The 114,154-nt window shown below is 64.6% G+C and carries 108 protein-coding genes and 2 tRNA genes (2 of these 110 running past the window's edge); 73 read left to right on the top strand and 37 right to left on the bottom strand.

Going from position 1 to position 114,154, the window contains the following annotated elements:
* The 8 genes from EH240_RS01455 to EH240_RS01420 form a co-directional block, all read right to left on the bottom strand.
* Positions 1-1,364, bottom strand: partial view of a Tex family protein gene (locus EH240_RS01455; RefSeq protein WP_124995630.1) — the 5' portion only. 967 nt of this gene lie to the left of the window's left edge; 1,364 of the gene's 2,331 nt are visible here — the first part of the coding sequence; the start codon lies at positions 1,362-1,364; its stop codon lies off the left edge, out of view.
* Between the two features lie 117 nt (positions 1,365-1,481).
* Positions 1,482-2,660, bottom strand: coding sequence for a serine hydrolase domain-containing protein (locus tag EH240_RS01450; protein WP_124995629.1), 1,179 nt, complete (start codon positions 2,658-2,660; stop codon positions 1,482-1,484).
* A gap of 24 nt (positions 2,661-2,684) precedes the next feature.
* Positions 2,685-3,881, bottom strand: a complete 1,197-nt coding sequence (locus tag EH240_RS01445; RefSeq protein WP_124995628.1) for a serine hydrolase domain-containing protein — start codon at positions 3,879-3,881, stop codon at positions 2,685-2,687.
* Positions 3,882-3,946: 65 nt separating this feature from the next.
* A complete protein-coding gene (locus EH240_RS01440; RefSeq protein WP_167483888.1) occupies positions 3,947-4,975 on the bottom strand; it encodes an extracellular solute-binding protein in 1,029 nt (342 codons plus the stop codon).
* Positions 4,976-5,022: 47 nt separating this feature from the next.
* Entirely contained in the window at positions 5,023-5,835 is an 813-nt protein-coding gene (locus EH240_RS01435; RefSeq protein ID WP_124995627.1) for an ABC transporter permease, read from the bottom strand.
* The gene (locus EH240_RS01430; protein ID WP_124995626.1) at positions 5,828-6,778 is read right to left on the bottom strand and encodes an ABC transporter permease; all 951 of its coding nucleotides are present in this window, start codon (positions 6,776-6,778) and stop codon (positions 5,828-5,830) included. Before EH240_RS01430 ends, EH240_RS01435 begins: the two co-directional genes overlap by 8 nt.
* On the bottom strand, positions 6,778-7,881 hold the full coding sequence (locus EH240_RS01425; RefSeq protein ID WP_124995625.1) for an ABC transporter ATP-binding protein: 1,104 nt from the start codon (positions 7,879-7,881) through the stop codon (positions 6,778-6,780). The genes EH240_RS01430 and EH240_RS01425 overlap by 1 nt, the downstream gene beginning before the upstream one ends.
* Before the next feature lie 143 nt (positions 7,882-8,024).
* Positions 8,025-9,683 carry an amidohydrolase gene (locus EH240_RS01420; RefSeq protein WP_124995686.1) on the bottom strand — a complete coding sequence of 553 codons (1,659 nt, stop codon included), beginning with the start codon at positions 9,681-9,683 and terminating at the stop codon, positions 8,025-8,027.
* 171 nt (positions 9,684-9,854) lie between these two features.
* Between EH240_RS01420 and EH240_RS01415 the strand changes: the two genes are divergently transcribed.
* From EH240_RS01415 to EH240_RS01405, 3 genes are all read left to right on the top strand, one after another.
* The gene (locus EH240_RS01415) at positions 9,855-10,886 is read left to right on the top strand and encodes a histone deacetylase family protein (protein WP_124995624.1); all 1,032 of its coding nucleotides are present in this window, start codon (positions 9,855-9,857) and stop codon (positions 10,884-10,886) included.
* Positions 10,887-11,318: 432 nt separating this feature from the next.
* Positions 11,319-12,029: a helix-turn-helix transcriptional regulator gene (locus EH240_RS01410; RefSeq protein ID WP_124995623.1), complete on the top strand. Its 711-nt coding sequence runs from the start codon at positions 11,319-11,321 to the stop codon at positions 12,027-12,029.
* The gene (locus EH240_RS01405) at positions 12,026-12,796 is read left to right on the top strand and encodes a response regulator transcription factor (RefSeq protein WP_124995622.1); all 771 of its coding nucleotides are present in this window, start codon (positions 12,026-12,028) and stop codon (positions 12,794-12,796) included. Before EH240_RS01410 ends, EH240_RS01405 begins: the two co-directional genes overlap by 4 nt.
* Positions 12,797-12,833: 37 nt before the next feature.
* On the opposite strand, the gene EH240_RS01400 is transcribed toward EH240_RS01405, so the two are convergent.
* The 6 genes from EH240_RS01400 to motA are packed head-to-tail and all read right to left on the bottom strand — an operon-like array spanning position 12,834 to position 17,714.
* Positions 12,834-13,271, bottom strand: a complete 438-nt coding sequence (locus EH240_RS01400) for a hypothetical protein (protein WP_124995621.1) — start codon at positions 13,269-13,271, stop codon at positions 12,834-12,836.
* A 19-nt stretch (positions 13,272-13,290) separates the two neighbouring features.
* Entirely contained in the window at positions 13,291-14,373 is a 1,083-nt protein-coding gene (flhB, locus tag EH240_RS01395; RefSeq protein ID WP_124995620.1) for a flagellar biosynthesis protein FlhB, read from the bottom strand.
* Between the two features lie 24 nt (positions 14,374-14,397).
* Positions 14,398-15,414, bottom strand: coding sequence for a flagellar motor switch protein FliG (locus tag EH240_RS01390; RefSeq protein ID WP_124995619.1), 1,017 nt, complete (start codon positions 15,412-15,414; stop codon positions 14,398-14,400).
* 43 nt (positions 15,415-15,457) lie between these two features.
* On the bottom strand, positions 15,458-15,838 hold the full coding sequence (fliN, locus tag EH240_RS01385) for a flagellar motor switch protein FliN (RefSeq protein ID WP_124995618.1): 381 nt from the start codon (positions 15,836-15,838) through the stop codon (positions 15,458-15,460).
* Between the two features lie 30 nt (positions 15,839-15,868).
* A complete protein-coding gene (locus tag EH240_RS01380; RefSeq protein ID WP_124995617.1) occupies positions 15,869-16,804 on the bottom strand; it encodes a FliM/FliN family flagellar motor switch protein in 936 nt (311 codons plus the stop codon).
* A 34-nt stretch (positions 16,805-16,838) separates the two neighbouring features.
* A complete protein-coding gene (motA, locus tag EH240_RS01375; RefSeq protein ID WP_124995616.1) occupies positions 16,839-17,714 on the bottom strand; it encodes a flagellar motor stator protein MotA in 876 nt (291 codons plus the stop codon).
* Positions 17,715-17,860: 146 nt separating this feature from the next.
* Between motA and EH240_RS01370 the strand changes: the two genes are divergently transcribed.
* The 31 genes from EH240_RS01370 to EH240_RS01220 all read left to right on the top strand — a co-directional run bounded on the left by EH240_RS01370 (position 17,861) and on the right by EH240_RS01220 (position 45,705).
* On the top strand, positions 17,861-18,637 hold the full coding sequence (locus tag EH240_RS01370) for a DUF1217 domain-containing protein (protein WP_124995615.1): 777 nt from the start codon (positions 17,861-17,863) through the stop codon (positions 18,635-18,637).
* Positions 18,638-18,644: 7 nt separating this feature from the next.
* Positions 18,645-19,367, top strand: a complete 723-nt coding sequence (gene flgF / locus EH240_RS01365) for a flagellar basal-body rod protein FlgF (protein WP_124995614.1) — start codon at positions 18,645-18,647, stop codon at positions 19,365-19,367.
* Positions 19,368-19,425: 58 nt separating this feature from the next.
* A complete protein-coding gene (gene fliI, locus EH240_RS01360) occupies positions 19,426-20,790 on the top strand; it encodes a flagellar protein export ATPase FliI (protein WP_425374760.1) in 1,365 nt (454 codons plus the stop codon).
* The gene (locus EH240_RS01355; RefSeq protein WP_124995612.1) at positions 20,771-21,430 is read left to right on the top strand and encodes a hypothetical protein; all 660 of its coding nucleotides are present in this window, start codon (positions 20,771-20,773) and stop codon (positions 21,428-21,430) included. Before fliI ends, EH240_RS01355 begins: the two co-directional genes overlap by 20 nt.
* 90 nt (positions 21,431-21,520) lie before the next feature.
* The gene (gene flgB, locus EH240_RS01350) at positions 21,521-21,901 is read left to right on the top strand and encodes a flagellar basal body rod protein FlgB (RefSeq protein WP_124995611.1); all 381 of its coding nucleotides are present in this window, start codon (positions 21,521-21,523) and stop codon (positions 21,899-21,901) included.
* 2 nt (positions 21,902-21,903) lie between these two features.
* Positions 21,904-22,323: a flagellar basal body rod protein FlgC gene (gene flgC / locus EH240_RS01345; protein ID WP_124995610.1), complete on the top strand. Its 420-nt coding sequence runs from the start codon at positions 21,904-21,906 to the stop codon at positions 22,321-22,323.
* Positions 22,320-22,649 carry a flagellar hook-basal body complex protein FliE gene (fliE, locus tag EH240_RS01340; protein ID WP_124995609.1) on the top strand — a complete coding sequence of 110 codons (330 nt, stop codon included), beginning with the start codon at positions 22,320-22,322 and terminating at the stop codon, positions 22,647-22,649. Before flgC ends, fliE begins: the two co-directional genes overlap by 4 nt.
* 9 nt (positions 22,650-22,658) lie before the next feature.
* Positions 22,659-23,447 (top strand): flagellar basal-body rod protein FlgG, encoded by a 789-nt coding sequence (flgG, locus tag EH240_RS01335; RefSeq protein ID WP_124995608.1) that lies wholly within the window; start codon positions 22,659-22,661, stop codon positions 23,445-23,447.
* 6 nt (positions 23,448-23,453) lie between these two features.
* The gene (gene flgA, locus EH240_RS01330) at positions 23,454-23,984 is read left to right on the top strand and encodes a flagellar basal body P-ring formation chaperone FlgA (protein ID WP_124995607.1); all 531 of its coding nucleotides are present in this window, start codon (positions 23,454-23,456) and stop codon (positions 23,982-23,984) included.
* A complete protein-coding gene (locus tag EH240_RS01325; protein ID WP_124995606.1) occupies positions 23,981-25,222 on the top strand; it encodes a flagellar basal body P-ring protein FlgI in 1,242 nt (413 codons plus the stop codon). Before flgA ends, EH240_RS01325 begins: the two co-directional genes overlap by 4 nt.
* An 80-nt stretch (positions 25,223-25,302) precedes the next feature.
* Positions 25,303-25,836, top strand: a complete 534-nt coding sequence (locus EH240_RS01320) for a MotE family protein (protein ID WP_124995605.1) — start codon at positions 25,303-25,305, stop codon at positions 25,834-25,836.
* Positions 25,833-26,537: a flagellar basal body L-ring protein FlgH gene (gene flgH / locus EH240_RS01315; RefSeq protein WP_124995604.1), complete on the top strand. Its 705-nt coding sequence runs from the start codon at positions 25,833-25,835 to the stop codon at positions 26,535-26,537. Before EH240_RS01320 ends, flgH begins: the two co-directional genes overlap by 4 nt.
* An 18-nt stretch (positions 26,538-26,555) precedes the next feature.
* Positions 26,556-27,050 carry a flagellar basal body-associated FliL family protein gene (locus EH240_RS01310; protein WP_124995603.1) on the top strand — a complete coding sequence of 165 codons (495 nt, stop codon included), beginning with the start codon at positions 26,556-26,558 and terminating at the stop codon, positions 27,048-27,050.
* Positions 27,047-27,778 carry a flagellar type III secretion system pore protein FliP gene (gene fliP / locus EH240_RS01305; RefSeq protein WP_124995602.1) on the top strand — a complete coding sequence of 244 codons (732 nt, stop codon included), beginning with the start codon at positions 27,047-27,049 and terminating at the stop codon, positions 27,776-27,778. The genes EH240_RS01310 and fliP overlap by 4 nt, the downstream gene beginning before the upstream one ends.
* Positions 27,779-27,995: 217 nt before the next feature.
* A complete protein-coding gene (locus EH240_RS01300; protein WP_124995601.1) occupies positions 27,996-28,880 on the top strand; it encodes a flagellin N-terminal helical domain-containing protein in 885 nt (294 codons plus the stop codon).
* 273 nt (positions 28,881-29,153) lie between these two features.
* Positions 29,154-30,038, top strand: a complete 885-nt coding sequence (locus tag EH240_RS01295; protein WP_124995600.1) for a flagellin N-terminal helical domain-containing protein — start codon at positions 29,154-29,156, stop codon at positions 30,036-30,038.
* A 191-nt stretch (positions 30,039-30,229) separates the two neighbouring features.
* Positions 30,230-31,888: a flagellar basal-body MS-ring/collar protein FliF gene (gene fliF / locus EH240_RS01290; protein WP_124995599.1), complete on the top strand. Its 1,659-nt coding sequence runs from the start codon at positions 30,230-30,232 to the stop codon at positions 31,886-31,888.
* Positions 31,889-31,891: 3 nt separating this feature from the next.
* Positions 31,892-32,518 carry a hypothetical protein gene (locus EH240_RS01285; protein WP_124995598.1) on the top strand — a complete coding sequence of 209 codons (627 nt, stop codon included), beginning with the start codon at positions 31,892-31,894 and terminating at the stop codon, positions 32,516-32,518.
* A complete protein-coding gene (locus tag EH240_RS01280) occupies positions 32,515-33,933 on the top strand; it encodes a MotB family protein (RefSeq protein WP_124995597.1) in 1,419 nt (472 codons plus the stop codon). Before EH240_RS01285 ends, EH240_RS01280 begins: the two co-directional genes overlap by 4 nt.
* Positions 33,930-35,375 (top strand): chemotaxis protein MotC, encoded by a 1,446-nt coding sequence (locus tag EH240_RS01275; RefSeq protein ID WP_124995596.1) that lies wholly within the window; start codon positions 33,930-33,932, stop codon positions 35,373-35,375. The genes EH240_RS01280 and EH240_RS01275 overlap by 4 nt, the downstream gene beginning before the upstream one ends.
* A 28-nt stretch (positions 35,376-35,403) precedes the next feature.
* Positions 35,404-36,771, top strand: a complete 1,368-nt coding sequence (gene fliK, locus EH240_RS01270; protein ID WP_245435801.1) for a flagellar hook-length control protein FliK — start codon at positions 35,404-35,406, stop codon at positions 36,769-36,771.
* Positions 36,701-37,294, top strand: coding sequence for a transglycosylase SLT domain-containing protein (locus EH240_RS01265; RefSeq protein WP_124995595.1), 594 nt, complete (start codon positions 36,701-36,703; stop codon positions 37,292-37,294). Before fliK ends, EH240_RS01265 begins: the two co-directional genes overlap by 71 nt.
* Positions 37,295-37,519: 225 nt before the next feature.
* Entirely contained in the window at positions 37,520-38,188 is a 669-nt protein-coding gene (locus EH240_RS01260; protein WP_124995594.1) for a response regulator transcription factor, read from the top strand.
* 180 nt (positions 38,189-38,368) lie between these two features.
* On the top strand, positions 38,369-39,625 hold the full coding sequence (locus tag EH240_RS01255) for a flagellar hook protein FlgE (protein ID WP_124995593.1): 1,257 nt from the start codon (positions 38,369-38,371) through the stop codon (positions 39,623-39,625).
* 31 nt (positions 39,626-39,656) lie between these two features.
* Positions 39,657-41,111 (top strand): flagellar hook-associated protein FlgK, encoded by a 1,455-nt coding sequence (gene flgK, locus EH240_RS01250; RefSeq protein WP_124995592.1) that lies wholly within the window; start codon positions 39,657-39,659, stop codon positions 41,109-41,111.
* A 3-nt stretch (positions 41,112-41,114) separates the two neighbouring features.
* Positions 41,115-42,164: a flagellar hook-associated family protein gene (locus EH240_RS01245; protein WP_124995591.1), complete on the top strand. Its 1,050-nt coding sequence runs from the start codon at positions 41,115-41,117 to the stop codon at positions 42,162-42,164.
* 31 nt (positions 42,165-42,195) lie between these two features.
* Positions 42,196-42,543 carry a flagellar biosynthesis regulator FlaF gene (gene flaF, locus EH240_RS01240; RefSeq protein ID WP_124995590.1) on the top strand — a complete coding sequence of 116 codons (348 nt, stop codon included), beginning with the start codon at positions 42,196-42,198 and terminating at the stop codon, positions 42,541-42,543.
* Complete coding sequence (flbT, locus tag EH240_RS01235; RefSeq protein ID WP_124995589.1) at positions 42,540-42,977, top strand: flagellar biosynthesis repressor FlbT; 438 nt, start codon at positions 42,540-42,542, stop codon at positions 42,975-42,977. Before flaF ends, flbT begins: the two co-directional genes overlap by 4 nt.
* 6 nt (positions 42,978-42,983) lie before the next feature.
* Positions 42,984-43,391 (top strand): flagellar hook assembly protein FlgD, encoded by a 408-nt coding sequence (gene flgD, locus EH240_RS01230; protein WP_124995588.1) that lies wholly within the window; start codon positions 42,984-42,986, stop codon positions 43,389-43,391.
* Between the two features lie 22 nt (positions 43,392-43,413).
* Positions 43,414-43,680, top strand: a complete 267-nt coding sequence (gene fliQ / locus EH240_RS01225; protein WP_027165133.1) for a flagellar biosynthesis protein FliQ — start codon at positions 43,414-43,416, stop codon at positions 43,678-43,680.
* Between the two features lie 381 nt (positions 43,681-44,061).
* Positions 44,062-45,705 (top strand): MFS transporter, encoded by a 1,644-nt coding sequence (locus tag EH240_RS01220; RefSeq protein ID WP_124995587.1) that lies wholly within the window; start codon positions 44,062-44,064, stop codon positions 45,703-45,705.
* A 19-nt stretch (positions 45,706-45,724) separates the two neighbouring features.
* On the opposite strand, the gene EH240_RS01215 is transcribed toward EH240_RS01220, so the two are convergent.
* Together EH240_RS01215 and EH240_RS01210 are read right to left on the bottom strand one after the other, a co-directional pair.
* The gene (locus tag EH240_RS01215; protein WP_124995586.1) at positions 45,725-47,506 is read right to left on the bottom strand and encodes a chloride channel protein; all 1,782 of its coding nucleotides are present in this window, start codon (positions 47,504-47,506) and stop codon (positions 45,725-45,727) included.
* Positions 47,507-47,734: 228 nt separating this feature from the next.
* Positions 47,735-48,034 (bottom strand): putative quinol monooxygenase, encoded by a 300-nt coding sequence (locus EH240_RS01210; RefSeq protein WP_124995585.1) that lies wholly within the window; start codon positions 48,032-48,034, stop codon positions 47,735-47,737.
* A gap of 179 nt (positions 48,035-48,213) precedes the next feature.
* On the opposite strand from EH240_RS01210, the gene flhA reads away from it, so the two are divergent.
* The 8 genes from flhA to EH240_RS01170 all read left to right on the top strand — a co-directional run bounded on the left by flhA (position 48,214) and on the right by EH240_RS01170 (position 54,202).
* Positions 48,214-50,301: a flagellar biosynthesis protein FlhA gene (gene flhA / locus EH240_RS01205; RefSeq protein WP_124995684.1), complete on the top strand. Its 2,088-nt coding sequence runs from the start codon at positions 48,214-48,216 to the stop codon at positions 50,299-50,301.
* Between the two features lie 65 nt (positions 50,302-50,366).
* Positions 50,367-51,050: a flagellar biosynthetic protein FliR gene (fliR, locus tag EH240_RS01200; RefSeq protein WP_425374762.1), complete on the top strand. Its 684-nt coding sequence runs from the start codon at positions 50,367-50,369 to the stop codon at positions 51,048-51,050.
* 4 nt (positions 51,051-51,054) lie between these two features.
* Complete coding sequence (locus tag EH240_RS01195) at positions 51,055-51,438, top strand: hypothetical protein (protein WP_124995583.1); 384 nt, start codon at positions 51,055-51,057, stop codon at positions 51,436-51,438.
* 289 nt (positions 51,439-51,727) lie between these two features.
* On the top strand, positions 51,728-51,994 hold the full coding sequence (locus tag EH240_RS01190; protein WP_124995582.1) for a hypothetical protein: 267 nt from the start codon (positions 51,728-51,730) through the stop codon (positions 51,992-51,994).
* A gap of 159 nt (positions 51,995-52,153) precedes the next feature.
* Positions 52,154-52,723: a rod-binding protein gene (locus EH240_RS01185; RefSeq protein ID WP_245435800.1), complete on the top strand. Its 570-nt coding sequence runs from the start codon at positions 52,154-52,156 to the stop codon at positions 52,721-52,723.
* A gap of 8 nt (positions 52,724-52,731) precedes the next feature.
* Complete coding sequence (locus tag EH240_RS01180) at positions 52,732-53,154, top strand: hypothetical protein (RefSeq protein WP_124995581.1); 423 nt, start codon at positions 52,732-52,734, stop codon at positions 53,152-53,154.
* A gap of 31 nt (positions 53,155-53,185) precedes the next feature.
* The gene (locus EH240_RS01175) at positions 53,186-53,710 is read left to right on the top strand and encodes a hypothetical protein (RefSeq protein WP_124995580.1); all 525 of its coding nucleotides are present in this window, start codon (positions 53,186-53,188) and stop codon (positions 53,708-53,710) included.
* A gap of 207 nt (positions 53,711-53,917) precedes the next feature.
* Complete coding sequence (locus tag EH240_RS01170; protein WP_124995579.1) at positions 53,918-54,202, top strand: SCP2 sterol-binding domain-containing protein; 285 nt, start codon at positions 53,918-53,920, stop codon at positions 54,200-54,202.
* A gap of 82 nt (positions 54,203-54,284) precedes the next feature.
* Here EH240_RS01170 and EH240_RS01165 read toward each other — a convergent pair whose 3' ends face one another.
* Positions 54,285-54,779 (bottom strand): GNAT family N-acetyltransferase, encoded by a 495-nt coding sequence (locus EH240_RS01165; RefSeq protein ID WP_124995682.1) that lies wholly within the window; start codon positions 54,777-54,779, stop codon positions 54,285-54,287.
* Between the two features lie 337 nt (positions 54,780-55,116).
* Positions 55,117-56,250: an ornithine/lysine decarboxylase gene (gene odc2 / locus EH240_RS01160; protein ID WP_124995578.1), complete on the bottom strand. Its 1,134-nt coding sequence runs from the start codon at positions 56,248-56,250 to the stop codon at positions 55,117-55,119.
* Positions 56,251-56,787: 537 nt separating this feature from the next.
* Here odc2 and EH240_RS01155 point away from each other — a divergent pair.
* From EH240_RS01155 to EH240_RS01140, 4 genes are all read left to right on the top strand, one after another.
* Entirely contained in the window at positions 56,788-57,987 is a 1,200-nt protein-coding gene (locus tag EH240_RS01155; RefSeq protein WP_124995577.1) for an amidase, read from the top strand.
* Between the two features lie 2 nt (positions 57,988-57,989).
* Positions 57,990-58,889, top strand: coding sequence for a LysR family transcriptional regulator (locus EH240_RS01150; protein ID WP_124995576.1), 900 nt, complete (start codon positions 57,990-57,992; stop codon positions 58,887-58,889).
* Between the two features lie 139 nt (positions 58,890-59,028).
* A complete protein-coding gene (locus EH240_RS01145; RefSeq protein ID WP_124995575.1) occupies positions 59,029-59,697 on the top strand; it encodes a DUF1007 family protein in 669 nt (222 codons plus the stop codon).
* 6 nt (positions 59,698-59,703) lie between these two features.
* Positions 59,704-60,840, top strand: a complete 1,137-nt coding sequence (locus EH240_RS01140; protein WP_124995574.1) for a nickel/cobalt transporter — start codon at positions 59,704-59,706, stop codon at positions 60,838-60,840.
* Positions 60,841-60,861: 21 nt separating this feature from the next.
* Here EH240_RS01140 and denD read toward each other — a convergent pair whose 3' ends face one another.
* The 4 genes from denD to EH240_RS01120 are packed head-to-tail and all read right to left on the bottom strand — an operon-like array spanning position 60,862 to position 63,777.
* Entirely contained in the window at positions 60,862-61,836 is a 975-nt protein-coding gene (gene denD, locus EH240_RS01135; RefSeq protein WP_124995573.1) for a D-erythronate dehydrogenase, read from the bottom strand.
* A gap of 2 nt (positions 61,837-61,838) precedes the next feature.
* On the bottom strand, positions 61,839-62,045 hold the full coding sequence (locus EH240_RS01130; RefSeq protein WP_124995572.1) for a hypothetical protein: 207 nt from the start codon (positions 62,043-62,045) through the stop codon (positions 61,839-61,841).
* A gap of 51 nt (positions 62,046-62,096) precedes the next feature.
* Positions 62,097-63,077, bottom strand: coding sequence for a cation diffusion facilitator family transporter (locus tag EH240_RS01125; RefSeq protein WP_124995571.1), 981 nt, complete (start codon positions 63,075-63,077; stop codon positions 62,097-62,099).
* Between the two features lie 13 nt (positions 63,078-63,090).
* Positions 63,091-63,777, bottom strand: a complete 687-nt coding sequence (locus EH240_RS01120; RefSeq protein ID WP_124995570.1) for a GNAT family N-acetyltransferase — start codon at positions 63,775-63,777, stop codon at positions 63,091-63,093.
* An 83-nt stretch (positions 63,778-63,860) separates the two neighbouring features.
* On the opposite strand from EH240_RS01120, the gene EH240_RS01115 reads away from it, so the two are divergent.
* Entirely contained in the window at positions 63,861-65,045 is a 1,185-nt protein-coding gene (locus tag EH240_RS01115) for a pyridoxal phosphate-dependent aminotransferase (RefSeq protein WP_124995569.1), read from the top strand.
* A gap of 154 nt (positions 65,046-65,199) precedes the next feature.
* Here EH240_RS01115 and EH240_RS01110 read toward each other — a convergent pair whose 3' ends face one another.
* Together EH240_RS01110 and EH240_RS01105 are read right to left on the bottom strand one after the other, a co-directional pair.
* Positions 65,200-65,952, bottom strand: a complete 753-nt coding sequence (locus EH240_RS01110) for an SDR family oxidoreductase (RefSeq protein WP_124995681.1) — start codon at positions 65,950-65,952, stop codon at positions 65,200-65,202.
* A 253-nt stretch (positions 65,953-66,205) separates the two neighbouring features.
* The gene (locus EH240_RS01105; protein ID WP_124995568.1) at positions 66,206-66,937 is read right to left on the bottom strand and encodes a tellurite resistance TerB family protein; all 732 of its coding nucleotides are present in this window, start codon (positions 66,935-66,937) and stop codon (positions 66,206-66,208) included.
* Positions 66,938-67,132: 195 nt separating this feature from the next.
* On the opposite strand from EH240_RS01105, the gene EH240_RS01100 reads away from it, so the two are divergent.
* A complete protein-coding gene (locus EH240_RS01100; RefSeq protein WP_124995567.1) occupies positions 67,133-67,492 on the top strand; it encodes a YybH family protein in 360 nt (119 codons plus the stop codon).
* Positions 67,493-67,509: 17 nt separating this feature from the next.
* Here the strand turns inward: EH240_RS01100 and trhO are convergent, their stop codons facing one another.
* A complete protein-coding gene (gene trhO / locus EH240_RS01095) occupies positions 67,510-68,439 on the bottom strand; it encodes an oxygen-dependent tRNA uridine(34) hydroxylase TrhO (RefSeq protein ID WP_124995566.1) in 930 nt (309 codons plus the stop codon).
* 160 nt (positions 68,440-68,599) lie between these two features.
* Here trhO and EH240_RS01090 point away from each other — a divergent pair, with 160 nt between their 5' ends.
* Positions 68,600-69,235 (top strand): 2-dehydro-3-deoxy-phosphogluconate aldolase, encoded by a 636-nt coding sequence (locus EH240_RS01090; protein ID WP_124995565.1) that lies wholly within the window; start codon positions 68,600-68,602, stop codon positions 69,233-69,235.
* A gap of 69 nt (positions 69,236-69,304) precedes the next feature.
* Here the strand turns inward: EH240_RS01090 and EH240_RS01085 are convergent, their stop codons facing one another.
* Complete coding sequence (locus EH240_RS01085) at positions 69,305-70,054, bottom strand: SDR family NAD(P)-dependent oxidoreductase (RefSeq protein ID WP_124995564.1); 750 nt, start codon at positions 70,052-70,054, stop codon at positions 69,305-69,307.
* Positions 70,055-70,249: 195 nt separating this feature from the next.
* Here EH240_RS01085 and EH240_RS01080 point away from each other — a divergent pair, with 195 nt between their 5' ends.
* Positions 70,250-71,143 (top strand): AraC family transcriptional regulator, encoded by an 894-nt coding sequence (locus tag EH240_RS01080; protein ID WP_124995563.1) that lies wholly within the window; start codon positions 70,250-70,252, stop codon positions 71,141-71,143.
* A 38-nt stretch (positions 71,144-71,181) separates the two neighbouring features.
* On the opposite strand, the gene EH240_RS01075 is transcribed toward EH240_RS01080, so the two are convergent.
* From EH240_RS01075 to EH240_RS01065, 3 genes are all read right to left on the bottom strand, one after another.
* Positions 71,182-71,255 (bottom strand) — tRNA-Gln (locus tag EH240_RS01075).
* A 79-nt stretch (positions 71,256-71,334) separates the two neighbouring features.
* Positions 71,335-73,170, bottom strand: coding sequence for a peptidoglycan L,D-endopeptidase MepK (mepK, locus tag EH240_RS01070; RefSeq protein ID WP_124995562.1), 1,836 nt, complete (start codon positions 73,168-73,170; stop codon positions 71,335-71,337).
* 377 nt (positions 73,171-73,547) lie between these two features.
* The gene (locus EH240_RS01065) at positions 73,548-75,089 is read right to left on the bottom strand and encodes a sigma-54-dependent transcriptional regulator (protein WP_124995561.1); all 1,542 of its coding nucleotides are present in this window, start codon (positions 75,087-75,089) and stop codon (positions 73,548-73,550) included.
* 158 nt (positions 75,090-75,247) lie between these two features.
* On the opposite strand from EH240_RS01065, the gene EH240_RS01060 reads away from it, so the two are divergent.
* The 11 genes from EH240_RS01060 to EH240_RS01010 all read left to right on the top strand — a co-directional run bounded on the left by EH240_RS01060 (position 75,248) and on the right by EH240_RS01010 (position 88,321).
* Positions 75,248-77,086 (top strand): M3 family oligoendopeptidase, encoded by a 1,839-nt coding sequence (locus EH240_RS01060; RefSeq protein ID WP_167483886.1) that lies wholly within the window; start codon positions 75,248-75,250, stop codon positions 77,084-77,086.
* A 359-nt stretch (positions 77,087-77,445) separates the two neighbouring features.
* Complete coding sequence (locus EH240_RS01055; RefSeq protein WP_124995560.1) at positions 77,446-78,156, top strand: proton-conducting membrane transporter; 711 nt, start codon at positions 77,446-77,448, stop codon at positions 78,154-78,156.
* Between the two features lie 161 nt (positions 78,157-78,317).
* Entirely contained in the window at positions 78,318-79,463 is a 1,146-nt protein-coding gene (locus tag EH240_RS01050; RefSeq protein WP_124995559.1) for an aminodeoxychorismate synthase component I, read from the top strand.
* Positions 79,412-80,074 carry an aminotransferase class IV family protein gene (locus EH240_RS01045; RefSeq protein WP_124995558.1) on the top strand — a complete coding sequence of 221 codons (663 nt, stop codon included), beginning with the start codon at positions 79,412-79,414 and terminating at the stop codon, positions 80,072-80,074. Before EH240_RS01050 ends, EH240_RS01045 begins: the two co-directional genes overlap by 52 nt.
* Positions 80,075-80,111: 37 nt before the next feature.
* Positions 80,112-81,047, top strand: a complete 936-nt coding sequence (locus EH240_RS01040) for a heme-dependent oxidative N-demethylase family protein (protein ID WP_124995557.1) — start codon at positions 80,112-80,114, stop codon at positions 81,045-81,047.
* Between the two features lie 131 nt (positions 81,048-81,178).
* Positions 81,179-82,624 carry a homospermidine synthase gene (locus EH240_RS01035; protein ID WP_124995556.1) on the top strand — a complete coding sequence of 482 codons (1,446 nt, stop codon included), beginning with the start codon at positions 81,179-81,181 and terminating at the stop codon, positions 82,622-82,624.
* Between the two features lie 185 nt (positions 82,625-82,809).
* Entirely contained in the window at positions 82,810-83,181 is a 372-nt protein-coding gene (omp10, locus tag EH240_RS01030) for an outer membrane lipoprotein Omp10 (protein ID WP_124995555.1), read from the top strand.
* A 192-nt stretch (positions 83,182-83,373) separates the two neighbouring features.
* Complete coding sequence (locus tag EH240_RS01025; protein WP_124995554.1) at positions 83,374-85,425, top strand: 5'-nucleotidase C-terminal domain-containing protein; 2,052 nt, start codon at positions 83,374-83,376, stop codon at positions 85,423-85,425.
* Between the two features lie 259 nt (positions 85,426-85,684).
* The gene (gene hemH / locus EH240_RS01020) at positions 85,685-86,749 is read left to right on the top strand and encodes a ferrochelatase (RefSeq protein ID WP_124995553.1); all 1,065 of its coding nucleotides are present in this window, start codon (positions 85,685-85,687) and stop codon (positions 86,747-86,749) included.
* A gap of 136 nt (positions 86,750-86,885) precedes the next feature.
* Positions 86,886-87,836, top strand: coding sequence for an SPFH domain-containing protein (locus EH240_RS01015; RefSeq protein WP_124995552.1), 951 nt, complete (start codon positions 86,886-86,888; stop codon positions 87,834-87,836).
* A gap of 20 nt (positions 87,837-87,856) precedes the next feature.
* Positions 87,857-88,321, top strand: coding sequence for an NfeD family protein (locus EH240_RS01010; protein WP_124995551.1), 465 nt, complete (start codon positions 87,857-87,859; stop codon positions 88,319-88,321).
* Between the two features lie 64 nt (positions 88,322-88,385).
* On the opposite strand, the gene EH240_RS01005 is transcribed toward EH240_RS01010, so the two are convergent.
* On the bottom strand, positions 88,386-89,387 hold the full coding sequence (locus EH240_RS01005) for a KpsF/GutQ family sugar-phosphate isomerase (protein ID WP_124995679.1): 1,002 nt from the start codon (positions 89,385-89,387) through the stop codon (positions 88,386-88,388).
* Positions 89,388-89,547: 160 nt separating this feature from the next.
* Here EH240_RS01005 and EH240_RS01000 point away from each other — a divergent pair, with 160 nt between their 5' ends.
* The gene (locus EH240_RS01000; protein WP_124995550.1) at positions 89,548-91,332 is read left to right on the top strand and encodes an outer membrane beta-barrel protein; all 1,785 of its coding nucleotides are present in this window, start codon (positions 89,548-89,550) and stop codon (positions 91,330-91,332) included.
* A 72-nt stretch (positions 91,333-91,404) separates the two neighbouring features.
* Here the strand turns inward: EH240_RS01000 and galU are convergent, their stop codons facing one another.
* Positions 91,405-92,310, bottom strand: coding sequence for a UTP--glucose-1-phosphate uridylyltransferase GalU (gene galU, locus EH240_RS00995; protein WP_124995549.1), 906 nt, complete (start codon positions 92,308-92,310; stop codon positions 91,405-91,407).
* A gap of 225 nt (positions 92,311-92,535) precedes the next feature.
* Here galU and EH240_RS00990 point away from each other — a divergent pair, with 225 nt between their 5' ends.
* From EH240_RS00990 to EH240_RS00980, 3 genes are all read left to right on the top strand, one after another.
* On the top strand, positions 92,536-93,756 hold the full coding sequence (locus EH240_RS00990; RefSeq protein WP_124995548.1) for a lytic murein transglycosylase: 1,221 nt from the start codon (positions 92,536-92,538) through the stop codon (positions 93,754-93,756).
* A gap of 105 nt (positions 93,757-93,861) precedes the next feature.
* Positions 93,862-95,082 carry an SGNH/GDSL hydrolase family protein gene (locus EH240_RS00985; protein WP_124995547.1) on the top strand — a complete coding sequence of 407 codons (1,221 nt, stop codon included), beginning with the start codon at positions 93,862-93,864 and terminating at the stop codon, positions 95,080-95,082.
* Between the two features lie 77 nt (positions 95,083-95,159).
* On the top strand, positions 95,160-95,654 hold the full coding sequence (locus tag EH240_RS00980) for a PA3715 family protein (protein WP_483466602.1): 495 nt from the start codon (positions 95,160-95,162) through the stop codon (positions 95,652-95,654).
* A gap of 105 nt (positions 95,655-95,759) precedes the next feature.
* Here the strand turns inward: EH240_RS00980 and EH240_RS00975 are convergent, their stop codons facing one another.
* Both EH240_RS00975 and gltB read right to left on the bottom strand, forming a co-directional pair.
* Positions 95,760-97,214, bottom strand: a complete 1,455-nt coding sequence (locus EH240_RS00975) for a glutamate synthase subunit beta (RefSeq protein WP_124995546.1) — start codon at positions 97,212-97,214, stop codon at positions 95,760-95,762.
* A gap of 155 nt (positions 97,215-97,369) precedes the next feature.
* Positions 97,370-102,103, bottom strand: a complete 4,734-nt coding sequence (gltB, locus tag EH240_RS00970; RefSeq protein WP_124995545.1) for a glutamate synthase large subunit — start codon at positions 102,101-102,103, stop codon at positions 97,370-97,372.
* A gap of 492 nt (positions 102,104-102,595) precedes the next feature.
* Here gltB and EH240_RS00965 point away from each other — a divergent pair, with 492 nt between their 5' ends.
* Positions 102,596-103,648: a threonine aldolase family protein gene (locus EH240_RS00965; RefSeq protein WP_124995544.1), complete on the top strand. Its 1,053-nt coding sequence runs from the start codon at positions 102,596-102,598 to the stop codon at positions 103,646-103,648.
* A gap of 175 nt (positions 103,649-103,823) precedes the next feature.
* Here the strand turns inward: EH240_RS00965 and EH240_RS00960 are convergent, their stop codons facing one another.
* Positions 103,824-104,291: an Hsp20 family protein gene (locus EH240_RS00960; protein WP_124995543.1), complete on the bottom strand. Its 468-nt coding sequence runs from the start codon at positions 104,289-104,291 to the stop codon at positions 103,824-103,826.
* 470 nt (positions 104,292-104,761) lie between these two features.
* Between EH240_RS00960 and EH240_RS00955 the strand changes: the two genes are divergently transcribed.
* Both EH240_RS00955 and EH240_RS00950 read left to right on the top strand, forming a co-directional pair.
* Entirely contained in the window at positions 104,762-105,718 is a 957-nt protein-coding gene (locus tag EH240_RS00955) for an alpha/beta fold hydrolase (RefSeq protein ID WP_124995542.1), read from the top strand.
* 147 nt (positions 105,719-105,865) lie between these two features.
* The gene (locus tag EH240_RS00950) at positions 105,866-106,282 is read left to right on the top strand and encodes a hypothetical protein (RefSeq protein WP_124995541.1); all 417 of its coding nucleotides are present in this window, start codon (positions 105,866-105,868) and stop codon (positions 106,280-106,282) included.
* Positions 106,283-106,328: 46 nt separating this feature from the next.
* Here EH240_RS00950 and hisN read toward each other — a convergent pair whose 3' ends face one another.
* A complete protein-coding gene (hisN, locus tag EH240_RS00945) occupies positions 106,329-107,102 on the bottom strand; it encodes a histidinol-phosphatase (RefSeq protein WP_124995540.1) in 774 nt (257 codons plus the stop codon).
* 304 nt (positions 107,103-107,406) lie between these two features.
* Positions 107,407-108,348: an N-formylglutamate amidohydrolase gene (locus EH240_RS00940; protein WP_124995539.1), complete on the bottom strand. Its 942-nt coding sequence runs from the start codon at positions 108,346-108,348 to the stop codon at positions 107,407-107,409.
* A 165-nt stretch (positions 108,349-108,513) separates the two neighbouring features.
* Here EH240_RS00940 and cpdR point away from each other — a divergent pair, with 165 nt between their 5' ends.
* A complete protein-coding gene (cpdR, locus tag EH240_RS00935; protein WP_006199474.1) occupies positions 108,514-108,876 on the top strand; it encodes a cell cycle two-component system response regulator CpdR in 363 nt (120 codons plus the stop codon).
* A gap of 215 nt (positions 108,877-109,091) precedes the next feature.
* Positions 109,092-109,166 (top strand) — tRNA-Val (locus EH240_RS00930).
* Positions 109,167-109,971: 805 nt separating this feature from the next.
* Here the strand turns inward: EH240_RS00930 and EH240_RS00920 are convergent.
* Positions 109,972-111,126: a dihydrodipicolinate synthase family protein gene (locus EH240_RS00920; RefSeq protein WP_124995537.1), complete on the bottom strand. Its 1,155-nt coding sequence runs from the start codon at positions 111,124-111,126 to the stop codon at positions 109,972-109,974.
* A gap of 232 nt (positions 111,127-111,358) precedes the next feature.
* Between EH240_RS00920 and EH240_RS00915 the strand changes: the two genes are divergently transcribed.
* The 3 genes in view from EH240_RS00915 to EH240_RS00905 are tightly spaced (each overlapping or abutting the next) and all read left to right on the top strand, a layout consistent with a single transcriptional unit that may run on beyond the window.
* Positions 111,359-112,411 carry a LacI family DNA-binding transcriptional regulator gene (locus EH240_RS00915; protein ID WP_124995536.1) on the top strand — a complete coding sequence of 351 codons (1,053 nt, stop codon included), beginning with the start codon at positions 111,359-111,361 and terminating at the stop codon, positions 112,409-112,411.
* On the top strand, positions 112,408-113,424 hold the full coding sequence (locus tag EH240_RS00910) for a Gfo/Idh/MocA family protein (protein WP_124995535.1): 1,017 nt from the start codon (positions 112,408-112,410) through the stop codon (positions 113,422-113,424). The genes EH240_RS00915 and EH240_RS00910 overlap by 4 nt, the downstream gene beginning before the upstream one ends.
* On the top strand, positions 113,421-114,154 hold the 5' end (the start) of the coding sequence (locus EH240_RS00905) for an acyl CoA:acetate/3-ketoacid CoA transferase (protein WP_124995534.1). Its footprint extends 868 nt past the window's final position; the window shows 734 of its 1,602 coding nt (coding positions 1-734); it begins with the start codon at positions 113,421-113,423; its stop codon lies off the right edge, out of view. The genes EH240_RS00910 and EH240_RS00905 overlap by 4 nt, the downstream gene beginning before the upstream one ends.

Below are 114,154 nucleotides of genomic sequence, written 5' to 3'. Positions count from 1 at the left end.
CGCCTGGCGATCGACACCGCGCCGCGCAGCGACACGTCAAGGTTGGGGAATTCAGCAGCCGCGGTCGCCGAAGCCGAATAGACCGAAGCGCCCGCCTCGCTGACGATCACCTTGAGCGGCTTCGGCGCGGAATTGGCAAAAAAATCGGCAGGCAGGTCGGACAGCATGTCGGCCACCAGCTTCTCCGTCTCACGGCTGCCGGTGCCGTTGCCGATCGAGATCAGCTCGACCTTGTGCAAGCGGATGAGCTTGGCAAGCTCGGCCTGCGTGCCGCGCACATCGTTCTTCGGCGGGAACGGGTAGACTGTCGTCGTCGCCACCAGCTTGCCTGTGCCGTCGACCACCGCCACCTTGACGCCGGTGCGGATGCCAGGATCGAGACCCATGGTCGGCCGCGAGCCGGCGGGAGCCGCAAGCAGCAGGTCTTTCAGATTGCGGGCGAAGACATGGATCGCCTCCTCCTCGGCCCGCTCGCGCAGGTCGCGCATCAGGTCGAGCGTCAGATGCAAGGATAGCTTGATGCGCCAAGTCCAGCCGGCGACTTCCATCAGCCAGCGGTCGCCCGGCAAGCTGCCGCCGATCGCATAGGCATTGGCGATCATGCGCTCGACCGGCTTCATCGGCGATTGATCGTCGGCATCGACCTCGATGTCGAGCGACACCACCTCCTCGTTGCGGCCGCGCAGCATGGCCAAGGCGCGGTGGCTGGGCACGCCCGCCCAGCGCTCGACATGGTCGAAATAGTCGGAGAATTTCGCGCCGGCCTCCTGCTTGCCGTCGACCACACTGGCGCGCAGGAAGGCGCGCTCCTTCATATAGGCGCGCAGTTTGCCGACCAGATCGGCATTCTCGGCGAACTGCTCCGACAGGATGTCGCGCGCGCCTTCGAGCGCCGCCTTGGCGTCGACTACCTCTTCCCTGACATAGGCGAGCGCCAGCTCGGCCGGCACCGCCGAACGGTCGGCGAGGATCGCCTCGGCCAGCGGCCCGAGCCCGCGCTCCCTGGCGATCTCGGCCTTGGTCCGGCGCTTCGGCTTGTAGGGCAGATAGATGTCCTCAAGCTCGGCCTTGGTGGCGGCCGCCGCGATCTTGCCCTCGAGCTCCTCGGTCAGCTTGCCTTGCTCGCGGATCGAGCCGAGGATCGTCTCGCGGCGGGCGTCCAACTCGCGCAGATAGGCAAGCCGCTCGGCAAGGTCGCGCAGTTGCGTGTCGTCGAGCCCGCCCGTGACCTCCTTGCGGTAGCGGGCCACGAACGGCACCGTGGCGCCTTCGTCCAGCAGCCCGATGGCCGCCGCGGCCTGCTCCGGCCGCGCGCCGATCTCGGCCGCGATGATTGCTGCGATGCGCTTGATGTCCGATGCCATGGCGGTCCCTGTCGAAAAGAGCGGCGACCATAGGCCGGGATGCTCCGCCCGCCAACCGCGCTGTTCTCGCTGGCTCGTTAGGTTCCACAGGAAAACGGCGAGGAAGTGCGGCTCGGTTCAGACCATCCCGCTCAGCGCCTCGAGGAAAGCGACGATATCGATGTCGAGCCGGTCGGCCACCGGCTCCGGTTGCGACGACATCTTGGCGATCACGACTTCGGCCTTCGGATTGACGTAGAGCCATTGGCCATGGATGCCGATGCCGCAGACGGCGCCGCTTGTCGTGCCCATCTGGTACCATTTGTTGCGGTAGCGGCCTTTCGGGAAAAGGAACGCCATCGTGCCGCGCTGCCAGGCTTCAAAGCTGCCGCCGGCGGCGACCGTGTCGCGCACCCAGGCTTCCGGCACGATGCGGCGGCCGTTGGCCATGCCGCCCTGCCGCATCATTTCGCCTATGCGGGCAAGGTCGCGCGGCGTCATCGACATGCCGCCGGCCGTGCGTGCCGTGCCTTCCATGTCGACCGTCACCGACATCCCGCTCGCAGCACCCAGCGGCAGCCACAGCTTCTCGCTGAGCAGGTCGCTGACGCGTTTGCCCGATGCCCGCTCCACCAGCATGCCGAGCATGTCCGAATTGGGCGAGCGATAACGGTAGGTCCGGCCGTGCGGCTCGGCGAGACGCGGCAGCGTCAGCAGGAAAGCCGCAAGGGTTTCCGATCCGCCGCCGGGATTCCACAGCGTCGCGCGGCGGTAGCGGGCGAAGGCGCTTTCCGGATCGAGATAGGCTTCTTCGAAATCGAGGCTGACGGTCATGTCGAGCACATTGCGCACGCTCGCATCGCCATAGGCCGAGCCTTTGGCCTCGGGGATGTACTCTGTCACCGGCGCTTCCGCGTCGAATGCCCCCTCGCCTTCCAGGATACCGGCGAGAACGGCCGTCACCGACTTGCTGATCGAGAAGATGATATGGCGCTGGCCGAACGCCATATGCGGCGCCGACCAGTCGCCGACCACTCTGCCACCCTTCAGGATCGTCAGCCCGTCGGTGTCGGAACGCTTGAGGAAGGCCTCGACGGTTTCGGCGCCCTCGGCCAAGCTCACCTTCTCGCCGAGCAAGCTTCCAAGCGGTTTGGCTTGCTCCTCGCCTCCGGGTGCGGCGGCAACATGCACCGACGGCACCAATTCGCCGACATTCTGGAACGACCATTGGCTGAACGGTCTCAGCCGCCAGTTGTCGAGCCGCACGTCCTTGCGGGCAAAGCCGTATTTGGTCTCGAACGCAGTCTTGCCGGCCAAGATCGTCTCCCGGGTCTTTGATTTTCAGGCGAGCGCCGCAGCGATGGTGTGCACGGCCTTCAGCGTCGCCACCGAATAGGCAATGTTGGTGAAATCGGGATAGGTCGAGAGCTTCACCACGACCATTCTTGTGTCCCAGTCGATATGGATCAGCTGACCGAACACGCCCCGGCACATCAGCGCACGCGAGCGCGGATCCTCGATCCAGAACTGGTTGCGGTAGCTGCCTTCCGGCAGGCTGGGATTGAAGTCCGGCCCGTGCTTGCCGGTGCGCGTTGCCTCGATCCAATCGGTCGGGATGACGCCGCCGCCATTGTCGAGGATCAGTTGGCCGAAGCGGCCATAGTCGCGCAGCGTCGCGTTGAAGCCGCCCTCGGCCAGCGCATAGCCGGCGCTGTCGACGGTGAAGCAGGCGTTCTCGTCGGCGCCGAGCTTTTGCCAGAGTTCTTCCGAGACAAGCTGCGCCAGGCGCTTGCCGCTCACCCGCTCCATGATGAAGGCAAGCACGTCGGTTTCGATCGATCGGTATTCGAAGGCCTCGCCATGCTCGCGCACCTTGTCCTTCAGCCGCAAGATCAGCTCGAACATATGCGCAGGCCACTGGAAGTCGGGATCGCTGCCCGGAGGCACGGGTTTCCAGCCGCTGGCGACGTCGACCTGGCCGATCTCGGAATAGCGATCGGTGTATTCCTCGGAGAAACGCACGCCCGTCGTCATGTCGAGCACTTGCTGCGCGCTGGCGCCGGTCCAGGCGGTCTCGCCGAGTTCCGGAAGATAATCGGTCACCAGCCTGGCCGGGTCGATCAGGCCGCGTCCGATCAGGATGCCGAACACCGATCCGGTGACCGACTTCGCCATCGACTGCGACAGATGCAGCGTGCGCTCGTTCATGCCGTTGAAGTAACGCTCATAGGCGATCGTGCCGTCCTTCAGCACCAAGAAACCGTCCGTGTAGGTCTCGTCGAGCAACCCAGCGAGCGTTGTCGCAGCACCCGTGCTGTCCACCACCGGCAGATCGTCGAGATCGACTTCGGCACGCTCAAGGCGGCGGCGATGGCCATGGCCGCGCCAGACCTCGACCGTCGGCAGGACCTCGCGGATGTTTTGGAAGGCCCAGCGGTTCCAGGGACCCCTGTCCCAATCGAGCTTCGGAGGGATCAGCTTCGGCGGCGAACCCTGCATGATCGGTGGGCGCCGATCGGAGTTGCGGTAAGACGTCATCAAATCCTCCCTGCACACAAGAAAGGGAGGCCGGAGCCTCCCCTCCTTCATGCTTTATGGCGGAGCTATTTGCGCAGGTTGGTCCAGATCTTGTTGTAGATCTCCACCACGTCGGGCGGGCATGGCGGCACGAATTCCGGTGTCGGCGAACCGGCCGGCGGGTTGATCTCCGGCGAGTTGGCGAACTCCGCCGGCAGGAATTTGTGGCTGCCGGCGATGCCGTTGTCGTAGCCGGCAAACTCGGAGATCAGCGCCGCATTCTCAGGCGCCATGACGAAGTCCTGGAAGAGCTTTGCGTTCTCGAGGTTCTTGGCGCCCTTCAGCACCGCGACATTGTCCATCCAGCCTTCGATGCCTTCCTTCGGATAGGCATATTTGATCGCCGGGATCTTCTGGCGCGAACGGTAGCTGGCGCCGTTCCACTGCTCCGAGACGATGACGTCGCCGGAGGTGATCTTGGTGATGGTGTCGTAGCTGAAGGTCTTCCATGACGGCTTGGCGGCCATCAGCAGGTCGTTGATCTTTTTCAGATTGGCCTTGTCGGCGCCGCAGCGCGGCACACCGGCATAGCGCTCGGCCGCGTGCATGACGGTGTTGACGTCGTCGAGCACGTTGATCTGGCCCTTCAGCTCATCCGGCGGATTGAACAGGATGGCCAGCGTGTTGATGTCGCCCTTGAACTTGTCCGTATTGACGGAGAACGCCGTGGTGCCGAATTGCCACGGCGCGGTGTAATGGCGCCCGGAGTCCCAGTAGATGTCGACGAAGCGCGGGTCGATGTTCTTGCCGTTCGGCATCGCGTTGGGCTCGGTCTTTTCGAGCAAGCCCTCTTCGATCATGATCTTCACGGTGTAGTCGGACGGCACGACGATGTCGTAGCCGGAATTTCCGGCGCGCACCTTGGATAGCATGGTTTCGTTGGAATCGTAGTCGTCCAGCGTCACCTTGACGTTGTATTGCTTCTCGAACTTCTCGATCAGCTTGGGGTTGGTGTAGTCGCCCCAGTTGTAGATGTGCAGTTCGCCGTCGGCGAGCGCCGGAATGGCCCATAACAGCACGGCCGCGGAAACGGCCGCCATCAGTTTTCCAGACATTTTATGTTCTCCTTGCCTTCCCATTGTTTTGTGTTGGAGCTCACGGGTCACTTGGCGCGTTGGCGCGCGATCAGGAACGAGACCGAGACGAACAGGATCGACACCAGAAGCAGGATGGTGGAGATGGCATTGATCTCCGGCGTCATCGGCCGCCTGATCTGGTTCCAGATGTAGAGGGGCAAAGTCGTCTGGCCGGGGCCGGCGACGAGCTGGGTGATGGTGAAATCGTCGAAGGAGACGATGAAGGCGAGTGCTGCGCCCGACATGATGCCAGGAACCAGCAAGGGCAGCGTTATGCGCCTGAAGGCGTTCCATGGCGTCGCATAAAGGTCGGCCGCGGCATATTCCAGCGTCAGGTCCATGTCCTCCAGTCGCGCCCGGATCGGCATATAGGCGAAGGGAATGCAGAACACCGTGTGGGCGAGGATCAGGTTGCCGATGCCGAAGTTGAGCCCGAACATGCCGGCGATCAGGGCGAAGAAGGAGAGCGTCGCCACCGCTGTGATGATCTCCGGCACCATCAGCGGCAGGTTGATGACCATGAACGCCGCCGAAAGTCCGCGCCACGGCTTCACCCTGGTCATGCCGATAGCCGCAAGCGTCGCGCAGATGGTCGAGACGATCGTCGCGGTCACCGAGATGATCAGCGTGTTCCGGGCCGCGTTGTGGAACTCCGCGTTGCGCAGCGCGCTGCCGTACCAGCCAAGCGTGACGCCTTCCCAATGCGTGACCAGCGAGCCGCTGTTCAGCGAGAAGATCATCAGGATCAGCACCGGCACGTAGAGCACCAGCAGGCAAATGATAGCGATCGAACGAAAGCCCGGCTGGTCCTTGATGTCGATGGTGCGGGGTTCAGCCATGCTGCATCTTCCCCGATGTGTTGCGGACGTAGAAGAAGAGCGCCACCAGTACCGCGGCCATCAGGATCAGCGCCTGAGCGCAGCCGAGCGGCCAGTTGCGCCCGGACCCGAACTGCTGCGCGATGAGGTCGCCGATCATCAGGTGGACGCCGCCGCCCAGGATCAGCGGCGTGACATAGGCACCGAGCGCCGGGATGAAGACCAGCAGGCAGCCGGCGATGATGCCGGGCTTGGACAGCGGAATGATCACCCGCCACAGCACCTGGCGCCGCGTCGCGTAGAGATCGTAACCTGCCTCGATCAGCCGGAAGTCGAGCTTCTCCAGGCTGGAATAAAGCGGCAGCACCATGAACGGCAGGAAGGCGTAGAGCAGGCCGAGTTGGATGGCGAAATTGGTGTAGAGCATGGTGATCGGCTTATCGATCACGCCGAGCGCCAGCAGCGCGTTGTTGATCAGCCCCTCGTCGCGGATGATGAACATGATCGCCAGGGTGCGCACCAACAGGTTCGACCAGAATGGAATGGTGATCAGCAGCACCCACCAATTGCGCTGCGCCGGCGGCCGGGTCGCCATGAAATAGGCGGTCGGGAAGCCGAGCAGCAGGCAGATCACCGTCGTCACCACCGCGAACAGGAACGAGCGCAGGTAGATGATCAGGAAATCCGGCGTGAACTGCAGCGTGTCGTCGAAAATGTCGCGCTGGAACAGGAAGTTGAGATAGGCGTCGGTCGAGAACTGCCACTGCACGCCGCCATAGGGCGCCGCGACGAGGAACGAATAGACGCAGATGATTAAAAGCGGCAGCACGCCGAAGATGCCGATGATGATCAGCGCCGGCAGCGACAGCAGGCGGTTGCGCCGCGCGCCGGCTTTCACCGCCCGAGCTTCGAACGACGCGGCGTTGGAAAGCGTGGCTGGTGGGGAGAGCGTGGCCGTCGTCATCAGTCTTTCAGGACGCGCGCGGCGTCCTCCTCGAACTGGATGCCGACCTTGGCGCCGGTCTCGTAGGTGACCGGGCTCGAACGGGTGTTCTGGTGGCGCACGATGAAGTTCTCGCCGCCGCCGTCGAGCTTCACGTGGTAGTGCGTATCGGTGCCGAAATAGACGATGTTCGAAAGCGTTCCCGTGATCGTGCCCTTGGCTGGGTCGGGCACCAGGTCGGCGTGCTCGGGACGCACGACAAGCGTGACCTCCCCTGTCGGATCGAAGCCTTCCGGGTAGCCAGCACCGATCGTTGCGTCGCTGGCGAATTTGACCGTCGCCACGCCGGACTTCTTCGACACCACCGTGCCAGCCAAGAAATTCGTCTCGCCGATGAAGTCGGCGACGAAGCGCTCGGCCGGCCGGTCGTAGATGTCGCGCGGCGAGCCGACCTGCAGGATCTTGCCGGCCGACATCACCGCGATGCGGTCGGACATGGTCAGCGCTTCTTCCTGGTCGTGGGTGACGAAGATGAAGGTGATGCCGGTCTCGTGCTGCAGGCGCTTCAGTTCGATCTGCATCTCCTTGCGCAGCTTGTAGTCGAGCGCCGACAGCGGCTCGTCGAGCAGAAGCACCTTCGGCTGCGGCGCCAGCGCCCGGGCGAGCGCCACGCGCTGCTGCTGGCCGCCGGAGATCTGGCTGGTGCGGCGCGCCTTGAGCGCTTCCATCTTGACCAGCTTCAGCATCTGGGCGACGCGCGCTTCAATCTCCGCCTTCGGCGTGCCGAGCATCTCCAGCCCGAAGCCGATATTCTGCGCCACCGTCATGTGCGGGAAGAGCGCGTAGCTCTGGAAGACGGTGTTGACCGGACGCTTGAAGGGCGGCAGCGGGGCGATGTCCTGGCCATGCAGTAGGATTTCGCCGGCGCTTGGGAAATCGAAGCCGGCAATCAATCTCAGCAGCGTCGTCTTTCCGCATCCCGACGGGCCGAGCAGGGTGAAAAACTCGTTCTCGCGGATCGACACCGACACCGTGTCGAGAGCGGCTACCTGATTTTCACCGGTTCCAAATACCTTGCGTACACCGCGAACTTCGATCGCGCTCTTACCCGGTTGTTCCGGCACGATTACCCCATTGAGAGAGCCTGCTCTTGGCGGCAGGTTTGTTCCTATTTGATTGTCACCATAAGCCGGTCGGCTTGGCAACTGCGGAGCTGTGACTCGATTTTTAAAAGCAATACCCATGCCACCCTCAGGCCTGGCAATCCTTAGGCTTGGTAAGTGATCTTTCCGCCACAGATGGTGGTCACCGGCCGCACCGTGTGCAGCGCTTCCGGCGCCGTGTTCTCGATATCGGCAGACAAAACGACGATATCGGCGAGGTATCCGGTCTTCAGGCGACCCTTGCGATGCTCCATGAACTCGGCATAGGCGCCTTCGACCGTGTAGCCGGCAATCGATTCATGGAGCGAGAAGCTCTGGTCCGGCAGGCCTTCTGCCCAAGGTTTGCGCATCACTGCCGCCTGAATGCCCAGGATCGGGTCAACCGGCGAGACCGGCCAGTCGGACGCGAAGACGACCCGAGCGCCGGCATCTTTGAGCGTGCGCCAGGCATAGCTCAGCAGCCACTTGTCGCGACCGATGCGCGAGATCGTCGGCTCCAGCGGGAAATTCATAGCGCCCGGCGGATGCGGCGGCTGCATCGACGCGAGCACGCCAAGCTCGGCAAACCTCGGCACGTCGGACGGCGTGGTCACCTCGATGTGCTCGATGCGGTGGCGGCTGTCGCGCCTGCCGTTCTTCTTCAGCGCCGCCTGATAGCCGTCGAGCACCGCGCGCACGGCGCCGTCGCCGATCGAATGCACGGCGATCTGCAGCCCGCGCCGGTCGGCTTCGACCGCCACTTCGGCGAAATGCTCGGGCGAAAAAAGCGGCTCGCCGCGCCAGCCCGGCCGGTCGGCATAGTCGTCGACCATCACCGCGGTCCAGGAATCCAGCACGCCGTCATAGAAGACCTTGACCATGCCCGACGACAGCCACTCGGAATTGTAGGCCGCCGCCATGCGCGAGGCTTTTTCCAGCATGTCCAACTTCATGAAATTCTTGAAGTGGAACGGTATCTTGGTGCGGCAGAGGAGCCGTCCTTCCTCTTGCAGCCCGGCGAGCAGCTCGAGCTGGTAGAGGTTGCCGTCCATGTTGTGGATCGAGGTGATGCCGTGCTTGGCGCACCACTGAAGCCCGCGATGCATGAGGTCGCGGTCGGCGGCAAGCTCTTCTGCTGACGGATAGGGCTCCGGCTCGCCGCCAGTCAGCCCGAGCCGCGTCCGGTTGGCCCCAAAATGTTCGAGGATCGGGCCGAATGCCTCGCCCTCGCGCAGCTCGCCCGCGGCAAGCCCGTCCGCGCCCATGACGACCTCGTTGCCCGGTCCCACTTGCTTTCCATCGAGCAAGCCGGCCTCTTCCAGCGCCTTGGTGTTCGCCCACATCGTGTGATGGTCGGAAGCCGACATGGCGAAGGGCCTGTCGGGGATGATGCGGTCGAGGTGATGGCGCGTCACCGACTCGGGCAGGATCGCATAGTCGACGCCGGCGCCGATCAGCAGCCTGGCGTTTGGACGTTTCGCGGCGAACCCCTGGATCGCGTCGCGCAGCGCCTCGAAACCGTGCACGCCGGCCAGATGCAGGTTGTCGAGCTCGGCCGCGCCGCCGAACAGATGCATGTGCGCTTCGATGAAGCCCGGCAAGACCGAGCCGCCCTGGGCATCGATGACGCGGGTGGCAGAACTCTTGTGCTCGCGAACGCTATCGCGATCTGCGATCGCAATTATCTGATCGCCCTTCATGGCAATGGCCTGAGCTGTGGGGATGTCTGGATCCATCGTCAAAATGCTGGCATTCTCGACGATCAGATCGGCCGTTTGCGGCATCATTTTCTCCCATTTGCGCCTAGGCTAGCAGAGTATTGGCGTCTGGCAAGCCGTCCCGTGCGGGCCTCAGCGAACAATTTGCAATGCCTCTTGGCGGCGCCGAAACTCTCTGCCACAAAGCTGTTTTAGACCCGCGTAGACTTGAACCCGAAGAGCGAGCCAACTCCCAAAATGAAGACAGTTTTTTCTCCTCTCCATGCCGGTCATGCCGGGCAGATGGAACTGGTCACGTCGGCGATTGTGCCCGGTTTCGAGAAGCCGTCGCGGGCCGAATTCATCAAGGCAAGGGTGGAGAGCGAGAAGCTTGGGCCGATCGTCGGGCCGGTCGAGCACGACCTCGCCGCCGCCAAGCGCGTGCATGAAGCGCGCTATATCGATTTCCTGCCGACCGTGTGGCGGGAATGGGTCGCCGCCGGCTTCAAGGGCTCGGCCATGGGCTTCACCTGGCCGACGCGCGGGTTGCGCGGCGACGTGCCGCCGAAGCGCATCGACGCCCTGCTCGGCTATTACTCCTTCGACGCCGGCGCCACCTTCGTCGAAGGCACATGGAAAGCGATCAAGTCCTCTTACGACGTCGCGCTGACGGCGGCCGCCCTGGTCAAGGGCGGCGAGCGGACCGCCTTCGCGCTCTGCCGCCCGCCCGGCCACCACGCGGGCGCCGCCTTCATGGGCGGCTACTGCTTCATCAACAACGCCGCCGTCGTCGCGCAATGGTTCCGCGACCAGGGCGCAAGCCGTGTCTCCATCCTCGATGTCGATTACCACCACGGCAATGGCACCCAGGAGATCTTCTATCGCCGCGGCGACGTCCAGGTGCTCAACCTGCATGGCGATCCGATGGTCGAATATCCCTTCTTCCTCGGCCATGCCGACGAGCGCGGCGAAGGCGAGGGCGAAGGCTTCAACATCAACTATCCGATGCCCTTCGGCACCGACTGGGACGGCTGGAACGTATCGCTGGAGGACGCCTGCGCCAAGCTTGCGGCCTACGCGCCCGAAATTGTCGTGGTGTCGCTCGGCGTCGACACCTTCGAGAAGGATCCGATCAGCCAGTTCAAGCTGAAGAGCGAGGACTACCCCAAGATCGGCCGCCGCATCGCCAAGCTCGGCCTGCCGACGCTATTCGTCATGGAAGGCGGCTACGCGGTGGAGGAGATCGGCATCAACGCCGTCGGCGTGCTGACGGGGTTCGAGGAACGCTGAGCCGCCGATCGAAAGAACAACGCCCTCGGATGCAACCGGAGGCGTATTTTCTTGCGACCCTGCCGGGAGATCATCGGCTCAATTCAAGCCTGCAATCGCAGCCAGGTAACGCGAGGCGCGGCCGCTGAGTCGCAACACGAGTCCACCGGATTCGATTTTGTCAAATCGCGTTTGATGTCGGATTCATCTGCGGGTAGATTAGACCCGAATCAGCCGGTCCACGGGGGGCGCGGCGATCATCCAAAGTCTCAAGTTCCGGCATACGGCCGGTACCTGACGCGGAAGGCTTCGCGTTCCCTGCAAGGATTCGGCTCGATTGGGGCGCTGTGCGCGCCCGTGAGTGTGTCTTCGTGAACGTGACGCGTTTCGGGTCCGAGCGCTGGCCAAAGGCCAGCACCGGGCACAAGGATCGATTCCGGCCAGAATATCAAAATGAGCAGTCCCGCCGCGCTTCTTCAATCCGACGCTTCAGGCTCGCGCCTGGCGTCCCGCGGCGATCTCACCAGCTTCTTCATGCAGCTTGCCGCCGACATCGGCGCCGACAGCTACATGCTGGTCGCCATCGTGCACGACCAGGACCGCAACGACGCGCGCATCGTGTCGTCGAACTGGATTTTCGACGCCATCGAGTTGATCGGCAAAAGGCTGATCGCCAATCTTGCGCTGGGACCGTTGACGGCAGCACCCGGCGTGCGACCCCGGCCATTGGTCGCCGCCCACGCGCCCAATGCCGGCGCGCTGCTGAGCGGCGAGGAAGCCCGGCTGCTCGATGTGCTCGGCCATGCCGAAATCTATTCGCTCAGGCTCAATGTCGGCCGCCAGCGCCTTTTTGTGCTGTTTTCCGCCGCCGAGCCCGGCAAGATCGACCTCACGGCCCTGATGAAGGCGCAGCTGAAATGCTGCTACGCGCTGTCCAGCATCCCGCAATTGATCGCCGAGGCATCCATGCAGGACCCGTTGTCGGACCGCGAGCGCGAATGCCTGTTCTGGGTTTCGGAAGGCAAGACCACCGACGAAGTGGCGCTCATCCTTGGCGTCTCGTCGAACACCGTCAACAGCTACATCACGCATGCCATCCAGAAATTCGCGGCCAGCAACCGCGCGATGGCGATTGCGACCGCGATCAGGAGCGGCATCATTTGACGCACGCACAAGTCAGAGAGACCGCGGCCGCCCTTTTCGACGATCAGCGCAATCCGTTCGGCGCCTTCTCGCTCGGATCGGAGACGCATCATGCGGTGACCATCCCGGACGCCGTGCTCCGTTGCCGCTGGATTGCCGTCGACATCAACGCTTCCGGCTTCGGGTTGTTCTTCGTCAGCCCTTCGCTGGAGCGCGCGCGCCTGGTCGCCTGCTTCGATTCCGACTATCCGTCAACCGCCGTCGCGACCAAATTCATGTCGGGCGCCAGCGGCGAGGAGATGGTGCGCCACAGCCGCATCTCGACGACGCCGCGCTGGTGGGCCGATGACGGCATGGCCGGCTCGCGGCAGGCGATGGAGAACCTAGCATGGTCCGAACGGACCGCGCCGCTGGCGCCCGGCACCAACGGCATCGCCTTTCCGGTGCATGCTGAGCGCGGCCAATGTGGGCTCGTCGTCTTCCTGGGCTCGGACATCACGCTGTCGGACGACACGCTCTGCGAAATCCACGCGCGCTGCTTCGCGCTGTTCGCGGCGGTCGCCCGCATCCGTCCAGGCGAAACCGGCAGGACGCGCGCGATCTCCAAGCGCGAGCTCGAATGCCTGAAGCTGACCGCCAACGGCAACACCAGCGAAGAGATAGCGAAACTGCTGAAATTGTCGGTGCACACCGCCAACCAGTATCTCACCCAGTCGACCCAGAAGCTCAACGCGGTCAACCGCAACCAGGCGGTGGCCAAGGCGCTGCGTCTCGGCCTGATCGAGTAGCTCGCTCAGGCTGAGACGTCGACAGTCTCAAAAATCGTCAGGGATAGGCGAGCGGCTCGGTCTTGCGGATGCGCGCCTGATCGATTGCGTCCACGAGCAGAGCGGTGTTGTGCTCCGGCGTCTCGCCCGGCTTTTCGAAAGACACGTAGTTGACGACCACGGACGCCCCGCGCTCGGTCAGCGTCAGCTGGAAGTAGACGGTGACGCCGCGCGGCCGAAGCTCGATATCCAGCACGATGCGCGGGCTGCCGCTCCAGTCGACATGCGCTTCGCCGCCATGGCCAAGCCTGAGCGTGCCCGGCTGGAAGTAGAGTTCCGCGGCCGAGTCCACCAGGTCCGACAGGCAGGCGAAATGCTCCAGCCGGATGAAGGCGATGTAGTCGGCGACCTCGATCAGGCGCAGCTCACCCACCACCTCCTGGATGGCGCCGGCGACGATCTGCTCGCGTGAATTGGCGTGTGGCTGCCGGTTCATGGGTAAGAGCGTCGTCCGTTCATTGGGTTGCTCTGCGCTCGGCCTTCTTCGAGTAGACGATCCGCACCAGCTCGGCGACGGCCTGGTAGAATTGCGACGGGATCACGCTATCAACCGAAACTTGCTTGTACATGGAGCGGGCAAGCGCCACGTCCTCGAAGATCGGAATGTTGTGCTCCCTGGCGATCTCGCGGATCTTCAGCGCCACCAGATCCTGGCCCTTGGCGAGCACCAGCGGAGCGGAGTCCTCTTCGCGAACATATTTCAGCGCGATGGAATAGTGCGTCGGATTGGCGATGATGAGCGTCGCGCGCGGCACCGCCGTCATCATGCGCCGCCGCGCCCGGTCGCGCGCCAGCGAGCGCAGGCGCGACTTGATGATCGGATCGCCTTCCGACTGCTTCATCTCGTCCTTCACTTCCTGCTTGGTCATGCGCAGGTCGCGCCGCCAGTGGAAGCGAGACCAGACGATGTCGGCGACCGCGATCAGCCCCATGACGAAGACGATCGCCACCAGTATGTCGACGAAGATGCTGCGGATGACCATGCCGAACGCCACCGGATTGGTGATCATGCCGGCGAGCAGCCTGCGGTGATCCTCCGACAGGGTGAAGGTGAGCACGGCGATGGCAAAGGCAAGCTTGGCCAGCGACTTGGCGAATTCGACAAAGCCCTGCACGCCGAACAGGCGGCTCCAGCCCTTGGCGATCGAGATACGCGACAGTTGCGGCCTGATCCGCTCGCCGACGAATTGCGGCATGTTCTGGAAAACCGAGGCACCGACGCCGGCGACCACCAGGAGCACCAGCAGGCTGACGAGGGCGCGGCCGGCTTCGAACAGGACGGTCTTGTAGAGCTCGATGACGTCGGTCTCGGTGTCCATCGGCCAGGCTTCGGGCTTTTCCAGGAACATAGACAGGAACATGCCGAGGTCGACGATGGCGTCCTTGGCATAGAAGACGGTGAAGACCAGTATGGCGAGGAAGGAAGCGAAGATGGCGGTCTCGCGCGAGTGAGGCAGCTTGCCCTGCTCGATCGTGTCGCGGATTTTCTTTTCTGTGGCTTCCTCGGTTTTGGAATCCTTGTCGACCGCCTCAGCCATAGTGCTCTGACCGGATCGCTATCGTCAGGCGGCTTCGGCGGCGGTCTGCGTCGAGGGAAGCTCGAATGCTCCCTGGCGCGACAGCCGGATGGTCGCCACGGCGATCGTCTTGCGCGCCGCCATGATGTCGGCCAGCGCGATGCCTTCCGATCCCTGTCCGAGCTCGGCTTCGATCATGCGGCGCGAGCGTGCGCCGATCGCCGACAGCACGGATTCGGTAAGCTCCGCCGGCGCGCCGCGCAGCGCCAGCGTGACGAGCTCGGTCGACAGCCCGTCGAACAGAAGCACGCGCGCCTTCTGGGCGAGCAGCGGCAGGTCGTCGAAGGCAAACAGTCGCGACTTGACGCCCGCGAGGTCGGGCGTGCCGGCCTGCTCCAGATCCTGCATCAGCTCGTCGAGCTCGGGCTTTGCCATTTCGTTGAGCACGCTGGCGACGCGCTCCTGGCCGACCGACGTGTCCCTGGTCGTTTTTTGCGAAAGCACGCTGGCGCGCAACTGGTTCTCGACGATCCTGGCTGCCGCGTCCGGGATGTTGGCCATCGTCACCATGCGCTTGATGATCTGGCTGCGTATCGGCTTTTCCATCGTCAGCAGCACGTTGGCCGCGGTCTGCGGCGCGAGCTTCGACAGCACCATGGCGGACGTCTGCGGGTGCTCGCCGGCGAGGAAGGTGCCAAGACGCGCAGGCTCGACCTTTTCGAGATCCGGCCAGATCGGCGGCGGTCCCTCGGGGGCGGGCTCGAATTTCTTCTCGCCCATGATGGCGCTCATCTCCTCGGGCGACAGCGATTCATTGAGGATCGTGTCCATCCGGTCGGCCGAATCGAGCAGGCCGGCGCCCTCGGTGAACTCGGCCTCGAACTCGGCGACGATGCGCTCCAGGTCGCCCTGCGGAATGGTGCGCAGCAGGCGGGCACCCTCGATCAGCGCCTTCAGTTCTTCCTGCTTGAAGAATTTCAGCAGCCGGCTGGCCGAGGGCTTGCCCATCGCCACCAGTATGGCGGCGGCCTTTTGCGGGCGCGTCAGCGTCAACGACGTCATTGGGCCTGGCTCCGCTTCAGGTGAAGGCTTTCGCTGCCCATCCTCAGGCGCTCTTCGTCGCGGCTATGATCTCGGTAAGTCTGATACCGAAGCGCGACGGATCGTGCTCCAGCACCGTGATCTCGCCGCGCGCGATTCTGCGGCCGTTGACCACCACGTCGACCGGCTCGCCGATGCGCCGGTTGAGCGCCACCGTTGAGCCTTTCTGCAACGCCATCAGCTCCGACACCGGCATTTCTGTGCTGCCGAGGATGATCTGCACATCGACCGGGATCGTCATAATGATCGAGGAATTGGCGCCGGCCTGGAGGGCAGCGTCGGGGCGATTCTCCTCTTCCCGGAGCACGCCGCGCAACTCCTCGATGGCGCGGTCGAGCTGCTCGTCCGGCTGGTCGGCTTCGGGTTCCACCTTGGTCTTTGCCATGCCTCGTCTCCAATAATTCCAAGCCAGGCCTCAGCCCGGCATGAGCCCGTCGATGAAATCCTGCCCGCCATCGTGGGGATGCCGGATGCGGACCGTGTAATTCTGTCCAAGCTTGCCGAACTCGCAGACAAACAGCGTCTTGTCGCGCGCGCTGAGCTTGGCCTGGATCCGCGCGTCCTCCTCGAGCTCGATCACCTGGCCGGGCTGGAAGGCGGCGAGATCGCCAAGCGTCAGCCGGGCGAGCGGCATGGTGGCCTCGAGCCGCACGGCCGAGCGCATCACTTCCTCCGAGAAGCGGGCTCGCCAGTCGAACTCCGTCGTCTGGTCGTCGCCGTGATCGGCGGTGGCGCCGCGCGTCGCCAAAAGGATGCGCTGCGGGACCATCACCGTCACTGTGCCGGTGTCGGTCGGCGTCGAGATGCCATAGATGATGCGAATGGCCGCGCCGTCGCGCAGCACGCGCCGTCTTGCCTCGTTGCCGGACATCGCCCTGGGGACCGGCAGGCGCAGGTCGAGCGCACGCCTTCCCGATCCGTTCAGCGCCACCGCGACGTCCTGGAACACCGTGGTCGCGACGTCGATCTCGATCTGCGACAGGTCACGATCAATCGGCGCCACCGGCTGGTCCGGGTCGCCGCCGAACAGCGCCGAGACCATGACGGCGATCGCCGGCGCGTCCATGACGAGCGTCATGGCGTCCGCCGAGGTCGGCGAGGAAACGACGGTCATGGCGAAGGTCTCGCCGGCGCGCGAGCGTGCCTCCGGAACCCGGCCGACCTCGACCGCCTGCAGATCGACGGTCACCGGCGCGCCAAGCCCGCCGGCAAGCGCCTTCTGCAAGAGCAGCTGCGAGCGTTCGGCCATGCCGCGGCCGACGCCGATCACCTGCGCCGCCTCGCCGCTGTCGCCAACGAGGCGCTCGATGATGAGGGCTCGCGTTTGCGACGGACTGCCCGGACTGGTCATGACGGCAAGCGGTCCCGACTGATATTCCGCATGCTCAGGCCGCCTTCTTCTCGGCGGCGCCCGTGTTCATCGTGCTCTGCTCGACGGCATCGATCGTCGGGCGCTCGTAGGAAGAGATGGTCTTGCGGCCGAACTCGATGGCGACCTGCGGCAAGGCGCCGTTCATATAGGCAAGCAGCGTCTGCTTGACGATGATGTAGAGGCGGTTCTTCTTCTCGCGCACCGTCTTGATCTTGGTGGCGACCGGGCCGACCACGGCATAGGACAGGAAGATGCCGAGGAAGGTGCCGACAAGCGCTGCGCCGATCAGCCCGCCGAGGATTTCCGGCGATTGGTCGAGCGCGCCCATCGCCTTCACCACGCCGAGCACGGCCGCGACGATGCCAAGCGCCGGCAGGCCGTCGCCGACCGCGACCATCGCGTGATAGGCCTTCAGCTTGTCGGTGCGGATGGTCTGGATCTCCTCGTCCATCAGCGCCTCGATCTCATGCGAGCGCGCATTGCCGATGATGATGATGCGGCAGTAGTCGCAGATGAAATGCGTCAGGTCGTGGTTCTTCAGCACCGTCGGGAACGCCTGGAAGATCGCCGACTCCTCCGGATTGTCGATATGCGCCTCGACCTCGCTGCGCGACTTCGAGCGCAGCTCGCGCATCAGGCTGTGCAGGACGCCCAGCGTTTCGAGATAGTCGCGCTCCTTCGGCACGGCCTGCTTGAAGGCTTCCAGAATGCCCTTGCCGGTGTCCTTGACCGTCTTCATCGGATTGGCGACGAGGAAGGTGCCGAGCGCCGCGCCGCAGATGACCACCGCCTCCCACGGCTGCATCAGCACATGCAGATGGCCGCCCATGGCCATGAAGCCGCCGAGAACGCAGCCAAGCGTCACCACAAGTCCGATCAGAATACCCACAACAGGTCCTTCCGCATGTCACATCGTGGATCAGGGATAGTCCTCGTGCCTTGTGTGAGGCTTGAATCGCGATGCGCAAAACCGATTCAGCTTCGCACAAGGAAGCTTCGCTATCGTTCTCGGGACAGCTTCGGCCGGAGGCGCCCATGTTGAACACCTATACGAGCTATCAGCTCATCGCCAAGGACATCCCCAAGGCAATCGACCAGGTCGAGTCGCAGCCCGTCGTGAAGCGCGATACCGACTACTATCTGGCCAATATCGGCAACATCAAAACCATCGACGATTTCGTCAAGGACACCCGGCTGTTCACCTATGCCATGAAGGCATACGGCCTGGGCGACATGGCCTACGCCAAGGCCTTCATGGTCAAGGCGCTGAAGGAAGGCGTCTCCGACCCCGACAGCTTCGCCAATAAGCTCTCCGACAAGCGCTATGCGGAATTCGTCAAGGCATTCAACTTCGCCGCCTATGGCTCGACCGCCACGCTCTTTCCGGCCGCTCAGCAAGGCACCGTCAACAAATACCTGCGCCAGACGCTGGAGGAGAATGCCGGCCAGACCAACCAGGGCGTGCGCCTCGCGCTCTATTTCCAACGCAAGGCGCCTGACATCAGCAACTGGTACGACGTGCTCGCCGACACAGCTCTTTCGAACGTGATCCGCACCGCGCTCGGCCTGCCCGACTCCATCGCCTCCGCCGACATCGACAAGCAGGCGCAGATGTTCGAGCAAAAGCTCGATATCGCCGACTTCAAGGACCCCGAAAAGCTGAACAAGTTCCTGACCCGGTTCACCAGCCTGTGGGAGATCAACAATCCAACCTCCAGTGCCGTGACCTCGGTCAGCGTGCTTTTCGCGCAGCCGACAACGGTCGGCATCTCGACCGATCTGATGATGGCCATGCAGAAACTGAAGTTCTGAGAACACCATGCAGGACAGCCTCTACGTCGCCCTCTCCTCGCAGATTGCGCTCGAGCGCCGTCTCGATACCATCGCCGACAATGTCGCCAACGCCTCGACCATCGGCTTTCGCGCCACCGGCGTGAAATTCGAGGACGTGGTCTCCGGCACCGGACCGAAGTCGGTTTCCTTCGCGTCCTCCGGCAAGACCTATCTTTCCACCGCGCACGGCTCGCTGACCGAAACCGGCAATCCTTTCGACTTCGCCATCCAAGGCGACGCCTGGTTCGCCATCGAGACGCCGGCCGGCACGGTGATGACCCGCGACGGCCGTTTCTCCATGAACGAGAATGGCGAGCTGATGTCGATCGAAGGCTATCCGGTGCTGGACGGCGGCGGCGCGCCGATCCAGCTCGATCCGCGCAACGGCCCGCCAAAGGCCGGCGCCGACGGCTCGCTCAGGCAGAACGACCAGCTCGTGGGCGCTGTCGGCCTCTATGATTTCGACCCGGGCGACAATTTCGTCCGCTATGGCAATTCGGGCATCGTTCCCGCGCGCACCCCGGAACCGGTCACCGACCGCTCCGGCGTCGGTGTCGCGCAGGGGTTCCTGGAAGAATCCAACGTCAATCCGGTGCTGGAGATGACCCGGCTGATCCAGGTGCAGCGCGCCTTCGAGAACACGGCTGCGCTGATCCGGCAGAGTGCTTCGTCCACCGACGACGCGATCAAGACGCTCGGCTCGAAGTAGCGGCATGGCCACCGGCTCGTCCCTGCTCCGCGCGCCCGAGAGGCTTGCCGATTCTCCAATGGATCGACTCGTCGCGCTCGAACGCGTCTGGCGGCGGTTCGACAACCCGGAAACATTGCTGAGCCGCGGCGGCCGCGTCGTCGAGATCTCGCCCACCCACTACAAGGTGCGCGGCCTCTCCGGCATGGCCAGGCTCGGCGATATCGTCGAGCAGCGCGGCAGGGCCGGCACACGCCGCGGCGAGATCGTCAGAATAGGCCGCGACGAGGTCGTGGTCGCGCCGTTCGAGCGCAGCGCCGATGCCGGCATCGGCGATGCCGTGTTCCGGCGCGGTCCGCTCGCGGTCGCGCCGCACGTCTCCTGGCGCGGGCGCGCCATAGACGCCTTGACCCGCGTCATCGACGGCGGTCCGCCGCTGATCAGGCCGAATGCCGCCGACGGCGCGGACGCTCTGACGCCCGGCGCCTTGTCGCGCCAGCGGGTCGGCACCGGCGTCCTGACCGGGGTGCGGGTGATCGACATCTTCACCCCGCTCTGCTTCGGCCAGCGGCTCGGCATCTTCGCCGGTTCCGGCGTCGGCAAGTCGACGCTGCTTGCCATGCTCGCCGGCGCCGAGGCCTTCGACACCGTCGTCGTGGCGCTGATCGGCGAGCGCGGCCGCGAGGTGCGCGAATTCCTCGAGGACACGATCGGCGCCGACAGCATGGCCAAGACCGTCGCCGTCGTCGCCACCAGCGACGAGAGCGCCATGATGCGCCGGCGCGCACCCGACACCGCCATGCGCGTGGCCGAGCATTTCCGCGACCAGGGCCATCGCGTGCTTCTGGTGCTGGATTCGATCACCCGCTTTGCCCATGCGCTGCGCGAGGTGGCGACAGGGACCGGCGAGTCGCCGGTGGCGCGCGGCTACCCGGCATCGGTCTTCACCGATCTGCCGAAGCTGCTCGAAAGGGCCGGACCGGGCGTGGAAGGCCCCGGGGTTGAAGGCAGGGGCTCGATCACCGCCATCATCTCGGTGCTGGTCGATGGCGACGACCATAACGACCCGGTGGCCGATTCGGTGCGCGGCATCCTCGACGGCCATGTCGTGCTCGACCGCACGATCGCCGAGCAGGGGCGCTACCCGCCGGTCAACCCACTGTCGTCGATCTCGCGTCTCGCCGACAAGGCCTGGAGCGCCGAGCAGCGCATGCTGGTGACCAGGCTGAAGGCAATGATCGCGCGCTTCGAGGACACGCGCGATATCCGCCTGCTCGGCGCCTATCAGGGCGGCGCCGACGCCGAGCTCGATGTCGCCGTGCGCCAGGTGCCGCTGATCTACGAAGCGCTCACGCAGTCGCCGAAGGACCGCGCATCGGCCGATCCGTTCGCCGACCTCGCCCGCCATCTCAAGGGGAAGCAGAATGGCGATCAAGGAGACTGATCTGCAGCAGACCGAGCGCATGCTGCGCGAGATGATTGCCGAGGCCAAGGCCGCCGAGGAGGCCGACGCCAGCCGCGACTTGGCTATCAACGGCCTGTTCCCGAAGGTGGAGTGGCCGCAGCCGCCGCGGGCCCAATTCCCGCGCCTGACCAACAGGAAAGCGGACCGGCGCAGCGATTTCGTCGTCGCCGCGCTCGGCATCACGCTCGGGCTGATCTGCGCGCTGTTTCCCTGGTACATCTTCCTCAACCAGGAGCGGTTCGGCGTGCAGGCCATCAAGTTCGGCGGCAGCGGCAGCAATTCCGGACGCGACGGCGGCGGCGTCACGGCCGAACGCGGCGGACCGCTGACGGCCAGGGACGTTCCCAATGCCGACATCGACCTGCTTGCCACCGGAACGGTGCAGGACGAACCGGCGTCTGCGCCGACGCTCGACGAGCAGCCCTTCCCTGCCGCATCGGAATTCAAGATGGTGCATGTCGCCAATGGCCGCGCCATGATCGAGGACGATACCGGTCTGTGGATCGTCCAGCGCGGCTCGGTCCTGCCCGATTCCAGCCGTGTCGCCTCGATCGAGCAGCGCGGCGGGAAATGGGTCGTCGTCACCGACGCCAACAAGGTGATCGAGCTTTCCAGGTGACGACGGTGCCGTGGCGGCCGCGGGCTCGTCCAGCGCAAGGTCCGCGCAAGACTGGCGGCCTAGTCTTGTGCGTACGCGCCGGAGAGTCCCATGGAACCCGTCAACCTCTTTGACCTTGCCACACGGCAGTCGCAATGGCTGGCCGTGCGCCAGTCGGCGATCGCCTCCAACATCGCCAACGCCAACACGCCGGGCTACACGGCAAACGACGTCGAACCGTTCGAAAAGGTTCTCGACCGGACCGCGGTGACGTTGAAGGCCACTGAGGCCGGCCATCTTGGCGCGGAGGCGACCAATGCCGGCTTCAATGTCAAGCCGGAGGAGGCCACGGGCTCGATCATGCCGTCGAAGAACACGGTCGTGCTCGAAGACGAGTTGATGAAGGCCGGTGAAGTGCGCCGCTCCTTCGAGCTCAACACGGCGATCGTCAAGGCCTTCCATTCGATGATGACGATGGTGGTGAAGAGCTGACCATGGACGCGCTGACCGCAGCCCTCAAAGTCGCAGCATCCGGCCTTGGCGCGCAGTCGGAGCGCCTGCGCGTGGTGTCGGAGAACCTCGCCAACGCGCAGTCGACGGGCGACACGCCAGGCGCCGAACCCTATCGGCGCAAGACGATCAGCTTCCAGTCCGAGCTCGACCGCGCATCCGGTGGCTCGCTGGTCGAGGTGAGCTCGATCGCGCGCGACCCGTCGGACTTCCCGATCGAGTTCCAGCCCGGCAACGAGGCCGCAGACGAAAAAGGCTACGTGAAGATGCCCAACGTCAACGTGCTGGTCGAAATGGCGGACATGAGCGAGGCGAACCGCTCCTATGAGGCCAACCTGCAGGTCGTCAAGCAGGCTCGCGATCTGATTTCCATGACCATCGACCTGATGAGGAACCAGCAATGATCGGCGCTATCGGGGCACTACAGTTCAAACCGGCAATCGACGGCGCGGACGCCGCCTCCCCAGGCCTGCTTCAGGGTGGCATCGGGACACGGCCAAGCGAAAGCGTCAGCAGCAGCTTCGCGGAGGCCCTCGGCCAGGCGGCGACCAAGACCGTCAACACGCTGCAGAACGCGGAGCAGATGTCGATCCAGGCGCTCAAAGGCGATGCCGATACCCGCCAGGTGGTCGATGCGGTGCTCAGCGCCCAGCAGGCCCTGCAGACGACCATCGCCATCCGCGACAAGGTCGTCTCGGCCTACCTCGAAATCAGTCGCTTGAGTATTTAGGACCGCGTCATGAAAGCCCTTGCCATCGCCGCCACCGGCATGAATGCCCAGCAGACCAATCTGGAAGTCATCGCCAACAACATCGCCAACATCAACACCACCGGCTACAAGCGGGCGCGGGCCGAATTCTCGGACCTGCTCTATCAGGTCGACCGCACGCAAGGCGTGCCCAACCGCTCGAACACCTCGCTGGTGCCCGAGGGCGTCTCGATCGGCCTCGGCGTTAAGACTACGGCCGTACGCAACGTCCACACGCAGGGCGAGCTGACCAGCACCGGCAACAGCTTCGACCTGGCGCTGACCGGCCGCGGCTGGTTCCAGATCGAGGGCGCCGACGGCGGCACGCTGTACTCGCGCGCCGGCGCCTTCAACACCAATGCCACCGGCCAGTTGGTCACGGTCGACGGCGCCAGCGTCGTTCCGGCGATCACCGTGCCGACCAATGCGGTCGAGGTCATCGTCAACAAGACGGGCCAGGTCTTTGCCCGTATCGACGGCCAGACCGACCTCCAGCTTCTCGGCCAGCTCCAGATAGCCAATTTCGCCAACGAGGCGGGCCTGGCGCCGCTCGGCGACAATCTGTTCCAGGAGACGGCGGCCTCCGGCCCGGCCAATGTCGGCGTTCCAGGCGATCCCGGCTTCGCCACCATCGAGCAGGGCTACCTGGAGTCCTCCAACGTCGATCCGGTCAAGGAAATCACCGAGCTGATCTCGGCGCAGCGCGCCTATGAAATGAACTCCAAGGTCATCCAGGCCGCCGACGACATGGCCTCGGTGGTTTCCAAGAACATCAGGTAACCGACGATGGCTGTGCCGGCCTCCTGCCCTGCTTTCCGCCGCGCCGTGCTGGCCCTTGCGCTGGCGGCCGTCGGCATGCCGGCTCTTGCGCAGGAATCGGCCAACCAGACGCAGTCGGCCAACCAGATCGCCGCCAATCAGGCGGTCGGCGAGGCCGTGCTGATCCCCAACCGGGTCATCTATCCCGGCGAGACCATCGAGCTCGCCGCGCTCAAGCAGGTGACCCTTGTGCCCGGCAAGCACAAGCCGGACGGCATGGCGACGCATTCCGAAGAACTCCAGGGCAAGGTCGCCAAGCGCACGCTTCTGCCCGGCCGCTACATTCCGGTGGCCGCCATCCGCGATGCCTGGCTGGTCGAGCAGGGCGCTTCCGTGCAGGTGTATTTCACCGCCGGCGCGCTGACCATCTCGGCAGCCAGCGTCACGCTGCAGCCGGGCGCTGCCGGCGACCTCATCAAGATCCGCAACGTCGACAGCGGCAAGATCATCTCCGGCACGGTGATGGCCGACGGCACCATTCGGATCAGCGCATCGTGATGCGCGCCTTTGCCCTCCTGCTGAGCGCCGCGATCGGTCTTCAGCCTGCATTCGCCGATGGGCTCACGCCCAAGGCCAAGCGCGAGCTGGCCTTGAAGAATGGCGGCGCCTACGACGACCCCGAATACGATCCGGCCACCACGACGCGCATGTTCCGCGTCTCGACGGGACCGAGCACGCTGCCGCCCGGCCAGGTCGCCGCCCGCATCAAGGACATTGCCCAGCTGCAGAGCGCGCGCGACAACCAGCTCGTCGGCTACGGCCTGGTCATCGGGCTCGCGGGAACCGGCGACAGCCTGCGCAACTCGCCTTTCACCGAACAGTCGATCCGCGCCATGCTGGAAAATCTCGGCATCGCCACCGAAGGCGGCAGCGCCCGCGCCAAGAACGTCGCCGCCGTCATCGTCACCGCCAACATGCCGCCCTTCGTCCAGTCTGGCGCCCGCATCGATATCGACGTCTCCTCGATGGGCGATGCCGCCTCGCTTGCCGGTGGCACGCTGGTGATGACGCCGCTCAAAGCCGCGGACGGCGAGATCTACGCCGTCGGGCAAGGCTCGGTGATCGTGGGCGGTTTCACCGCCAAGGGCCAGGCCGAGGTGCTGACGCAAGGCGTGCCCACCGCCGGCCGCGTGCCGAACGGTGCCATCGTCGAGCGCTCGGTGCCCGCCGAGTTCGACGACCAGGGCGTGCTGACGCTGCAATTGCGCAACCCCGATTTCTCGACCGCCATCCGCATCGCCGACGCCATCAACGATTACACCTCGCAGCGCTTCGGCGTGCGCGTCGCGGCCGAGCGCGATGCCCGCACCGTGCAGATCAGACGGCCGAAGAACGTGTCGGCCGCGCGCTTCTACGCGGAGATCGAAAACCTGGTCGTCGAGTCGGATTCGCCTGCCCGCGTCGTCATCGATGAGCGCACCGGCACCATCGTCATCGGCAACAACGTCAAGATCTCGCGCGTCGCGATCAGCCACGGCACGCTCACCGTGCGCATCACCGAAGCGCCGAAAGTGGTCCAGCCGGAGCCCTTCTCCAGGGGCGAGACCGCGGTCGAACCCTTCACCGCCATCGAAGCAACGCGGCCCGACGCCCGCGTTGCCGTGCTCGACGGCCCCGATCTCGAAACGCTTGTCTCCGGTCTCAACCGTCTCGGCGTGAAGCCAGACGGCATCATCGCCATCCTGCAAGGCATCAAGTCGGCCGGCGCCCTGCAGGCCGACCTGGTTCTCCAATAGGCACGCCGATGATCGAGCTTTTCTCCTCAAGAACGCATCGTCGCCCGGGACTTCATCCTGGCCAGAGACTTCATCTTGGAATGAGCCTCCTCGCCGCTGCCGCAGTCGTTGCGCTGGCGGGCGGCACCGCCAGCCGCGCGGATGAAGTCCGCCAGGTGCTGCCCGGCGGACAGGCGCCGGCTCAGCCGGCCCAGCTCACGCGCGAAAAGGCGCCGGACGAAAGCGAGATCCAGCGCTTCTGCTCCAACATCGCCGATGCGGCTCGCGACCGCCGCTACGCCTTGCAGGCCGAGGAGCTGAAGCAGCTCCAGGCCGGCATCGACCAGCGCATGAAGGCGCTGGAGGACAAGCGGGCCGAGTACGAGCAATGGCTGAAGCGCCGCGAGGTGTTCCTGGCGCGCGCCGAGGACAGCGTGGTCAAGATCTATGCCGGCATGAAGCCCGACGCCGCGGCCGAGCGCCTGGCGATGGTCAATGCCGAGCTCGCGGCGGCCATCCTGATGAAGCTCGATGCGCGCAAGGCCGGCGTCATCCTCAACGAAATGGACCAGAAGGCGGCGGCGGCGCTCACCGGCATCATGGCCAGCGCGGCGCGAAGGGTTGATCCGTCATGAAGTTGAAATTGCTCGTCCTTGTCGCGGCGACGGCACTGTCCGGCTGCGGCACCGACCTCAAGGAGGTCGGCCGGGAGCCTGCGCTCTCGCCGGTCGGTTCCGGCATCGGCAATGACGGAGCTGCGCCCTACAGCTATCCCGAACCGCCGGCGCCGCCGGTGAAGAAGTTCTCGCTGTGGGACGATCGGCAGAGCCGGCTTTTCACCGATCCGCGGGCGCTGCAGGAAGGCGACATCCTGACCGTCAACATCAAGCTCAACGACAAGGCCAATTTCAAGAACCAGAACGACAGGAGCCGCACCGCGGCGCGCAAGCTCGGCTATGACATCGCCCTCGGCTGGGAGGACGCGAGCACCAGCGGCAAGGGCGATGCCGGCTTGAGCTCCAGCACCGAGACCAACGCCGACGGCGAGATCAAGCGCTCCGAAAATCTCGAGCTCAACGTCGCCGCCGTCGTCACCGGAGTGCTGCCCAACGGCAATCTGATGATCAGGGGCTCGCAGGAAGTGCGGGTCAATTACGAGCTTCGGGTCCTCACCATCGCCGGCATGGTACGTCCCTCCGATATCGGCGCCGAAAACACGATCCCCTACGAGCGTATCGCCGAGGCACGTATCTCCTATGGCGGCCGCGGCCGCGTGAGCGAGGTCCAGCAGCCGGCCTACGGCCAGCAGATCCTCGACCAGGTTCTTCCTTTCTAGGTCGGGGAGAGCGCTGTCGTGGCAAATGTCGAGCAGGCACAGCCCAAGAGGGGACCCTCCCTGGTGATCCAACTCGCCGCGCTCCTCGTCATGACGGGCGCAGCCGTCGGCATGGGCTGGGTTTCCGGCGGCTATCTCAAGCAGGGAGAGGCGCCGGCGCCGGTTCCTGCCGCACCGGAGAACGCCGGCAGCCCGGAGAAAACCGTCGACGCCGGCAAGCCGGTTGCCGGACCTGCCGTGGTTCAGCTGGCGCCGATTACGACCAATCTCGCCTCGCCCAGCGAAGTCTGGATAAGACTGGAGGCATCGGTGCTCTATGACGCGCCGCAGCCGCCGGAAATGACCGAGCAGATCCATCAGGACCTTCTCGCATACGTTCGCACGCTGAAGATGCATCAGATCGAAGGCGCCAGCGGCTACCAGCATCTCAAGGCCGATCTCGATGAGCGCGCGGCGCTGCGCAGCGGCGGCCACGCCAAACAGGTTCTCATCAGGACGATGCTGCTCGAATGAGAAAATTCCTCATCGCCACGGCGCTCGTCGTCGTCACAACCTCAATCGCCGCGGCCCAGCAGCTCGATCTCGGCGGCATCGGCAAGGCCGACGGCACCACGGTCGGCTACCTCATCCAGATGTTCGGCCTGCTCACCGTGCTTTCGGTGGCTCCGGGCCTGCTGATCATGGTGACGAGCTTCACCCGCTTCGTCATCGCCTTCTCGATCCTGCGCGCCGGCATCGGCCTGCAGTCGACGCCCGCCAACCTGATCCTGATCTCGCTGTCGCTGTTCATGACCTTCTATGTCATGGCGCCGACCTTCGACCAGGCCTGGAACACGGGCGTCAAGCCGCTGATGGACAATCAGATCACCCAGACAGAGGCCTTCGAGAAGATATCGGATCCGTTCCGCGGCTTCATGCTGCACAATGTGCGCGACAAGGATTTCGACCTCTTTGCCGATCTCGCCCGCGAGCGCGGCCAGACCGTCTCGCGCGAGACCGTCGACCTGCGCATTCTGGTGCCCGCCTTCATGATCTCGGAGATCAGGCGCGGCTTCGAGATCGGTTTTCTAATCGTGCTGCCGTTCCTGGTGATCGACCTCATCGTCGCCACCGTCACCATGGCGATGGGTATGATGATGCTGCCGCCGACGGTGGTTTCCCTGCCGTTCAAGATCCTGTTTTTCGTGTTGATCGACGGCTGGAACCTTCTGGTCGGCAGCCTGGTCCGGTCCTTTACCTGACCGTCCCGCCGGCGACGCGGCAAATGCATCGCTCCAGTTTCGTCCAATATATTTTCGATTAACCGTCCAGTTTAGCCGTTTGGTAGGAAGTTGCCCGCCATAGTCCCCCAGATGGCGGGTGATCGGGTCTCAGCGATCATTGGCATGATGCCGCACCGTCATACCGGACAAGCCGGTATGTCAAAAAAACACGCGTAAAAACAAGGTACGAGTAGCCATGTCCAGTATCATGACCAATTCTGCTGCGCTCACAGCCCTGCAGAGCTTGAACAACACCAACAAGCAGCTCGAGATAACCCAGTCGCGCATTTCGACCGGCTACCGTGTCGCCACGGCCAGCGACAACGCCGCTTACTGGTCGATCGCCACGTCGATGAAGTCCGACAACAAGGCGCTCTCGGCCGTTCAGGACTCGCTCGGCCTCGGCGCCGGCAAGGTCGACACCGCCTACACCGCCATCAACGACATCAAGGACCAGGTCGACCTGATCAAGACCAAGCTGGTGACCGCCCGCGGCGCCAGCAAGGAAGACCAGCAGAAGATCGCGACCGAAATCAACGCCATCCAGGCGCAGATCAAGTCGTCGGTCACCAACGCCAACTTCGCCGGCTCGAACCTGCTCCAGAATGACGGCACGGCGGCTTCCGACCTGAAGATCGTCGCTTCCTACAACCGCACCGGCGCGACCGTCACCATCGACACGATCAACGTCAAGTCCGCCGACACGCAGGTCCTCGACGTCGCCGGCACGGGCGGTATCGTCGGCGGCCTGCTCGCCACGACCTTCTTCGATCCGAGCGCCGCTGCTGTTGCGGATACTGCCATCGACACCGCGCTCGGCAGCGTTGAAACCGCGCTCGGCAAGCTGTCCACCGGCGCCGCCTCGCTCGGCGCCGCCAAGTCGCGCATCGACACCCAGAAGAGCTTCCTGTCGAACCTGTCGGACTCGATCGACAAGGGCGTCGGCTCCCTCGTCGACGCCGACATGAACAAGGAATCGACCCGCCTGCAGGCCCTTCAGGTCCAGCAGCAGCTCGGCATCCAGGCGCTGTCGATCGCCAACGGCAACTCGCAGTCGATCCTGTCGCTCTTCCGCGGCTGATCACCCAGCGAACTTCAGTCATCCGGATCGGGCCGCGCCATCAGCGCGGCCCGATTTTCGTTGCCACCGCCCTCGCAGGCGCGCCTCTTCCCTTAAGAAATACGACCGCATCGCGGTTTTAAGGCAGGCTTTAACGCGCCATTAACCGTGACGCGCTAGTTATGGTTAACCAATCGCTATGACGGGCCGACCGGTGGTCGACAGGCATGACGCCCCCGCCAGAGAGTTGACCGGCATGCGCGAGGCGTGCCTGGCTTTGAGAAGGGGTGTATCTTGGCAAGTATCATGACCAACGCCGCCGCGCTGACCGCGCTGCAGAGCCTCAACGCCACCAACAAGGCGCTTGAAACCACACAGGGCCGCATCTCGACCGGCTATCGTGTCGCCACCGCTTCCGACAACGCCGCCTACTGGTCGATCGCCACCTCGATGCGGTCAGACAACCAGGCGCTCTCGGCCGTCCAGGACGCGCTCGGCCTCGGCGCCGGCAAGGTCGACACCGCCTACACCGCCATCACCCAAATCAAGGATCAGGTCGACGCGATCAAGACCAAGCTGGTCACCGCCCGCGGCGCCAGCCAGGACAACCAGCAGAAGATCGCCACCGAAATCAAGGCCATCCAGGACCAGATCAAATCGTCGGTCACCAACGCCAGCTATGCAGGCTCCAATCTCCTGCGGAACGACGGCACCACCGCTTCCGACCTGCAGATCGTCGCTTCATACAACCGCACCGGCACGACGGTTTCCATCGACACCATCACAGTCAAGTCCGCCGACACGCAGGTTCTCGACGTCGCCGGCACCGGCGGCATCGTCGGCGGCCTGCTCGCCACGGGCTTCTTCGATCCGAGCGCCGCCGCTGTCTCCGACGCCAATATCGACACCGCGCTTGCCAGTGTTGAAACTGCGCTTGCCAAGCTCTCCACGGGCGCTGCCTATCTCGGCGCCGCCAAGTCGCGCATCGACACGCAGAAGAGCTTCCTCTCCAACCTCTCGGACTCGATCGACAAGGGCGTCGGCGCCCTGGTCGACGCCGACATGAACAAGGAATCGACCCGCCTGCAGGCCCTCCAGGTGCAGCAGCAGCTCGGCATCCAGGCGCTGTCGATCGCCAACGGCAACTCGCAGTCTATCCTGGCCCTGTTCAAGAGCTGATAGTCGGGCTGAAGCAGGGACCCTTCCATCGCAGGGCCGCGTCTTGGGCGCGGCCTTGTTTCTTGCGCGTCGGATTGCTGCTTCCGTGCTTTCCGGGTGCCGCGTGGTGCTTGGCGGCGCGCGCTATCATCCTCGCACAAGCTTCGCGGTCTAGTCTTCCGGCGGACAGTCATGCTGGGAGCGGTTGAATCGTGCCGGAACAGATCCAGAGCCTCATCGCGAACCTCCGGGGTTTCGGCGTCAGGCGTCTCGCTCTCATGGGCGGCATCGCCGCGCTGGTCATGGCCGTCATCGGTGTCGCCTCTGTCTATCTCAACCGTCCGGCTTACGAGACGCTCTATGTTGGGCTCGACCGCTCGGACGTGAACCAGATCGGCCTGGTGCTGGGCGAAGCCGGCATCGGCTTCGATGTCGGCGCCGACGGGACGTCGGTGCTGGTGCCGGCCGGCACCACGGCGCAGGCGCGCATGCTGCTCGCCGAGAAAGGCCTGCCGACCAGCGCCAACGCCGGCTACGAGCTGTTCGACAATGTCGGCTCGCTCGGCCTGACGTCTTTCATGCAGCAGATCACCCGCGTGCGCGCGCTGGAAGGCGAGATCGCGCGCACCATCCAGTCGATCGCCGGCGTCAAGGCGGCGCGCGTCCACATCGTCATGTCCGAGCGCGCCAATTTCCGCCGCGACGAGCAGCAGCCTTCGGCCTCGGTGGTGATCCGCTATGCCGGCGTCGATGCCGAGAAGAGCGCGCAGTCGATCCGCCACCTCGTCGCCGCGGCGGTTCCCGGCCTGTCGGCCGACAAGGTCACCGTGCTCGATTCCAACGGCAACCTGCTCGCCGCCGGCGACGACACCTCCAACACCAGCGCCGCCCGCACGCTCGGCGTCGAGCAGACGGTCGAGGCGCAGATCGGCGATAACATTCGCCGCGCGCTGACGCCTTACCTCGGCCCCGACAATTTCCGCGCCAGCGTCAAGGCCGATGTCAACACCGACACCCGCCAGACCGAAGAAACCATCTTCGATCCCGAATCCCGCGTCGAGCGTTCGGTGCAGTCGGTGCGCACCAACGAGGCCAGCAACCAGAAGCAGGCCTCGACCCCGACCAGCGTCGAGCAGAACCTGCCCGAGACGCAAACGACCACGACCGAAGGACCTCAGTCCACCTCGCAGAACGACCGCAAGGAAGAGATCACCAATTACGAGATCAACTCCAAGAAGATCGCCACCGTCTCCAACGGCTATTCGGTGACCAAGATGTCGATCGCCGTCGTCGTCAACCAAGGTCGGCTCAAGACCATTCTCGGCAAGGACGCAACGCCGGAGCAGATCGCCAAGCGCGTCGCCGATATCCAGAAGATGGTGGCGTCGGCCACCGGCTTCGACGATAAGCGCGGTGACATCATCGACGTCTCGGCGGTCGAGTTCATCGACGGGCTGGACGGCGAGCCGATCGACCAGCCGGGCGTCCTCGCCTCGATCGGCACCTATACAGGCACCCTCATCAACGCCGGCGCCTTCATCGTCGTCGTCTTCCTCGTCGCTTTCTTCGGCCTGCGGCCGATGGCGACCGCGCTGACGGCATCGGCGAAGCCCGCGCCCATCGCCGGCCCGAGCTTCGACGATGTCCAGCGCTCGCTGCCGACGCCTGACGCGCCGGTGGCCGCGATCGCCGCCGACACGCCGATCGGCGCCCTGTCGGGCGCCCGCCCGGGCACCACCCCGCTCGACGACCTGCGCCAGAAGATCAGGCCCGCGCCGCAGGAACGGCTGGCACGTATGGTCGACTTCAATGAGGAACGCACCGCCCAAATTCTGCGCAAATGGGCGGCCGCCCCGGAAGCCGCGGGTTAAGCCATGGCTTCGGGAGCCCTTTTCGATCTCCTGCCTGATTTCGGTTCGCGCGCCCCGCGCGCCGGCCAGGCACCGGCGTCGCCTGACATCGAGCGCATGCCGGAGGCATCCCCGCCGCAGGCCGACATCGGTGCGCTGATCGCCGAGGCGGTGGCCGATGCGGAAGCAGCACTCGAGGCGCGGCTCGCGGCCGCCCACGAGGCGGCGCTCGAGGCCGAACGCCAGGCCCATGACGATGCGGCGAAAGCGTTCCTGGAAAGCTTCGGAGGCGATCTCGGCGCGGCGGTCAGGACGCGCATCGACGCCATGGAGGCGCGCGTTGCCGAGCTTGCCGGCGTCACGATTGCCCGCATCATCGGCGGGATCGTCAGCGACGATCTGCAGAAGCGCTCGCTCGATGCCCTTGCCCGCACCATCAGCGCCGCGATTGCCGATAGCGAGGCCGTGCGCATCGCGGTGCGCGGGCCGCTGTCGCTGTTCGAGCCGCTGAAGGCAGCGCTTGGGGACCGGGCGGCCAATCTCGATTTCACCGAAGCCGCCGGCTTCGACCTGACCGTGACCATCGATGAAACGGTCTTCGAGACGCGTATCACCGAATGGTCGGCTTCCTTGTCGGAGGTCCTGTCATGACCGCCATCGACCACGGTGAGCCCAGGCACGAGATCATCATCGTCAAGCGCAATCACGACGGCCACGACGAGGATCATCATGGTGGCGTCTGGAAGATAGCCTTTGCCGATTTCATGACCGCCATGATGTGCTTCTTTCTCGTCATGTGGCTGATCAACGCCGCCAACGAGCAGACGAAGGCGGCGGTCGCCAGTTACTTCAACCCGGTCGAGCTGATCGACCGCAATTCCAGCCGCAAGGGACTGGAAGATCTTGGCGACGGCCCGAGCAAGGTTGGTCTCACCGCCGACAATCCGCAGGATGGCGCCAGCAAGGCCGGCGAGGACGGCAAGGGCGGCGCCGGCTCCTCCGACCGCAGGCAGACGAAGGAGGCCTCGCAAAAGTCGGACCTTTCCGACGAGCATCTGTTTGCCGATCCCTATGCCGTGCTTGCGGAGATCGCCACCGACACCGGCGTGATGCAGAATGTCAGCGCCAAGGGTGAAGGCGGCGTTCAGAACGCCGGTCCGGCGACCGGCGCCTCCGGCGGCGAATCCTATCGCGATCCATTCGCGCCGGATTTCTGGTCGCAGCAGGTGGCGACGCCCGGCGCCGAAGCCAGCGCCGAACGGAAGAAGATCCAAGGCGATCCGGCCAAGCCCGGCGAGAAGGCCGCAGAAACCGAAGTGCCGAAGGTCAAGGCCGTTCCGCCGGCGCCGCCGCGGTTGGATGCGCCGCTCCAGCCGTTGGCAACACCGGGAAAACCCGGTGCCAAGGTGACCGCCGGATCGGTCGACCCGAAAGTCGCCGAAGGCAGCGCGATCAAGGGCGAGAAAGCCCAAGCCGGAAAGGCAGACGGCGCGACCGGCCCTGCGAAGCCGGGAACCGCGCGGGCCGAAGCGGCAAAGGCCCAGATGGCGAAGGCGGAGCCGGAGCAAGCTTCGGACAAGGGAGAAAAGGCGCCGAGCAGTGCCGCTCTCAAGGCAGCCGCCGAAATCAAGCAGGAGCTGGCCAAAGCCTTCACGTCGGGTGAAAAGCTGGCCGACGGCGTCTCCGTCGAGGCCACCGACAAGGGCGTCGTCATCTCGATCACCGATCAGCTCGACTTCGGCATGTTCGAGATCGGCTCGGCCGTGCCGCACCGCGAGCTGGTGCTGGCGATGGAGAAGATCGGCCGCATCATCAACGAGAAGAAGGGCACCATCACCATCGGCGGCCACACCGACGCGCGGCCGTTCCGCAGCGACACTTACGACAACTGGCGGCTGTCCACCGCCCGCGCCCATTCAGCCTACTACATGCTGGTTCGCGGCGGCGTCGACGAAGGCCGCATCACCGAGGTCGCCGGCTTCGCAGACCGCCAGCCCAAGATCCCGTCCGATCCGCTGGCCGCCGCGAACCGCCGCATCGAGATCCTGATGGCGACCGGCGGATGAGGGGCAGGACCGTCATCGGCCGCGCTGTCGGGTTGCTGCTGCTCGCTGCAGGGTCGCCGGTCGCGGCTTTCGCGCAGGATGATGGCTTGCAGCCCTATCAGCTGGTGCGTTCGCTGCAGCTGATCCAGGACCGCATCGCCGGCGGCGACCATGCGGCGCTGCCGATGCAGGCCAAGCTCCTCGAAATGACCGACGCCAGGCTTCGCGCCGCCGATGCCGAGGATTTCAAGGAACCAAAGAATTTTCGCGCTCTGCTCGTCTACGGCATGAGCGGCGGCAACCCCGCCACCGTCGAGGCGGCGGCTTCGCGCGCCACGACCGACCCGCAGAGCCTTGCCATCGCCCAGGGGGTCGTCGCCTACCTGAATGGCAGGCCGGCCGCCGCCATCGAAATCCTGAAGCCGATCGACCCGATCAGCGTGCCCGCCGACCTCGGAGCCTTCCTGGCGCTGGTCAAGGGCTCGCTGCTTGCGACCGATGAGCCCGCGGCGGCGCTGACATTGCTGGACGAGGCCCGCCTGCTCAGCCCCGGCACCCTGGTCGAGGAGGCAGCGCTTCGCCGTTCGGTCGGCCTCGCGGTGGCGCAGGGCGATGCCGCGCGCTTCGCGCTCGCCTCGACGCAATATGTCGCGGGTTACCTCTATTCCCCCTATGCCAGCCAGTTCGCCGATTCCTTCGTCTCCGGCGTCATTCAACTGCACATGTCGATCAGCCAGGACAAGCTCGCCGACATCACCTCGATGATGGACCCTGAGCGCGAGAAGGTGATCTATCTGCGCATCGCGCGCCGCGCCGCGATCGACGGACTGAGCAACCTCTCCGCCTTCGCCTCGGCGCGGGCCGAGCAGGGCCGTGACGGCAAAGGCAATCAGGACGACCCGCGCGCCGTGCTCTATTCGAGCCTCTCCACGGTGACGTCGGCCACGATCGACGATGTGCGCGCCAGGCTCGGCAAGATCGATCGCGGCAAGCTTTCGGAGAGCGACCGTGCCTTGCTCGATGCGGCGCAGGCCGTTGCCGGCGAGGTTGTCGCTCCTGTGCCGTCGGCCGCCAAGGACAAGACTGAGGCTGGAGATCCGGCAAGGAATGATGCGGCGAAACCCGCCGCCGAAACCGAGCCTGTGAGCCAGGCCGACGCGGAAGCCTTGCCGCCGGTGGAAGGCGCGATGACCGAGCAGCCGGCGGTCGCGGCCTCGGCCAAGCCGGCGGCGGACGCGCCGGCAGTTGCTCCCGCGCCGCCGACCCCGCCCACGACGACCCAGGCCCTGGCCGAAGCTCCGGCTTCCGCTCCGGCGCAGCCCGAAACGCCACCTGTGCTGCCTGCGTCCGCGCCGGCGGCCGCAGCAAGCCCTGATCCGCAAGATCCCACCGACGCTGCGATGCTCAGCGCGCGCCGCCAGCTCGACCAGATTGACCAATTGCTCGGAGCCGCTCCCAAATGACCAGCGCCCAATGACCAGCGCCCCCCAAATGACCAGTGTCAGTCAGGCATTGCCGGGAACCGGCTCCGCCCAAACCCAACCACGTCAGCACACTGCCGGCGGGAACGAGAATGGCGCGAATTTCGGCGAGATGGTGCATGGCGCCGAAAACTCGGCCCGGCAAGGCAAGCAATCGGCCGGGCCTGTGTCTTCCGATTCGCATGCGGCGCGGCGCGCTCTCGCCGGTTCGCCCAAGGCACAACCTGACCAGGACGGGCAGCACAAGACGGCCGCGCAAAAGCCGGCAGCCGGAAAAGCAACGAAGAACAGCGCCGGCGCCGATCATGTGAAGGCCGCGGACGATGCCGACGCGTCGGCGCAATCGTCCGATGCCGTTCCGCTCCAGGACCGTCTGCCCCTGCTGATGGCGCTGAGCGACATCCGCCATTTCGCCGCGTCGACAAATGCCGATCGCAGCGGATCCGCCGCCGAGGGGGAGGCAGGTTTCCAGCCCTCGATTGGCCAGTCCGCCTCTTCGCAGCTTACGATCCGCCAGGGCAAACGCGCGCTCGCCGACAACTCCGAAAGCGCCGAGCCGTTGCCGCGATCCAGCCGCGCGACGATGGCGACGGAGAAATCCGGACCGGACTTCGGACAGAAACCGGCCAGCGCCGATCCGGCCGCGGACTCATTGGTCCGCAAGGACGACATCCTGCCCGGAGCGCAAGGAACCGAGACCGACGCCGCGCCGCAAAGCAGGCGGCCGGCGGCCGCCCAGAAAACCGCACAAACGGCGCAATCCATCGCTGCGATCAAGCCATCCTCTGCCGCCGGGCGCATGGATGTGGTCAGCCAGCAGAGCTTCCCGGCGCCGGCGCAAAGTCCCATTAGTCAGACGGCATCTGCGCTGGTTGAGGCGATCGCTTCGGACAATGGCGTCCGGGAGGCCTTCTCGAGCGCCTCGCTTGCCTCTCAAACCGCCAATTCTGTAGCCGTTCCGACACATGTCCTGAAGATCGAGCTCCACCCGTCGGAGCTCGGCATGGTTATCGCCAGCCTGCGTCTTTCGGGCGAGCAACTTTCGATCGAGATGAAGCCGGAGACGCATGAGGCATACCGCCGTCTGACCGCCGACAGCGACGCCATCGTCAAGTCGCTCCGCGGTCTTGGCTTCGAGGTCGATCGGGTCACCATTTTACAACCCTCGATAGCGGCGCATTCAGCAGGCCGCGTCGATGCGAACAGCGCGCCGCCGATGTCGACGGGCCGCGACCAGCCTTCATTCCAACCCGGGAATTCGGGCGGCAGCAGCGCCGGCGATCGGCAACCGGGAAGGAACGACGGCAATGGCGCACAGGAATTCAGCCGCGCTGCTCCGCCTCTTCGCGAGCGCGCTGGCGACGATATCTATATCTAGCCTGGCCGCGGCCGGCGCCGCGAGCGCCGCCTCCAATCCCTGCGAGCCGGAGATCCTGCGCGCCGCCGATCGCTATGGCGTGCCGACGGGAATCCTCTATGCGGTCGGCCTGACCGAGACGGGGAAGAAAGGCAGCCTCCAGCCCAACGCATTGAATATAGAGGGAAAAGCCGTTTTCCCGCGCAGCCGTGGGGAAGCGCTGGCGACATTCGAGAATGCCCGCCGAGAGGGCAAGACGCTGATTGATCTCGGCTGCATGCAGATCAACCACCGCTATCACGGCGCGCAGTTCCGGAGCGTCGAGGACATGCTCGACCCGCACCAGAACGTCGACTACGCGGCGCGCTTCCTGGCCAGTCTCCATGCCCGCCATATGACCTGGTCGATGGCCGTCGCCCGCTATCATGCCGGCCCCGACAACGACCCGGCGCAGAAGGTCTATGTCTGCCGCGTCATTGCCAACATGGTCGCCACCGGCTTCGGTAAATGGACACCGAACGCCAGCACCTTCTGCAACCAATAGTTGCTGCGATGGCGACCTTGAGCCGACCGCCGTCGAGCTTCGCGGCGGCTCCGGTATCTCCCCGCCCCCCGCTGCTGCCGCCGATGTGCCCTTGCAACCGCCTTTATTACGGCTCCCAAAAAACTCCCAAGAAAATAGCTACAAGAAATGACGGTTTCCCAGGATTCACCGCACCGGGTACGCCTTTCCGCACGGGGCAAATGAGATGATTCGGAGGGCGGGCCGATGATCGTGATCGTTGATGAGCGCGAGCTCGTAACTGAGGGCTATAGCTCACTTTTCGACCGCGAGGGCGTCGCCACCGCGGGCTTCGCGCCGGGCGAGTTCGGCGAGTGGGTGAGCTCCGCCGCCGACACCGACCTCAGATCGGTCAGGGCCTTCCTCATTGGCGACTGCCGCGACGGCGTCATCTCCCCGCGCCAGATCCGCGACCGCACCGGGGCGCCGGTGATCGCGCTCAGCGAGCACCACTCGCTGGAACACACGCTACGGCTTTTCGAGAGCGGCGTCGACGACGTCGTCCGCAAGCCGGTGCACATCCGCGAGATTCTCGCCCGCATCACCGCCATCCGCCGCCGCGCCCACGAGGAGACCGCCTATACCGAAGTCGGCTCGATGCGCATTTTCATGGACGGACGGGATCCGGAGATCGACGGCGAGCCGCTGCCGCTGCCGCGCCGCGAGCGGCGCATCCTGGAATATCTGGCCAGCAATCGCGGCCGGCGCGTAACCAAGACGCAGGTGTTCAACGCCATCTACGGCATCTTCGACGACGAGGTCGAGGAGAACGTGGTCGAGAGCCACATCTCGAAGCTGCGCAAGAAGCTGCGCGAAAAGCTCGGTCACGATCCGATCGATTCCAAGAGGTTCCTCGGCTACCGGCTGGTGTTCTGATGGCCGCCGCCGGCACGTTCCGCGCCAGCCTCGCGCAAGACACGGGGCCTACTCTTACGGCCTCTGACCTAACGCATGTCGCCCAAAAGTGCTCAGCGGTTTTGGGAGAACGACATGCATCAAAACAAGACTAAAAGCGCGTCTACGCGACGCGCTTTTAGGCACCGAGGAGATGTTTCGATGAGCCTCTACGGAATGATGCGGACCGGCGTTTCCGGTATGAACGCGCAGGCCAACCGCTTGTCCGCGGTTGCCGACAACATCGCCAACTCCGACACCACCGGCTACAAGCGCTCCTCCGCCGAATTCTCCACCCTGATCATGCCGAGCGCCGGCGGCGCCTATAATTCGGGCGGTGTCACCACGACGATCCGCTCCGCCGTCAGCTCGCAAGGCGTTCTGCAGTACACCAATTCGGTATCCGATCTCGCCGTCAACGGCGACGGCTTCTTCGTCGTGCAGGACCCGAGCGGCACGCCCTATCTCACCCGCGCCGGCGCCTTCGTTGCGGACGCCGAGGGCAGGCTGGTCAATGCCGCCGGCTACCAACTAATGGCCTACAGCTACGCCAATGGCGATCCGGCCGCGACCGCCAACGGCTTCGAGGGCCTAGTGCCGGTGCAAATCTCCGACCAGGAGATGACGGCGACGCCCAGCACGGAAGGAACCTTCACCGGCAACCTGCCCGCAGGCGCCACTCCGGTCGCAGCCGGCAGCCTGCCCACCACCAATACAGCCTCGGCCCAGTACACGTCGAAGTCCTCGCTGGTCGCATATGACAATCTCGGCAACAAGGTGCTGCTCGACGTCTATTTCTCCAAAACGGGCACCGGCACCTGGCAAGTTTCGGTGTTCGACCAGTCGAAGGCGACCGCCGGCACGTCCTTCCCCTATACGGGCGGTGCGTTGGGTTCGGCCAATCTCACCTTCGACGCCACCACCGGCAAGCTCACCGGCGCGACCACGGGCATCTCCTTTACCGTGCCGAACGGCTCGACCCTCAACCTCGATCTTTCCAAGATGACGCAGCTCGGCACGGGCTTCACCGTCTCCGACGCCGAGGTCAACGGCAATTCGCCAAGCACGATCGAGAAGATCCAGATCAGCCAGGACGGCGTCATCTACGCCCAGTTCGAGGACGGCTCCACCAAGGCGCTGTACAAGATCCCGCTGGCCGACGTTCAGAGCCCCGACAACCTCACCGCGATGCCGGGCAACGTCTATGTGCAGAGCGCGGACTCAGGCGCGGTTCGCATCGGCTTTGCCAACGAAGGAAAGCTTGGCTCGGTCGTCTCGGGCGCGCTCGAGAATTCCAATGTCGATATCGCCGAGGAACTGACCAACATGATCGCGGCGCAGCGCAGCTACACCGCCAATTCGAAAGTCTTCCAGACCGGTTCCGACCTGATGGACGTCCTGGTCAACCTGAAGAGATAACCCATCGGGCGCCAGCCCGTGAAAGACCCGCATGTCGCTTTCCACCGCATTAAGCATCGCCCAGTCGGCGCTCCTGGCCACATCCAAGCAAACCAGCGTCGTGTCGCGCAATGTGGCCGACGCGTCCAACCCGGACTATGCCCGTCGCGTCGCAGTCGTCACCAGCACGGCGCCCGGCGCGCGATCGGTGGAGATCCAGCGCGCCGCCAATGACCTTCTGTTCCGGCAGAACCTTTCCGCGCTGTCGGCATGGAGCGGCCAAAGCGCGCTTTACAGCGGCATGGACCAGCTCGACCTCTCGGTCAACGGGGTCGACAATGCGTCGTCTCCGTCGACCACGATCGCCAACCTGCAGCAGGCGCTGCAGCTCTACGCCACCACGCCGTCGAACCAGAACCTCGGCGCCAGCGTCATTGATGCAGCCAAGCAGGTGGTGGCGTCGCTGAACGGCGGCACCCAGGCGATCCAGGACTTCCGGACCCAGACCGATGGTCAGATCGCCACCGCGGTCGACGACCTCAACTCGCTGCTCAGCCAGTTCCAGGATGCCAACAAGGCAGTCATCGCAGGCACGCGCTCGGGCACGGATGTGTCCGACGCTCTCGACCAGCGCGACGCGCTTCTGAAGAAGATCGCCGAATATATCCCCGTTTCGACCTTCACGCGCGGCGACAACGACATGGTCATCACCACCAAGGACGGCACGACGCTGTTCGAGACGGTGCCGCGCTCGGTGACCTTCACGCCGTCTGCCGGCTACAGCGCCGGCACGCCAGGCAACACGATCTACATCGACAATGTGCCGCTTTCGGCAGGCACCGGCGACAACGCCAGCGCCGACGGCAAGCTTGCCGGCATGCTGAAACTGCGCGACGGCGTCGCCGCGACCATGCAGAGCCAGCTCGACGAGATCGCGCGCGGGCTGATCACGGCCTTTGCCGAGACAGCGCCGTCGCAGCCCGACAAGGCCGGTCTCTTCACCTGGCCCGGCGCACCGGCGATCCCGGCTGACGGCATCCTGGTCGACGGCCTTGCCGGTTCGATCAGCGTCAACGCCGCGTTCGACCCGAGCGCCGGCGGCAGCGCGACGCTGTTGCGCGACGGCGGAGCCAACGGCGCCGCCTATGTTTCCAACACCGGCGGCGGGGCTTCCTATTCGGACCTGCTGATCGCCTACGGCAACAGGCTGGATCAGCCGATGGCCTTCGATGCGTCCGCCGGCATCACGGTCAGCTCGGGCGTCTCGGACTACGCGGCCAACGCCATCGGCTGGTTCGAAGGAGTGCGCCAGCAGGCGTCGACCAACGCCGACGCCAAGGAAGCGCTGGCCACGCGCACCGCCGAAGCGCTGTCGAACGATACCGGCGTCAATGTCGACCAGGAAATGTCCCTTCTTCTCGACCTTGAGCACACCTATCAGGCGTCCGCGCGCATGATGAAGACCGTCGACGACATGCTGGACGCCTTGTTGAGCGCGGTGGGATAATCCATGAAAGCGACAGCCGTCTCCTCAGCCGCCATCTCCAACGCCCTGCGCTACCAGCAGATGCGCATGCAGGCCGACCTCGTCAAGGCGACGAAGGAGTCCCAGACCGGCAAGGTTGCGGATGTCGGCCTGGCGCTTGGCGGACGCACGACGCAGGCCGTCACCTTCCAGCGCGATCTCGACCGGCTGAACGGCATCATAGATTCCAATTCGCTGGTCGCGGCGCGCCTGACGTCGACGCAGGATTCGCTCAGCCAGCTTTCCGATGTCGCGCAGGATCTCCTGACGGCGCTGACCAGCGCCGTGTCGGGCGACTCCTCGACCAGCATCACCCAGACCGCCGGCGCCACGGCGCTGCAGCAGATGACGGGTATCTTGAACACCAGCGTCAACGGCGAATATCTGTTTGCCGGCACCAACACCGACGTCAAGCCGATCGACAATTTCAGCGCTGCCGGCTCGCCCGCCAAGGCGGCGTTCGACGCCGCCTTCACCAGCTACTTCGGCTTCACCCAGAGCAACCCGGCGGCCGCCAACATCACGGCCGCCCAGATGGACGGCTTCATCACCACCGCGGTCGAGCCGCAGTTCCTGGGCTCCGGCTGGCAGGCCAATTGGTCGAACGCCACCGACGATCAGATCACCAGCCGCATTTCATTGAGCGAGACCACGCAGACATCGGTCAGCGCCAACGAGCAGGGCATCCGCAAGCTCGCCATGGCCGCCGCCATGGTCAGCACGCTCTTCGCCGGCAACATCAGCCAGCAGGGGCAGAACACGATCGTCAGCCGCGCGCAAAAACTGGTCGGCGAAGCCATCGGCGGCATCGTCCAGGCGCAATCCGAAGCCGGCCTCGCCCAGAAGCGCGTGTCCGACGCCAGCGATCGCATGAAAACCCAGGTCGACCTGTTCGAGAAGCATATCATCGATCTCGAGGGCGTCGATCCTGCGGAGGCCGCCACCCGCGTGGCCGACCTGACGCAGCATATCGAAACATCCTTCGCCTTGACCGCTCGCCTGCAGCAGCTCAGCCTGCTGAACTACCTCACCTGAACACTCTCACCGGCACGCCGGAGCTCCGACGATGTATCAATTCTCCTACGCCGACATCCAGACCGACTCCGTCGCCGACGCCAAGGACCGGGAGCGGCAGTTGCTCACCCGTTCGATCGACATGCTGTCCGCGGCATCGGCCGTCGGGCCGGAGTCGATGGAGGCGATCGAGGCGCTGCACTTCACCAGTCGCATCTGGACCACTTTCGTCGAGGATCTCGGCTCCAGCGACAATGCGCTGCCCAAGGAACTGCGCGCCAACCTGATCTCGATCGGTCTATGGCTGCTGCGTGAGACGGAGGACATCCGACAGGGCCGCACCAACAATTTCGAAGGATTGATCGAGGTCTCCCAGATCATCCGAGACGGCATCCAATGACCAACACGCTGAAGATCTCGCTGAAGCCGAACGAGAAGATCTACGTCAACGGCGCCGTCATCCGGGTTGACCGCAAGGTCACCATCGAGCTGATGAACGACGTCCAGTTCCTTCTGGAAAGCCATGTCATCCAGGCCGAGCAGGCCTCGACGCCGCTCAGGCAGCTCTACTTCATCGTGCAGATCATGCTGATGAACCCGTCGGGCGCCTCCGAGGCCCGCGACATGTTCCGCCGCTCGCTGCCGATGCTGATCGCGAGCTTCGACAATCAGGATATCTGCAGCGCGCTGAAGCAGATCGACCGCATGGTCGGCGAGGATCATATCTACGACGCGCTGAAGGCGATCCGCGCGCTTTATCCGCTCGAGCGCCAGGCGCTTGGCGGCAATGACGACGTTCCGGAAGCGCCGCGCGCGCTGGCTATGGGAGCATAGAGACCGATGACCGTGGACATGACGACGACCATTCCGGCAGGCGCCAACTCGACCACCACCTCGACCTCGAAGACCGCCGTCGACTATCAGTCGTTCCTGAAGCTTCTGATTGCCGAGATGAAGAACCAGGACCCGACCAAGCCGATGGATTCGACGCAGTATGTCGCGCAGCTCGCGACCTTCTCGCAGGTCGAGCAATCGGTCCAGACCAACAGCAAGCTCGACCAGATCATGCAGTCCTCGGCGCTGTCGCAGGCGGATGCGCTGATCGGTCGCTCGATCACTTCCGCCGACGGCAATACCACGGGGACCGTGGCTTCGGTGAAACTCGCCAGCAGCGGCCTGATAGCGGTGCTGCAGGACGGCACCGAGGTCCCCGTCGGCGCTGGCGTATCGATCAAGCCGGCCGCCTAGCCGATTTCATACGGGTCTGCCCATGAACGAGGCCGACGCCCTCGATATCGTCCAGTACGCGGTGTGGACGGTGCTCACCGCTTCCGCCCCTGTCGTGCTTGTGGCCATGGCGGTCGGCATCGGCATCGCGCTCATCCAGGCGCTGACCCAGATCCAGGAAATCACGCTCACCTTCGTGCCCAAGATCGTCGCCATCATGCTGGTGGTGGCGCTGACCGGCCCGTTCATCGGCAGCCAGATCTCGGCCTTCACCAACGTCATCTTCGAACGCATCGAGCACGGTTTCTGATCCACGACCCTCTCGGGTCATGAACCGGGTCGCTTGTGGCCGGCCCTGTCGTGGCTAAAGCATGTCTCCCGAAAGTGTGCAGCGGTTTCGGGACAAAGACATGCTTAAAATCAAAGACCTAAAGCAGGTCGCGTGAACCCTTTTTCACGCGACATGCTTTAGATTGGAGGCTACGCCGGCTTCGGCAGCGCTGCGTGCTTGGGCCCGAGGCACGAAGCAGCCGAAGTTTGGTCCAGACCGGCAAGATGCTTGGCTTAAAGCTTCGCCGACGCATTTTCGCCTTTGCCTTCCTGTTGTTGGACCGCGATCCTTTGGCGAGTCGCCGGCGCGACCCTGACGCGCGGCGAACGCAAGACAACAAATGAAGGCGGGACAGCGATCATGATCGACGACGAGCCGGAAAGCGAACGCGTCTCGGCGCTGGCGCCGTTCCGGCACGGCATCTTCCGTGCCGTCTGGTCGGCAAGCCTGGTATCGAATTTCGGCGGCCTGATCCAGGGGGTCGGCGCCGCCTGGATGATGACGACCATCGCCACCTCTTCGTACCAGGTGGCGTTGGTCCAGGCCTCGACCACCTTGCCGATCATGCTGTTCGCGCTCATTGCCGGCGCCATCGCCGACAGCTTCAACCGCCGCAAGGTCATGCTGGTGGCGCAGACCTTCATGCTGGTCGTCTCGGCGCTGCTCACCTTGTTCACCTGGTTCGGCTGGATGACGCCTTGGACGCTGCTGGCCTTCACTTTCCTGATCGACAGCGGCACGGCGCTCAACAGCCCGTCATGGCAGGCCTCGGTCGGCGACATGGTGCCGCGCGCCAAGGTGCCGGCGGCGATCGCGCTCAACTCGATGGGCTTCAACATAACACGCAGCGTTGGCCCGGCGATCGGCGGCGTGATCGTTGCCGCCGCGGGTGCGGCGGCGGCCTTCGCCGCCAACGCCGTCAGCTATGTCGGGCTGATCGTCGTGCTGTTCCGCTGGAAGCCAGCACTGCCTGAGCAAACGCTGCCGCGCGAGTCGCTGGGTGCTGCGATGGGCGCCGGCCTGCGCTATGTCGCCATGTCTCCCAACATCGGCAAGGTGCTGGCGAGAGGCTCGGCCTTCGGCTTCAGCGCCGGAGCGGTGCTAGCGCTGTTGCCGCTGGTGGCGCGCGACGTCGTCAAGGGCGATGCGCTGACCTACGGCATCATGCTCGGCGCCTTCGGCATCGGCGCCGTCGGCGGCGCGCTGATAAGCGTGCGGCTGAGGCAGTTGCTCTCCAGCGAAACGATGGTGCGCGCCGCCTTCGCCGGCTTCGCGCTCTGCGCCTTCAACGCCGCCGTCAGCCAAAACGCCTGGCAGACATCGGCCGGCCTGCTCATCGGCGGCGCCTGCTGGGTGATCGCGCTCTCGCACTTCAACGTCACGGTGCAGATGTCGACGCCGCGCTGGGTGGTCGGCCGCGTGCTGTCGATCTACCAGACGGCGACCTTCGGCGGCATCGCGCTTGGCAGCTGGATCTGGGGCGTCGTCGCCGACGCCCATGGCGCGGAGACGGCGTTGATGGCCGCCGCCGTCGCCATGCTGGCGGGCGGCGCCATCGGCTTGTTCCTGCCGCTGCCGCAGCAGACCGCTCTCAACCTCGATCCGCTCAACCGTTTCAAGGAGCCGATGCTGGCGCTCGATCTGAAGCCGCGCAGCGGCCCGATCGCCATCATGATCGAATACATCATCCGCGAGGAGGACGTGCCGGAATTCCTCGCCACCATGGCCGAGCGCGGCCGCATCCGCCGCCGCGACGGTGCCCGCAACTGGACGCTGGCGCGCGATCTCGAAAATCCGGGGATCTGGATCGAGCACTACCACACGCCGACCTGGGTCGAATACATCCGCCACAACCGGCGCGCCACCCATGCCGACGCCGTGGTCGGCGAGCGCATCCGCGCGCTGCACAGCGGCGAGAACCCGCCGCGCGTGCGCCGCATGATCGAAAGGCCGACGACGGCAGGGACGGCGCTTGTCTCGCCCAAGGGGCCGATCGAGCATTAATCTTGCGGGATGGGCGGACCTACCCTTCCCCCGACAGGTCTCTGCGCGCCTTGTCGAGCTCCTCGGCATAGCGTCGCATCAAGTGGCTCTCGGTAAGCAGACCCAGAACAGTGCGGTCGTCGAAATCCTCCACGACCGCCAGTTCTTCCGCGCCGGCGCGCTGGAAGGTCTCGGCGGCGGACCGGACGTTCATCGACGGCACCAGCACCGCGTCCTTGAACCGGGCGAGCGCCTGCACCGGTGTCTCTCCGTCGGAGAGATCGCTGTGCAACTCGGGAACGAGCAGCACGCCGACATAGTGCTGGCCTTCTTCGACGGCGATAACGCGCTGCGCGGAGCCGAGCGGGATCTCCTTGCGGAATTCGGCCAGCGTGGTCGAGGCATCGATGGTGCGGACGTCCTTGCGCATCATCGAGCCGACATTGAGGCTGCGCATCCAGCCGATGTCATGGGCGCTGCGGATCGTCTCGCCGCGCAGATGGAAGCGCCAGGTCGAGAAGGAGTAGCCGAAGGTCTCGCGCACCAGGATCGCCGACATGATCGAGGCCGCCAGCACCACGCCGGTGAGCGTCAGGTCGCGGGTCGATTCCAGCGCGAGAAAAGTCATGGTCAGCGGACCGCCGACGACACCGACGGCAAGCGAGGTCATGCCGACCACGGCGGCGACCGCCGGATCGATGCCGGCCGAAGGCGCGGTCAGCGCCATGACGCCGGCAAAGACCTTGCCGAGCAGGGCGCCCAGGAACAGCGAAGCAAAGAACAGGCCGCCGCGAAAACCGGAGCCGAGCGAGATCGCCGAAGCCGCCAGCTTCAGCACGAAAACGCTGGCCACCACGGGAAGCGCGTAGTTCATGGCGAACTCGCGATGCAGCGCGCCATGCCCGCTGGAAAGCACCTGCGGCGTGATCAGTCCGAGCACCCCGACAACGATGCCGCCGATGAAGGGCCTGACCGAAGCGTCGATCGCCAGCCGCACAAAGACGCGCTCGACAATGCTCACCAGATGCATGATCGCGATAGACGCCGCCCCACCGAGGAGTCCCAGCAGGAGGAACGGCAGGTATTGGCCGGCGGTTAGCGTCGGCAGGCCGGAAAGTTCCAGCGGAAACGGCACGCCGCCGAACATTTCCGCCGTCAGCAAGGCCGCGACCGCGGCCGTCATGACCGGCGCGACATTGGCCACCGAGTAGATGCCGATGACCAGCTCGAAGCCGTAGAAGGCGCCGGTCAGCGGCGCGTCGAAGGCGGCCGCGATAGCGCCGGCGGCGCCGCAGCCAACCAGGATGCGCACGTCGTTGCGGCGCAGCCGAAAGGCGCGCGCCAGCCACGAGGCGATGCCCGAACCGATCTGCGTGTAGCCGGCTTCCAGCCCGACCGAGGCGCCGAAGCCGCTGGAGATCATGGTCTGGACGACGATGATGAACGTGTCGGTGAGCGACATGCGCCCGCCATAGAGTGCGTTGGCCTCGATCGGGTCGACCGGCGTTCTGAACTTCCGCCTTCTTAGCCAGATCACCGAAAGGCCGAGCAGCAGGCCGCCGATCGCCGGAAACATCGCCTGCACCGGATTGGCCAGCGAGAACATGGCCGAAAGCCGCCCGCCCGGCTGCACGTCGAAGAGCAGGAAGTGCATGGCTTGCACCAGCGCGCTCATGCCGGTGACCAGCGCGCCCGCGATCACGCCGACCATGCCTGCCATCAGCACGATGACGATGCCGCGCGCCTCGAGCACGGGGATCGAGTTGATCAGCACCGCGCGAAGCCGGCGGGCGTAGACTTGCGGATCGTTTCTGGCAGGCAACGGAGCGGTTCGCCGGGGGTATGCGGAGGATGGAAAGGTGCCGTGCCTGATGCGCTCGGCGGCGGTGCGTGACAACCGCAATGCCGACCGCATGTGGCGCCATTTTGGCGTTGCGTCGATTAGAGCAATTCCAGGAAAAGTGTGAAACGGCTTTCTGTCCGGAATTGCGTCAAAACAAAGAGATAGAGGGTTCGCCGTTTCCGTGAAAACGGTGAACCGCCCTAATCGTCAGATCGCGATACCCTCGCCTGCTTCGTAGAGTGTGAGGTTCCGGTCCCCAATCCCAAGCTCTGCCCAGCTCGCGCGCCATTCGGCGATATGCGCCGACTTGAAATGCGCGTCGAGCGCGGCGCGGTCGCTCCAGGCTTCCGAGACATGGATCAAGCCGGGATCGAGAACATCCTGCGCATAGGAATATTCGCGGCAGCCGGATTCGGCGCGGCTCGCCGAGATCATCCGCTCCATGGCCGGCCTGGCCGCCGCAACCCGCTCCGGCGGCAGGCGAATGGTGCCGATGATCAGGAGCATTTTTCTTCCTCTCAGCAAGCCTGTCGGAAGCTTCGATCAGACAATTGGACGAACCGGCGCGCCCGCGCCGCAGCGCCCGGCGAATGCTGCAGTAGCCGCTCTCCCACCTTCGCGCAAGCTTGGCCGGTTACGGTCGAGCACCTGCCATGCGCATGGCAGTTCTGGATTTCGGGGACGATATGGCGATCAGCGAAACACTTGCGTCCGGCGCAGTAGCCAAGGACGGCCGCGACGTCTTCTTCGCGCTCGGCATCGTCGTCATCCTGGCGGTGCTGTTCCTGCCGATCCCGGCCTTCCTCATCGACATCGGCCTTGCCTTCTCGATCGCGCTCTCGGTGCTGATCCTGATGGTGGCGCTGTGGATCCAGCGGCCGCTGGATTTCTCCTCCTTCCCGACCGTGCTGCTGATCGCCACGATGCTGAGGCTGTCGCTCAACATCGCCACTACGCGCATGATCCTGTCGCACGGCAATGAAGGCACACACGCGGCCGGCTATGTCATCTCGGGCTTCTCGAAGCTGGTGATGTCGAGCGACTTCGTCATCGGCCTCATCGTCTTCATGATCCTGATCGTGGTGAACTTCATCGTCATCACCAAGGGCGCCACCCGTATCGCCGAGGTCGGCGCACGCTTCACCCTCGACGCCATCCCCGGCAAGCAGATGTCGATCGACGCCGACCTTTCCGCCGGCATGATCGACGAGAAGACCGCGCAGCTTCGCCGCCGCGAGCTGGAAGAAGAATCCTCCTTCTTCGGCTCCATGGACGGCGCCTCGAAATTCGTGCGCGGCGATGCCATTGCCGGCCTCATCATCACCGCCATCAACATCGTCGGCGGCATCGCCATCGGCTATCTGCGCCACGGCATGGGCCTCGGCCAGGCGGCCGACGTCTTCATCAAGCTGTCGGTCGGCGACGGCCTCGTCACCCAGATCCCGGCGCTCATCGTCTCGCTCGCCGCCGGCATGCTCGTCTCCAAGGGCGGCACCCGCGGCTCCACCAACCAGGCGGTGTTCGGCCAGCTCGGCGCCCATCCGCGCGCGCTCTATGTTGCTTCATCACTGCTGGTCATCCTCGGCCTCATGCCCGGCCTACCGCTGTTTCCCTTCTTTGCGCTTGCCGGCGCCATGGCCGGCCTCGGCTATGTCATCCCGCTGCGCCACAACCGCGAGCTGGCTGCCGCGGAAGCTTTGAAGAACCAGGAGAAGGCGAACAAGGCCGAGGAAGAAAAGAACTCGGTCAAGGCATCTTTAGCCACCGCCGAGATCGAGCTTCTGATCGGCAAGCAGCTCTCGACCAGGCTGCTGGTCGCGCATCAGGAGCTGGTGTTCCGCATGTCGAAGATGCGCAAGAAATTCGCCCAGCAATATGGCTTCGTGGTGCCGGAGGTGCGCGTCGCCGACGACTTCGCCATCCCGCCGAAGAGCTATCAGATCAAGGTCCACGGCACCGTCGTCGCCGAATACCAGATGCGCGTCGGCGAGGTCATGGTGCTGCTCGGCACCCGCGGCGTTCCGGACATCCCCGGCGAGGAGATCCGCGAGCCGGCCTTCGGCATGCGCGCCTATTCGGTGCTCGAGACCTTCGCCGAGGACCTGAAGCGCGAGAACTACACCTTCGCCGACAACATGTCGGTGCTGCTCACCCACCTCTCGGAAGTCATCCGCAACAACCTGCCGCAGCTTCTGTCCTACAAGGACATGAAGGCGCTGCTGGAGCGGCTGGATCCCGAATACCGCAAGCTTGCCGACGAGATCTGCACCTCGCATATCTCATATCCCGGCCTGCAGGCGGTGCTGAAGCTCCTGCTCGCCGAGCGCGTCTCGATCCGCAACCTGCATCTCATCATCGAAGCCATCGCCGAGATCGCGCCGCATGTGCGCCGCACCGAGCAGATCGTCGAGCATGTGCGCATCCGCATGGCGCAGCAGATCTGCGGCGATCTCTCCGAGGGCGGCATGCTCAAGGTGCTGCGCCTCGGCAACCGCTGGGACCTCGCCTTCCACCAGAGCCTAAAGCGCGACGCCAAGGGCGAGGTGCGCGAGTTCGACATCGACCCGCGTCAGCTCGAGGAATTCGGCCAGGACGCCACCAAGGCGATCCGCAAGCATCTCGAGGCCGGCGAGCGCTTCGTGCTGGTCACCGCACCCGACGCGCGCCCCTATGTGCGCATGATCATCGAGCGTCTCTTCACGACGCTTCCCGTTCTCTCCCATGTCGAGATCGCCAAGGGCGTCGAGATCAAGGTGCTCGGAACCATTTCGTGAACGCGCTCACGCAAGGCGTCGTCATCGCCGCCTTCCTCGCCTTCTGCCGCATCGGCGCCTGCTTCATGCTGATGCCCGGCCTGTCGAGCGCCCGCGTGCCGATCCAGGTCCGGCTGTTCGCGTCGGTCGCCGCCACCGGCGGCCTGCTCGCCTTCCTCTGGGACCGCATCTACCCGTTCGTCGATCCGCGCCCGCAGGTGCTGGCGCCGATGATCGTCTCCGAGCTTCTGGTCGGCGGGCTGATCGGCGCCATGACCAGGCTCTACATGGAAGCATTGCGCTTCATGGGCTCGGCCATCGCCATGATGATCGGCTATGGCGGCTCGGGCGGACCGGCGATCGAGGAGCCCGAGCCGCAGGCAGCCCTTGCCGCCATCATCTCGTTCTCGGCGCTGCTCCTGCTCTTCGTCTTCGATTTCGACCACGAGATCGTGCGCGCGCTGGTCGCCTCCTACACGGTCGCCCCGGTCAACGTGTTCTTCAACCCGCAGGCGGCGCTCGTCGACGTAACCGACACGGTGTCGGATGCCTTCTTCCTGGTGATCCGGCTCGGCAGCCCCTTCGTCGCCTATGCCGTACTGGTCAATATGACGATCGGCTTCGTCAACAAGCTGACGCCGCAGATCCCGGTCTATTTCATCTCGCTGCCCTTCGTCATCGCCGGCGGGTTGATCATCTTCTACTTCGCCATCGGCACCTTGCTGTCGCTGTTCGTCGACGGCTTCGTCGACCTGACGCTGGCGAGGTGAGCAAATGACCTCGCGCAAGGATCGCCTTAGGAAGCTGGTCAAGGTGCAGGAGCAACTGAAGGCGCTGCACGAAACCCGTCATGCCGGCTTCCTCTCCGCGGCCGCGGCCGCGGAATCGGAAGCGAAGGAACTGATCGAGCATTTCGATACCGACAGCTCGCTGGCCGGCCTGTTCCCGGAACTCTACCATCGCCGCATCGCCAACGCGCTCGGCCGGCAGAAGCAGAGCCTTGAGGACGCTCGCCAAGAAGCGGCACTGATCGCCACGGCCACCGCCCGCACCAACATGGTCGAGCGCGCCTACAAGAACGTCCGCCGCCGCGACGAGCGCGAACGCTCCGACCGCGAGCGTCTGGATCTGATCGCACAGAAGCGGCGCGACGAATAGCGACGGATCTGCCCGGATATCGAGCATCCCTGCGCTCCCATCCGCTTTCAACGCAAAATACCACGTGCGTGACGGCCCTTACCATGTTGCCCACCACGCTCGCTAAAACGCCCCGTCGCTATCCCTGAGATCGACAGCGCACGACCAAGACGATCGTACGCTGAGCCGCCCGCCGCCGCCGATCCGAAAGGACAGCGGGCGACAGGTTTGGGCTAAAGGCGGCCTTATCGACGCGGTGCGAGGGCACCGCGTTGGGCAGGACGTTAACCCTTAGAGATGGAGAATTGAAATGAAGATCATTCTTGCCACCGTTGCCCTTCTGTCCGCCTCCGGCATGGCCTTCACCGCCAGCGACAACTACGGCTCGGGCTACGTCCCCGGCACCGATGCCTATCCGAGCACGGGTGGCCATTCGATGGCGTCCGATAACGCCTACTCGCTCGATCTGGGCAACACGAACAACATCGGCATGGCGCGCAGTGAATCGGCCGCGAGCGGGAATTCTGCCTTCGATATCCCCGCAGCGGGCTATGGCCAGGGGATCTGGGGCCGTTAACGACAAGTCGGCCGTCAAGGTCGACATGCGACTCCCAAACGGCGGCTCGTCCGCCGCTTGGGATCGGACTGCGATCTGCATTCCGCCTCCCCGCAAGCCTGCCACAAGCTTGTTGAGTCATTGTGCAACTAGCAAAACCCCGCAAAAGGCAGTGCTTTCTTGGCGATTTCACCCCCCAGCGACATCGTGATGGACGTCGCCCGCGCAGCGGAGCCGGCCGATGTCGAGGCGGCGCGGGCAGCACTCGCGAGCCGCGCTGGCGGTGCCGCGGGTCCCTTCTCGATCGACCAGACTGCCTCCGTCGATGCCGGCTCGGTCCTCTCGCGCGCCGCCGCCGACAAGGCCGAAGCGACAAATCCGGCGAAAAAGTTCCAGCGCTTCGAGGCGATGGTGCTGACGACTTTCATCCAGAACATGATGCCCAAGGACACCGAAGGCGTTTATGGCAAGGGGCTGGCTGGCGACATGTGGAAGTCACAGCTTGCCGAAAAGGTGGCCGATGTCATGGCTGCGCACGGCGGCATCGGCATCGCCAAATCAATGCTTGCCGACCACTATCTGGACGGCAAGCACAAGGTACCGGTCGGGCCTGTTGGGGGCGGACCGGAGAAAGCCGAGATTGACCGGCAGACCAGGCTTTCAACCTCCCTGGTCGAGGAACTTGAGCGCAAGGCCGCCCGGTCAATGACTGGCGATGACACAACCATAAAAACAGACATCGAGATCTAGGGACCTACATGGCCGACCAAACGGACCTTTCCAACCTGCCTGCACGGACCACCGCCACGGAAGCGCCTGCCGCGTCTGCGCGGCCCGGCAACCTCGCCGCCATCATCGGCCGCATCGAGGAAGCGGTGGACGAGGAGACGGCGGGTATCCGCAGCGGAACCGGCTACGACCTCAAGGCTTCGAATGCCCGCAAGAGCCGCTATCTCTACGAGCTGACTCGTGCCTTGAAGGGCGCCAACGAGATCGAATTCCTCGAACAGCATCGCGAGGGGCTGACGCGTCTGCGCCAGAAGCTGGCGAAGAACGAGGCCGCTATCCTTGCCCATCTCAATGCCGTCAACGAGGTTGCCACGCTCCTGAAGAACGCCATCCAGCGCGCCGATGCCGACGGAACCTACTCGGCCGGCGAGTTCGGATACGCCCGAGCTTGAGCGAGATGGCAAGGGCGCAAGGAAGGATCCGGTGATCAAGTTCATCGCCGCAGCGCTTTGGATCTGCGCCGTGACGCTCGGCGCGGTGTTCTATTCCTTCCAGGAGGCCGGTGAGCGCGGCGTCGGCGAGCCGCCGAAGCCGATGCTGGGCGGTCTCGACTACGTCAAGACAGACATCATTTCGGTGCCGCTCATCCGCGATGCCAAGATCGACGGCTACTTCCTCACCAAGCTCGTCTACACGGTGGAGCCGGATCAGATAAAGAAACTGTCGATTCCCGCTACGGCGCTGATAACCGACCAGGTCTATTCCTACCTCTATTCCAATCCGCAGATCGATTTCACCAAGAAGGACACGATCGATCTCGACGCCTTCCGCAAGACCATCCGCGACACCGTCAATGCCCGCGTCGGTGTCGAACTGGTGCATGACGTGCTGATCGATCAGGTCAACTTCCTGTCCAAGGACGAAATCCGCGACAACGCGATCCGCCGCCGCAAGAATGCCGGCGAAACCGCGCAAGCGATGACCAAGCCGTTCCAGCCGGAGCATTAATCGGCTCTGGACGATCGAGCTGGCCTCGCGCCGAGTTCAAGCGCTTGTCCCGGTGATGCGTCATGCCGCATGGCGACCACGTTGACGTAAACGTCAACCCGAAGCTATATGCGCCGGTGACTGTCGCCGCGCTCCTGCGCGACGCGGCGCCTCGCCCAGCGGCCAAGGCCGGTGCGCGTCAAACGCAACCAAACGAGGAGAACCGCCATGGGCGTTCAGGAGATTGCCGACAAGATCAGCTCGCGCGTGGCAAGCGCGGGCTTCGAGCACTCGGTCAAGTTCGACACCGGCAGCGACGGCGTCATCGTCATCGACGGCGCGACGGTCTCGACCGCCGATGCCCCGACCGATTGCACGATCAAGCTCTCGCTCGACGATCTCGACTCGCTGATCGCCGGCGACCTCAACCCGACCATGGCCTTCATGGCCGGCAAGCTGAAGGTCGAGGGCGACATGACGGTCGCCATGGCGCTCAGCCAATTGCTCGGCTGATTGGTACCCAAGTATTATCGATAAGTGATGCGGTGCCGCGTTTTTGAACGCGCGACGCCGCATCGGTATGTCTACGACAGATTTAGGCGACGAAATCCAAGGCCTTGACCTTGCGGCCGGCAGCCCTGATCGTGCCCTTGGCGCCGTCGAGCAGGCCGTCCTTCAGCTCCAGCGCAAGCAGCCGATGCCGCTCATAGGGCCCTGGCATGGCGAGCGAGCCGGTGCGGTCGGCCGAGAAGCCGAACCGGCCGTAGTAAGGCGCATCGCCGACGAGTAGGATCGCGCCATGGCCAAGCCGCGCGGCCTCGGCGATCGCATGCCGCATCAGCGCCGAGCCGATGCCGCCGCTCTTCAGTCCCGGCTCGACCGCCAGCGGCCCGAGCAGGAGCGCCGCCGGGCCGTTCTCGCCCAACGTCACGTCCCACAGCCGAACGGTGCCGACGATCTCGTCCGACGGATCGCGCGCGACGAAAGCCAGGCCTTCCGAAGGCCGGCGGCCGCGCCGCAGCTTCTCGGACGATTTCCTCCTGCGCATCGGCCCCATGGCCCGGTCGAGCAGCGCTTCGCGCGCCTGCATGTCACCAGCGCCTTCGGCAAGGATGACGAAGGCGCGGGCAATCTCCCTCCTCGAGGGGAAGATGTCGCCGAAGGCGACAGAGGGGCTCGCCTCAGCTGCCGCAACTTTCCTTGTATTGTACAGGGCTTGCGCTTCACGCGCGACGACCCCCTCTGGCCGCTGCGCGGCCATCTCCCCCTCGAGGGGGGAGATTACCCGGCGCGCGGCGCCCTCTACGATGAAATTTGCCATATCCATTTTCCGCAATCCTTCACGAGCGGAGATCTGTTCCACAAGCGAGCCCGGGCGGGCCGACAGGCGCCCACCTGGGATGATCTGAGCGGTCCTTCCGAACCGGTCAGATCACGTAGGATCGGAGAGGCTCGAAGCCGTTGAAGGCGACCGAGGAATAGGTGGTCGTGTAGGCGCCAGTGCCTTCGATCAGCACCTCGTCGCCGATGGTCAGCGACAAAGGCAGCGGATAGGGCGTCTTCTCGTAGAGCACATCGGCCGAATCGCAGGTCGGGCCGGCGAGCACGCAAGGCGCGGTCTCCGAGCCGTCGCGCGGGGTCACGATCGGATAGCGGATCGCCTCGTCCATGGTCTCGGCGAGGCCGCCGAACTTGCCGATATCGAGGAACACCCAGCGCACATTGTCGTTGTCGGCCTTCTTCGAGATCAGCACGACTTCCGACTTGATGACGCCGGCATTGCCGACCATGCCGCGGCCCGGCTCGATGATCGTCTCGGGCAGCGCGTTGCCGAAATGCCTGCGCAGCGCCGAGAAGATCGCCTGGCCATAGGCCTGCGCCGCCGGCACGTCCTTCAGGTAACGGGTCGGGAAGCCGCCGCCCATATTGACCATCTTCAGCACGATGCCTTCCTCGGCGAGCGTCGCGAACACCTTCTTGGCGTCGCCCAGCGCGCGGTCCCAGGCGGTGAGATCCGTCTGCTGCGAGCCGACATGGAACGACACGCCATAGGCGTCGAGGCCGAGGCCCTTGGCATGGCGCAGCACGTCGACGGCCATCGCCGGCACGCAGCCGAACTTGCGCGACAGCGGCCATTCGGCGCCCTCGCCATCGGTGAGCACCCGGCAGAACACGCGCGAGCCGGGGGCGACGCGGGCGATCTTCTCGACCTCCTCGACGCAGTCCACCGCATAGAGGCGGATGCCGAGCTGGTAGGCGCGCTGGATGTCGCGCTCCTTCTTGATGGTGTTGCCGAAGGAAATGCGGTCGGCCGGCGCGCCGGCGTCCATCGCCATCTCAACCTCGGCAACGGATGCGGTGTCGAAGGACGAGCCCATCGCAGCAAGCAGGCGCAGGATCTCCGGCGCCGGGTTTGCTTTCACCGCATAGTAGATCTTGGAATCGGGCAACGCCTTCTCGAAGGCGCGGAAATTGTCGCGCACGACATCGAGGTCGACGACCAGGCACGGGCCGTTCGGACGTCGGGTGGCGAGAAAGTCAAGGATGCGCTGGGTGGCCATCGAGGTCTCTCCATCTGCGCCTTTCGGCGCGCACAAAGGCTGCGGGACGCGGGCGCTCAGCCTCGCGAACTCGCGGTGGACAAAGGCGGGACGGAAAATCCATGGAACCAGCCGGTGGAGACCCCGGAACCATGAAAAGCCGTCTCGCGGCGGTGAACCTGGCCTTGCCCGGCCTCGGTTCGCTTTGTCTGCCTTGGCTTGGATGGAGACCATCCGCACTGCCGGCAATGAAGGTGTGCCTCTTCAGTAACCCCGGTCTTTGGACGACCGGCAGACACCAGAAAGGCCCGCACCGTCGTTGCTTCAAGGTGTCCTCGGTCTGGCGGTTGGCCACGAGACCGACTGGAGGGGTTGGCTCCAGTTACCTTACCGGTTGCCCTCACCATTCGAGGATCGGCGGACACCCACAGGCACGTGCGACTTTGGGCAAGCGCGATATAAGAGCGAAGGGTTTCACAATCAATAAAAATCGTAAGCGCCGGTTGTAAAAATTCCGGCATCGAACAATGTTTGTGGACCGTATCCGGAAATCGAACGATGCCAGGCACCCACGGCCCTCTGAACGCCTTCCTCGATCTGCGCCAAATGCCTGTGGCCAATGCGGAATTGGGCCCGCTTGCCGGCCTGCGCCTGGCCGTCAAGGACATCTACGACGTCGCGGGCTATCGCACCGGCTGCGGCAACCCGCGCAAGTTCGCGCAGGCTCACGCCGCCTCACAGACGGCCGGGGCCGTGCAGATGATTCTCGATGCCGGCGCGCGATTCGTCGGCAAGACGCAGACCGACGAGCTCGCCTTCTCGCTGTTCGGCCAGAATTCGCATTTCGCGTTTCCGGTGAACGCGGCCGCCCCGGACCGCGTGACCGGCGGCTCTTCATCGGGTTCGGCCGCGGCGGTCGCAGGCGGCCTTGCCGACATCGCCGTCGGCTCCGATACCGGCGGCTCGATCCGCGCGCCGGCGAGCTTCTGCGGCCTGATCGGACTGCGCACCAGCCATGGGCGGATCTCGCTCGACGGCGCGATGAAGCTCGCGCCGAGCTTCGACACCTTCGGCTGGTTCGCCGACGATATCGAGACCTATAAGGCGGTCGGCAAGCTTTTGCTCGGCAGCGATCGTCACCGGCATCCGCTCAACAGCCCGCTGTCGATCCGCTGGCTCGATGCCTTTGTCTCCGGGCCGGCTGAAGCCGCCGAATATGCGCGGATGAAGACATTGGCTGCCGGCGTCGTCGGCGCGCCGGCCGAAACCGAATACGCCTTCGCCTCGTTCCCGGACGATCTCTACTGGTGCTTTCGCCGGCTCCAGGCCTTCGAGGCGTGGCAGGTGCATGGCGGCTGGATCTCGGCAGGCGACCAGGGCCTTGGCCCGGGCATCGACGAGCGTTTCGGCTTCGGCCGCACGATCGATGCCGGCATGGTTGCCGCCGAGACGGAACGCCGGCTGGCCTTCCGTTCCGAGCTGGGCGCCCTGCTCGGCAACGATGGCTTTCTCGTTCTGCCGACCGTTCCGGGCGCAGCGCCACTGAAGACCAGCACGCCGCAACAGTTCCAGGCCTATCGCGAAAGGGCGCTGCATCTTTTGTGCCTGGCCGGCCTGTCGGGCTTCCCGCAGATCACCTTGCCGCTCGGTTCTGTCGACGGCGCCCCCTTCGGCCTGTCGCTGCTGGGCCCTTCCGGCAGCGACGTCGCCCTGATACGGCTCGGCCGCAGGATTCTCGACGCGGCACGAAAGGCCTGACCATGGACACATTGACCCGCATGCGCGCCTTCATCGACGTGGTCGAGGCCGAAGGCTTCTCGGCCGCCGCGCGCAAGATCGGCCGCTCGAAGGCGCTGCTGTCGAAATATGTGCGCGAGCTGGAGGACGAGCTCGGCGCGCTGTTGTTGAACCGCACCACGCGGCAGTTCTCGCTGACCGAAGCCGGCCACACCTATTATCAGCGCGCCTCCGAAATCGTGCGCGAGGTCGACAGCCTGGCCGATGCGGTGCGCGAATCTTCCGGCGACGTGCGCGGCCGGATCAAGCTCTCGGCGGCGCGCACCTTCGCCGATGCGCCGATCGGACAGTCGCTGATCGATTTTGCCAAGCAGCATCCGGACATCGTGCTCGACATCCACCTAGACGATCGTTTCGTCGACCTGGTCGAGGAAGGCTTCGATGTCGCCGTGCGCATTTCGCGGCTGGAGAACTCGTCGCTGATCGCCAGGCGCCTTGGGCCTTTTTCGGTGCGGCTTTGCGCGTCGCCGGAGCTGCTCGCAAGGAACGGCATGCCGACGCGCCCGCAGGACCTGTCCAACATGCCCTGCATCGTCGACACCAACGGCCGCTCGCTCGCCAACTGGCGCTTCAAGGGCGACGGCGAGGATTCGGTCAGCGTCACCGTGTCGGGTCCGATCGAGGTGAACAGCCCGATGGCGGCGAGAGCCGCCGCCGTGTCGGGTCTCGGGTTCACCATCCTGCCGGATTTCATCGCGGCGCCCGATCTCGCGAGCGGCCGGCTGGTGAGCGTGCTCGACGACCGCATCCTCTCGGGCAGCGGCATCTTCGCCGTCTATCCGCATCGCCGCTATTTGCCCGCCAAGGTCCGCGTCTTCGTCGATTTCCTGGTGCACTGGTTCAGGACGCGTGACGCTGCGTGATGCATGTCGCCCAGAAGTGTCCAGCGGTTCTGGGACAACGACATGCATCAGAACAGACCTAGAGCGAGGGTCCCAATTTCGCCCCCTTTCTGATAACTCTCGGGGTCCACCCTCAAAGTCGATGGAATAGCGGCCCAGAATGCACTTGAAACGGCAAGCAACCATGCTGGCTTCGGCCCTTGCAGCGACATTTGCAGGGATCGAGCCGGCCGAGGTGCATCCGCATGTCTTTGCCGAAGCCCGCCTCGACGTGATCCTGACCCCGGATCACCAAAGTGTGAAAGCGCTGCGCCATCTGTGGCGTTTCGACGATCTTTTTTCGAGCACGGTGATGATGGAGTTCGACAAGAACTCCGATCTGAAGCTTGACGACAATGAGCTTAAGGAAGTGGCCGACACCGTCCATGCCTCGCTGGCCGAGTTCAACTATTTCCAGCTCGTCACGCAGGACGGCAAGGACGTGCCGATGGTCCCGCCTCCGCATCTGATGGCCAATTTCGACAACGACCAGCTGATCATCCTGTTCGAGTCCGAGCCGAAGGCACCGATCAAGCTCGCCGGCAAAGTCGATATCGGCGTCTACGATCCGACTTTCTACACGGCGATCGACTTCACCGACGACGCCAACCTCACCGTCGAGGGCCTGCCTTCGAACTGCACCAAGCAGGTGATCCGCCCCGATCCGGACGAAGCGATCAAAGAGAACCAGAAGACCCTGACGGAAGCGTTCTTCAACGATCCGACAGGCACCAACATGAGCAAGATCTTCGCCACCAAGCTCGAACTGAACTGCCCGCCTGAAGGATAACCGGTGATGAAACCGTCGCTGCACTTGGCGCTCGGCCTTGCGGCCGCCACCCTGGTGATCACGCATCTGCCCGGCGTCGCCCATGCCCAGAGCTCGCTCGGCATCGGCACCAATGACGGCATGGCGCCCAGCACCTCAGGCCCGTTCGCGCACATGCTGATGTGGATCAATCTGAGGCAGCAGGAATTCTACCATTCGCTCGCAGCCGCGATGAAGGCGATGCGCCAGGACGGCAGCAAGCTCTGGCTGCTGATCGGCCTCTCCTTCGCCTACGGCATCTTCCACGCCGCCGGCCCCGGCCACGGCAAGGCGGTGATCACCTCCTACATGGTGGCCAACGAAGTCGCGCTGAAGCGCGGCATCATGCTATCCTTCGTCTCGGCGCTGCTGCAGGGCCTCACGGCGGTCGTCGTCATGATGCTCGCCTATTTCGTGCTGCGCGGCACCGCGGTGTCGATGACCGACGCGGCATGGTTTCTGGAAATCGCGAGCTATGTGCTGGTGACCCTGTTCGGCGCCTGGCTTTTGTGGCGCAAGCTCAGCCCGTCGATCATGGGCCTGTTCGGTAGAGCTCCCGCCTACAGTCTCTCGGCGGCCCATGCCGGCCACTCGCATGGCGGGCACTCGCACGCGGGACACTCACACGCTCACGCGCATGCTCACGCGGCGCATTCGCATAGCCACGAGGCTCATGATCATGACCACGCGGCGCACGACCATGACCACGGGCATCATCACCACGACCATGGCCCGGGCGAAGTCTGCGCGACCTGCGGCCATTCGCACGCGCCGGATCCGGCGCTGCTTTCAGGCGATCGCTTCGACTGGAAGACCGCCTGGTCGGCGGTGGCCGCCGTCGGCATCCGCCCCTGCTCCGGCGCGCTGATCGTCTTGAGCTTCGCGCTGCTCAACGGGCTTTGGCTTGGCGGCCTGCTGTCGGTGCTGGCTATGTCGATCGGCACCGCGATCACCGTCTCGGCTCTCGCGACGATCGCGGTGACTGCCAAGAACTGGGCGGTCTATTTCGCCGGCGACGGACGCCTCGGAAACCGCATCCATTCGATCGTCGAGATCGGCGGCGCGGCCTTCATCTTCCTGGTCGGACTGCTGCTTCTGTCGGCCGGCCTGACTGCTGGCGGATGATGCCTATATACTCCAGCGAAGCTAAACGATCTTCCCGCCCAGCTCGTCCTCGATATGGGCGCGGATGATCTCGTCGAAGCTGTTCTCGGCGGCGAAACCCAGCTCCCTCCCGCGTCTTGCCTCGAACCGCGTCGGCCAGCCCTTGACGATCGCCCAGACGGTTTCGTCCGGCTGTTCGCGGATCCTCTTCACCACCTCGGCGCCGGCGATGCGCTCCAGCGCCTCGATCTGCTCGCCGACGGTAACAGCGACGCCAGGCATGGTCAGGTTGCGGCGTGGCCCGACCGCGTCCCCGTCGATCTGCGCGGCATGGAACAGGAACTTCACCGCCGAGCGTGGGCTGGCATGGGTGTGCAGCACCGAGCGCGGCACGGGCAGTATCGCCTCCTGGCCGCTGAGCGGCTCGCGGATGATGCCTGAGAAGAAGCTCGATGCCGCCTTGTTCGGTTTGCCAGGGCGCACGCAGATCGTCGGCAGCCTGATGCCGACACCATCGAAGAAACCGCGCCGCGTATAGTCGGCAAGCAGCGCTTCACTCATCTGCTTCTGTGTGCCGTAGGAGGTGAGCGGTGTCGGGTGGAACTCGTCCGGGATGACATCGGGGAATGGCGCGCCGAACACGGCGATCGAAGAGGTGAATACAAGGCGCGGCGCGAACGCCGCCAGCCGCACGGCGTCGAACAGCGCGCGCGTGCCGTCGAGATTGACGCGGTAGCCGAGGTCGAAATTGGCTTCCGCCTCGCCTGAGACGATGCCGGCAAGATGGAAGATCACGTCCGGACGGGAAGCAACCAGCGTAGCCGTCGCGCCGGGCGCCGAAAGGTCGCCGGTATGGATGGAGACATCGACGCCTGCGAGCACCGGCGCCTGCGGCGGCACGATGTCGTGCAGGTCGAGCGCCGTGATCTTGCGCCCACGCAGAGCGCCGTCCTTGGCCAGTCGCGCGATCAGCTTGCGGCCTACCATGCCGGCGGCGCCCGTTATCAGAATTCTCATCTCTAAAGACCCTTCTTGCGCTGGCTGCGCCCGCGCAGCCACAGGACGACGAACAGTGCCACCATGAAAATTGCGGCGATGATAGCCGCCAGGACCGTCGAGATCTTGCCGGCGGCCAGCATGATGGTCGGCAGGAAATAAGCTGCGAGCCCGAACAGCAGCAGTATCCAGGCCGCGGCGATCGCAGCGTTGCGGGTCTCGCGATCCATCAGCAGGCGTCCCTTGGCGCGAGGCTGTTTAAGTTCATCATCAGCCACGCATCAGTGATAATGGCGGCGATCGCGAGGCGCGTCATGCGCATGATCGTGATCATGGTGATGGTCGAGCTCGTCATGGCTGTCGGCGCAGTGCCCAAACTCGGGCTCGACCGTGGCGTGATCGATGCCGTGCTCGGCCGCAAGCCGTTTCTTGATGGCGCTCACCGCCACATGCGGATCGATCCCGTCGTTCAGGCAGGCGTGCAACGTCGCCATGTTGCTGGTGCCGTCAAGCGACCAGACATGCATGTGGTGCACCTCGCGCACCCCCTTCACCGTGGCTTCAAGATCCTTGGCGATCAGGTCGCGGTCGAGGCTTGCCGGCACGCCTTCGAGCAGCACATGCGCGGCCTGACGCATCAGCGACCATGCCGTCGACAGGATCAGCAGCGACACCAGGACGGAGAGGATCGGGTCGATCGGCGTCCAGCCGGTTGCGAGGATGATGAGGGCCGCCGCGATTGCCGCGGCCGAGCCAAGCAAGTCGCCCAGCACATGCAGTATGGCGCCGCGCATGTTGAGGCCCTCGCGGTCGCCGCCATGCAGCACGAAGAAGGCGGCGATGTTGACCAGGAGTCCTGCCACCGCCACCACCAGCATCGGTCCGCCCAGCACTGGCGCCGGGTGCATCAGCCGCCCCCAGGCCTCGTAGACGATCCAGAGCGCAATGGCGAAGATGGCGATGCCGTTGGTGTAGGCAACCAGCGTCTTCACGCGGGCGAAGCCGTAGGTGAGACGGACTGTGGCAGGCCGGCCGGCGAGATGGAAGGCATACCAGGCAAGACCGAGCGCGATCGAATCGGCGAGCATATGGCCGGCGTCCGCGAGCAGCGCCAGTGAACCGGTGAGCAGGCCGCCGAGCGCCTCAGCGACCATGAAGCCGCCCGTCAGGCAGGCCGCGATCAGCACGCGCTTCTTGTCGGTCGAGCCATGCACGTGGCCGGCGTCGTGGCCATGCGCATGTGAGCCGTGATCGTGCGCCATCGCCGACCTCCCGTTACGCACCGAACGCGGCGCGGAAATCCTCGAGCCGCCATTTCTGGCGGCCTTCGCCATCGAAATTCGCCGGATCGAGCCAGGCCTCATAGGCCATGCGCAATGCCGGCCACTCCTTGTCGATGATCGAATACCACGCCGTATCGCGATTTTCGCCCTTTACCACAAGATGCTGGCGGAAAATGCCTTCGAACTTGAAGCCGAAGCGTTCCGCCGCGCGCTTCGACGGCTCGTTGCGGTTGTTGCATTTCCATTCGTAGCGGCGATAGCAGAGCTCGTCGAAGACGTATTTCGTGAACAGGAACTGCGCTTCGGTCGCCGCCGGCTTGCGCGAGATCAGCGGTCCCCAATAGATGTTGCCGATCTCGATGACGCCATAGGTCGCATCGATGCGCATAAGCGTCTGGCGGCCGGCGACCTTGCCGCTCGCCTTGTCGATGACGGCGAAGAACAGCGGATCCTCGCTGGCTTCGGCCTTGTCCAGCCAGGGCTGGAAGGCGGCGCGGGTCTCCGGTGGATAGTCGAACAGCCAGGCGAAGCGGCCGCCGGCATCGGGCACCGATGACGCTTCGTAAAGGCCGTCGCCATGCTTTTCGGCGCTCAGCGGTTCGAGCCTGACATAGCGCCCTTCCAGCACCTTGCGTTCGGGACGCGGGCGCGGCTGCCAGTCTTTCAGATTTTCAGACACCGAAAACTCCAATCCGTTTGACTTTTGCGAACGGACGCTCACAAAAACGCACGCTCACAGAAAGAACCACAGGGACCGGAAAAATGCTCCACACGATCGCGGCCTTCGATCGTCTCGGCGAGGAAAATGCCTTCGCCGTGCTCGCGCGGGCGACAGCGCTTGCCCATCAGGGGCGCGACATCGTCAATCTCGGCATCGGCCAGCCAGACTTCAAGACGCCGCAGCACATTGTCGAGGCGGCGATCAAGGCGCTGCGCGACGGCCATCATGGCTACACGCCGGCCAACGGCCTTCTCGCCACCCGCGAGGCGGTGGTGCGCCGAACGCTGACCACCACCGGCGTCGAGGTGTCGCCCGAGAGCGTGATGATCCTGCCGGGCGGCAAGCCGACCATGTTCGCCGCGATCCTGATGTTCGGCGAGCCGCGAACGGAGATCCTTTATCCCGATCCTGGCTTTCCCATCTATCGCTCGATGATCGAGTTCACTGGTGCGGCTCCGATTCCGGTGCCGATCCGCGAGGAGAACGGCTTTGCCTTCTCAGCGGAGGAGACGCTGGCGCTGATCACGCCGAAGACCAGGCTGCTGATCCTCAACTCGCCCGCCAATCCGACCGGCGGCGTGACGCCCCGCGCCGAGATCGAGAAGCTGGTCAAGGGCCTTGAGAAGCACCCTGAGATCGCGATCCTGTCCGACGAGATCTACGACGTCATGACCTATGACGGCGAGCAGCACTGCTCGCTGCTCAATTTTCCGCAAATCCGCGACCGGCTGATTGTGCTCAACGGCTGGTCGAAGACCTGGGCGATGACCGGCTGGCGCATGGGCTGGTCGATCTGGCCGAACGGCGAAAAGGGCGCCTATCTCTACGACAAGGTGCGCAAGCTGGCGGTGAACTGCTGGTCCTGCGTCAACGCCCCGAGCCAATATGCCGGCATCGCGGCGATCGACGGCCCGCAGGACGACGTCGAGAAGATGATGCGGGCTTTCGACAACCGCAGGAAGATCGTGGTCGAGGGGCTGAATGCGCTCCCCGGCGTTTCCTGCATCACGCCGAAGGGTGCTTTCTATGCCTTCCCCAACGTGTCGAAGACCGGCTGGAAGGCCAAGCAGCTTGCTTCCGCGCTGCTCGAGGATGCGGGCGTCGCGCTGATCGGCGGCCCCGATTTCGGCGTGCTCGGCGAAGGCTATATCCGGCTTTCCTACGCCAATTCCGAGGAGAATATCCTGCGCGCGCTGGAGCGGATCGACGCGTTCCTGATGAAGTGACCCCTCATCCGGCCGCTTCGCGGCCACCTTCTCCCCGCTGGGGAGAAGAGGGAAAGTGTCAGCGCCGGCAACCTCCTCTCCCCTCGGGGAGAGGTCGGATTGCCCCGAATTGCCTTCGCAATTCGGCTGGCAATCCGGGTGAGGGGCATTGGCGCTAACCTCTGCCCACAAACGGCATCTTCGTCGCCATCACGGTCATGAACAGCACATTGGCGTCGAGCGGCAGGCTGGCCATGTGGAGCACAGCGTCGGCGACGCGCTGCACGTCCATCACCGCTTCGGCGGCGATGGAGCCGTTGGCCTGCGGCACGCCGACCGTCATCGGCTGCGCCATCTCGGTCAGCGCGTTGCCGATGTCGATCTGGCCGCAGGCGATGTCAAAGGGCCGGCCATCGAGCGCCAGCGTCTTGGTCAGTCCGGTGATGGCGTGCTTGGTCGCCGTATAGGGCGCGGAGCCGGGGCGCGGCGCATAGGCCGACACTGAGCCGTTGTTGATGATGCGGCCGCCCATCGGCTTTTGTCGGCGCATGACGCCGAAGGCGCCGCGGGCGCACAGGAACGAGCCGGTGAGGTTGACGCCCACGACATCGTTCCAGACCTCGACCGGGATCTCGTCGATCAGCGTCGACTTGTAGCCCATGCCGGCATTGTTGAAGAGCAGGTCGACGCGCCCGAATGCCTCCACCACGGTCTCGAACATGTCGTCGACCTCGCCGGCCTTGCTGATGTCGCAGGCGACGGCCAGTGCCTTGGCCTCTGTCTTGCCGGCGTCAGCGATCGCCTCCTGCAGCACCTTCTTGCGGCGGCCGCAAAACACTGTGTTCCAACCGGCCTTGAGGAGCGCAGTGGCGACGCTTTTGCCGATGCCGGTGCCGGCGCCGGTAACGATGGCGGTTTTCTCTGTCATGGCGGTCATCGTCATCCCTCCGCGATTACTGCTGGAAGAAGACGTGGCATCGCAAATGATCGGGGTCGTGGCAAGCGGCTATTGTCGACAAAAGCAAGGGCCGACAAAAAGGGCGGTCATTGGCGACCGCCCTCATCTGAACCGCGCTTGGGAGGAGGATAAGCCGGTCCGACTGCTTAGAATGATGCGCTTGCTGGGTTAACGGAACATCAACGGCCAGCGAGACGCCGCAAGCGCGTTTACCAACCCGGATTTACTGGCGCGGATTGGGCGCAGTGCCGGCCGGCACCTTCGCCGCCGAAACCGTCGCCTCGACATGGTCGACCAGCGCGTCCGGCAGGCCGAGGCGGCCGGCGAGCAGGTCGAGATAGCCGCGCTCGGTGCGGGTGTCGGGATCGATGGTGAGGCGCGAAGCGGTGTAGAGCTCGAGCTTCTGCGCATCGGTCTTGGCGCCCGCCACCAGCGTGTCGAGATCGAGCGGGCGATCGAGTTCGTCCATCAGGAACTTTTCCGCTTCCGCGCCGATGCCGGCAAGCTTGAGCTTGTCGGAGATCTTCTGGCGCTCCTCGTCATCGACATGGCCGTCCGCCTTGGCCGCCGAGATCATCGCCCGCACCAGCGTCAACGTGAATTCGGCCTCGCCTTGCGGCGCCTGCGAGGGATGGAAAGCTGTGTCGGCCGGCGGCGGCAGCAGTTCCGGCTCGCCTGCGGCCGGTGTCTGCGCAGGTTCCTTGCCGGCCTTGTAGTTCTGGTAGGCTTTGTAGGCGAGGCCGCCGATCGCCGCCAGGCCGCCGAGCTTGATTGCGGTGCCCGTCACCTGCCGGCCGGTCCCGGTGCCGAGCAGCACGGCCGCCAGCGCGCCGGCGGCGAGCGGATTGTCCTTGGCCATCTGCACCGCTTGCCCCGCCTTGTCGCGGACGGTCGATCCCGTGCCTGGAATTTGCGAGCCGAGAAGGTCGTCGAGCAGTTTCTTGGGGTCGAGCATCAATGCCTCCAGAATTGGCCCGGCCGATGCGCCCGGGCGGGGTTTTGGACCGGCAAGACGTAGGTCCCGCGCGTCGACATTACAATGACGGGCGAAGGTTTTGGCGCGATGCCGGCATTGGAACAAAAGCCGATATGTCGAAAGCAACCAGCACTTCGGTTAAGATCGAGGGCAGTTTTCGAAGGAGCAATTTGAATGTCGGATGCAGCAAGCCGCGAGCCGGCGCGCGATCCCCAGGATCTCGAGCGCATGCTGATCGAGCGGCAATGGGCCGGAGATATTGAAGGGATGCTGGCGCTTTTCGAGCCTGACGCCGTGGTCGACAGCGGCGCAGGAGAACTGACGCGCGGCCGCGAGGCCATTCGCGCGCTCTTCGAGAAAAGCCTCGCCACCGATCGCAAATTCCAGCGCGGCGAGCAGCGCCCTGCCCTCATCAACGGCGATCTGGCGCTCACATCGACGAAGTTGCCCGACGGCAGCATAACAACCGAGGTCGCCCGGCGTCAGAACGACGGGACGTGGCTCTGGGTGATCGACTGCTATTCGGTGACTTGAGCTTCCGGGAACACGCCTCAGCTTCCGATGTGGCGCCGGTCGCCCCGAGCCTGCGCCAGTTCCACCTGGCGATGGCGCTCGGCATAGCGGGCGCGGTCTTCGTCCGAGCGCGCTTCGAAGCAATGCGGACATGAGACGCCGACCGCATATTTCGGCGAAAGCCGATCCTCGACGGTGAGCGGATGCCGGCAGGCGCGGCAGAGTTCGGCTTCGCCTTCGGCCAGACCATGCGATACGGACACCCGCTCGTCGAAGACGAAGCATTCGCCCTGCCACAGGCTCTCTTCGGCCGGCACTTCCTCGAGATATTTCAGGATGCCGCCCTTGAGATGGAACACTTGTCTGAAGCCCAGCGACTTCACATAGGCCGTCGCCTTCTCGCAGCGTATGCCGCCGGTGCAGAACATCGCGACCTTGCGCCCTTCGAGCTCCTCGCGATGCTCTTCGACCCAGGCCGGAAATTCACGGAAGCTGGCGGTCTTCGGATCGACCGCGCCCTTGAAGGTGCCGATCGACACCTCGTAGGCGTTGCGCGTGTCGACGACCAATGTATCGGCGTCCGAGATCAGCGCATTCCAGTCGGCCGGCTCGACATAGGTGCCGGCGCTGGTCGGCGGATCGAGATCGTCGACGCCCATGGTGACGATCTCACGCTTCAGCCGCACCTTCATGCGGTGGAATGGCGTCTGGGCAGCGCTGCTGTACTTGACCTCCAGGCCGTCAAGCCCTTCGATCGCCTGGAGGTGATCGATCAGCGCGGTGATCGCCTCCTCGCTGCCGGCGACCGTGCCGTTGATGCCCTCATGCGCAAGCAGCAGCGTGCCCTTGATGCGGCGTCCGCAGCAGAAGCCGGCAAGCGGCGCGCGCAAGGCTTCGTGGCCGTCGAGCCGGGCAAACTTGTAGAGCGCGGCGACGCGGACTGGCTGAATTTCCTTTTCTGTTGTCATGCCCATGCCACTAGACCGTGGTGAAAGCAGTTTCAAGGCAGAGGAAATTCGGGGCCGGCGCGTCGATCCGCTGCGCGGCATCGCGACACGCCTGCCTTCGTGGACTTGGGATACCCCTTCTGCTAATCGGTTGAATCGATTGGAACGGAGAGACAAGCCAATGACCAGCAAGACCGAAAAGCTCCTGTCGCTCCTCAATGGCCAGCCGGTCATTCCGGTGCTCAAGATCGCCAACGTTGCCGATGCCGTGCCGCTTGCCCGCGCGCTTTCGCGCGGCGGCTTGAGGGCGATCGAGATCACGCTGCGCACCGCGGATGCGCTGGAAGCGATCCGCCGCGTCGCGGCCGAGGTGGAGGATGCGGTCGTCGGCGCCGGCACCATTCTCGATGTCAAGCAATTCATCGAGGCAGCGCGCGCCGGTTCGAAATTCATCGTCAGCCCGGGCATCACCAGCCAGCTTCTCGACGCGGCCAAGGACAGCCCCGTGCCGCTGCTGCCCGGCGCCATCACGCCCGGCGAGATCATGGCCGCGCGCGAAGCCGGCTTGCGCTTCCTGAAATTCTTCCCGGCCGAGCAGTCGGGCGGTATCGCTTCGCTGAAGGCCTTCGCCTCGCCGCTGGCCGACATAAAATTCTGCCCGACCGGCGGCATAACGGCCAAGAATGCGGCCGACTATCTCAGCCTGCCCAACGTCATCTGCGTCGGCGGCTCCTGGGTCGCCCCCGACGATCTCATCAAGGCCGGCAAATGGGATGAGATCGAAGCGCTGGCGCGTGAGGCGAGCAAGCTCGCCTAAAGCAATTCCGGGAAAGATGGATACCGGTTTTCCGTCCGGAATTTGCGTCAAACAACATTCCTTGCCCGCTCACCAGGGCAGCGGACCGTTCTCGTCGAAGTAGCCGCCGGTTGGCCCGCCGGCATCGAGCGTCGCCAGGCGCACGACGATCTCGGCCGCCTGCTGCACCGTGCGGTGGCCTTTGTGCCCGTTGAGATCGGTCGCGGTGTAGCCGGGCGCGGCGGCATTGACCATGATGCCGCGCGGCGCAAGCTCCCTGGCGAAGGCCACGGTGACGGCATTGAGGGCGGTCTTGGAACTGCCATAGCCCATAACATTGGGCGACTGGCCATTGCCGGCCGCCCGCGCGATTGAGCCGAGATAGCTGCTTACCATCACGATGCGCGCGGCCGGTGATGCCAGGAGCAGCGGCAAGAGCGCCTGGGTGACGCGAACGGGACCGAAGACGTTGACGTCATAGGTGGCCTTGATGTCCGCAATGTCCTCCCGGCTCGGCGGCCGCTCATAGTGGCCGTCCGGACCGAGCGCATCGAGGTAGCCGGGAGCGATGCCGGCATTGTTGACCAGCACGTCGAGGTTGGGCGCCCGCGCCGCGAGGGTCTTGGCCGCGGCCGCCACGCTCTCGTCGCTGGTGACGTCGAGCTCGAGCCACTCGACCTCGAACCCTTCCGCGCGCAATGCTTCCGCCGCGGCCTCGCCGCGCTTCGAATCCCGAGCACCGAGCCAGACTTTGAACCCCAGCGCCGCCAGCCGCCGGGCCGTCTCAAGACCGATGCCCTTGTTGGCGCCTGTCACCAGCGCATTCTTCCGTGTCGTCATATCCTGTGTCTCCTTTTCAGTGACCTAGAGATGACGTGAACCGGTCTGCTTCGCGCGCCAAAAACTCTCTTGCTCTTGCCTAATCCTCTCAGATGCGCGCTTGCGCGTCATTGAGTGCGCGCTTGCGCGTCGCCTGGGTGCGCGCTTGCGCATCACCTCGTTGCGCGGCCCGAGCGGATCGGCAATGCTGAACCGATGAACGATGCGCTTCAGGAATTGATCGCGATCGCCGGCCGCCATGCGCGCGGACGGCGGACAAGGACGGCCGTCCCTCGCGTCACGATCGGCCGCAGCGAGGTTCCGACGCCGCCGCTGCCCGAGCTTTGCCAGCCGACGGCCTTGTTCGTGCTGCAGGGCACGAAGTCGGTGCTGATCGGCGACCGCACGCTTCGCTACAGCGCCGGCAGCTGTTTCGTCTATGCGGTCGAGACACCTGCCACCAGCCAGTTGATCGAGGCGAGCGCCGCCAATCCTTACATGGCCATCGCCTTCAGTCTCGATATCGAAGTGATCGCCACATTGCTCATCGACCACAAGCCGGCGGCCGGCGGCGACAGCTTCGTGACCTATCCCGCCGATGAAGAGCTGCTCGACGCATGGCGCCGGATGCTGCGGCTGCTCGACAGGCCGGACGAGATCCCCGTGCTCGCGCCCATGCTCGAACGGGAGATAGCGTTTCGGCTGCTGCAAGGCCCGCAAGGCGCAAAGCTGCGCCAGCTCGCGCGCGCCGACGGACGCCTGTCGCAGATCCGCCGCGCCACCCAGTGGATACGCGCGCATTACAACGAGCCGATCGATGTGACGGAGCTGGCCAGGCTCGCCCATATGAGCAACGCCGTGTTTCATCGCCACTTCAAGGCAGCGACAGCCATGAGTCCGATCCAGTATCAGAAGCAGGTCCGTCTGCTGGAGGCCCGCCACCTGCTGATCGCGCAGCCGCGCAATGCCGCGCGCGTCGCCTTTGCCGTCGGCTACGAAAGCGCTTCCCAATTCAGTCGCGAATATGCGCGCCAGTTCGGCTTGCCCCCCGCGCGCGACGCGGCACGGCTTCTGGCGAAACGCGAAGCGCCGACGCTGGAAGTTGACTAAGCCACGACAGGCGGCATGAAAAACCCAGCTGGCCAGACTGGTTCCCGCTCATGGATTCGAACCACGATTCACGCCTTCAAAGGGCGCTGTCCTACCATTAGACGAAGCGGGAAGGCCGGGCGTCAAATACAGCTATGCATGGAAAACAAAAAGCCGCGCTGCTGTCCAGCAACGCGGCCTTTGCAGGCTCGCTATTTCGTCTGGAAGCGGGCGACCGAAAGGAACTTCACGGCGTTGCCGGTGAACCGGCTGGCGTCCGGCACCTGGGGATCCGTCTGGAAGCCGACCGTGTAGACCTCGCTCGGCGGCGTGTGCACGATGTTATAGGCATAGCGCGGCGCCGTGGTCGGGTCGGACACAGTGGCGATGTTCGCGCCGCTGCCCAGCGCCCAGCGCGCTGCCTGCGGCGGCGGCGCCACCACCATCGCCTTCGGACCGGGCTTCAAGTCGCTGGCGGCAGCCCTGGCCTCCTTGCGCGTCGTCTTCACACCGGCGCCGATCGCCTGCGCCGGGTCGGTGCCGGCGGGGCGGGCGGCGATGGCCTCGCGCGGCGAGGCGGCATCGAGCCCGGACGGATCGTTGAACGCCGAGCGCGGCTCCGGCGCCGTCAGCGAAGCAAGCTGATATTCGGCGCCGCCAGCACCGGCCTCGGTCGTGGCGCTGGCTTGTTCGAGGACAGCCTTGATCTCATCCTGTTTGTTGCCTTCGGGCCGCGCGCTCGGCAGCACCGAGAAGGCGTCGGTCGCGCTCTTGTCCCGCGAGGCCGTTTCAGCCAGCGCCAGAAGCACGTCCTTGTCCTTGGGCGCCAGTTCGGCCGGCGTGGGACGCCAGGTCGGCAGCGGGATGTTGTTGACCGCCATCTGGGCGGGATCGGTCGCGGCCTGTGCCGCGCCGGCGTCAGCCATGCCGAACGGCACATTGACCGGGGCATGCGCAGTCGCCATCGCCTGCTCGGTCGTGGCCGAGGCGTCCGCCGTGGCGAACGGCACGTCTTCAGGCGTCTGCTGGCCGACATCGGCCTTCGGCCTCGGCGCGAAGGCGGGCAGAGGAACCTCCTTCGGCGGCAGCGCGGCGATGATGGTCTCAGGCGTGTCCTGCTGCGGCTGCGAGTCGTCAGAGCTGTCGTCGGCGATCTGCGGGATGTTGGCGCGCTTGGCATCCTGCGGCGAGACAATCGCGATGCCCGGCAGGTTGCTGCTCTTGGCCGCCGCCACCTGCTTCACAGCTTTCGGCTGGGGCGCGGGTTCGGCGCTCGCGACATCGGCGCTGTCGTCGGCTTCGTCCTCGCCGCCGCCAAACCAGGCTGCAAACAGCCCGCCGGACCGCTTGGTCGAGCCGCCCGCGCTGGCCAGCTCGATGTTGGGGGTGCCGGCGCCCTTGCGGGCCTTGTAGGCGGCCACAGCCTGTTCATAGCCCGGCAACGGTCGGCCGTCGCTCGGCACATGCAACGTCTTGCCGTTCGGGAAAAGGCTGACCAGCTCCTGGCGGCTGATGCCGGGCCAGTGGCGGACATTGCCGACATCCATGTGGACGAACGGAGAACCGGACCTCGGATAGTAGCCGACGCCGCCGCCCTGCATCTTCAGGCCGACGTTGCGCAGCTTCTTCAGCGGCACGCCGGGGATGTAGAAGTCCATCGCCTTGCCGAGCATGTGCTGGCTTTTCTCGGCGACACCGCGGCTGCGGCTGCGCAGCATCGAATTGGTGGCTGGCGAACGATAACCGCAAACGACTTGGATATAGTCGGTGGCGCCGCTCTGCCGATAGGCTTCCCATACCAGGTCGAGCAGCCGCGGATCCATCTTGGTCGGCTCGTTGCGGCGCCAGTCGCGCAGGATGATGTTGATCTTGCGCAAGCCTTCAGGATCGTAGCGACCGTTGCGCTTGTAGACGATCTCGGCCTTTTCGTGCGTGTGCAGGTGATAGAGCTTCAGCGAACGGACTTCGGCCTTCGCGGCGGAGGCGGCTGCCGAGAGGAACCCGACAGTCAAAATCACAAACGTCAGCCACCTCGGCCAGACGCTCATGTGAAAATGCCGCCCGTTTTTTTGTCGTTCGACTTGGTTCAAATCAAAAGGCCTTGCAGGCTGCCGTTTGTCCCCGGATTTGCCCAAACGGATGCGTGGTTCTCACATCCGAATATCGATCCTAATGGTTAATCATCGCTTATTGAAGCCGAAATGCGGTAACACCGTGGCGATATCCCGTCAAAAATGATGCACCGCGTTTCGTGGTAAATCACTGGTTTAGATCGAGAATTCGGCCCGAACCGAAACACGATCTGTTACCGTTTGCCTCAATGCGTGATCGCCAGCGCGCAAGCCACTGGAAAACCGAGGCTTCCGGCCGACAAACACAATTTGGCTTGAAATTTAAACCGGCAAGCTGGGCTGAGGCTTGTGTCTCACGAGGCAAGCCGATCCAGCCGACCCGCTTCGGGATCAATGCCATATTCCTTCAACTTGCGGTAGAGCGTCGAGCGTCCGATGCCGAGGCGGCGCGCCACTTCGCTCATCTGGCCGTTATAATGGTCGATCGCAAGCTTGATCATCTCGAGCTCGACATCGGCCAGCGCCCGCACATTGCCACGCTCGTCCAAGGCCCTGAGCGTGCCGAAGCGGGGCTGCAGCCGCGCCGGGGCCTCGGTCTCAGGCAAGGCTGCCGCGGCTCCGCTGGAGGCGGCCTGACCGTCCGGCTGCGGCTCATCCGCGACTGGCGCGAAGGCTGACGCTGGCTCGGCATCCAGGTTCACCGTGCCTTCGACCTGCGCGCGGATCTGCGGGAATTCCTCTTCGGTCAGCAATTCGCCTTCGGCGAGCACTGACGCCCTGAACACCGCATTTTCCAGCTGGCGGATGTTGCCCGGCCAGTCATAGGCCTGCAGCATCGCCAGCGCCCTGGCCGATATGCCGCTGAGGCGGTGGCGCGGGTCGGCCGGCGCTACTTTCTCCATGAAGTGCCTGACCAGGTAGGGGATATCGTCGCGCCGGTCGCGCAACGGCGGCACGAAGATCGGATAGACGTTCAGCCGATAGAACAGGTCCTCGCGGAACTTGCCGTCCTTGACCTGCTGCAAAAGGTTGCGGTGCGTCGCCGAGATGAGCCGGATGTCGACCTTGACGGTCGAACGGCCGCCGACCGGGTCGACCTCGCCCTCCTGGACGGCGCGCAGCAGCTTGACCTGGACGTCGAGCGGCAGGTCGCCGATCTCGTCCAGGAACAGCGTGCCCGAATGCGCCTCGACGAATTTGCCGGTGTGCTTGTCGGTGGCGCCGGTGAAGGAACCCTTCTCGTGGCCGAACAGGATCGATTCGACGAGATTGTCGGGGATGGCGCCGCAATTGACGGTGATGAAGGGTTTCGAGCGGCGGTCGCCGCTGCCCTGGATGGCGCGCGCCACCAGTTCCTTGCCGACGCCAGACTCGCCTTCGATCAGGATCGGGATGTTGGAGGCCGCCGCCTTCTGGCCGAGGCGGATCACCCGGTCCATCGCCGGGCTGTGGGTGATCAGGTCCTTGAAGGTAAGATGGCCGCCGCGCCGCCGCGACGTGCGCTTCACCTCGTCCTCGATCGCCTCGACCTTCAAGGCATTGGAAATCGCCGTCTGCAGTCGGTCGGGCGAGGCCGGCTTGACGACGAAATCGAAAGCGCCGTGGCGCATCGCCGAGACAACGGTCTCGATGCCGCCCTGCGCCGTCTGCACGATGACCGGGAGATTGATGGCGCGCTCGCGCATCGCCTTCAGCACGCCGATGCCGTCGAGACCGGGCATGACCAGATCTAGGATGACGACCGACACATCGCGCGCGTCCGGTCCGTCGAGCACATCGAGGCCCGCCTCGCCGCCATCGGTGACGATAGCGCTATGGCCGAATTTCGTCACCGCCGCCTCGAGCAGCCTGCGCTGCACGGGATCGTCATCGACTATGAGTATGGAACCTGTCATGACTGTTTGAACTATCCGCCCGATAAATCCCCATGGATCATCTTGGCACAGGGTTCTAAATAAGGTTTCAAAAAACCCGGTGAACGAATTCCTTAGGATTTGACCGGCTTTTCCTCTCCCCTTGATTCTGGACGCTTGATTCAAAGAAGGTATTGTTGATGCGCATGATGTTTGGTCAGCGGCTTGCGGCGACGGCGTCTGGCCAGGTCGCGGCGGAGCTCGGCGATCTGCCGGAGTGGAATCTCGCCGATCTCTATTCCGGCATGGAAGCGCCGGAGCTGAAGCGCGACATCGCTCGGGTGGCAAGCGACGCCATTGCCTTCGAGGCCCGATGGAAAGGCACTTTGGCCGCCGAGGCCGAGCGCGACACCGCCGGCCGGCTCGGCGAGGCGCTGAAGGCCTACGAGGCGCTGGAGGAACTGATCGGCCGCATCGTCTCCTATGCCGGGCTGGTCTATGCTGGCAACACCGCCGATCCGCAGCGCGCCAAGCTCTATGGCGACGTCCAGGAGAAGATGACCGATGCCAGCGCGCATCTTTTGTTCTTCGCGCTCGAGCTCAACCTGATCGACGAGGCGGTGATTGAAAGCGCGCTCGCGGCCGACGCGGCCTTCGCTCATTACCGTCCGTGGGTGCTCGACCTCAGGAAGGACAAGCCCTATCAGCTCGAAGACCGGGTCGAGCAGTTGTTCCACGAAAAGTCGGTCACCGGACGCGGCGCCTGGAACCGCCTGTTCGACGAGACGATGACCGACCTGCGCTTCGATGTCGACGGCGAGGAGCTGACGCTGGAGCCGGCGCTGAACCGGCTGCAGGACGCCGACGGCGACGTGCGCCGCCGCGCCTCCGAGGCGCTTGCCGCGACCTTCCGCAAGAACCTGCGCACCTTCACGCTCATCACCAACACGCTCGCCAAGGACAAGGAGATTTCCGACCGCTGGCGCGGCTTCGAGGACATCGCCGATTCACGCCACCTCGCCAATCGCGTCGAGCGCGGCGTGGTCGATGCTTTGGCGGCCGCCGTGCGCGAGGCCTATCCGCGCCTGTCACACCGCTATTACGCGATGAAGGCGCGCTGGCTCGGCATGGAAGTGATGAACCACTGGGACCGCAACGCGCCGCTGCCCGAGACCCCGCAGGCTGTGATCCGCTGGGACGACGCCAGGGACACGGTGCTGTCGGCCTACCAGCGTTTCTCGCCGGACATGGCGGAAATCGCGCGCACCTTTTTCGACCGCAACTGGATCGATGCGCCTGTGCGGCCCGGCAAGTCGCCCGGCGCCTTCGCCCATCCGACGGTGCCTTCGGCGCACCCTTACGTGCTGCTCAACTACATGGGCAAGCCGCGCGACGTGATGACGCTGGCGCACGAGCTCGGCCATGGCGTGCACCAGGTGCTCGCCGCCGGCCAGGGCGCGCTGATGGCCTCCACGCCGCTGACGCTGGCCGAGACGGCCTCGGTCTTCGGCGAGATGCTGACCTTCCGCTCGCTGCTCGACCAGACCTCCGACAAGCGCGAGCGCAAGGCGATGCTCGCCCAGAAGGTCGAGGACATGATCAACACCGTCGTGCGCCAGGTCGCCTTCTACGAATTCGAGCGCAAGGTGCATGCCGAGCGCCGCAACGGCGAGTTGACCTCGGACAGGCTTGGCCAGTTCTGGCTGGAGGTGCAGGCCGAGAGCCTGGGGCCGGCGATCAAGCTGCGCGACGGCTACGAGGTCTTCTGGACCTACATCCCGCATTTCATCCACTCGCCTTTCTACGTCTACGCCTATGCCTTCGGCGACTGCCTGGTGAACTCGCTCTATGCCGTCTACCAAAATGCCGAGCGCGGCTTTCAGGAGAAGTATTTCGAGATGCTGCGCGCCGGCGGCACCAAGCATCACTCGGAGCTTCTGGCGCCCTTCGGCCTCGACGCCACGGATCCTGCCTTCTGGCAGATCGGCCTTGGAGTGATCGGCACCCTGATCGACGAGCTGGAAACGCTCGACAAATGACGGGCGTTCGCCCGGCGGCATAGACCAGAACAATTTAGCCGGAACGCATATTTGCCGCGTTTCTATTCTTGCCCTAAATAGCTGTTCTTAAATAACTCTCCGCCGCATTTTTCAATTAGCTTTCCGCAGGCCGTATGATAGCGTCCGGCCTCAAGCTCAGCCGGACGCATCGCCAAGGCCAGAGATGGCCCTCGCGACGCTTCGGCGGATGCGATGACGGCCGTCGGCCATAGCCGGAGGAGAGCCAGGTGCCGACAGCTCGACTAAAGCGGCCGTTCCGCCGATAGCGGAACGATTGACGATTCTGCGGCAAGCCCGCCGTGCCGGGCCGCGGCCGCCCGATCGGACTGGAGAGGGAAATGAGCACTTTCTTCTATATGCTCCTGGCGTTCGTTGTCGGTGTTTTGGTTGGCTGGTTCATCTGGGGCCGTCTGCGTGGCGAGTTCGACAGCCTGCGCGGCGAACTCGATCGCGCAAAGAGCGAACGCGACCGGTTTCGCGCCGATGCGGACCGCCTGACCGGTGAGCTCGACGCGTGCGGCCGCGCTCGCGCCGACCTCGAGCGCAAGCTGCGTAACGCGCCGGCCTCTTCCGCCAAGGCAGGAACCGGCAAGGCTGCCGCGCCTGCGCCGGCGGGGCTGATGTCGACGCCGGCAGCCGCCAAATCGTCGCCGGCGAAATCGCCTGCGGGAAAGCCCACTCCGACCAAATCGGCCACGGCCAAGCCGGCGGCAGCAAAGACGGCTGCCGCATCGAAACCGGCGGCCAAATCGGCGACGCCAAAGAAAGCCGCCGCCTCGAAGGCCGCCGCCGGCAAGGCCGACAATCTGCGCCGCCTGATCGGCATCGGCCCGGTCAATGAAAAGCTGCTCAAGGGTCAGGGCGTCACGACTTACGCCCAGATCGCCGCCTGGACCGATGCCGACGTCAAGCGCATCGACGAGGTGCTCAATTTCGACGGCCGCATCGCGCGCGAGAAATGGATCGAGCAGGCGAAATTGCTGGCTGCGGGCGACGAGGCGGAATTCGCCCGCCGCTTCCCGACGGCTGGAACCTCGAACAATACCTGATCCCGCACCGACAATGGCCAGTGCAAGGCGGCGCCTGTTGCGGACGCCGCCTTTGTCTTGGGCCAGACGCCTTTGCGCCGCCCGACGCCGTTCTCTCGATTGCGCCTGTCCCACCCCCCATATAGAGCGATCGACGGCGTCATTGACCGCATCCGAGGCTTATGTCCCTGCCTTCCGCCATCTTCCGCAACGACGAGACCGGCAGCCAGCTCGTCTTCGACAGGCCGCATGAGATCATCGTCGCGCGCAGCGCGGATGAATTCGCGCCGGCGATCGAAGCAGCTCAAGCCGCATCCGACGCCGGCAAATGGCTGGCTGGCTATTTCTCCTATGAGGCCGGCTATCTGCTCGAGCCGAAGCTGGTGCCGTTGCTCCCCGAGGGCCGCCGCGCGCCGCTGATCTGTCTCGGCGTCTTCGACGCGCCGCTCGAGCAGGTCGTGTCGCAAAGTTCAAGCCCGGCCAGCAATGGACCGATCTTCGATGCCCGGGCAGCCTGGTCCGCGGAGGACTACGCCGTCCGCTTCGCGCGCCTCCACGACCACATCCGCAAGGGCGACTGTTACCAGGGCAATCTGACCTTTCCGGTCCATGCGCAATGGTCCGGCGATCCGCTCGCCGCCTTCGATGCGCTGACCGGGCGCCAGCCGGTGAAATACGGCGCGCTGGTCTCGCTTGGCGATCCGGTCGTGCTGTCGCGTTCGCCGGAGCTCTTCTTCGAGATCGACGCCGAAGGCATGATCGAGACGCATCCGATGAAGGGCACCGCGCCGCGCGGCGCGACCAGGGCCGAGGACGCGCGGCTGAAAGCGTTCCTGCGCAATGACGAGAAGAACCAGGCCGAGAACCGGATGATCGTCGACCTGCTACGCAACGACATCTCGCTGATCAGCGAGGTCGGCACGCTGGAGGTGCCGGAGCTGTTCCGCATCGAGACCTATCCGACGGTGCACCAGATGGTGAGCCGGGTGCGAGCGAAACTCTTGCCGGAAATCGGCATCCGCCAGGTCTTCGCCGCGCTCTTCCCTTGCGGCTCGATAACCGGCGCGCCAAAAATTCGCGCCATGGAGATCCTGCACGATCTGGAGGGCGTGCCGCGCGATGTCTATTGCGGAGCCATCGGCTGGGTCGCGCCCGGCGGCAGGATGCGGTTCTCGGTGGCGATCCGCACCATCTCGCTCTTTGCCGATGGCGAGGCCGTCTACAATGTCGGCGGCGGCGTCGTCTTCGACTCGACCGCCGAGGAGGAGTACCGGGAATGTCTGTTGAAAGCGCGCTTCGCGACGGCGACCGTGCCGACTTCGAGCTGATCGAGACCATGCGCTGGGAGCCCGGCTCAGGCTTCCTGCGCTTCGACCGCCACCTTGCGCGGCTTTACGCCTCGGCGGCGGAGCTCGGCTTTGCCTGCGACCCGCAACGGATCGGCGAGGTGCTGACGGGCGCGATCGGCGGACGGCAGACTGCCATGCGCGCCCGCCTCGCCCTGCAGCGCAACGGCGAGGCGACGGCGGTGGCGCAGCCTTACGAACCGCTCCCCGCCGGCAAGGTGTGGCGGCTGCAGCTTGCGCGGGTCCGGCTCGATTCCGGCGACACGCTGCTGCGCCACAAGACCAGCCGCCGCGAAACCTACCAGCGGGCACGCGCCGAATACCTCGCCACCCGCGCCGACGAGGTGCTGCTAGCCAATGAGCGCGGCGAGCTCTGCGAAGGCACCATCACCAACCTCTTCGCCGACTTCGGCGACGGCGTGCTCGCGACGCCAAGACTTGATTGCGGCCTGCTGCCTGGGATATTGCGCGGCGAGCTTCTGGACGAAGGCCGCGCCGTGGAAGCGATCTACAGCTACGACGATCTGAAGTCCGCGAAGGCGATCTTCGTCGGCAATTCGCTGCGCGGGCTGATCCCGGCGCAACTAGCCTGACACTGGAGCCACCAGCCATTTTCTGTTTGAGAAAAGTATGACTATTCGCCAGCCGACCCACACGCCCTATGACGGGTCCTCCAAGCTCTTCGCCATCGGTCTGAAGTCGCTCGAGCTCGACCGCTGGATCGAGGTCGACGAATTCCTTGTGCCGCATCTCGCCGAGAAGCGGCGGCTTTACGCGGAAATCCCGGAAAAGGTCTTTGTCGAGGAAGACGATACCCGCGACGCACAGCAAGAAGTGCTGGATCTCCTCGCCGCCTATCTCCCGGCAAAACACCCCGGCATCCATCGCGACTCGGGCGCCGGTGTGGAGGTGATCGGTATGGAAACAGCGATCGACGGGCTGGCTCCCGAATTGCGTGAAGCGCCGCTTGTCCGTGCATCGCTGCTGGTGCAGGAAGACCTGATCCTCATGCGCCGCGGCGATGACGGCTGGCGGCTTGGCGCCGGATCGCTCTGCTTTCCGTCATCCTGGTCGCTCCTGGAAAAATTCGGCAAGCCGCTGCAGCAAATCCACGCGCCGGTGCCCGGTTTCGGCCCCGGCACCCGGCCTGCCGAGATCATCAACCGCATGTTCGACGGCCTGCAGGGCCAGGCGGTCGAGCGCTTCAACTGGTCGATCCAGGCGGGCGACGCGCTCTATCATCCGCTCTCGAATATCCAGCGCATCGACCGCGCAACCAACCGCCCCACGCGCTTCCCGGACGGCGATATCAACGTCCACGCCTTCATCCGCGTCGAGCGCCAGACGCTGCGCAAGCTGCCGTTCTCGCGCGACATCCTCTTCACCATCCGCATCCATCTCGACCCACTGGCGGTGCTTGCCCGGCACCCTGATAGGGCGACGCTTGCAGCGTCTTTCGCGGAGCAGCTCAACGCGCTCGACCCTGCGCAGCTCGACTACAAGGGCCTGACCGCCGACCGCGACCGGCTGGTTGCCTTCCTGCACGGCGTGGCCCAGGCAGCTTAACCACGCCGCCATGGCGACTGGCCGGCGGTTGGCGATTTTCGCTGGTTTATGACAATGATCTGTGGTTGTAGCGCTTGGCCGTCCGGCGGAAGCGCCGGGTTTTGCATGTGTTTGAAGGAGTGCGCGAAAAGATGGCGAATGAAAACTGGCCCGTTTACGGTGAAATCACCGGCCCTGTCGTGATGATCGGCTTCGGCTCGATCGGACGGGGGACGCTGCCGCTGATCGAACGCCATTTCAAGTTCGACAAGTCGCGCATGACGGTCATCGACCCGCGCGACACCGACCGCGCGCTGCTCGACGAGCGCGGCATCACTTTCATGCAGGACGCGGTCACCAAGAAGAGCTACAAGAAGCTGCTCACCCCGCTTCTGACCAAGGGCGGCGGCCAAGGTTTTTGCGTCAACCTGTCGGTCGACACCTCCTCGCTCGAACTGATGAAGCTCTGCCGCAAGCTCGGCGTGCTCTATGTCGACACGGTCGTCGAGCCCTGGCTCGGATTCTATTTCGACGAAAAGGCCGACAACGCCTCGCGCACCAACTACGCGCTGCGCGAAAGCGTGCGCCAGGAAAAGGAGAAGAACCCCGGCGGCACCACGGCGATCTCCTGCTGCGGCGCCAATCCAGGCATGGTCTCGTGGTTCGTCAAGCAGGCGCTGGTCAACCTCGCCACCGATCTCGGACTCGAGTTTGCCGAGCCGGTGGAGCAGGACCGCGAGGGCTGGGCGAAGCTGATGAGGAAGGCCGGCGTCAAGGGCATCCACATCGCCGAGCGCGACACCCAGCGCACCAAGAAGCCCAAGTCGATGGACGTGTTCTGGAACACCTGGTCGGTCGAGGGCTTCATCTCGGAAGGCCTGCAGCCGTCCGAGCTCGGCTGGGGCACGCATGAGACCTGGATGCCGAAGAACGGCAGGAAGCACAAGAACGGCTCGCAGGCGGCGATCTTTCTGGAGCAGCCCGGCGCCAACACGCGTGTGCGCTCATGGTGCCCGACGCCCGGTCCGCAATACGGCTTCCTTGTGACGCACAACGAGGCGATCTCGATCGCCGATTTCTTCACCGTGCGCGGCAAGAAGGGCAAGGTGCAGTACCGCCCGACCTGCCACTATGCCTACCATCCCTGCAACGACGCGGTGCTGTCGCTGCACGAGATGTTCGGCGCCGCCGGCAAGGCGCAGCCAGTGCATCACGTGCTCGACGAGAACGAGTTGGTCGACGGCGTCGACGAGCTTGGCGTGCTGCTCTACGGCCACGCCAAGAACGCCTACTGGTACGGCTCGCAGCTGTCGCTGGCCGAGGCCCGCAAGCTCGCACCTTACCAGAACGCCACCGGCCTGCAGGTCACCTCGGCGGTGCTGGCCGGCATGGTCTGGGCGCTGGAAAATCCGACCGCCGGCATCGTCGAGACCGACGAGATGGATTACAGGCGCTGCCTGGACGTGCAGATGCCCTATCTTGGGCCGGTCAGGGGCCACTACACCGACTGGACGCCGCTCGATAACCGCCCGGGGCTTTTCCCCGAGGATCTCGACAGGGACGATCCGTGGCAGTTCCGCAACATTCTGGTGCGATAGCGGCCGGGCCTACCGCCGTCTCCACCTTGCAATCGCCCGGAAATCGGGCGATTGAGAAGATGCGGCCTAGAGCGACGTGCGTCCATTCGGACGCACAAAGTACGCTCTAGCACTTTGATGTACGCATCGTGCTTTCCGAAAATCGAAGCGATTTTGGGGCCGATGCGAGAGGAGAGGATTTTCGAATGACCATTGCGCGCAAATTGCTTTCGGCATGCGCCGCGGCAAGCCTTTTGGCCGCTGCCGCCTGCACCACCACCGGGCCTTCGGAACCGTCGATGGCGGCGCCCAAGGGCGTCGAGGGCAACTGGATCGACGCCAAGGGCACCGGCCTGTCGACCTTCGCCGCCGGCAGCTTCGCCACTGTCGCGACCGATACCGGCCAGAAGCTGTCCGAAGGCAGCTACACCATGACCGGACCGACCTCGGTCGAGATCCACGGCACCTCGCTGATCCGCCAGACCCCGGTCAGCTTCAACTGCCTGATGATCTCCATCAGCCAGCTCAATTGCACCAGCGCCAGCGGCCAGAATTTCGTGCTGACACGCCGGGCCTGAGCGCAGGCGAGACATCGATCTTGTCAAGGACGGCGGCGCGAGCCGCCGTCCTTTTTTGTGCCAGCAAACCTCTTCCCGATTTCCGCTTGCATCGGCCAAAACGCGATGTGAACATGCCGGAAGAGCTGGCTGTTATGTTCCAGTCAAGCGAGGGCGTTAAGCACTTCAGGTCAGTTCATCCGGGAGACGAAGATGAAGAAATTTGCCGCCGTTCTAGCCCTGTCTGCCTCGACGATTGGCATGTCGGCAGGAGCATCCTTTGCCGACTACACGCTGAACATTCTGCACTTCAACGATTGGCACAGCCGCATCGAAGGCAACAACAAATATGAGTCCACGTGTTCGGCGGAGGAGGAGACCAAGGGCGAATGCATCGGCGGCGCCGGCCGGCTGGTCACCGCCATCGCCGAGCAGCGCAAGAAGCTCGAAGGCCAGAACGTGCTCTTGCTCAACGCCGGTGACAGCTTCCAGGGATCGCTGTTCTACATCACCTACAAAGGTGCGGCGGAGGAGGAGTTCCTCAATCAGATGAAGCCCGACGCGGTGACGCTTGGCAACCACGAATTCGACGACGGCGAGAGCGCGCTGGTGCCTTACCTCGACAAGGCGAAGTTCCCGGTTGTCAGCGCCAACGTCGTGCCCAACGACAAATCCGGCGCCGCGGGCAAGATCAAGCCTTCGATCGTGGTCGAGGTCGGCGGGCAGAAGATCGGCATCGTCGGCGCCGTCACCAACGACACGCCGGAACTCGCCTCGCCTGGTCCCAACATCGCCATCGCGGACGACGTCAAGTCGATCACCGCGGAGGTCGAGAAGCTGAAGGGAGAAGGCATCAACAAGATCATCGCGGTCACCCATATCGGCTACAACCGCGAGCGCGATGTCATCGCGAAAATTCCCGGCATCGACGTGGTGGTGGGTGGCCACAGCCACACGCTTCTGTCGAACACCGACCCGAAGGCGGCGGGTCCCTATCCGACGATGGTCGACAACCCGGACGGCTACAAGGTGCCGGTGGTGCAGGCGGCGTCCTATTCGAAATATCTCGGCGAATTCAAGGTGGTGTTCGACGACAACGGCGTCGTCAAGGAGGCGAGCGGCGACCCGATCTATCTCGACAAGTCGATCACGCCAGATCCCGCGGTTCTCGCCCGCATCAAGGAGCTTGGTGCGCCGATCGAGGCGCTGAAGAACAAGGAGGTCGCCGAGGCCACCAAGGCGATCGACGGCAGCCGCGAGAATTGCCGCGCCCGCGAATGCGAGATGGGCAATCTGGTCTCCGACGCCATCCTCGACCGCGTCAAGGGCCAGGGCGTCGAGATCGTCGTCTCGAACGGCGGCGGCCTGCGCGCCTCGATCGACCAGGGCACCGTGACCATGGGCGAGGTGCTGACCGTGCTGCCGTTCCAGAACACGCTGGCGACGTTCAAGATCTCCGGCAAGGATCTGGTCGCCGGTCTCGAAAACGGCCTCAGCCAGATCGAGGACGGCGCCGGCCGCTTCCCGCAGGTGGCCGGCCTGAAATACGCCTTCGACAAGTCGGTGGCGCCCAATGCCGGCCGCGTCAAATCGGTCGAGGTGATGGAGAACGGCGCCTGGGCGCCCATCAATCCGGACAAGCAATATCTCGTCGCCACCAATAACTACGTCCGCCAGGGCGGCGACGGCTACAAGGTCTTTGCCGAAAAGGCGACCGACGCCTATGACTACGGCCCGGGCCTGGAGCAGGTGGTGGCCGACTATCTCGGCGCGCACCGACCCTACACGCCGAAGCTCGACGGCCGCATCACCGAGGTTGGCGCGACGGTAGCCGCAGCGGAGCCGGCAAAGCCCGCCGAGACTACGACAGTGCCTGCCGCCGAGCCCGCCAAACCAGCCGAGCCCGCAATGCCGGCTTTGCCGTCTAATTCCGGCGACATCGCCGGCACGCCGCCGACCGTTCCGGCCGAGACAGCACCGGCAACGTCGGGAGCGGCAAAACCTGCCGAAACTGCTCCGGCGACGATTGCCCCTGCGACCGAACCCGCCAAGCCGGCCGAGACAGCGCCCGCCGAGGCCAAGCCGGCCGCGACCGGTCCGGAGACCAGTCATGTGATCGCCGCCGGCGACACTTACTGGGACCTGGCCAAGAAAAACTATGGCGACGGCACCAAATGGAAGCTGATCTCCGAGGCCAACAAGAACTACAGGCCGCGCCGCCTGCCGCTCGGCGCGACGCTGACCATTCCGCCGACCGCGAAGTAGACCTTCCCGGGAAGTCTTGGCACCCGTCCGGGAAACCGGGCGGGTGTTCCGTTCTCGGACTGGAACGGGATAGAGCATGATCCCGAAAAGTTGCAGACTTTTCGGAGAGGATCATGCTTAAAAACAGAATCGTAGAGCGAGATGGCAATTCAAATGAAGAGGCATCTCGCTCCACGGTGCGGCCAGACGCAGCATTGCAAACCGGCGGGGCATCGCTAGTTTCGCGGCGTCGCCGCCTGTGCGGTGCCCGGAGACAGTAATGACACTTGCCAACCCCGCCGATGCGAAAGCCGCCAGGACCGCCGGTCCGGCGCAGGCGGACGCCGCGCCGGTGAAGGCGGGCAAGATCGGCATCATGCTGATCAATCTCGGCACGCCCGACGGCACCGACTTCAAGCCGATGTGGCGTTATCTGAGGGAATTCCTCTCCGATCCGCGCGTCATCGAGCTCAACAAGGCGGTCTGGTATCCGATCCTCTATGGGCTGGTTCTCACCACGCGGCCGAAAAAGTCCGGCGCCAACTACGCCAGGATCTGGAACCGGGAAAGGAACGAGTCGCCGCTGCGCACCTTCACCCGCTCCCAGGCAGAGAAGCTGGCCGGTGCGCTCGCTGACCTGCCGAACGTCGTGGTCGACTGGGCGATGCGCTACGGCAATCCTTCGACGGAAAGCGTCGCCCGCCGGCTGGTCGAGCAGGGTTGCGACCGCATTCTTTCCTTCCCCCTCTATCCGCAATATTCGGCGACGACGACAGCGACCGCCAACGACCAGCTGTTCCGCGCGCTGATGGGGCTCCGGCACGCGCCGGCGATCCGCAGCGTGCCGTCCTATTACGACGAGCCGGTCTATATCGAAGCGCTCGCCCGTTCGATCGAGAAGCACCTGGCGACGCTCGACTTCGTGCCGGAAGTGATCATCACCTCCTACCACGGCATTCCGAAACCTTATTCCGACAGGGGCGACCCCTACCGGGCGCATTGCCTGGAGACGACGCGGTTGCTCAGGGCAAGGCTCGGCTTGGACGAGAAGAAGCTCATCACCACCTTCCAGTCGCGCTTTGGCGCGCAGGAATGGCTGCAGCCTTACACCGACGTCACCGTCGAGAAGCTGGCCAAGGACGGCGTCAAGTCGATCGCCATCGTCAATCCGGGCTTTTCCGCCGACTGCATCGAGACGCTGGACGAGATCGGCCGCGAAGCGGCCGAGACGTTCCACCATGCCGGCGGCAAGGACTTCGCCCACATCCCCTGCCTCAACGACAGCGCCGAGGGCATGGCGGTGATCGAGGCGCTGGTGCGGCGCGAGCTTTCCGGCTGGGTGTGACGGGCTTCACCGACAGGCGTTGAAACCGGTGCGCAAAAGCCTCCGCTAACCGATATTCATGATCACCTGATTGTAACGTTGCGGAAACACACTTAAGTGATTCCGTGAGGTCGCAGCCTTTTGAGGGAGAAACGAAATGGGGTTCAGCGGTTTCGATATCGCCATCATTGTTCTTGTCGCGCTTGTCGTGTTGGTGCTTTTCAAAGGAATCCGGACAATCCCGCAAGGCTATAATTATACGGTTGAGCGTTTCGGCCGTTATACCAAGACATTGAGCCCGGGCCTCAATCTCATCGTGCCCTTTATCGACCGCATTGGCGCCAAGATGAACATGATGGAACAGGTGCTCGACGTCCCGAGCCAGGAGATCATCACCCGGGACAACGCCATAGTCGGTGTCGACGGCATAGCCTTCTTCCAGATTCTCAACGCGGCGCAGGCAGCCTACCAGGTCTCCGGCCTGCAAAACGCCATCCTCAACCTGACCATGACCAACATCCGCACGGTCATGGGTTCGATGGACCTCGACGAGCTTTTGTCGAACCGCGACGCCATCAACGAGCGCCTGCTGCGCGTTGTCGATGAAGCCGCGCACCCTTGGGGCATCAAGATCACCCGCGTCGAGATCAAGGACATCAATCCGCCGGCCAACCTCATCGAGTCGATGGGACGGCAGATGACGGCCGAACGAAACAAGCGCGCGCAGATCCTCGCCGCCGAAGGTCTCAAGCAGTCGCAAATCCTGGAGGCTGAGGGTCGCAAGGAAGCCGCGTTCCGGGACGCGGAGGCCCGCGAACGCTCGGCTGAAGCTGAAGCCCGCGCAACGCAAGTCGTGTCCGAAGCCATCTCCAAAGGCGACGTGCAGGCTCTCAACTACTTCGTCGCGCAGAAATACACGGAAGCGCTGACCAAGATCGGCTCGGCCGCCAACAGTAAAGTCGTGCTGATGCCGCTTGAGGCTTCTTCGTTGATCGGCACGCTTGGCGGCATTGGCGAGATAGCCAAGGAAGTGTTCAGGAGCGAAGGTAGCAACGGCGCGCAACGGCAGGCCGGCCGCCCGCCCGTGGTTCGCCCGAGCGAGAGCTGAGGTCATAGGAGGCTACTCTCATGCTCGACCGCATTGTGTTAGAACTTGGCCCCTGGAACTGGATGGTTCTCGGCTTCGTCCTGCTGGTGATGGAAGTTATCGCTCCCGGCATTTTCATGCTGTGGATCGGCATCGCAGCGCTGCTCATCGGCGCGATCTCGCTGCTGATCTGGGACGCGAGCTTCTGGACCTGGCAAGTCCAGGTGCTCGCCTTCCTCGCGCTTTCACTGGTTTCGGCCTATGTCGGCAAGAAGCTGGTTGGCGGGCGCCATGATCCGACCGATCAGCCGCTGCTGAACCGCCGTGGCGCGCAGATGGTTGGCAAGATGGCCACGCTTGCCGAGCCGATCAAGGACGGCCGCGGCCGCATCAAGCTCGGCGACACGCTGTGGCGTGTCTCGGGCCCGGATCTGCCGGCTGGCACGCAGGTGCGCGTGACGGGCGCCGCCGACACCGATCTGGAATTGACGGTCGAAGCCATCTGAGTACGCCAACTTCCAGGATGCGCTAAAGATTCAGGTCAGGCCGGCCTCACCTGACCAACGCATCTTAGGCGGCGCCGATGCGCAGCAGGTCATGCAGATGCACGAGCCCAACAGGGCGTCCGCCTTCCACCACCATCAGGCTGGTGATGGCGGAGGCGTTGATCGTCTGCAGCGCCGTCGCCACCAGCGTGTCGGGGGCCGCCGTCTTCGGCTTCCTCGTCATCACCTGATCGACGCTCATCGACAGGAGATCGCTGCCGATATGGCGGCGGATGTCGCCGTCGGTGATGATGCCGATCAGCGCGCCGTCGGCGCCGGTGATCGCCACGCAGCCGAAGCCTTTGCGCGACAGCTCGGCGATCGCTTCGCGCATACCGGTGCCCGACGGCACCAGCGGCAGCCGCTCGCCGACATGCATGATCTCGCGCAGCTGCGTCAGGTTGGCGCCAAGCTGGCCACCGGGATGGAAGGTGCGGAAATGGTCGGGCGTGAAGCCGCGCGCCTCGAGCAGCGCGATCGCCAGCGCATCACCCATGACCAGTTGCAGCAGCGCCGATGTCGTCGGCGCCAGCCCGTGCGGACAGGCCTCCGGCACGGCCGGCAGGAGCAGCACAACATCGGCGGCGCGCGCCAGCGCTGAATTCTCGCCGGAGGTGATGGCGATCAGCGGGATAGAAAAGCGCCTGGAATATGCGACGATCCCCATCAGCTCCTTGCTCTCGCCCGACCATGACATGGCGATGATGGCGTCATTCCTGGCGATCATGCCGAGATCGCCATGATTGGCCTCTGCAGGATGGACGAAGAAGGCGGGCGTGCCGGTCGAGGCGAGCGTCGCCGCGATCTTGCCCCCGATATGGCCGCTCTTGCCGACACCGGTGACGATGACACGGCCATCGATCCGCGCGATGAGATCGATGGCGCTCGCGAACGGCTCGGCCAAGCCGTTGTCGAGCGCAGTGGCAAGCGCCGCGACGCCGGTCTGCTCCGTCGCCACGGTTCTCAGCGCCGATTCGATCGCAGCCTGCCTGTCCGGCTGCTTTCTTTCTGGGGACCCCGCATGCATGGCAGATGCCATTAGCGCCATGTCGCCCGCCTGTCCAACGGAATTGCCGTTTCACGCTTGTCGTGGGTTGCGGAAACGGCCCGCCTCAACCCTTCGTTAACCATCCCAATTTACGGTCCGGTAAGTATGGCGCGCCTGCGCCGCGCGAGCAGTGGTGACGATGTCCGGGGGCGAGCCAGTTACGAAAACGGGTCCGAAGGGCATTGCCGTTGCAGCGTTTTTGCTGACGGCAAGTGTTCTCGCCTTGCTGCGCCCGGCGCCGGTGCTCGCGCAGGAAACCGAGCTGCGCGGCGAGGTCTCCGAATCGGCTATCCTGACCGACCAGCAGCGCAAGGCGAGGCAATTGCGGGCGCAAGGATCGCAGGATCGGGCAGCTCCGGCGACTCAGGCGGCCGAGGACCAGACGCTCGCAAACCCTTATGAGCCGGCGAGCCCAGGCGCGGTGCCCGACGACGAAGGTGCGACGGCGAGCATCTTCGACGAGCCGCAAGCGACCGACGACCCCTTCGCCGACAACCAGACCGCGGCTAAGCCACGTCGGCCTTCGACCGCCAGGCAACGCGCGGCCGATGCCAACGCGAAAAGCGACACCAAGGCGACTGACAAGAAAAAGGCCAAGAAGAAGCCAGGCCAGGCCACCGACAGCACGGCCAAGACAGCCGCCACCGGCGATCAGGCCGACACGGCGGCCACCGATGAAGACGGCGCCAACCGCCGCGCGGTCACCATCGACAGCGTCGACAGGCAGAAGCTCGATCCTAGCGCGGAGCGCACAGGGTCGATCGACGGCCAGAAAGTCAAACCGGAGGACGATCCCTTCGCCGCCCCTGGCATCAAGGTAGGCACGTTCGTCTTCCGGCCGACGCTAGAGCAGGGTTTCACCGCGACATCCAACGCCGATGGCAGCAGCGGCGGCAGGCCGGCGGTGCTGTCCGAAACAGCGCTGCGTTTTTCCGCCGCCTCGGACTGGCGCGAGAATTCGGCCGTCATCGACGGCTACGGCATCTTCCGCAACACGCTTTCGGGCCAGAAGATCAACGATGCGCAGGGCCGCATCGAGGGCCAGCTCAATGTCGACCTCGATCATGAGCTGCGCGCCATCGCCAAGCTCGGCTATGAGGCCGTGCCGGAATCCGCCTCCTCGCCCGATGCCATTGCCGGCGTCACCTCGCAGCCGCTGCGGCAGACCGTGAACGGCAGCCTCGGCGTCGAGAAGGATGTCGGCAAGATGCGCTACGCGCTGACCGGCGCGGTCACGCATGATTTCTATGGCGACGCCAAGCTCTCGGACGGCACCATGTTGTCGCAGAAGCATCGCGACTCCACGCTCTACTCCGCGACCTTGCGCACCGGCTACCAGGTCTCACTGGCCATAACGCCGTTCGCCGAAGTGGAAGCCGGCCGGCGGATCTACGATCTGCGCCTCGACAGCAACGGTTTCGAGCGCTCCTCTACGCGGCTCGGCGCCCGCGCCGGCCTCGAGCTCGACATGGACGACAAGCTCTCCGGCGAATTTTCCGTCGGATGGCTGCGCGAAGCAATCGACGACGACCGACTGCCGGCCAATGCCGGGCCATACGTCAACGCCGACCTCAAATGGTCGCCCGAACGCGGCACGATTGTCGGCCTCACCGCAAGGACCACGATCGAGAGCACGACCACGGCCAACGAGAGCGGCGATGTCCTCTACTCGGGTCGGCTCACCGGCGAGCGGCAGGTCCGCGCCAACCTGACGGCGAATTCGGCGCTTGGCCTCGATTGGCGCGATTATACCGGCTCCGAGGGCCATGATCTGATCCTGAGCGCAGAAGCCGGGCTGACATGGTGGCTGAACCGCTATGCCGGTCTGACCACACGGGTGAGGACGGAGAAGCTGACCAGCAACCTGGCGGGCCGCGACTATGTCGCCAACAGCGTCTATTTGGGGCTGAAGGTGCAGCGCTGACACTTCGTCATCCTGGGGCGTAGCGGCAGCGAAGCTGACGCGCAGACCCGAGGATGACGAAGGCGCTGTGGCCTAAGAAGCGGCCTCACGCCGCTCCGCCGGCCGCACTTCGTCGAGCAGCGTTCGGATGACGCCGGCCATGCTCTCGTTCATGTCGTTGCGCCAGAGCGCGAAGGCGACATTGGCTTCGACGAAGCCTTCCGGCGAGCCGCAGTCGAAGGTGCGTCCCCTGTAATGATAGCCGTAGAAGGGCTGCTGCTTCTCCAGCTTCAGCATCGCGTCCGTCAGCTGGATCTCGTTGCCGGCGCCGCGCTCCTGGCTTTCGAGGATGCCGAAAATCTCCGGCTGCAAGATATAGCGCCCGTTGATGAAAAGGTTGGATGGCGCCGTGCCCAGTTTCGGCTTCTCTACCATCCCGGTGATGCGGAAGCCGTGATGGGTGTCCTCGCCACGGCCGACGATGCCGTATTTGTGCGCCTCGGCCGGATCGCATTCCTGCACGGCGATGATGTTGTTGCCGGTCTCGGCATAGAGCTCGACCATGTCCTTCATGCAGCTTTTTTCCGACTGCATGATCATGTCGGGCAAAAGCAGCGCGAACGGTTCGTCGCCGACCAGCTCTCGCGCGCACCAGACTGCGTGGCCAAGCCCCATCGGCACCTGCTGGCGGGTGAAGCTGGTTTGACCCGGAGCCGGCTGCAGCCGCTGCAGGCGGGCGAGCTGGTCGTCCTTGCCGCGCTGGGCAAGCGTGTCGTAGAGCTCGAACTGGACGTCGAAGTGATCCTCGATGACCGCCTTGTTGCGTCCGGTGACGAAGATGAAATGCTCGATGCCGGCCTCGCGCGCCTCATCGACCACATATTGGATGACCGGCCGGTCGACGACGGTGAGCATCTCCTTCGGAATGGCCTTGGTGGCCGGAAGAAACCGCGTGCCGAGGCCGGCGACCGGGAAAACTGCCTTGCGAACTCGCTTCATGCTCCACCCCATCCGTTTTGAACCCATTATCCGCTCGGCGATCTGCTCCGCAATCCCCCCGGACATTTTCACGCCGGAATGTTGAATTACCGGACGGCTGGGTCGAGCCTGCAGGGTTAAAAGCCGCGACCTATCTTTTCGTTCCCGCCGACCCCTATGGTAAACTAAATACTAACCCGGTTCGGCGTTGAATGATCCTTCCTGATTTGCCGAAGGAGGAAAAAGATGTCCGTTCGCAACACCGCAAGGCGCCTGACGGCATTGGTGACGGCCGCCGGCCTCGCGCTCGCCTTGCTGATGCCCGCCGGACCCGCTTTCGCCGATGCGGGGTTCCGCCAGTGGGTCGCGGGCTTCCGAGCCACCGCCGTGCAGGGCGGCGTTTCCGGCGCCGTCTACGACCAGGCCATGAGAAGCATCGAGCCCGACCCGGTCGTGCTGGAAAAGGCGCGCACCCAGCCGGAATTCACCGCTCCCGCCTGGGATTATTTCGACAACCGCGTGCATGACCAGTCGGTGGCCAACGGCCGGGTGATGGCGCGCAAATGGAAGCCGTGGCTGGACCGGATCGAGGCGCGGTTCGGTGTCGATCGCAACATCCTTCTCGCCATCTGGTCGATGGAATCGAACTATGGCGAGATCCTCAAGCGCGACGACATCATGCGCAATGTCATCCGTTCGTTGGCAACCCTTGCCTATGGCGACCCGAAGCGCTCGAAATATGCCCGCACCCAATTGATCGCCGCGCTGAAGATCCTGCAGACCGGCGACATCGACGAAGGCCATCTCATGGGCTCCTGGGCCGGCGCGATGGGCCAGACGCAGTTCATCCCGACCAGCTACCAGCGCTACGCCGTCGACATGGACGGCAACGGCCGGCGCGACATCTGGAATTCGATCCCCGACGCATTGGCGACCTCCGCCAACCTGCTCAGGAAGAACGGCTGGCAGGCCGGCAAGACCTGGGGCTACGAAGTGACCTTGCCGTCGGGCAAGCTGCCCGCCGGATCGAAGACGCTGGCGCAATGGCAGGCACTCGGCGTCGCCAGGGCCAATGGCAAGCCATTCAGGAACCTGGCCGACAAGGCGACGTTGAAGGTGCCGGACGGCAGGGGCGGCCCGGCCTTCCTGATGGTCAGGAATTTCTCGGTCATCAAGGCCTACAACAACGCCGACAAATACGCTTTAGCCGTCGGCTTGCTTGCCGACGAGATCGCCGGCGGCACCGGCCTCGTGCAGGACTGGCAGCGGCCTTTCACCAAGCTCAGCTTCGAGGAACGGCAGGAACTGCAGAAGCGACTTTCCGAGCACGGCTATTATGACGGCAAGTTCGACGGCAAGATCGGCGAAGGCTCGAAGGCCGCCATCATGGCTTACCAGGCGAAGGTCGGCTTGACCCAGGATGGCTATCCGAGCCTGGAAGTGCTGAAATGGCTCCGGAAGCAATAGAGCCGTCGGTGGCGTGAAGCATCCTTTCAAAGACGGAAAGGATGCTGTAGCGCTTCGGCTCGCGCATGATTTCCCCGCGTCATGCGCCAAAGGATGGAGAGGTGATTGGTTACGGTTGCGCGTATCCGGCTGATCGTTCGCCGCCTGCCGATCCTCGTTCTGGCCATCGCCGTGCTTGCCGTCGCCGGCTCCGGCGCGTTCCATGCGCCGGCTTTCGCGCAGGAAGAGGAAAGTCGCGGCTGGTCGCTGCGCGATCTTCTGTTCCCGCGCCGCAGCGAGCGCATCGAGCTGCCCGCCGAAATCCAGAAGGCAAGGCCGAAACCAAAGAAGAAATCCAAGCCGCGCCCGCCGGCCGAACCGGAGACGCCGGTCGTCGAGAAGACGCCGGATGCCCACGTCGTGCTGGTGGTCGGCGATTTCCTGGCGGGCGGGCTGGCCGAGGGTCTCGACACCGCCTTTGCCGACAATCCCGCCGTCAGGATCGTTTCGCGCAGCAACGGCTCGTCCGGCTTCGTGCGTGACGATTTCTACAACTGGCCGGCCGAGATCAAGTCGCTGATCGAGACGGAGAAACCGTCCGTGGTGGTGATTATGCTCGGCTCCAACGACCGCCAGCAGATGCGCGTCGGCGACGTGCGCGAGCAGCCGCGCTCCGAGAACTGGACCAAGGAATACGAGCGCCGCACCGATGCGCTGGGCAAGGCCATTCAAGATGCAAAGGTGCCGTTCCTGTGGGTCGGCATGCCGGCGTTCGGGGCGGCGAAGATGACCTCGGACATGCTGGCCTTCAACGACATCTATCACTCGGCCGCACAGACGCATGGCGGCGAGTTCGTCGATGTCTGGGACGGCTTCGTCGACGAGAACGGCGCCTTCGTCACCTCCGGTCCGGACATCAACGGCCAGCCGGTGCGCCTGCGCTCCGACGACGGCATCAATGTCACCAAGGCCGGCAAGCGCAAGCTTGCCTTCTATACCGAAAAGCCGCTGGCGAAGATCCTTGGGCTGGCGGCGCCCGGAAGCGTCACCACCGTCTCCGCGCCGGCCGGGGCTCCGGTCGAGGCGCCGAAGCCTGCCGCGGCGCCTGTCATCGTCGACCGCACCGCGCCGATGCTGCTCAGCGACCCCGCGCTCGACGGCGGCACGGAACTGCTGGGTGCTGCGCCGCCCGCCAAGGCCGATCCGAACCTGCCCGGCGAAAAGCTGACCGTCGAGGGCAAGGCGCCGGCCGCCTCGCCCGGACGGGCCGACGATTTTTCCTGGCCGCCGAAACCGGCCGCCGCGGCCGCCTCCGGGCCGGACACGACCACGGCGATCACTCCTTAGGGCAATTCAAAAGAGTGTGCGGCGAACCCGTGCGGAATTGCGTAAACCAAAGAACTCTGAATGTCAGGTCGTGAACGATAAACGGCCCCGCACCACCTGCTACAACCGCTTCGCGCGATGGCGCAAGGCTGGTCCGCAAGGTCGAATTCGATACCGGCCATTATGGGCTGGCGCCCGATGTCACCGCCTTCGGCCTGCGCATCGAAATGGCGAACCATTCGCAGCCTAATCCCTTCGCCGAAACCGACTTGCGGCTCTATGCCCTCGCCGGCGATGCCCTGCAACTGGTGCTCGACGGCCTCGCCGTGGCCGGCAATGGCGGCGAAGGCGATACCAATTGCGCTGGATCCTTTCATTCCAGCCAGGTCAGCCTGGCGATGAGCCAGGCGAGCCACCACGGCTATCACGACATTACCGCCGTCGAGCGGACGGATACCGACAAGCCTTCCCTCGACAAGAAGGGCGAGTGCCAATCCCATCCCGGCAAGTCCGTGAAGCGAACCTACCGGCTGCGCTATGACGGCAGCCGCTATCCGGTCCCGGCGGCGCTCAAGGCCTTGGGGCCGCCGTGAGACAGCCGCTCAGGTGCTTCACTCGGACATCGTGTGCGCGACGACGTCATTTGCTCGGGATGACCGAGCCTGGGAGCGCGAACGCAAATGATAGGGGCGACCGTCTCAACGCGGCAGCACCGTCGAGCCCATCAGCGCCTCGTCGATCGAGCGCGCCGCCTGGCGGCCTTCGCGGATCGCCCACACCACCAGCGACTGGCCGCGACGCACGTCGCCCGCTGCGTAGAGCCTGTCGACGCTGGTCCTGTAATCAAGGTCGTTGGCCTCGACGTTCTTCGAGCGGCGGCTGTCGGTGACCACCTCTATCTCGCCGTCGAGCTCCTTCATCACGCTGTCGCTCGCCGGACCGGCAAAGCCGATGGCTATGAAGGCGAGATCGGCGCGGATGACGAATTCGCTGCCGGCGATCGGCTTGCGCTTCTCGTCGACCTCGCAGCAGCGGACGCCGGTCAGTTGGCCGTCCTCGCCGATGAACTCAAGCGTCGCCACCTGGAACTCGCGTTCCGCGCCTTCGGCCTGCGAGGAAGACGTGCGCATCTTCGTCGCCCAATACGGCCAGACCGAGAGCTTGTCTTCCTTCTCCGGCGGCTGGGGGCGGATGTCGAGCTGTGTCACGCGCACCGCGCCTTGCCGGAAGGCGGTGCCGATGCAGTCGGACGCGGTGTCGCCGCCGCCGACCACGACGACATGCTGGCCGCCGGCGATGATCGGGTGCGACGGCCAGGCTACTGACTGGATCGGTTCGCCGCCGATACGGCGGTTCTGCTGCACCAGATAGGGCATTGCATCGTAAACGCCGCTGAGATCGTCGCCCGGAATGTTGGCGGGGCGCGGCGTTTCCGAGCCGCCGCAATAGAGCACGGCGTCGTGCTCGGCGAGGAGCTCGGCAACCGGCTTGTCGACGCCGACATTGACGCCGCAATGGAAGGTCACGCCCTCGCCCTGCATCTGCTCGATGCGGCGGTCGATGTAATGCTTCTCGATCTTGAAATCCGGAATGCCGTAGCGCATCAGCCCGCCCGGACGGCTTTCGCGCTCATAGACATGCACGTCATGGCCGGCGCGGCCGAGCTGCTGGGCGGCGGCCATCCCGGCCGGCCCGGAGCCGATGACGGCGACACGCTTGCCCGTCTTCTTCTCCGGCGGATAGGGCCGGATATGGCCTGTCTCGTAGGCCTTGTCGGCGATCGCCTGCTCGATCGTCTTGATGGCGACCGGAATGTCCTCCAGGTTCAGCGTGCAGGCTTCCTCGCAGGGCGCCGGGCAGATGCGGCCGGTGAACTCCGGGAAATTGTTGGTCGAGTGCAGGTTGCGGATCGCATTGTCCCAGTCGCCATTGTAGACGAGGTCGTTCCAGTCCGGGATCTGGTTGTGGATCGGGCAGCCGGTCGGCCCGTGGCAGTACGGGATGCCGCAATCCATGCAGCGCGCCGCCTGCTTCTCGACCTCCTTGTCCGACATCGGCAGCGTGAATTCGCGGAAATGCCGGATGCGATCCGAGGCAGGCTGGTACTTGTGCACCTGCCGGTCGATCTCGAGAAAGCCTGTTACCTTGCCCATAGTCCAGTCCCTGCTGTCCGAAGGCGCGCTCGAAAGCCTAGCTTGTCGGCGCACCCGTTAACCTCATAAGGCCACCATGGCAACCTTGGTTCCGAGGTCAGGATTGTTGGTGAGGATGCCGGCCGGGGCATTGTCTCCCCGGCCATGTCAGAAGCCTATTCCGCCGCCACGCTCATGCGCATGCGCTCCATCTCGATCAGCGCGCGGCGGTACTCGACCGGCATGATTTTCCGGAATTTCGGCCGGAAGCTTGCCCAGTTGTCGAGAATCTCGCGGCCGCGCGCCGAGCCAGTGTAATGGACGTGGTTCGAGATCAGCTGATAGAGCCGCTCCTCGTCGTGGCTGGTCATGTCGCCGGAGACGTCGACGCGCCCCTTGTGGTCGAGGTCGCCGCCGTGATGGAGCAGCCTCTCCATCAGGTCGTCCTCTTCCGGAACGGGCTCCAGCTCGACCATCGCCATGTTGCAGCGCTCGGCGAAATCGCCCTTCTCGTCCAGCACATAGGCGACGCCGCCCGACATGCCGGCGGCGAAGTTGCGCCCCGTCTTGCCGATGACGACGACGATGCCGCCGGTCATGTACTCGCAGCCATGGTCGCCGACGCCTTCGACAACTGCCGCCACGCCGGAATTGCGCACCGCGAAGCGCTCGCCGGCGACGCCGGCGAAATAGGCCTCGCCCTCGGTCGCGCCATAGAGCACCGTGTTGCCGACGATGATCGATTCAGCCGCGACGATTCTAGCCTCTTCCGGCGGCCGGATGACGATGCGGCCGCCCGACAGGCCCTTGCCGACATAGTCGTTGCCGGCGCCGACCAGCTCGAAGGAAACGCCGCGCGCGAGAAACGCGCCGAAGGACTGGCCGGCCGTGCCGGTGAGCTTGACGCTGATCGTGTCCTCGCGCAGGCCCTTGTGCTTGAAGCGCTTGGCCACCTCGCCCGACAGCATCGCGCCGGCGGAGCGGTCGACATTGCGGATCGGCAGCTCGATGGTGACCGGCTGCTTGGCATCCAGCGCCGGCTTTGCCAGTTCGATCAGCTTGCGGTCGAGCACGTCGTCGATCGGATGCTTCTGCCGCTCGGTCCAGTGCAGCGCCTCGTGCGGCGCATCGGGCTTGAAGAACATCTTCGAGAAGTCGAGCCCGCGCGCCTTCCAGTGCTGGATCACGTCGCGCTTCTCCAGGAGATCGGTGTCGCCGATGATCTGGTCGAGATGCGTGAAGCCCATTTCGGCAAGCAGCGCGCGCACCTCTTCCGCCACGTAGAAGAAGAAGTTGATGACGTGCTCGGGCGTGCCCTTGAAGCGCTTGCGCAGCACCGGGTCCTGCGTCGCCACGCCGACCGGGCAAGTGTTCAGGTGGCACTTGCGCATCATGATGCAGCCGGCCGCGATCAGCGGCGCGGTCGAGAAGCCGAACTCGTCGGCGCCGAGCAGCGCGCCGATGATGACGTCGCGCCCCGTGCGCAGGCCGCCATCGACCTGCAGCGCGACTCTGCTGCGCAGGCCGTTGAGCACCAGCGTCTGGTGCGTCTCGGCAAGGCCCATTTCCCACGGGCTGCCGGCATGCTTGAGCGATGTCAGCGGCGAAGCGCCGGTGCCGCCGTCATAGCCGGAGATGGTGATGTGGTCGGCGCGTGCCTTGGCGACGCCGGCGGCGACCGTGCCGACGCCGACCTCCGACACCAGCTTGACCGAGACGTCGGCCGCCGGGTTGACGTTCTTCAGGTCGTAGATCAGCTGCGCTAGATCCTCGATCGAATAGATGTCGTGATGCGGCGGCGGCGAGATCAACCCGACGCCGGGCGTCGAATGCCTGACCTTGGCGATGGTGGCGTCGACCTTGTGGCCAGGCAGCTGACCGCCCTCGCCCGGCTTGGCGCCCTGCGCCACCTTGATCTGCATGACGTCGGAATTGACCAGGTACTCCGCCGTGACGCCGAACCGCCCCGACGCGACCTGCTTGATCGCCGAGCGCTCCGGGTTCCTGCCGCCGCCGGGCAGCGGCAGATAGCGGTCGGCCTCTTCGCCGCCCTCGCCGGTGTTCGACTTGCCGCCGATGGTGTTCATGGCGCGCGCCAGCGTGGTGTGCGCTTCCCTGGAGATCGAGCCGAATGACATCGCCCCGGTCGAGAAGCGCTTGACGATCTCGGCCGCCGGCATGACGTCGTCGAGCGCGACCTTCTTGCGGCCGGTCTCTTCCGCCAGCTTGACCTTGAACAGGCCGCGGATGGTCTGCGCTCTCGCTGTCGCGCTGTCGATCTGCGCCGAATACTCCTTGAACGTGTCCCAGGAACCCTGGCGCACGGCATGCTGCAAGGTGGCGACCGCATCCGGCGACCACATATGCGCCTCGCCGCGCATGCGGAACATGTACTCGCCGCCGACCTCGAGATTGTTGCGCAGCACCGGGTCGTTGCCGAAGGCGTCGGTGTGGCGGCTGAGCGTCTCGGTCGCGATCTCGTCCAGCCCGACGCCCTCGATCAGCGTCGCCGTGCCGGTGAAGTACTTCTCGACGAAATCCGACTTGAGCCCAATCGCGTCGAAGATCTGCGCGCCGCAATAGGACTGGTAGGTCGAGATGCCCATCTTGGACATCACCTTGAGGATGCCCTTGCCGATCGACTTTATGTAGCGGGAGACGACCTCGTATTCGTCGACCTCCTCCGGCAGCTCGCCGCGCTTGTGCATGTCGAGCAGCGTGTCGAAGGCGAGATACGGATTGATCGCTTCGGCGCCGTAGCCGGCCAGGCAGCAGAAATGATGCACCTCGCGCGGCTCGCCGGATTCCACGACCAGCCCGACCGAGGTGCGCAGGCCCTTGCGGATCAAGTGGTGGTGCACCGCTGCCGTGGCGAGCAGCACGGGAATGGCGATCCGGTCCGGCCCGACCTGGCGGTCGGACAGGATGATGATGTTGTAGCCGCCGGCGACCGCCGCCTCGGCCCGCTCGCAGAGCCGGTCGATGGCGCCCTGCATGCCGGCCGCGCCCTCGTTCGAGGCGTAGGTGATGTCGATCGTCTTGGTGTCGAAGCGATCCTCGGTATGGCCGATGGAGCGGATCTTCTCGAGATCGCCATTGGTGAGGATCGGCTGGCGCACCTCGAGCCGCTTGCGGCGCGACGTGCCGACTAGGTCGAAGATGTTCGGCCGCGGCCCGATGAAGGACACCAGGCTCATCACCAGCTCCTCGCGGATCGGGTCGATCGGCGGGTTGGTGACCTGGGCGAAGTTCTGCTTGAAATAGGTGTAGAGCAGCTTCGACTTGTCCGACATCGCTGAGATCGGCGTGTCGGTGCCCATCGAGCCGACCGCTTCCTGGCCAGTGGTCGCCATCGGCGCCATCAACAGCTTGGTGTCTTCCTGCGTGTAGCCAAAGGCCTGCTGGCGATCGAGCAGGCTGACATCCTTGCGCAGCGCCCGCGGCTCGACCGGCTTCAGGTCTTCGAGGATGAGCTGCGTGTTGGCAAGCCAGGTCTTGTAGGGGTGCCTGGTCGCGATCTCCGACTTGATCTCCTCGTCGGAGATGATGCGGCCCTTGGCAAGGTCGATCAAAAGCATGCGGCCGGGCTGCAGCCGCCACTTCTGCACGATCTTTTCCTCCGGCACCGGCAGCACGCCGGCCTCCGAAGCCATGATGACGCGGTCGTCGTCGGTGACCATGTAGCGCGCCGGGCGCAGGCCGTTGCGGTCGAGCGTCGCGCCGATCTGGCGTCCGTCGGTGAAGACGACCGCCGCCGGGCCGTCCCACGGCTCCATCAGCGCTGCGTGGTACTCGTAAAACGCCTTGCGGTCTTGATCCATGAGCTTGTTGCCGGCCCAGGCTTCCGGGATGAGCATCATCATGGCGTGGGTTAGGCTGTAGCCGCCCTGGAACAGGAACTCGAGTGCGTTGTCGAAGCACGCCGTGTCGGACTGGCCCTCATAGGAGATCGGCCACAGCTTCGAGATGTTGTTGCCGAACAGCTCGGAATCGACCGAGGCCTGCCGCGCCGCCATCCAGTTGTTGTTGCCGCGCACGGTGTTGATCTCGCCGTTATGCGCGACCATGCGGTAGGGATGCGCCAGCTTCCACGACGGGAAGGTGTTGGTCGAGAAGCGCTGGTGGACCAGGATCAGCGCCGTCTCGAAGCGCGGATCGTTGAGGTCCTTGTAATAGGCGCCGACCTGGTAGGCCAGGAACATGCCCTTGTAGACGATGGTGCGCGCCGACAGCGACACGCAATAGGCGCCGATGTCCTCGTTGTCGTTCTCGGCATAGATGCGGCCCGAGATCACCTTGCGCAGAAGGTAGAGCCTCGCCTCATACTCCTCGTCATCAGTGATGTCGGCCGTGCGGCCGATGAACACCTGGCGATGGAACGGCTCGGACGCGACGATCTCCGGCGCCTTCGACAACGACGAATTGTCGACCGGCACATCGCGGAAGCCGAGCAACGGCAGCCCCTCGGACTGCGCCGACTCGGCGATGACCTCTTCGACATGAGTGCGAAGTGCCGCGTCCTGCGGCATGAACCAGTGACCGACGCCGTACTGGCCGGTCGGCGGAAGTTCGAGGCCCTGGGCCGCCATCTCCTCACGGAAGAACCGGTCCGGGATCTGCACCAGCACGCCCGCGCCGTCGCCCACCAGCGGGTCGGCGCCGACGGCACCGCGATGGGTGAGGTTCTCCAGCATCGCCAGGCCGTCCTCGACGATCTGGTGCGACTTCACGCCCTTCATGTTGGCGATGAAGCCGACACCGCAGGCGTCATGCTCGTTGCGCGGATCGTACAGCCCTTGTGCGGTCAAGCCGCTGGTCAAGCCTCTGGTCGGGCGAGTCGGATTTTTGACGGCTGCCGCTTTCGTCTGCGCGGCCTGGCCGTCAATCGCAGATGGCGTCAGTTCCGTCATCGTCCCGTCCTCCGTTCCGCACCCTGTCGCTGCTTTGGCTTGGGGCGCTGGTTTGCCTTGGGAAGCACAACGCTTCCCCTTCATCCTTGTGCACGTCTCGCGAATTCTTGCCGAACCATTCGGCCATACGCCCGGTTCGCTGCCGGTATCGTACAGACCAGAGCGGAGCCGTCTACCCGCCGCTCGCGACAATGGCCGGAATGGCAGCGATGATACGCCAGTCCAGCCTGTTTTGCGCGACAAAATAAGACAGCACTACTGTCCTAAATTTTTTATGGCAGAATTCAGGAGCCTACACAAGACCGATTCACAAAAATCTTGGGCCCGTCGCGACACAAAATTTCGTGACCGGATCGAGAAACGTAAGCTTTGGTCGCACCTCATTGCGGCCGCCGACTGGCTTCACCGCTTTGCGGAGGATTGGCCCTTGCGCTTCGAGCGCCAAAGCAGTCAAGTCGCGCCGCTTTTGCCAATCACGATACGGACCTCTCGATGTTCTTTGCATCCGACAATTGGGCGGGCGCCCATCCCGATATCTCGGCCAATCTCTCCCGGCACGCGGCCGGCATCGCGACCGCCTATGGCGACGGCGACCTAGACCGGGCCGTCTACCGCCGCTTCAGCGAAATCTTCGAACGCGAAGTTCAGGTGTTCTTCGTCGCCACCGGCACGGCAGCCAACGCGCTCTCGATGGCGGCGTTGAACCGTATCGGCGGCATCGCCCTTTGCCATTCCGAAGCGCATATGAATGTCGATGAATTCGGCGCGATGGGCTTCTATACCGGCGGCGCGCGCATGGCGCCGGTTCCGGGTCCCCTGGGGCGCATCAACCCGCAGGCTCTGGACAAGGCCATCAAACGCTATTCGCAGGATCTTGCCCCCGCCGGCCAGCCGATGGCCGTGACGATCACCCAGGCGACCGAGGTCGGCACGGTCTACACCGTCGACGACGTCGAGGCGATCGCCGAGGTCAGCCGCAGGCACAAGCTGCCGCTGCATATGGACGGCGCGCGCTTTGCCAACGCGATTGCGGCGACCGGCGTCACCCCCGCCGAAATGACCTGGAAGAGCGGCGTCGACCTGGTCTCCTTCGGCGGCACCAAGAACGGCTGCTGGATGACCGACGCGGTCGTGATCCTCAATCCGGATGTCGGCCGGGATCTGCGCCTCCTTCGTCAGCGCGCCGGCCAGACCTTCTCCAAGGCGCGCTTCATCTCGGCCCAGTTCGAAGCCTATTTCACCGATGATTTGTGGCTGAGGATGGCGCGGCATGCCAATGCGATGGCCGCTCGTCTGGCCGAGACCATCGAGGACGCGCCGGCGGGCAAGCTCGCCTGGCTGCCCCAGGCCAACGAAGTGTTCGCCATCCTCGACGGCGCGGTTGCCGAAAAGCTGCAGGCCGCCGGGGCCAAATTCCATGAGTGGGGCCTGCCGCAGGGTTTTGACGGCCATCTCGGCGACAATGAAGCGATCTACCGCTTCGTCGCCAGCTTCGCCACCACTACGGAAGAGGTTGACCGCCTTGGCGCGTTGCTTGCCGGATAGCTGGAGCAATTCCAGGAAATGCGCAGCGGTTTTCCGTCCGGAATTGCGTCAAAAACAAGTACTTGGAGCGATTCAGCGATTCTATGAAATGCTGCACCGCAGACAAAAAAGCGGCGCCTTTCGGCGCCGCTTTCCGTCTCGGGAGGGAGACGTAACTTGCTGAGATGCTCGCGGATTACGCGGCAGCCTTGGCCTCGATCTGCTTGGCCTTGTCCGAAGACGAGGTGATAGCGATCTTGCGCGGCTTGAACTCCTCGGGGATGTTGCGCGTGAGGTCGATGAAGAGCAGGCCGTTCTTCAGCGTGGCGCCCTCGACCTCGACGTGGTCGGCGAGCTGGAAGCGGCGCTCGAAGGCCCTCGAAGCAATGCCGCGATAAAGCAGCTCGGTACCGTCACCGTTGTTCTCTTCCTTGCGCTCACCCTTGACGGTCAGCAGATTGCGGTGCGCCTCGATCGAGATCTCGTCTTCCGAGAAGCCGGCAACCGCCATCGAGATACGGTAGGCGTTCTCGCCGGTGCGCTCGATGTTGTAGGGCGGATAGGTCTGTGCGCTCTCAGGCTGGCCGAGCGAGTCGAGCATAGTGAACAACCGGTCGAAGCCGACGGTCGAACGATAAAGCGGGGAAAAATCAACGTGACGCATGATGTGTTCTCCTGTTGAGCAACATGGTTTGCGTTTGACCCGAGTGCGAGACCCTCGAAAGGCGTCCCGGATAGGCCAGCGGCCCCGACAATCGGCGGCCGCAACCTCCATTTGGGAAGCGCAAAAGCCCATTTCAAGAACTCCGCGCGATCAAGTTCCCTTCGGTCTTCCTCTCGATGAACGCCAGATGAACCGACGCGTCGGCATCCGTTCAGCCTGGCCTCGCTAAGCTGCGGCCAAGAATACAGACATGCGGCGCCTCGATCGGGGCGCCGCGACGAGGCCGAACCGGGTGCAACGTCCCTTCCTCCCGGATCGACAGAGGCCGGAAGCGTGCCGCAGCGCTTCCGGCCTTCCCTGTTTCAGAAAAAAGCGCAAATCCCGGAACGCCTTTGCTTTTGGCCCATGGCCGTCTATCACCATGGCGACGCCTGGCCCGTTCGGGCAAAGAACAATCGACGAAGCGCCGAATGACGGACCTTTTCCACCACACCGGGGGCAATCCGCAGCCTGAGCATGCCGCCGGCGGCTTTTTCACCACCCGCGACGGCAAGAAGATCCGCTATGGCGTCTTCGCCGCGGTCGCCCGCCCGCTGCAGGGCACAGTGGTGCTGCTTACCGGCCGCAACGAGTGCATCGAGAAATATTTCGAGACCATCCGCGACCTCGCCGAGCGCGGCTTCGGCGTCGCCATCCTCGACTGGCGCGGCCAGGGCGGTTCCAGCCGCCTGATCCGCGACCGGCAGCGGGGCTATGTCCGCAGCTTCCGCGACTACACCCGCGATCTCGAGCAGTTCTTCGAGGAGATCGTGCTGCCGGACTGCCGCGGCCCCTATTACATCCTCGCTCATTCGACCGGGGCGGTGATCGCGCTGCTTGCCTCGCCCTCGATGGTCAACCGGGTGCGGCGCATGGTGCTGATCGCGCCCTTCCTGGCCGTGCCCGATCTGCCGGTTTCGATCACCACGATCCGTCGCGTCTGCGCGGTGTTCTGCGCGCTGGGCCTCGGCCGCCTCTACTCCGCCTGGGGCCCGCGGCCGAAATTGCCGGCGCCCTTTGAGACCAACAAGGTGACGTCCGATCCCGAGCGCTATCGCCGCAACACCGACATCTACAAGGCCTGGCCACAGCTGGCGCTCGGCGGCCCGACCATCCGCTGGCTGAAGGCCGCCGCCGAGGCCTCCGAGGCGGTCAGCGATCCCGATTTCATGACCAGGATCCAGGTGCCGATGCTGATCGTCGCCGCCGGCGCCGACCAGGTCGTCTCGACCAAGGCGGTCGAATCCTACGCTAGGCGGTTGCGCGTCGGCTCGCTGTTGATGATCGACGGCGCCCATCACGAGATCCTGCAGGAGAAGGACCTCTACCGCGAGCAGTTCCTGGCGGCCTTCGACGCCTTCATTCCCGGGACCGGCGACACTGTTTGACGACTCCGCCTGCAGACCCCAGCGCAGTTTGACGCCTTATTCCCGTTTCGGTGTCGCGCGCTAGTTGCTGTCAGACGCCGCTCGACGGGATCGGGAGAAGCGGAGATGAACGCATAGAACACGCTGTCACGTCAGGGGCACCGCCTTTTGCAGATCGGCATCGCCCTGCTGCTGTTTTCGTCATTCGAAGGGTTTGCAATACCGTGCCTGGCCGCACCGCGGCTCGGACTGTCCGCGCATACACTGAGCGGCCTGCAGGGCGTTCTCCTGCTGGCGCTGGGTCTCACATGGTCGAGGCTCAATCTCGGCGTCGTGATGTCGCGGTTGGCCTTCTGGCTGCTGATCTATTCGGCTTTGGCCATTCTGGCCGCCTACGTGATGGCCAGCGTCTGGGGGGCCGGCAACGAGACAATGCCGCTGGCGGCCGGAGCCTTCCACGGAAGCGCCTTTCAGGAAGCCGCGATTAAAGCCGTAGGGTACTCGTCCGCGCCGCCCGGCCTGGTCTCTTTCGTGCTCATTTTGTGGGGCCTGCGTCTCACCGGCGCTCGGCCCGCCGACAGCTAAGAGCTACGCCGCGGGTTTCCGTCCGGATTGCTCGCGCATCGGATGCTCACCCGCGCAGCGCCGCCATTGCCGCGGCGTGCAATTCCGGTGTCGCCGCCGCCAGTATGTCGCCGCCGTTTTCGGCCGGCCCGCCCTCGAAGGTGGTGACGACGCCGCCCGCCTTCTCGATGATTGGGATCAGCGCCACGATGTCATAGGGTTTCAACCCCGGATCGGCGACGACGTCGACGCTTCCCGCCGCCACCATGGCGAAGGCATAGCAGTCCGTGCCGTAGCGGGCGAGCTGCACCTGCTTCTCGAAGTCGTCGTAGCGCTTGCGCGCCTCGCCCTTGAACAGCGCCGGCGTGGTGGTGAACAACGTCGCCTGCGAAAGATCCGTCGTCTTGCGGGTTGCGAGCTTGCGCGGGCCGCCAGGGCCTTCGTAGTGCGAGCCGGAGGCGTTGGCATAGAACAGCTCGCCGGTGAAAGGCTGCGACATCAGGCCGGCGACGGCATCGCCGTCGACCGTCAGCCCGACCAGCGTTCCCCAGACCGGTAGGCCCGAAATGAAGGCGCGCGTCCCGTCGATCGGGTCAATGACCCAGACATGCCGGCTAGAGATGTTCTCGCTGCCGTGCTCCTCGCCGAGGATGCCGTGATCGGGGTATTCCGCTGATATGAGCGCCCGGATTGCGCGCTCGGCCTCGCGGTCGGCCTCCGTTACCGGATCGAAGCTTTCCGCCTGCTTGTTGGCGACCGCGCCCTGGCTGCGGAAGCGAGGCAAGGTCTCGGCGGCGGCGGCACGCGCGATGCGCCGCATGAAATCGATACTGATATCCAACTCGCTCTCCCCATTGCGGGCAGCCATCGGCAGCCGCTGTCTTCCGCCGGAGCAGAGGTCAGAAACCGGGTCAGGCGCCCTCGCCTGTTGCCTCAAAGTCACACCTCAGACGCCGAAACGGAATTTGCACATCATATTGAATTAAAAAAGCCCGAAGTCGATTGACATTTGTGCATCGCACAATAGTTTTGTTCTCGGACAGGTTACTCTGTCCATGCCCTCCTTGGGCGTTTCCTCCCTAGACTTCGACCGTGTCGTGAAAACGATGCGGTCTTTTTTTGAGCCGCGAACCGCAACGCGGCTGTCACTCCGCGGCGAGCGGCAGGTCGACAAAACGATGGTCGGGCATCGATATCAGCTCGGCCGAAAACCGCGTCAGGCCGTCGGCAAGCGCGTCGAAGCCTGCCGATTTCTGAAACGTCCGCTCGTTCATGTAAAGCCCGCGATTGACCTCGATCTGCAACGCGTGAAGGTGGCGCGCCGGCCGCCCGTAATGCTCGGTGATGAAGCCGCCCGCATAGGGTTTGTTGTGCGCGACCGCGTAGCCCATGCCGGTGAGCAGGCCGATCGCCGTCTCGGTTAGAGCCGCGGTCGCGGAAATGCCGAAGCGGTCGCCGATGATGAAATCCGGCCGCGCCCCGTTGTCGCCGACCCGGATGCTGGCCGGCATCGAATGGCAGTCGATCAGCACGGCATAGCCGAACCTGGCATGGGTCCTGGTCAATAGCCGCTTCAGCGTCTCGTGATACGGCTTGTAGACGGCCTCGATGCGTCCCACGGCCTCGGCCAGGGGCAGGCGCCCGGGATAGATGTCGAGCCCTTCTCCCACCAGCTTCGGCACGGTGCCCAGCCCGCCCGCGACGCGGGCCGAGCGGATGTTGCAGAAGGACGGCACCGGCTCCGCGAACATGCGCGGATCGAGTTCCCAGGGCTCGCGGTTGACGTCGAGATAGGCGCGCGGGAAATTCGCCGCCAGCATCGGCGCGCCGAGCGCGACGGCGCCGCCGAACAGTTCATCGACATAGCAATCCTCCGACCGGCGTATGGCGTTGCGGTCGAGCCGCGCCATGGCCAGGAAGCGCTCGGGATAGTGTCGGCCGCTATGCGGCGAATTGAACAGGAAAGGTACGCGTTGCTCGGCGCCCAATCGGATTTCGAAGGGTGGTACGACCGAAAAATCCTCGGCTGCCGTCTTCAATTTGAACGAACCAGCAAACAGCACTGCATCATGATGCAAAACTGCCATCTTGCGTCCGGCATGTCCAGCATTTCAGGGTCATGGAGCGGCACACCGAACTGCGCATGATGCGGCCATCGTTCACTTGATGTTTACCGTCTCCTCCTCATATACAGGATGGTTAACGGGCTTGCCCGGCGACAGGCTTGGGGCGGGTGATTCGGACGGGATATGATGGCACGCATTCTGCTGGCGGAAGACGACGACGACATGCGCCGGTTCCTCGTCAAGGCGCTGGAGCGCGCCGGCTACCAGGTGAGCGATTTCGACAACGGCGCCAGCGCCTATGAGCGGCTGCGCGAGGAACCGTTCTCGCTGCTTCTGACCGACATCGTCATGCCGGAGATGGACGGCATCGAGCTTGCCCGCCGCGCCACCGAGATCGATCCGGACCTCAAGGTGATGTTCATCACGGGTTTTGCCGCCGTCGCGCTCAATCCGGATTCCAAGGCGCCCAAGGACGCCAAGGTGCTGTCGAAACCGTTCCATCTGCGCGACCTCGTCAACGAGGTCGAGAAGATGCTGCAAGCGGCCTGAGTGGCTTCCGGCCAATGCATGTCGCCCAAAACTGCGCAGCGGTTTTGGGAAAACGACATGCATAAAACAAGAACTAAGCGCGTCACCCGAACCGTTTAGACGCGACGCGCTTTTAGGCATCGGCGCTTGCCAACGCTGCGGCAAAACGGAGCTTTCTTTTCTTATTCCCGCTATTGACGCGCCGGACCAAAAATGGTGTATGCGCGGCTTCGGATGGGCGTGTAGCTCAGCGGGAGAGCACTGCATTGACATTGCAGGGGTCACAAGTTCAATCCTTGTCACGCCCACCATCCCTTCAATAACTTAGCTGATACTAGCCGTCAGCGGCACAAAATCCCGGAGACCTTTCTTCCGGAATCGTTTGGGTATCATCAGCTCGTCGCGGAGGGGTGGCTACTTCGTCACGAAAACAACGCTGCCTTTCTAGGCCGCGTAACAGGCATCCCGAACTTTGGCGGACATTGAGGCCGCAACGCTGGCCGGGGCGGCCCGGCACGCTGGCGGGGTAGGCCAGCACGGGCCGGGCCTAACCGGCGAGGATCGCTACGAGGCCACCGGCTGGCGAGTAAATATACGCTCCTGCCACTATAACCGGAAACGCATCCATATGGATGAAGGTGGGGGTAAGCCACCAAGGCTGACTCGCCGCCGTCAACTAGAAGCGCGGTCTGGTTCTAGGTCCCGGCAAGGTTTCACACGGATTTGCGGCCAATCTCGCGAGTCGCCGATCTCTAAGTCGCAGTGACCACTTTTCTCGTGCCGCTACCTTATCGTGATCGTCATCAGCGGTCGCTCCGGCTTGCATCGCGGCAATCACATAATCGGCTCTGTTGGTTCGATAGTCTTCTTTTTGCGCAGACATCGTTTCCTCCCAGTCTGCTGGCCCTCCCTCCTTTGGCCTGAGGAAAGCCAGTAGCTGCCGATGCATCATGGGAGTCTACCAATTGGGGATTGTATTAAAATGGCACACCCCTCACGCGCCACGCTGGCGCCGGGTTGAAAGCCTCATCGCTGAATCGTTCAAGGAGCGAAAGATTTTTTGCCAGCCGGCCGCTCAAGCGCCGGCTGCAGGAGTCGGAAGGCGTGCCTAGCTGCTCAGACACCTGCCACCGCGCAGAGGGCTTTCATCCTGGCGATGGCGAGGTCAGGGTTGGCCAGCAATCCAGCCTGATCGGCGAGGCGAAAGATGTCGGCGTAGTGGCATATGCCGCGTGCCGACTGCATGCCGCCGACCATCGTGAAATGATCCTGGTGTCCGTTCAGCCAGGCCATGAAGACGATGCCTGCCTTGTAATATTCCGTCGGCGCCTCGAAGATCTTGCGCGACAGCGGCACGGTCGGCGCCATCAACGCGTCATAGCCGGCCCGGTCGCCCTCTGCGAGCCTGGCCAGCGCGGCGTTGGCCACCGGCGCGATGGCGTCGAAGATGCCGAGCAGCGCATGCGAGTGCCTTCTGCCATCGCCAGCGATCAGCTCCGGATAGTTGAAATCGTCGCCCGTGAACATCACCACGCCTTCAGGCAGGCGGTCGCGCAGCAACACCTCCTTGCCGGCGTCGAGCAGCGATATCTTGATGCCTTCGACGTTATCTGAGTGCCGCTCGATGATGGCAACGACCGTCTCCAGCGCAGGCTCGAAGTCCCGGCTACCCCAATAGCCCTTGAGCGCCGGGTCGAACATATCGCCCAGCCAGTGCAGGATCACCTTGCCGGAGGCCTGCGAGAGGATGCGGTCGTAGACGCTGATATAGTCGTCCTGTCCCTTGGCCACCGCCGCCAGCGCGCGGCTCGCCATCATGATCGCCTTGCCACCCTCGCCTTCGATGAAGGCGAACTGCTCCTCATAGGCGCGGATCACGTCGTCCAGGGTCTTTGCCGCCGCCGGCGCCAGATGATCGGTGCCGGCGCCCGAAGCAAGATCGGCCCCCTTCACCGTGCGTGCTTCGGCGATCGACCGGCGGATCAGTTCCTTCGCGCTCGCCCAGTCGAAACCCATGCCGCGCTGCGAGGTGTCCATCGCCTCGGCGATGCGGAAACCGAGCCGCCACAGATGATGGCGAAAGGCCATCGTTTTTTCCCAGTCGACCGCCGGCCGCGACCAGGGATCGGTCATGGCAAAGGGGTCGGCGACGACATGGGCCGCAGCATAGGCGACACGCGGGAAATCCACGCCGATGACGGGCTCGGCCGGTTGGCCGACCAGCCGGTAACGGACGCGGCTGCCATTCCCCTCAGGCAGGATGATATCCATGGAAATCTCCCTTTGCGGCAGCCTATAAATGGAACGTTCCAATAAATCAAGAACCTTTAGGATTCTGCCGACCGAAGCGATTCACTACTGCATCTTGCCATGTAGGCCATGCATTTGCAGGCGATCGATCAATTTTTCCGAATTTTCCAAGAATCCCGGTTGACTCCGGTTTGGCACGATGTTTAGAACGTTCCAATAAATTTTGACATCGGACGCGGAGGAAAGCACGAACATGGCCAGCCGGGCCAAGGCAACGATACTGGACATTGCCCGCGAGGCCGGCGTGTCCAAATCGACGGTGTCGCTCGTGCTGCAAGGCAGCGGGCTGATCCGGCCCGAGACGGCGGTCAAGGTGCGCAAGGCGATCGAGGATGTCGGCTATGTCTACAACCGCGGCGCCGCCAATCTGCGCAAGGCGCATTCCAACGTCATCGGCATGGTGATCAACGATCTCACCAATCCCTTCTTCGCGGAGCTGGCGGTCGGCATGGAGCGCGTCTTCCAGGCCGCCGGCATCGTGCCCTTCATCGCCAACACCGCGGAAAATCCGGTCCGCCAGGAGGAGGTGCTGAAGTCGCTGATGGAGCAGGGTGTCGCCGGCCTGATTGTCTCGCCGGCGCGCGGCACCACGCCCGGCGCCTTCCGACGCATCGAGGCCGCTGGCGTGCCGGTCGTCTTTGCCATGCGCCGCCTGCCCGAGAGCCGCATCCCGGCGATCGCGCCCGACAATCATCGCGGCGCCTATCTGGCCACCCAGCATCTGATCGGCAAGGGCCACCGCCGGCTGGCCTTCTTCGGAGGCTCCTCGGACCTGGTGGTCTATCACGACCGGCTGGGCGGCTTCCTCGAAGCCTGCGAGGCTCTTGGCATTTCTGCCGCCGACAGGACCATCGTCGAGGGCGAGACCAGCCGCAGAGGCGGCATGGCCTGCCTCGAGACCGCCCTTGCGGCACCTGAGCCGCCGACGGCGGCCCTTTGCTTCAACGATGCCGTCGCCTTCGGCGCCATGCTCGCCCTGCGCAAACGCGGCCTGGAGGCCGGAGCGGACTTTGCCGTCGTCGGCTTCGACGACGTGGCCGAAGCCGAGCACTACATGCCGGCGTTGACCAGCGTCGCCGTCGATAGCGCGGGGCTCGGCGAGCGCGCCGCCCATGTCATGTTGAAGATGATCCAGTCGCGCACGACGCGCGCCGAGGATCATATCGGCGCGGTCAGCCTGGCCGTCAGGGAGAGCTGCGGCCCGGATCGCAATGCGCGCGGTGCTGGAATGGGAGATGCCGCATGAGCGTGAGATGGGGCCTGATCGGCGCGAGCACGATCGCGAAACAGTTCATGATCGACGCCATCCGCGCGCAGGCCGATGGCGAGATCGCCGCCGTGATGAGCTCCAGCCCCGAGCGCGCCGAAGCCTATGCCAGGGAAAACGGCATCCCGGCAGCCGCCTCGACGCTCGACGCTCTGCTCGCCGCCGATATCGACGCCGTCTACATCTCGACCACTAACGAGTTGCATCTCGAACAGGGGCTTGCCGCGATCAAGGCGGGCAAGCATGTGCTGTGCGAAAAGCCGCTGGCGCTGACCAGCGCCGATGCGCGCAAGATGGTTGCCGCCGCCAGGAAAGCCGGCACCGTGTTCGGCACCAACCACCATCTGCGCAATGCCGGCGCGCACCGGGCGATGCGCGAGGCGATTGCCGCCGGTCGCATCGGCAAGCCGGTTGCGGCCCGCGTCTTCCATTCCGTCTACCTGCCTGAAAACCTGCAGGGCTGGCGCATCACCAGGCCAGAAGCCGGAGGCGGCGTGGTGCTTGACATCACCGTCCATGACGCCGACACGCTGCGCTTCGTCCTCGGCGACGATCCGGTCGAGATTTCAGCCTTTACCCAGAGCGCCGGCATGGCCGGCGGTGGACTGGAGGACGGCGCCATGTGCATCTGGCGCTTCAGGTCCGGCGTCATCGCGCAATCGCATGAGGGCTTCACGACGAAGTTTGCCGGCACCGGCTTCGAGGTGCATGGATCGGAAGGCTCGCTGATCGCCAGCAATGTGATGACGCAGAAGCCGGTCGGCTCCGTGCTGCTGCGGACCGCCTCGGGTGAAGAAGGACTGAGCTTCGACCGCGAGGACCTCTACACACGCTCGCTGCGCCAGTTCCACGCCGCGATCCGCGGCGAAGGCCAGCCCTCCGCCATCGGCGAGGACGGCATCTGGTCGCTGGCATCGGCCGAAGCAGCACTGCAATCCTCGAAGACGGGCAAGGCTGTGATCATCGATCCGCAACTCGGGAGCCTGGTGTGAGCAAGCTCGTCTCGGCGGCGCATGCCGCGAGCCTCATCAAGGACGGCATGGTCGTCTCGGTGTCGTCGTCGAGCGGCCTCGGCTGCCCCGACGCCGTGCTTGCCGCGATCGGCGAGCGCTTCGATACGGAAGGTCATCCGAAGAACATCACCACGCTGCATCCGATCGCCGCTGGCGACATGTACGGCATCAAGGGCATCGACCATCTCGCCAAGCCGGGGTTGCTGAAGCGCACGCTTTGCGGCTCCTATCCATCCGGCCCCTCCTCCGCCGAGCCGCCGCAGATCTGGAAGATGATCGGCGACAATTCGGTCGCCGCCTACAACGTGCCCTCCGGCATCCTGTTCGACATGCATCGCGAGGCCGCCGCCAAGCGTCCGGGCGTGCTGACCAAGGTTGGGCTCGATACCTTCGCCGACCCGCGCCACCAGGGCTGCGCCATGAACGCGGCGGCCAGCGAGCCGATCGTTTCGGTTGAGCAGTTCGACGGCGAGGAATGGCTCTATTTCCGCGCCATCGTGCCTCACGTCTCGATCATCCGGGCGACGACAGCCGACGAGCGCGGCAACCTCACCTATGAGCATGAGGGTGCCTATCTCGGCGGGCTGGAGCAGGCTTTGGCCGCCCGCAACAATGGCGGCATCGTCATTGCGCAGGTCAAACGCGTCGTCGAGAACGGCACGCTGAAGCCGCATGACGTGCGCGTTCCGGGCGTGCTGGTCGACCATAT

It is taken from the genome of Mesorhizobium tamadayense (genome assembly GCF_003863365.1).
Classification (GTDB): Bacteria; Pseudomonadota; Alphaproteobacteria; order Rhizobiales; family Rhizobiaceae; genus Mesorhizobium; species Mesorhizobium tamadayense.
The sequence above is the reverse complement of the archived record's forward strand: the minus strand, read 5'-3'. Positions and strand labels throughout refer to the sequence as shown.

Bases quoted from the DNA above. Each gene is read 5' to 3' on its own strand.
- EH240_RS01190 (WP_124995582.1), top strand. From the start codon at position 51,728: ATGAAGATCATTCTTGCCACCGTTGCCCTTCTGTCCGCCTCCGGCATG.
- fliE (WP_124995609.1), top strand. From the start codon at position 22,320: ATGATCGGCGCTATCGGGGCACTACAGTTCAAACCGGCAATCGACGGC.
- EH240_RS01000 (WP_124995550.1), top strand. From the start codon at position 89,548: ATGTCCGGGGGCGAGCCAGTTACGAAAACGGGTCCGAAGGGCATTGCC.
- flgG (WP_124995608.1), top strand. From the start codon at position 22,659: ATGAAAGCCCTTGCCATCGCCGCCACCGGCATGAATGCCCAGCAGACC.
- trhO (WP_124995566.1), bottom strand. From the start codon at position 68,439: ATGACAACAGAAAAGGAAATTCAGCCAGTCCGCGTCGCCGCGCTCTAC.
- EH240_RS01025 (WP_124995554.1), top strand. From the start codon at position 83,374: ATGAAGAAATTTGCCGCCGTTCTAGCCCTGTCTGCCTCGACGATTGGC.
- EH240_RS01435 (WP_124995627.1), bottom strand. From the start codon at position 5,835: ATGGCTGAACCCCGCACCATCGACATCAAGGACCAGCCGGGCTTTCGT.
- flgB (WP_124995611.1), top strand. From the start codon at position 21,521: ATGGAACCCGTCAACCTCTTTGACCTTGCCACACGGCAGTCGCAATGG.
- EH240_RS01220 (WP_124995587.1), top strand. From the start codon at position 44,062: ATGATCGACGACGAGCCGGAAAGCGAACGCGTCTCGGCGCTGGCGCCG.
- fliN (WP_124995618.1), bottom strand. From the start codon at position 15,838: ATGGCAAAGACCAAGGTGGAACCCGAAGCCGACCAGCCGGACGAGCAG.
- EH240_RS01055 (WP_124995560.1), top strand. From the start codon at position 77,446: ATGAGCACTTTCTTCTATATGCTCCTGGCGTTCGTTGTCGGTGTTTTG.
- omp10 (WP_124995555.1), top strand. From the start codon at position 82,810: ATGACCATTGCGCGCAAATTGCTTTCGGCATGCGCCGCGGCAAGCCTT.
- EH240_RS00915 (WP_124995536.1), top strand. From the start codon at position 111,359: ATGGCCAGCCGGGCCAAGGCAACGATACTGGACATTGCCCGCGAGGCC.
- EH240_RS01260 (WP_124995594.1), top strand. From the start codon at position 37,520: ATGATCGTGATCGTTGATGAGCGCGAGCTCGTAACTGAGGGCTATAGC.
- flgH (WP_124995604.1), top strand. From the start codon at position 25,833: ATGAAGTTGAAATTGCTCGTCCTTGTCGCGGCGACGGCACTGTCCGGC.
- EH240_RS01170 (WP_124995579.1), top strand. From the start codon at position 53,918: ATGGGCGTTCAGGAGATTGCCGACAAGATCAGCTCGCGCGTGGCAAGC.
- EH240_RS01040 (WP_124995557.1), top strand. From the start codon at position 80,112: ATGACTATTCGCCAGCCGACCCACACGCCCTATGACGGGTCCTCCAAG.
- fliP (WP_124995602.1), top strand. From the start codon at position 27,047: ATGAGAAAATTCCTCATCGCCACGGCGCTCGTCGTCGTCACAACCTCA.
- EH240_RS01015 (WP_124995552.1), top strand. From the start codon at position 86,886: ATGGGGTTCAGCGGTTTCGATATCGCCATCATTGTTCTTGTCGCGCTT.
- EH240_RS01180 (WP_124995581.1), top strand. From the start codon at position 52,732: ATGGCCGACCAAACGGACCTTTCCAACCTGCCTGCACGGACCACCGCC.
- EH240_RS01285 (WP_124995598.1), top strand. From the start codon at position 31,892: ATGGCTTCGGGAGCCCTTTTCGATCTCCTGCCTGATTTCGGTTCGCGC.
- EH240_RS01300 (WP_124995601.1), top strand. From the start codon at position 27,996: ATGTCCAGTATCATGACCAATTCTGCTGCGCTCACAGCCCTGCAGAGC.
- EH240_RS00955 (WP_124995542.1), top strand. From the start codon at position 104,762: ATGACGGACCTTTTCCACCACACCGGGGGCAATCCGCAGCCTGAGCAT.
- EH240_RS01065 (WP_124995561.1), bottom strand. From the start codon at position 75,089: ATGACAGGTTCCATACTCATAGTCGATGACGATCCCGTGCAGCGCAGG.
- EH240_RS00940 (WP_124995539.1), bottom strand. From the start codon at position 108,348: ATGGCAGTTTTGCATCATGATGCAGTGCTGTTTGCTGGTTCGTTCAAA.
- flgD (WP_124995588.1), top strand. From the start codon at position 42,984: ATGACCGTGGACATGACGACGACCATTCCGGCAGGCGCCAACTCGACC.
- EH240_RS01115 (WP_124995569.1), top strand. From the start codon at position 63,861: ATGCTCCACACGATCGCGGCCTTCGATCGTCTCGGCGAGGAAAATGCC.
- EH240_RS01060 (WP_167483886.1), top strand. From the start codon at position 75,248: ATGCGCATGATGTTTGGTCAGCGGCTTGCGGCGACGGCGTCTGGCCAG.
- EH240_RS01410 (WP_124995623.1), top strand. From the start codon at position 11,319: ATGAGCAGTCCCGCCGCGCTTCTTCAATCCGACGCTTCAGGCTCGCGC.
- EH240_RS01045 (WP_124995558.1), top strand. From the start codon at position 79,412: ATGTCTGTTGAAAGCGCGCTTCGCGACGGCGACCGTGCCGACTTCGAG.
- EH240_RS01400 (WP_124995621.1), bottom strand. From the start codon at position 13,271: ATGAACCGGCAGCCACACGCCAATTCACGCGAGCAGATCGTCGCCGGC.
- EH240_RS00965 (WP_124995544.1), top strand. From the start codon at position 102,596: ATGTTCTTTGCATCCGACAATTGGGCGGGCGCCCATCCCGATATCTCG.
- flbT (WP_124995589.1), top strand. From the start codon at position 42,540: ATGACCAACACGCTGAAGATCTCGCTGAAGCCGAACGAGAAGATCTAC.
- EH240_RS01145 (WP_124995575.1), top strand. From the start codon at position 59,029: ATGCACTTGAAACGGCAAGCAACCATGCTGGCTTCGGCCCTTGCAGCG.
- flaF (WP_124995590.1), top strand. From the start codon at position 42,196: ATGTATCAATTCTCCTACGCCGACATCCAGACCGACTCCGTCGCCGAC.
- EH240_RS01195 (WP_124995583.1), top strand. From the start codon at position 51,055: ATGACCTCGCGCAAGGATCGCCTTAGGAAGCTGGTCAAGGTGCAGGAG.
- EH240_RS01255 (WP_124995593.1), top strand. From the start codon at position 38,369: ATGAGCCTCTACGGAATGATGCGGACCGGCGTTTCCGGTATGAACGCG.
- fliK (WP_245435801.1), top strand. From the start codon at position 35,404: ATGACCAGTGTCAGTCAGGCATTGCCGGGAACCGGCTCCGCCCAAACC.
- EH240_RS01140 (WP_124995574.1), top strand. From the start codon at position 59,704: ATGAAACCGTCGCTGCACTTGGCGCTCGGCCTTGCGGCCGCCACCCTG.
- EH240_RS01010 (WP_124995551.1), top strand. From the start codon at position 87,857: ATGCTCGACCGCATTGTGTTAGAACTTGGCCCCTGGAACTGGATGGTT.
- fliI (WP_425374760.1), top strand. From the start codon at position 19,426: ATGGATCGACTCGTCGCGCTCGAACGCGTCTGGCGGCGGTTCGACAAC.
- EH240_RS01125 (WP_124995571.1), bottom strand. From the start codon at position 63,077: ATGGCGCACGATCACGGCTCACATGCGCATGGCCACGACGCCGGCCAC.
- cpdR (WP_006199474.1), top strand. From the start codon at position 108,514: ATGGCACGCATTCTGCTGGCGGAAGACGACGACGACATGCGCCGGTTC.
- EH240_RS01390 (WP_124995619.1), bottom strand. From the start codon at position 15,414: ATGACGTCGTTGACGCTGACGCGCCCGCAAAAGGCCGCCGCCATACTG.
- EH240_RS00990 (WP_124995548.1), top strand. From the start codon at position 92,536: ATGTCCGTTCGCAACACCGCAAGGCGCCTGACGGCATTGGTGACGGCC.
- odc2 (WP_124995578.1), bottom strand. From the start codon at position 56,250: ATGGCCACCCAGCGCATCCTTGACTTTCTCGCCACCCGACGTCCGAAC.
- EH240_RS00920 (WP_124995537.1), bottom strand. From the start codon at position 111,126: ATGGATATCATCCTGCCTGAGGGGAATGGCAGCCGCGTCCGTTACCGG.
- EH240_RS01130 (WP_124995572.1), bottom strand. From the start codon at position 62,045: ATGGATCGCGAGACCCGCAACGCTGCGATCGCCGCGGCCTGGATACTG.
- EH240_RS01245 (WP_124995591.1), top strand. From the start codon at position 41,115: ATGAAAGCGACAGCCGTCTCCTCAGCCGCCATCTCCAACGCCCTGCGC.
- EH240_RS01420 (WP_124995686.1), bottom strand. From the start codon at position 9,683: ATGCCGCAAACGGCCGATCTGATCGTCGAGAATGCCAGCATTTTGACG.
- flgK (WP_124995592.1), top strand. From the start codon at position 39,657: ATGTCGCTTTCCACCGCATTAAGCATCGCCCAGTCGGCGCTCCTGGCC.
- EH240_RS00910 (WP_124995535.1), top strand. From the start codon at position 112,408: ATGAGCGTGAGATGGGGCCTGATCGGCGCGAGCACGATCGCGAAACAG.
- EH240_RS01105 (WP_124995568.1), bottom strand. From the start codon at position 66,937: ATGCTCGACCCCAAGAAACTGCTCGACGACCTTCTCGGCTCGCAAATT.
- EH240_RS01110 (WP_124995681.1), bottom strand. From the start codon at position 65,952: ATGACAGAGAAAACCGCCATCGTTACCGGCGCCGGCACCGGCATCGGC.
- EH240_RS01050 (WP_124995559.1), top strand. From the start codon at position 78,318: ATGTCCCTGCCTTCCGCCATCTTCCGCAACGACGAGACCGGCAGCCAG.
- EH240_RS01090 (WP_124995565.1), top strand. From the start codon at position 68,600: ATGACCAGCAAGACCGAAAAGCTCCTGTCGCTCCTCAATGGCCAGCCG.
- EH240_RS01155 (WP_124995577.1), top strand. From the start codon at position 56,788: ATGCCAGGCACCCACGGCCCTCTGAACGCCTTCCTCGATCTGCGCCAA.
- fliQ (WP_027165133.1), top strand. From the start codon at position 43,414: ATGAACGAGGCCGACGCCCTCGATATCGTCCAGTACGCGGTGTGGACG.
- galU (WP_124995549.1), bottom strand. From the start codon at position 92,310: ATGAAGCGAGTTCGCAAGGCAGTTTTCCCGGTCGCCGGCCTCGGCACG.
- EH240_RS01440 (WP_167483888.1), bottom strand. From the start codon at position 4,975: ATGTCTGGAAAACTGATGGCGGCCGTTTCCGCGGCCGTGCTGTTATGG.
- gltB (WP_124995545.1), bottom strand. From the start codon at position 102,103: ATGACGGAACTGACGCCATCTGCGATTGACGGCCAGGCCGCGCAGACG.
- EH240_RS01280 (WP_124995597.1), top strand. From the start codon at position 32,515: ATGACCGCCATCGACCACGGTGAGCCCAGGCACGAGATCATCATCGTC.
- flhA (WP_124995684.1), top strand. From the start codon at position 48,214: ATGGCGATCAGCGAAACACTTGCGTCCGGCGCAGTAGCCAAGGACGGC.
- EH240_RS01430 (WP_124995626.1), bottom strand. From the start codon at position 6,778: ATGACGACGGCCACGCTCTCCCCACCAGCCACGCTTTCCAACGCCGCG.
- EH240_RS01085 (WP_124995564.1), bottom strand. From the start codon at position 70,054: ATGACGACACGGAAGAATGCGCTGGTGACAGGCGCCAACAAGGGCATC.
- EH240_RS01355 (WP_124995612.1), top strand. From the start codon at position 20,771: ATGGCGATCAAGGAGACTGATCTGCAGCAGACCGAGCGCATGCTGCGC.
- flhB (WP_124995620.1), bottom strand. From the start codon at position 14,373: ATGGCTGAGGCGGTCGACAAGGATTCCAAAACCGAGGAAGCCACAGAA.
- flgA (WP_124995607.1), top strand. From the start codon at position 23,454: ATGGCTGTGCCGGCCTCCTGCCCTGCTTTCCGCCGCGCCGTGCTGGCC.
- EH240_RS00960 (WP_124995543.1), bottom strand. From the start codon at position 104,291: ATGCGTCACGTTGATTTTTCCCCGCTTTATCGTTCGACCGTCGGCTTC.
- EH240_RS01320 (WP_124995605.1), top strand. From the start codon at position 25,303: ATGAGCCTCCTCGCCGCTGCCGCAGTCGTTGCGCTGGCGGGCGGCACC.
- denD (WP_124995573.1), bottom strand. From the start codon at position 61,836: ATGAGAATTCTGATAACGGGCGCCGCCGGCATGGTAGGCCGCAAGCTG.
- EH240_RS01415 (WP_124995624.1), top strand. From the start codon at position 9,855: ATGAAGACAGTTTTTTCTCCTCTCCATGCCGGTCATGCCGGGCAGATG.
- EH240_RS01380 (WP_124995617.1), bottom strand. From the start codon at position 16,804: ATGACCAGTCCGGGCAGTCCGTCGCAAACGCGAGCCCTCATCATCGAG.
- EH240_RS00975 (WP_124995546.1), bottom strand. From the start codon at position 97,214: ATGGGCAAGGTAACAGGCTTTCTCGAGATCGACCGGCAGGTGCACAAG.
- mepK (WP_124995562.1), bottom strand. From the start codon at position 73,170: ATGAGCGTCTGGCCGAGGTGGCTGACGTTTGTGATTTTGACTGTCGGG.
- fliR (WP_425374762.1), top strand. From the start codon at position 50,367: ATGCTGATGCCCGGCCTGTCGAGCGCCCGCGTGCCGATCCAGGTCCGG.
- EH240_RS01100 (WP_124995567.1), top strand. From the start codon at position 67,133: ATGTCGGATGCAGCAAGCCGCGAGCCGGCGCGCGATCCCCAGGATCTC.
- EH240_RS01150 (WP_124995576.1), top strand. From the start codon at position 57,990: ATGGACACATTGACCCGCATGCGCGCCTTCATCGACGTGGTCGAGGCC.
- EH240_RS01080 (WP_124995563.1), top strand. From the start codon at position 70,250: ATGAACGATGCGCTTCAGGAATTGATCGCGATCGCCGGCCGCCATGCG.
- hemH (WP_124995553.1), top strand. From the start codon at position 85,685: ATGACACTTGCCAACCCCGCCGATGCGAAAGCCGCCAGGACCGCCGGT.
- EH240_RS01165 (WP_124995682.1), bottom strand. From the start codon at position 54,779: ATGCAGGCGCGCGAAGCGCTGCTCGACCGGGCCATGGGGCCGATGCGC.
- EH240_RS01275 (WP_124995596.1), top strand. From the start codon at position 33,930: ATGAGGGGCAGGACCGTCATCGGCCGCGCTGTCGGGTTGCTGCTGCTC.
- EH240_RS01035 (WP_124995556.1), top strand. From the start codon at position 81,179: ATGGCGAATGAAAACTGGCCCGTTTACGGTGAAATCACCGGCCCTGTC.
- EH240_RS01370 (WP_124995615.1), top strand. From the start codon at position 17,861: ATGTTGAACACCTATACGAGCTATCAGCTCATCGCCAAGGACATCCCC.
- flgF (WP_124995614.1), top strand. From the start codon at position 18,645: ATGCAGGACAGCCTCTACGTCGCCCTCTCCTCGCAGATTGCGCTCGAG.
- EH240_RS01005 (WP_124995679.1), bottom strand. From the start codon at position 89,387: ATGCATGCGGGGTCCCCAGAAAGAAAGCAGCCGGACAGGCAGGCTGCG.
- EH240_RS01210 (WP_124995585.1), bottom strand. From the start codon at position 48,034: ATGCTCCTGATCATCGGCACCATTCGCCTGCCGCCGGAGCGGGTTGCG.
- flgC (WP_124995610.1), top strand. From the start codon at position 21,904: ATGGACGCGCTGACCGCAGCCCTCAAAGTCGCAGCATCCGGCCTTGGC.
- EH240_RS01445 (WP_124995628.1), bottom strand. From the start codon at position 3,881: ATGACGTCTTACCGCAACTCCGATCGGCGCCCACCGATCATGCAGGGT.
- EH240_RS01265 (WP_124995595.1), top strand. From the start codon at position 36,701: ATGGCGCACAGGAATTCAGCCGCGCTGCTCCGCCTCTTCGCGAGCGCG.